Source organism: Amycolatopsis sp. NPDC028719 (assembly GCF_055565395.1).
This window is the reverse complement of the sequence record NZ_JBVHUL010000011.1, coordinates 222,372-332,880: the sequence shown is the minus strand read 5'-3', so window position 1 is coordinate 332,880 and position 110,509 is coordinate 222,372. Positions and strand designations below refer to the sequence as shown.

Genomic DNA, 110,509 nt, shown 5'->3' with positions numbered 1-110,509 from the left:
AGTGTGCTCCGCCATGGAACGCGTGGTCATGGCCCGGTGGGTCGCTCGGTGGTGGCACCTCGTGGCGTCCGTGGTGATCGCGGCTGGGCTGGGCGTGGTGATCAATCTGGTCACCGACAGCGCCACCTGGGTGCTGGTGTGTGCTGCTGTGGTGCTGGTCGGAGCGCAAGCCGGTCTCTCGATGTGGCAGGGCGTGCGCGATCAGCGGACCGCGCGGGCGGCGCGTGACCTGGTGCTGGCGCCGTTGCGGCCGCCGCCACCAGAGGTGCCTGAGCCGGGAGCCGAGGGTGTGACGGCGGCGGTGGCCTGGCTGACCGCGCCGTTCAGCCCGACTCGGTTGTGGGGCCGGGTGAAGTTGCGGGACACCTTGGTTGCCTGGTGCGTGGACCGGGCGCCGGAGGCGGGCGGGGCATGGCTGATCACCGGGCCGGCGGGAGTAGGCAAGAGCAAGCTGGGTTTGGCCGTGGCGGAAGCCTTACCGGCGGGATGGGCAGCGAGCTGGCTGACCGGGCCGGTCGACGGAGTGCTGGAACGGGTCGTGGCGGCCGGTGATCCGACGCTGGTTCTGGTGGACGACGCCGACAGCGTGCCCGACCTGGAGCGGCTGTTGACATCGGCGCTGCGCCACCCGGCTCTGGTGCGGCTGCTGTTGGTGTGCAGAGATCCGAAGGCACTCCGGTTGCCGGACACGATGCTGCCGCAGGTGGCCAAGGTCATCCGTCTCACAGCCATCGGTGAGGAGGGTGATCGGCGCCGCTGGTTCGAAGAAACGACCATCGCCTACGCCGAAGCGTTCGGTGTCCGGCATCCGGAACTACCGGATCGCCCGGTCGGCACGAACCAGGACACGATGCTGATCCTGCATGCCCGCGCCCTGCTCACGACCCTCGGGAACACCGACGCCCGCGAACTATCCATGGCCACGGTCATGGCCGAGCTCGTGGACCGGGAAATGCGCACCTGGCAGCCAGGGTCGGCTCCTTTGCCACCGGGCTGCGACGTCGATGTGCTGGCCGAAGCCGTGACTGTCCTGATGCTGATCCCGGCGAAGAGCGCCGAGGAGGCCGCGGAAGCATTGCGGCGAGTTCCCCAGTTCGCCCCGGACACCGCCCACGAATCCCGTTTCGCGGTGGCTCGCTGGGCACGCAGCCGCTACCCGAACGGGCCGGACGAGCGCCTGGGGATCCGGCCGCACCTGGTCGGTGATCGCCTGATGCTGGACACGCTCGGCCGCGCCGAACTGCTCGAGCCCGGCGACATCGCCGTCGCCACACCGATCCTGGTTCGCGCCCACGGCGACTTCCCCGATGCCCTCGAGCTGCTCATCACGCTCGCCAGCCGCGACGGTTCCCCGTTGTCCGCAGTCATCACTGCTCTCCTGGACACCAGTGCCCACGATCACGTCGTCGACCGCGCTATCGCCGCGCTGGTCGACCACACCCGGATCACGGACGCGGAGGACCTGGCCAGTACTTTGACGTCTCCCGCGAAGGGCCACTACCCGCATGTCCGGGCCGCGCTGGCCACTCTGCACGTCGAGCGCTGCCGAAAACTCGCCGAGGCGGAGCCCGGACGCGACCTCTCCGACCTCGCCGGGGCGCTGTTCGCGCTCGGCGGCGCCCTGGACGAAGTGGGCCGCTACCGGGAAGCTCTGCCCTCGGCCGAGGAAGCGGTCGCCACCTGCCGGGAACTCGCCGACGCCGACCCCGAACACCACCTTCCCGCCCTGGCCCACTCCCTGCTCAACTTCGCGACCACCCTCGATCGGCTGGGGCAGAACAGGCAAGCGCTCGCCCCGAGCAGGGAAGCGGTCACGATCTGCCGGAAACTGGCCGATACCCACCCGGAACAACACCTGTCCGACCTCGCCCGCTCCCTGGGGCACCTCGGAACCATCCTGCGTGACCTCGGGCACTACCGGGCGGCGCTCGACCTCGCCGAGGAAAGCGTCTCTCTGTACCGGGAGCTGGCCGGCGAAGAGCGCGGGCTCCACCTCCCCGGCCTCGCCGATTCACTGGGCAACCTCGCAGGAATCCTGCATGCGCTGGGTCGCTTCCAGGAAGCACTCGACCTGAACGAGGAAGGCATCACCATCCGGCGGGAACTCGCCGAGACAGAGCCGGAGCGCCACCTCCCCGGCCTCGCCCGCGCCCTGGTCGGTATCGGGACCGCCATGCCTGGCCTGGGCCGGTACCAGGAGGCGCTCGACCCGGCCGAGGAAGCCGTCACCCTATTCCGGAGACTCGCCGAGGCAGAGCCCGAGCGCCACCTTCCCGACCTCGCCCACTCCCTCGGCAACCTCGGGACGACCCAGTACGGGCTGGGCCGCTACCGGAAGGCGCTCGACCCCACCACGGAAGCTCTCGCCATCCGCCGGAGACTCGCCGACGCCGAGCCCCTGCGCCACCTCCCCGGCCTCGCCGAGTCCCTCAGCAACCTCGGCGGCATCCTGCACAGTCTGGGCCGCAACCAGGAAGCGCTCGGCCCCGCCGAGGAAGCCATCGCCATCCGCCGGAAACTCGCCGACGCCGAGCCTGGACGCTACCTTTCCGACTTCGCTTACTCCCTGAACAACCAGGCGTGCACGCTGCGCGCTCTCGGCCGTCACCAGGAAGCACTCGACCTGACCGAGGAAGCGGTCGTCATCCGCCGGAAACTCGCCGACGCCGAGCCCCTGCGCCACCTCCCTGCCCTCGCCGAGCTCCTGAGCAACCGGGCAGGCAGCCTCCGGGGCTTGAACAGACACGAAGAGGCGCTGGGCGTCGACCGCAGCACAGTCGCGGTGTGGAAGGCCGCAGCGACGCTGAAGCCCGAACTCCACGAACGAGCGTTCCAGAGAGAAGCGGCTCGGCTTCGACAGCGTCTGGTCCAAGCCGGGCTTCCTGCCGAGGCCATCCTCGCTGAGACCCCGTGACGCCCGATGATGACGAGCTCGGGGTTCGACGGTGGGCGCAGCAGGGTTCGAACCTGCGACCGCTCGGGTGTAAGCCGAGTGCTCTTCCGCTGAGCTATGCGCCCCCTCGGACGGCGGCTCCCACGAAACCCGAGGGAGCCCGCCGTCCGGGGAAATCAAGCCAGTTCGGCCACGGCCTTCTTCCAGCCCTGCTGGTCACGCGCCTCACCGGGGGCGTTGACCTCGGCGAACCTGACCACACCGGAGGTGTCGATCAGGAACGTGCCACGGACCGCCAGGCCCGCCTGCTCGTTGAACACGCCGTACGCGCGAGCCACCTCGCCGTGGGGCCAGAAGTCGGACAGCAGCGGGAACTGGTAGCCCTCCTTCTCGGCCCACGCCTTGAGCGAGAACGGCATGTCGACCGAGACGCCCAGGATCTGGACGCCCTTGTTGTCGTAGTCGGCGAACTCGTCTCGGAGCTGGCACAGCTCGCCGGTGCAGATGCCGCTGAACGCGAACGGGTAGAAGACCACCAGCACCGGCTTGTCGCCCCGGAAGGACGACAGCTGCACCGGCTGCTTGTTGTAGTCGTTGAGCGTGAAGTCAGGGGCCTCAGAACCGACCTCGACGGTCATACCGCGTTTCCTCTCCCGTACGGACACGTGCCTGCGACGACAACCCTATCGTGTCTGCCGGGCGGGACCTGTTCAGCGCTGCTTCGACTTCGACTTCGGAGAGACCAGGCGCGTCCCGATCCAGTTCGCTCCCACACTCATGTTGGCGGTCTGGGCCAGGCCCACGGCCGGCACGGCTTCGGCGATCTCGCTCGGCTCGACGTGCCCGGGCTGCCCGTTCTTCGGGGTCAGGACCCAGATCACGCCGGTCTCCTCCAGGGGGCCCCTGGCGTCGATGAGCGCGTCACCCAGGTCACCGTCGTCTTCGCGCCACCACAGCAGCACCACGTCGATGACCTCGTCGGCCTCCTCGTCGAGGATGTCCCCGCCGATCTGTTCCTCGATCGCCGCACGGAGGTCGTCGTCGACGTCCTCGTCCCAGCCGATCTCCTGGACGACCATCTCGGGCTTGATGCCGAGCCTCTCGGCGACGCTGCTCTGATCAGCGTCTCCCGCGGCGACCACTGCTTTCACTCCTCCAACTACGACGGAGCGTGGCGACCGCGCCCCCGCTGCGGGGGTACGGCTGCGCCACACTCGGCGACCCGGTTGCCGATAGCGAACACTGGTAGGGCTCCGCGCGCAACCGTCCACACCGGATCTTTGACAACTCGTGTCGCAGGATACGGCCCGCGACCGTGCCGGCGCGACGTCGTTTCGGGTACCTCACGGGACCGGTCTGCCACCCCTTCGGGGGGCGTCGCCTAGGCTGGGGAGGAAGAAAACGCGCGCGCGATACACCGCGCGCGGGGAGTGGCTCGACCGGGTCGGCTGATGTTACCGCTGAGTAGCGGTGCGGAAGCCGGTACGGAAGACGACGATGGAGAGTCGTACACCCCCGAGTACGAGCACCACCGGCTGCAACTTTTCGCAAGGAGACCCCTTGGCCCCGCAGAACGACGGCGCCTCCGGCAAGGAGACCCCGGCACGCGTACGCGTAATCCGTGACGGATTGGCGGCGCACCTGCCCGACATCGACCCGGAGGAGACCGCCGAGTGGCTGGACTCGTTCGACGAGGCGCTGGCCAGGGGAGGTCAGCAGCGGGCCCGGTACCTGATGCTGCGCATCCTGGAGCGCGCCCGCGAACGCAATGTGGGCGTCCCGGCGCTGACCTCGACGGACTACGTCAACACGATCCCCACCGAGAACGAACCGTGGTTCCCCGGTGACGAGGAGATCGAGCGCCGCTACCGCGCCTGGATCCGCTGGAACGCGGCGATCATGGTGCACCGGGCGCAGCGCCCCGGCGTGGGCGTCGGTGGTCACATCTCGACCTACGCCTCCTCGGCCGCGCTGTACGAAGTCGGGTTCAACCACTTCTTCCGCGGCAAGGACCACTCGGGCGGCGGCGACCAGATCTACATCCAGGGCCACGCCTCCCCCGGCATCTACGCCCGCGCGTACCTCGAGGGCCGGCTGTCCGAGCAGCAGCTCGACGGCTTCCGCCAGGAGTACTCGCACGCCGGTGAGGGCGGCGGCCTGCCGTCGTACCCGCACCCGCGGCTGATGCCGGAGTTCTGGGAGAACCCGACGGTGTCGATGGGCCTCGGCCCGATGAACGCCATCTACCAGGCGCGGTTCAACCGCTACCTGCGCGACCGCGGCATCAAGGACACGAACGACCAGCACGTCTGGGCGTTCCTCGGCGACGGCGAGATGGACGAGGCGGAGTCGCGCGGCCTGATCCACATCGCGGCCGGTGAGGGCCTCGACAACCTGACCTTCGTGATCAACTGCAACCTGCAGCGGCTCGACGGCCCGGTGCGCGGCAACGGCAAGATCATCCAGGAGCTGGAGTCGTACTTCCGCGGCGCCGGCTGGAACGTCATCAAGGTCATCTGGGGCCGCGAGTGGGACTCGCTGCTGCACGCCGACCGCGACGGCGCCCTGGTCAACCTGATGAACGTCACGCCGGACGGCGACTACCAGACGTACAAGGCCAACGACGGCGCCTTCGTCCGCGAGCACTTCTTCGGCCGCGACCCGCGGACGAAGGACCTGGTCAAGGACCTCTCCGACGCCGACATCTGGAACCTCAAGCGCGGTGGCCACGACTACCGCAAGGTGTACGCGGCGTACAAGTCGGCGCTGGAGCACCACGGCCAGCCGACGGTGATCCTGGCCCACACCATCAAGGGCTACGGCCTGGGCCCGGCGTTCGAGGGCCGCAACGCCACGCACCAGATGAAGAAGCTCACCCTCGACGACCTGAAGCTGTTCCGCGACTCGCAGCGGATCCCGATCAGCGACGAGGAGCTCGAGCGCGACCCGAAGCTGCCGCCGTACTACCACCCGGGCGCGAACTCGCCGGAGATCGAGTACCTGATCGGCCGCCGCAAGGCGCTCGGCGGCTTCCTGCCGGAACGCCGCCCGAAGGCCGCGAAGGCGCTCGTGCTTCCCGGCGACAAGGTCTACGAAGGCGTCCGCAAGGGCTCCGGCAAGCAGGAGGTCGCCACGACGATGGCGTTCGTCCGGCTGGTCCGCGAGCTGGCGAAGGACTCCGAGATCGGCAAGCGCGTCGTCCCGATCATCCCGGACGAGGCCCGCACCTTCGGCCTCGACTCGATGTTCCCGACGGCCAAGATCTACAACCCGCACGGCCAGACGTACACGTCGGTCGACGCGAGCCTGATGCTGGCCTACAAGGAGTCCGAGAAGGGCCAGCTGCTGCACGAGGGCATCAACGAGGCGGGCTCGACCGCGTCGTTCACCGCCGTGGGCACGTCGTACGCGACGCACGGCGAGCCGATGATCCCGATCTACATCTTCTACTCGATGTTCGGGTTCCAGCGGACCGGTGACGGCCTCTACGCCGCCGCCGACCAGATGGCCCGCGGGTTCGTCATCGGCGCGACCGCCGGCCGCACCACGCTGACCGGTGAGGGCCTTCAGCACGCCGACGGGCACTCGCTGCTGCTGGCGGCGACCAACCCGGCGGCCGTGGCGTACGACCCGGCGTGGTCGTTCGAGATCGCGCACATCGTGAAGGACGGCCTGCGCCGGATGTACGGCGAGACCGGCCCGGACGGCAACGGCGAGAACGTCTTCTACTACATGACGATCTACAACGAGCCGTACCAGCAGCCCGCCGAGCCGGAGAACCTCGACGTCGACGGCCTGCTCAAGGGCCTGTACAAGTACGCGGACGCGCCTTCGGGCGACGGTCCGGAGGTGCAGATCCTCGTCTCGGGCGTCACGATGCCGGACGCGCTCAAGGCGCAGAAGCTGCTGGCCGAGGAGTGGGGCGTGCGGGCCGCGGTGTGGTCGGCGACGTCGTGGACGGAGCTCCGGCGCGAAGCCGTCGCGATCGACCACGACAACCTGCTCTACCCGGGCAGCGAGCCGCGCGTGCCGTACGTGACCGAGAAGCTCCAGGGCTCGAACGGCCCGGTCGTGGCGGTGTCGGACTGGATGCGCGCGGTGCCGGACCTGATCCGCCCGTACGTGCCGACCGACATGCTGACGCTGGGCACCGACGGGTTCGGGTTCTCCGACACCCGGCCGGCGGCGCGGCGGAAGTTCCTGGTCGACGCCGAGTCGATCACCGTCGGCGCGCTGTCGATCCTGGCCAAGCGCGGCGAGGTCGACTCGGCGAAGGTCCTCGAAGCGGCCACGAAGTACCGGCTCGACGACATCGCGGCCGCGGGGCCGCAGACGTCGGATTCCGGCAGCGCGTGACTTGGCGCTAGAGACACAGTGCTAGAAAGGGACCCGGCAGACATCCGATGTCTGCCGGGTCCCGTTCGCCGCAAGGCCGTGTAGGGAGTTGATGAAGGTGACGAAGCGCCGACTGCCGAAACCGGACGAGCTGAAGCAGCTCCTGCGGCCGAAGCCGCTCATTCTCAATCCGACCGAACGGCGGCTGGCGAACGCGCACACCATCGCCGACCTGCGGACGATCGCCCGCAAGCGGACCCCGCGGGCGGCGTTCGACTACACCGACGGCGCGGCCGAGCTCGAGGACAGCCTGCGCCGCGCCCGGCAGGCCTACCGGCGGATCGAGTTCCACCCGAACGTGCTGCGCGGCGTGTCCGATGTGGACACCACCCGCGAGATCCTCGGGAAGACGTCGGCGCTGCCGTTCGCCTTCGCCCCCACCGGGTTCACGCGGATGATGAACCACGAGGGCGAGGCCGCGGTCGGCCGCGTGGCGCAGCGCAACGGCATCCCGATGGGCCTCTCGACGATGGCGACGACGTCGATCGAGGACCTCGCCGAGGCCGCTCCCGAAGCGCGCAAGTGGTTCCAGCTCTACGTCTGGCGCGACCACGGCGCCGGGGAAGATCTGATGAATCGCGCCTGGGCGGCGGGCTACGACACGCTGATGCTGACCGTGGACACCCCGGTCGGCGGCGCGCGCCTGCGCGACGTCCGCAACGGCCTGACCATCCCGCCGGCGCTGACCCTCAAGACGTTCCTCGACGGCGCGACGCACCCCGCGTGGTGGTTCAACCTGCTCACCACCGAGCCCCTGCACTTCGCCTCGCTGAGCCACTTCGACGGCACCGTCGCCGAGCTGCTGAACAAGCTGTTCGACCCCACGCTGAACTTCGACGACCTGGACTGGGTGCGCCGGACCTGGCCGGGGAAGCTCGTCGTCAAGGGCGTGCAGAACGTCGACGACGCCCGCGACGTCGTGAAGCACGGCGCGGACGCGGTGCTGATCTCGAACCACGGCGGCCGCCAGCTCGACCGCGCCCCGACGCCCCTGGAGCTGCTGCCGGCGGTGCTGGACGAGCTCCAGGGCGGCGCCGAGGTGTGGGTCGACACGGGCATCCTGTCCGGCGGCGACATCGTGGCGGCGATCGCCCGCGGCGCGGACGCGGTGCTGGTCGGCCGTGCGTTCCTGTACGGCCTGATGGCCGGCGGCGAGCGCGGGGTCCAGCGGTGCGTCGACATCCTGCGCACGGAGATGGTCCGCACGATGCAGCTGCTGGGCGTCCGGACGCTGAAGGACCTGACGCCCTCGCACGCCACCCTGCGTTAGACCTGCGCCTGGCCGCCGTCGACGAAGAACTCGACGCCGTTGACGAAGCTCGCTTCCTCGGTGGCCAGGAACAGCGCCGCCGCGGCGATCTCGCTCGGATCGCCGAGGCGGCCGAGCGGGACGGCCGTCGCCATCTGCTCGATCATCGCCTGCTGCGCGCCGGGCTCGGCCAGGCCGAGGAGGCCCGGCGTCAGCGTCGGCCCCGGACTGAGCACGTTCACGCGGATCCCCTTGCCCGCCAGGTCCAGGGCCCACGTGCGGGCGAAGTTGCGCACCGCGGCCTTCGTCGCCGCATAGATGCTCATGCCCGGCGCCACGCGCGTCGACGTCGTCGAGCCGGTGAGGACGATCGACGCCTTCTCGTTCAGCAGCGGCAGGGCCTTCTGCACGGTGAAGACGACGCCCTTGACGTTCGTGCCGAAGGTGGCGTCGAACTGCTCCTCGGTGATCTCGCCCAGCGGCGCGGTCACGCCGCCGCCGGAGTTGGCCACCACGACGTCCAGCCCGCGGCCGCGCTCGGCGATCGCCCGGTAGACCTCGTCCAGGTCGGCGAGCTTCGCGGAGTCCGCGCGGATCGCCTGGACCGATCCGCCGATCTCGGCGACGGCGTCGTCGAGGACCTCTTTGCGCCGTCCGGTGATGACGACGTGCGCGCCTTCCGCGGCGAACCGCTTCGCGATCCCCAAGCCGATGCCGGTTCCGCCGCCGGTGACCAGCGCTGTCTTGCCTTGCAGCCGCACGATGCCCTCCCGAATTCTTGACTATCTCGTCCAGAACGTACGCCGTTCTGGACGAGATAGTCAAGAATGCTTATCCTGGCCCTATGGCGAGACCACGCAGCTTCGACGAAGACGCGGTCCTGCGCACGGCGCGGGACCGGTTCTGGTCGACCGGCTACGCGGGCACGAAGATCGACGACATCGCCGCCGCGACCGGTCTCGGCAAGGGCAGCCTGTACGGCGCCTTCGGCGACAAGCACGCCCTGTTCGTGCGCATCTTCGACGACCACTGCGCGACCGCGATCGACGGTGCGCGCCGCAAACTCGAGGGCACCGACAGCGAGGCCTACCAGAGGCTCCGCGACTACGTCCTGGGCGACGCCGACACCGTCATCGCGGACGAGATCCACCGCGGCTGCCTGATCGCGAAGGCCGCGGCCGAGTGCGCCGAGCACGACGAGGAGATCGCCACTCGCGCCCGCAAGGCGTTCCGCGAGCTCAACGGCCTGCTGACGGCCTGCGTCGCGGCCGCTCAGCGCGCGGGCGACATCGCCGGCGGCCACGACCCGGCCCGGCTGGCCGGCCTCCTGCTGGCGACCATGCGCGGCATCGAAGCCCTCGGCAAGGGCGGCTGCGACCAGGCCGGCCTCCGCGGCATCGCCGAAACGGCTCTCGAGGTCCTCCCGAAGCCGTAACCCGCGTGCGCCAAGAGGCATCACGCGTGATCAGCAGGGCATCACGCGTGATCCGGCGGGCATCACGGCGATGCCGCGCCAATCACGCGTGATGCCTCCCCAGTCACGCGTGATGCCTCCCCAGTCACGTGTGATGCCTCTTTCCGCACGCAGCCCGGCCGTGAGGCGCTGACTCGTTGGGCCAACCGGTCTCAAGTTCTTGACGGACCGACCGGTTTGTGACGAAGATCTCGGGCACTCGCCGAAAGGCCGTTTTCGCATCGTGGAAAACGGAGGTCGCCCGTGTTCATGCAAGACCTGACTCCCCTCGGTTCGCTGGGCCTGTCCGCGCTCGTCGCCGTGCTGCCCCTCGCCACCGTTCTCGTGCTCCTCGGTGTCGTCCGGATGAAGGCGCACCACGCCGCCCTGATCGGGTTGCTCGTCGCGCTCGTCGTCGGGATCGCCGCCTACGGCATGCCGATCGTCCAAGCCGTCTCGGGCGCGCTGCAGGGCGCCGCGTTCGGGCTGTGGCCGATCATGTGGATCGTCGTCAACGCGCTGTGGATCTACCGGCTCACCGTGCGGACCGGGCACTTCGACGTACTGCGCCGCTCGTTCGGCCGGGTCTCCGACGACCCGCGGATCCAGGCGCTGATCATCGCCTTCTGCTTCGGCGCGCTCATGGAGGCCCTCGCCGGCTTCGGCGCGCCCGTCGCGATCAGCGCCGTGATGCTGGTGGCCGTCGGCTTCCACCCGGTGAAGGCCGCGGTCGTCGCGCTGGTCGCGAACACCGCGCCGGTCGCGTTCGGCGCGATGGGCACGCCCGTCGTCACACTGGCCCAGGTCACCGGCCTGCCGCTGCAGCAGGTCTCCTCGATCGTCGGCCGCCAGACGCCGCTGCTGGCCCTGGTCGTGCCGCTGCTGCTGGTGATCATCGTCGACGGCAAGCGCGGCCTGAAGGACACCTGGCTGCCCGCGCTGGTCTGCGGCGTCGCGTTCGGGCTCGTGCAGTTCCTCGCCTCGAACTACGTGTCGCCGCAGCTGGCCGACATCGGCGCCGCGCTCGCCGGCGCCGCCGCGCTGGTGGCGTTGCCGCAGACGCGCCGTGCGGTGCCCGAGGCCGTCCGGCTCAGCATGGGCGGTGGCGGGACGGCGACCGACGAAGCGCCGCCGGCGGACTCGCGCAACGACGTCGTCAAGGCCTACCTGCCGTACGCGCTGATCATCGTGATCTTCTCCCTGGCCGTGCTGCCGCCGATCAAGAAGCTGCTGGACAAGGCGACCTGGAAGTTCCACTGGCCCGGGCTGAACGTCGTCGGCCCGAACGGGAAACCCGTGTCCGGCAACACCTTCTCGCTCCCGTTCCTCAACACCGGCGGCACGCTGGTGCTCCTCGCCGGCATCATCACGGCCGCGATCCTGGCCGTCTCCGGGAGCGGGGCGGTCCGGGAATGGCTGGCGACGGTCAAGGAACTGCGGTTCGCGATCCTCACCGTCTGCGGGGTGCTCGCGCTGGCCTACGTGATGAACCTGTCCGGCCAGACCACGACGATCGGCACGTTCATCGCGGCCGCCGGCGCCGGCCTGGCGTTCCTGTCGCCCGTGCTGGGCTGGTTCGGCGTCGCCGTCTCGGGCTCGGACACGTCGGCGAACGCGCTGTTCGGCGCGCTGCAGGTGACCGCGGCGAACAAGACCGGCCTGGCCGCCGACCTCCTCGCCGCGGCCAACAGCTCCGGCGGCGTCCTCGGCAAGATGGTGTCCCCGCAGAACCTCACGATCGCCTGCGTGGCGGCGAACCTGCCGGGCGAAGAGGGCAAGCTGCTGCGGAAGGTGCTCCCGTGGAGCGTGGGCCTGCTGCTGGTGATGTGCCTGATCGTGCTCGGGCAGAGCACGCCGGTGCTCAGCTGGATGCTGCCATGACCCGGCGCTCGGCGACGCGGCGCGCGGAGCGGTTCCAGCTCCACCAGCCGTGGATGACGAGCCCGGCGAAGACGATGTAGATCGCGGCGGAGAAGTACAGCCCGGACGAGATCTGCAGCGGCACGCCGATCGCGTCGACGACCAGCCAGACCAGCCAGAACTCGACGAGCCCGGCGCCCTGCGCCGCGAAGGCGACGAGCGTGCCGACGAAGATGGCGGCGTCCGGCCAGGGCGCCCACGACGCGTCCAGCGCGTCGAGGACCAGGGCCATCACGGTGGTGCCCGCGACGAAGGCGCCGAGCATCGCCAGCCGTTCGGCCAGTCGTCCCTGCCGGACGACGACGCCGAACACCGGGTCCTGGCGGCGGGTCCAGGCCCACCAGCCGTAGACGGAGATGGCGAGGATGGCGACCTGGCGGGCGGCGAGCCCGCCCAGGTGCGCGGAGGCGTAGACGGCGAACAGCAGCACGGTGGCCCCGACCTGCACGGGCCACGTCCACAGGGTGCGACGCTGCGCGAGGAACACGACGGCGAGCGCGAACACCTGCCCGGCGAGCTCCGCGATCGAGATCCACTGACCGAGCACCGTGATTCCGTGGTGCAGCAGGAAATCCACCTGACGCCCCTTTCGTCCTACCGCATCAAACATGCTCCGGCGGGGATGAATTCCCTAGAGACTGTGAGCCGCGGAACATCCCACCTCGTGGACGTCGTCCCCGACGCGGAGCGTGCCACCGCGGACGACGCGGGTCTGCACGCCGAACGTCACGCCGTTGACGTCGGAGATCGTCTTGAGCAACCCGGGCGCGGCCGGCAAACCCTCGCCCGGCAGGCCGACCATCACGCAGCGGACGGCCTTGCGGAGGATCTCCAGCTCGACCTCGCCGATCCGGATCCGCTTCCCCAGCCAGGCCTCTTCGGCGAGTTCCGGCGCCGGGCCGGTGTCGAGCAGCAGGTTGGCCCGGAACCGCCGCTCGTCGAGCGCGGTGCCGGGCGCGCGCTCGGCCAGCCAGGCCAGCGACGACGTCGTGACCAGGTGGAGGGGTGCTTCGTCGTGGTGCGGGATCTCCGCTTCCTTCGCCAGCTCGACGCCCGGGAAGCCGAGCGCGGCCGCCAGCTCGGCGTGCACGTGCGCGGTGTCCCCGCGGACCACGCGCCCGTCCGGGAAGGTGATCACCGGGACGTCGCCGTCGTACCGCGCGGCGAACGCGTGCAGGCCGGGGATCCGCCGGAACCGGCGGGTGTTCTTGCCGCTGCCGAACTTGCCGGCGGGATCGCGGACCGCGTACAGGCGGTCGCCGTCAAGGCCGCGCTCGCCGACGGCCGCCTCGGCCAGCCGCTCCCCCGCCATCGACTTCACCGGATAGCGCCAGAGCGCCGCCACGACCCCCATCGCTCCAGCGTAACGGCCGGGCGGAGCGTCTTGAAAGCCGTGAATGTCGCATTGACGGACCGGGGCCCGGCGGCTTCCTCGTCCGCCGGGCCCCGCTTGCTCAGCCGTGGGAACGCGGCATGCCCGACGGCGGCGTGGGGGTGTTGTCCGCGCCGACCGTCGCGCGCGGCGGGGCGCTCGTGCCCATCTCGCCCGTGCGCTGCTTCGGCGTCTCCAGCTGGTGCTCCATGTTCGCGATCCAGCCACGCCAGCGGTCCTGCGCCGGCTTGATCAGGCCGCCGCCGAAGCCGACGACGATGACGCCGCCGATCGTCGCCAGCACCGCGATCAGCACCGGACCGGTGATGGCGGTCGCGATGTTCACCTGGCCGAGCGCGGCGATGATGCCGAACGCCATGATCAGCCAGTAGGCGCCGGTGGCCAGGTAACGGCTCGCCGGGCGGCCCGACATCGCCGACGAGACGACGTCACGCACGACCTTCGCGATGGCCGCGGCGACCACGACCAGCACCAGCGCCACCACGATCCGCGGCAGGAACGCGATGATGTCGTTGAGCAGCTGGCTCACCGGGTTGGTCGGCCCGAACACGCCGAACGCCAGCTGCAGCGCGATCAGCAGGATGAAGTAGTAGACCAGTTTCACGAGGATTCCGGTCGCGTCGATCTTCTGCTGGCCGATGCTGCCGGAAAGCCCGGTCTTCTCGATCAGCTTGCCGAAACCGGCCTTTCCCAGGACGAGACTCAGCCCTTTCGCGACGGCCTTCGCGATCAGCCAGCCGATCAGCAGGATGATCAGGAATCCGACGAGTTTCGGGACGAACGTGGCCACCAGGTTCCACGCCTGCCCGAGCCCGTCCTTCAGTTGCTGGCCCATACCGACTCCCTCCAAGGGTTTTGCGCCCGAATCGCCCACCCGCCGATTCGGGGTGGTGCCGCTTTGTGCACCGGATCGTTGATCAGGTACCCAGCGGCGGCAACTCGTGCGCCCCACGATCGAGTGAGACGACTGGCGCGGAAAGATCACCCGTGGCCATACTGGTTCTACCGGTGGGGACCGGGGAGACGAGGCCGTCCGGCGCAGCGTAAACCGCAAGCGCCGGGCGGCCTCGAGCATTTGGCGGAACTCGTGCCTCGGTCGCCCGAAAAAACGGCCCCCGAGCGCCGGAGCACTCGGGGGCCGGTGAACAGCCGGAAACGTCAGGCGGCGCGCAGGGCGTCGCGCAGTTTCACCTTCGCGCCGGTGCGCATGACCGCATTCCGGTAGATCCGCGCGGCCAGCCAGATCAGCCCCGGAATCATCAGCAACACCAGCACCACCGACAACGCGGCCTCCCACACCGGGACCCCGCCCATCGCCAGCCGGATCGGCATCAGCGTCGGCGAGAACACCGGAATCACGGAAAGCACCTCGACGAACGTGCTGCCCGGGTTCGACGGCAGCACCGAAATGCCGATCACGTACCCGGCGATCACGAACATCAGCGCCGGCATCGTCGCGCCGCCGACGTCTTCCTGGCGCGAAACCAGCGCGCCCAGCGCGGCGAACACGATCGAGTACATGAAGAACCCGAGCAGGTACCAGACGATCAGCCACACGACGGTCCCGACGGCCGACGAAAGCGAAAGGTCCGGCAGCGCGCCGGTGGCGGTCACGGTGACCAGCCCGCCGACGCCGATGACGAGCATCTGGATCAGCCCCACCACGCCGATGCCGAGCACCTTCCCGGCCATCAGCTGCCACGGCTTGATCGTCGACAGCAGCAGCTCGACGACCCGGGACGTCTTCTCCTCGACGACGCCCTGCGCCACGGTCTGGCCGTTGATCATCAGCGACAGGTAGATCAGGATCCCGGCGGCGATGCCGAGCCCCAGCTGCGCGCCGTTGTAGTCGTACGGCTGCTCCAGCGGCGTGTCCTCGATGAACTTCGCCGACGCGATCGCGGCCTTGAACCGCGCCGGGTCGCCGCCCAGCGCCGTGATCTGCTGGTCGATCGCCACCTGCTGGGACAGCAGCTGCAGGACGTTGGCGAGCTTGCCGTCGAGGTCCTTCTTCACCTGGACGTGCACGGTCTTGCCGTCGCCGGTGAGCAGCGCGTCGATCGAGCCGTCGGCGAGCTTGGCGCGCCCGGCGGCCTCGTCGGCGACCTGGGTGACGTCGATCTTCTCGTCGACCGTCTTCCCGCCGGCCTGCAGCGGCGCCGAGAACGCGGCGGTGGCCGGGGTGTAGCCGACCGTGGAGTCGGCTCCGCCGCCGCCCGAGATCAGCTTGAGCAGCACGATGCCGATCACGATCAGCAGCAGCATGACAACGGTGGCGACTCGGAAGGCCTTCGACTTCACGCGGGTGGAGATCTCGCGGGAGGCGACCAACCCGACCGCCGCGGCCGGGCTCATCCGGACGTCTTGGACCGGGGTGCTCACGCGGGAACCTCCTCGGTCGTCACGACGGAACGGAACAGGTCGGCCAGCGAAGGCTGCTCGCGGGCGAACTCGCGGACCGGCCCGGTGGCCAGCGCCGCCTTGAGCACGGCCTGGTCGTCGGCGCCCTCGCCGAGCTCGAGCTCGGTCACCGTGCCCTTCCGGCCCAGCACCGTCACGCCGGCCAGCCCGCCGGCCCAGCCGTCCCCGGCCTCGGGCACGTCGACCCGCAGCCGGACGGCCCCGCCGGACCGCAGCTCACCGACCGTACCGACCTCCACCATCTGTCCACTGCGGACGATCCCGACCCGGTCGCAGAGCCGCTCCACCAGATCGAGCTGGTGGCTGGAGAACACGACCGGCACCCCCTCGGCCGCCTTTTCCTTGAGCACCTGGCTCATCACGTCGACCGCGACCGGGTCGAGGCCGGAGAACGGCTCGTCGAGCACCAGGATCCGCGGCTCGTGCACCAGCGCCGCGGCCAGCTGGACGCGCTGCTGGTTGCCGAGGCTGAGCTTCTGCACCTCGTCTTCGCGGCGGGCGGCGACGCCGAGCCGTTCGGTCCACTTGTCCGCCGACGACCGCGCGGCGGCCGTGGACATGCCGTGCAGCCGCGCGAGGTAGGTGAGCTGTTCGGCCACCTTCATCTTCGGGTAGAGGCCGCGTTCCTCCGGCATGTACCCGATGTGGCGCCGCGTTTCGTGCGTCACCGGCTCGCCGTCGTAGCGGACTTCGCCGCCGTCGGCGGAAAGCACGCCGAGCGCGATCCGCATGGTCGTGGTCTTGCCGGCGCCGTTGCTGCCGACGAACCCGAAAAGCTCGCCGGGCCGGACTTCGAATGTCATTTCGCGCAAAGCGACGACGTCGCCGTAGCGTTTGGAGACCTTGTCGATCTCTAAACCGGTCATTCCGGTTCCCCCGTTCATCACTGGTTTCCCCCGCCCGCGATCCTAGGCAGTCCCTACACGCACGCATAGCGCCACACGTTGCCGCCGCGGGCTGCGAAAGTTGCGGGCACGTAGGATCGCGGGCGCCATGGATGGAACCACCTCCCCGCGCCGGGTGCCGAAGCACCACGGGCTCTCCGCGAAGACGCTTCGGCGGCTGGAACACGCGTCCGGCAGCCTGGCGAGCGCGAGCATCGCGGTGATGGAGCGGCGGCTGCTCTGGTTCACCCGGCTGCCCGCCGACCAGCGCGCGAGCGTCCTGCTGATCACGCAGGCCGGCGCCGCGGGCTTCGTCGACTGGCTGCGGGACTCGAAGGAAGCCCTCAAGCTGACGACCGAGGCGTTCCGCGACGCGCCGGCCGAGCTGTCGCGGTGGGTCAGCCTGCGGCAGGCGGTCGGCATGGTGCGCCTGGCCATCGAGGTGTTCGAAGAGCAGCTGCCGGAGTTCGCCGCGAACGAGGCCGAGCGGGCGGCGCTGATCGAAGGAATCCTGCGCTACGGCCGGGAAATCGCGTTCGCGGCGGCGAACTCGTACGCGGCGGCGGCGGAGGCCCGCGGCGCGTGGGACGCCCGGCTGGAGGCGCTGGTCGTCGACGGGATCGTGCGTGGGGACGCGGAGGAGTCGGTGCTGTCGCGCGCCACGGCGCTGGGCTGGGAGCCGTCGGCGGCCGCGACGGTCCTGGTCGGCAACCCGCCGTCGGAGGACCCGCCGACGGTGGTGTTCGAGGTCCGCAGCCGCGCGGCCCGCGTCGGCCGCCCGGTGCTGCTGTCGGTCCAGGGCTCCCGTCTGGTGGTCGTGGTCGGCGGCCCGACCGAGGGCGGCGTGAAGGAGCGCGAAATCCTCGCCCGGATGTCGGTGGCGTTCGCCGACGGCCCGGTGGTGGCCGGTCCGACGGTGCCGACGCTGGCGGAGGCGCACCACAGCGCGACGGAGGCGTTGTCGGGGCTGCGGGCGGTGGTCGGCTGGCCGGGGGCGCCCCGTCCGGTCCGCTCGGCGGACCTGCTGCCGGAGCGCGCGCTCTCGGGCGACGCGGAGGCGGAGCGCCTGCTGGTCGACACGATCGCGCGGCCGCTGGAGGAGGCGGGTCCGACGCTGCAGCGCACGGTGGAGGCGTACCTCGAAAGCGGCGGGGTGCTGGAGACCTGCGCGAAGACGTTGTTCGTCCACCCGAACACGGTCCGCTACCGGCTGCGCAAGGCGGCGGACCTGACGGGGTACCAGCCGATGGACCCGCGGGACGCCCTGGTGCTGCGGATCGCGTTGGCGGTGGGCCGGCTGGCGAGGGCCCGCGGCCTCTGGTGAGCGGCCGCCCGAAGCCTCTCCGGAGACCGGCGTCACGTGATGGACTTAACAGCGAAAGGTGATTGAACCCGACAAGGCTTCCGGGTTACGCGCGAGATTCTCCGGCGCGTCTTTGGAGGGTTCCGACAAAGACGCCGCGCAGACACTGTGAGCGTCGGCATCACGCCGGAGCGCCGTGAACGTGTTGGCTGGAAGAGTGACAGCAGCAGTCCTCGCTCCCGGTCAGGGGTCCCAGGCCCCCGGTATGTTCACGCCCTGGCTCGACCTCGACGGCGCCCGCGAGCGCGTCGCCCGGTGGTCCGAGCGCGCGGGCCTCGACCTGCTCCGCCTCGGCACCGAGGCGGACGCCGACGAGATCCAGGACACCGCCGTCGCGCAGCCGCTGATCGTCGCGCTGTCGCTGCTCACCTTCGAACACCTCCAGGCCACCGCGCCGGTCCCCGCGGACGCGCCCGTCGCCGGGCACTCCGTCGGCGAGCTCGCGGCCGCCGCGATCGCCGGGGTGCTGAAGCCCGAAGACGCCGTCGCGCTCGCCGCCGTCCGGGGTGCCGAGATGGCGAAGGCGTGCGCGCTGGAACCGACGTCGATGGCCGCGGTCATGCTCGGGGACCCCGAGCAGGTCGTCGCGTGGCTCGAAGGACAGGGCCTGACCGCGGCGAACCGCAACGGAGCGGGGCAGATCGTCGCCTCCGGTGCCGCCGACGCCATCGCGAAGATCGTCGCCGAGCCCCTGGAAGGCACGAAGATCCGCGCCCTCAAGGTCGCCGGCGCGTTCCACACGCAGTACATGGCACCCGCCGAAGAGGCGCTGCGCGCCCACGCCGCCGAGCTGACCCCGGCCGACCCGGTCCGCCCGCTGCTGTCCAACGCGGACGGCGCGGTCGTCACCAGCGGGGCCGAGTACCTGGACCGCCTCGTCGCGCAGGTCACCCGGTCCGTCCGCTGGGACCTGACGATGGACGGCCTGGTCTCCCTCGGCGTCACCCGCACCGTCGAACTCGCGCCCGCGGGCACGCTGACCGGCCTGGTCAAGCGGCAGCTCAAGGGCGTCGTCACCACTACCACCGCGCTGAAGACGCCGGCCGAACTGGCGGCGCTGCGCCAGGAGGACGCCTCGTGACCGACCGACCCGCCCTGAGCCTCAACCCCGGCTCCCGCGGCAGCCGCGTGCTGGGCATCGGCAGCGCGCAGCCGGACAAGATCGTCACCAACGACGACCTGTCGCAGATCATGGACACCAACGACCAGTGGATCCGCGACCGCGTCGGGATCATCGAGCGCCGGTTCGCGGAGAAGGACGAGTCGCTCACCGACTTCGCCGTCGCCGCGGGCACCGCCGCGCTGGCCGACGCGGGTGTCGACCCGTCCGAAGTGGACACGGTGATCCTGCCGAACTGCACCATGCCGACGCTGATCCCGAACGCCGCCGCCCAGGTGGCCGCGCGGCTCGGCATCCCCAGCCCCGGCGCGTTCGACCTCAACGCCGCGTGCGCCGGGTTCTGCTACGGCCTCGGCGTCGCCTCCGACCTGATCCGGGCCGGCTCGGCGAAGAAGGTCCTCGTCATCGGCGCGGAGAAGCTCACCGACTCCGTCAACCCGACCGACCGCGCGAACGCCATCATCTTCGCCGACGGCGCGGGCGCCGCGGTCGTCGGCGCGTCCGACGAGCCGCAGATCGGCCCGGTCTCCTGGGGCAGCGCGGGCGACCTCGTCGACCTGATCGGCATGACCGAGGACAAGTTCATCTACCAGGAGGGCCAGTCGGTCTTCCGGTGGGCGACGACCCAGATCGCGCCGATCGCCATGCGCGCGCTGGAGGTCGCCGGGCTGAAGCCGTCCGATGTGGACGTCCTGATCCCGCACCAGGCGAACCTGCGCATCGTCGAGGCGATCGCGAAGAAGCTGCGGGCCAACGGCGCCCGTGACGACATGGTCGTCGCCGACGACATCAAGTACTCCGGCAACACCTCGTCGGCGTCCATCCCCCTCGCGCTGGACCACATGCGCAAGGCCGGGACGGCGAAGTCCGGCGACGTGGTGCTGGCGGTCGGGTTCGGCGCGGGCCTGTCCTACGCCGGGCAGGCGTTCGTCTGCCCCTGACCACCGTTACGCTCCCCGCGGGCACTCGCCCGTGGACAACGAACCCCCCAGTAACACCGAGAAGGGAACTACCCCATGGCTGACAACGCTGAGATCCTCGCCGGCCTCGCCGAGATCGTCGAAGAGGTGGCCGGTGTGGCTCAGGACGACGTCACCGCCGAGAAGTCGTTCGTGGACGACCTGGACATCGACTCGCTGTCGATGGTCGAGATCGCCGTGCAGGCCGAGGACAAGTTCGGCGTCAAGATCCCGGACGACGAGCTCGCCAACCTCAAGACCGTGGGCGACGCCGTGAACTACGTGTCGGCCAACTCCAAGTAAGTCTGTTCCCTCCTTGAGGAGACTCCCATGAGCAACATCGACGTCGTGATCACCGGTCTCGGCGCCACCACACCGCTCGGCGGGGACGTGACGTCCACCTGGGACGGTCTGCTGGCCGGGCGGAGCGGGATCCGGGCGATCGAGGCCGACTGGGTCGAGGAGCTGCAGCTGCCCGTCAAGATCGGCGGCATGCTGGCCGTCGATCCCTCGGAGGTCCTCCCGCGGGTGCAGGCCCGCCGGCTGGACCGCTGCGAACAGGTCGCGTTGATCGCCGCCCGCCAGGCGTGGGCCGACGCCGGGTACGCGGAACCGACCGACGAGCACACGGACGTCGACCCCGACCGCCTCGGCGTGTCGATCGGCACCGGCGTCGGCGGCCCGGTCACCCTGCTCACCCAGAACGACCTGTTGCACCAGCAGGGTCTCCGCAAGGTGTCGCCGCTGACCGTGCCGATGCTGATGCCGAACGGCCCGGCCGCGCACGTGGGCATCGACCTGAAGGCGCGGGCCGGGGTGCACTCCCCGGCCTCGGCCTGCGCTTCCGGCGCCGAGGGCATCGCGAACGGGGTGGAGATGATCCGCTCCGGCCGCGCCGACGTCGTGGTCGCCGGGGGCGCCGAAGCGTGCATCCACCCGATCACGCTGGCCGGGTTCGCCCAGGCCCGCACGGTGTCCACGCGCAACGACGACCCCGGCAGCGCGTCACGGCCGTTCGACGCGAGCCGCGACGGCTTCGTCCTCGGCGAGGGCGCCGGCGTGGTCATCCTGGAGCGCGCGGACCAGGCGAAGGCCCGCGGGGCCCGCATCTACGCGACGATCGCCGGGCACGGCATCACCTCGGACGCCTACCACATCACGGGCAACCACCCCGAGGGCATCGGCCAGATCGCCGCCATGCGCGCGGCGATGAAGATGGCCGGCGTGACCGCCGCGGACGTCGGGCACGTGAACGCCCACGCGACGTCCACTGTGGTCGGTGACATCGGCGAGGCGGCGGCGATCCGCAACGCGATCGGGGAACACCCGGTCGTGACGGCGCCGAAGGGCGCGCTGGGCCACCTCGTCGGCGGGGCCGGCGCGGTCGAGGGGATCATCACGATCCTGTCGCTCTACCACGGCATCGTGCCGGCCACGATGAACCTGACCGACCTGGACCCGCGGGTGCAGCTGGACGTCGTGGCGGGCGAGGCCCGCAAGGTCGAGCTGACCGCGGCGATCAGCAACTCGTTCGGCTTCGGCGGGCACAACACCGCGCTGCTGTTCACCCCGGCGGCCTGAGTTCCGCAGCTGTGAAAAAGGGGCCCGGCTTCGGCCGGGCCCCTTTTTCAGCATTTTTCGTGCTCGGGGGAAGGTCCTCCGGGGTCCACAGTGTCGATCTTCAAGGCGGACTTCTCGACGATCACCGGCAGGACGAGCCGCCACTTGATGCACTTCTCCCGAAGGTCTTTCGGAGCGTCTTCGAGGTTCTGCCTGCTGGTGAAGCCGACCAGGACCCGCAGCGACGTGTTGGCGCCGCGCTCGATGCGGTAGACCAGCGCGTCGGAGTCCGTTGTGGACTGGACGCCGGCCTTCCACGTGCCGAACGGCTGCTGCACGGCCCGATCGCCGCTCACGGTCGTCAGCCACCGCTGGTAGTTCTTGGTGTTGATGGCCGAGAAGTAGGTCTCGAGGAGCTCGCGCACGGCGCCGGCCTGCGGGTGCGCCTTCGCGTCGTCGGTCATCTGTACGACGCCCGCCGCGGCCGGCGCTCCGCTGCTGGCCGACGCCGGCGCGGACGTCGAGACGGTGGTCTCGTCCGCGGGCTGGTCGGGCCGGTGGTAGATCTCGCGCGCGAGCAGGCCGGCACCCACGGTCACGGAGAGCACCACGACCACGACGGGCACCAGCCAGCGCTGGCGGGAGCTGGGGGCGGGGGTGGTCACGCCGGAGAGCGTACCGGCCCCCGTCCCGCGGCTAGCCGACCTGGTGCAGCCAGGTCACCGGTGCTCCGTCGCCGGCGTGACGGTAGGGCTCGAGCGCCTCGTCCCAGCTCGCGGCGAGGAGTTCGTCGAGCTTGTGCGCGAGGGACTCACCACCGCGGGTCATGGCGACGAGGGCGCGCAGCTGGTCTTCGCCCACCACGATGTCGCCGTTGGCGCTGGTCCGTCCGTGCCACAGGCCGAGGCCGGGCGCGAAGCAGAACCGTTCGCCGTCGACGCCCGCGCTGGGCTCTTCGGTGACTTCGAACCGAATCATCGGCCACGCCTTGAGGGCTGACGCCAGTCTGGCGCCGCTGCCCGCGGGCGCGCGCCAGCCGCACTCGGCGCGAAGCTGACCCGGACTGGCCGGCTGCGCCGTCCACTTCAGGTCAACGCGGGCACCCAGGGTGCCCGAAATGGCCCACTCGACGTGCGGACACACCGCAGACGGCGACGAGTGGACGTACACCACACCTCGGGTGCTGCCACGGGTGCTCACTGCTACCTCCGCTTGTTGCTCGACGAGGGACGTCTTCCCCTACGCCCTACTTCGAGCTGCAGCGCGGCCTCAGTGCGGCTCCCGAATACCGCCTCCGATGCGTTGTAGCACATTCTGCACCCCAACCGTGCTGTTTGGCCACACGAACACCACAAGTCACCCAGGGCCCCACTTTCGGTGGGCTCGCGGCCGCGTCGTCCCCGTGTCGCACGATGGATACCACCACGCGCGCTAGCGTGATGACCCGGAACGACGAGCAGGGAGGGGTTTTCGGTGCGACTGGTGCGCCTGGAGCGGCAGCAGTCCCGGGTGGCCGACGACATCCGGGCGGCGCTGGCGTCCCTCGGCCGCGGCAGCACCGTCATCGGCGGGATCGCGCTGGTCGGCGTGGGAACCGTGACCGAGCGCCCGATCGAGGCGGTGGTCCTGCTGCCCCACGGCGTGATCATCGTGATCGGCGTGGACCTCCCGGACCCGGCGCTGCGCCTGGAAGCCCCGCTGGGAGCCGGCTGGAAGGCGGACGGGTGGCCCCTGATCGCCGACGACGACGCGATCAACCCGGCCACGGAGGCACTGGACATCTCCCAGGCGTGCGAGCGGCGGATCGCTTCCCTGGTGCCGGGGACGGGCCCGGTGGGGACGATCGTCGCGGTAGGACCGTACGTGGAGACGGTCGACCAGCCGGCGAGTGACCTGGCGGGCCCGGTCCGGGTCCTGCACCCGACCCCGACGACGATGCTGGCGGCCACGGTCTCCCTGGCGACGGCCCACCGGCCGCGATCGGTGGACCAGGTGCGGGCACTGATCCGCGGGCTGGCCCCGGAGGCACCGGAGTTTCCGGACGAGGTCCTCATCGGCGAGGGATTCAGCCGGTTCACCGACGACGCACCGCCGGAGTCCCTTTGGGACAATGGGCCGGCGGTGCCCGGCCAGGCGGGAACGGCGGTCGCGGCCGGTGCGGCCACGGTGGGTGGAGCCGGTGCGGCTGCTGCGACGGGCTCGGCTGTCGCGGCCGGGTGGCAGAGCAGGACTCCAGTGTCGGCGGGGCCTGAGCCCGCTCCCCCCGAAGACTCGGAACCGGGCGAGCCGGCGTCCGCCGCTGCCGGAGATTCGGAATCCGCGGCCGGTTTCAGCGAGGATCCGGAATCCGCCGAAGCCGCCGCCGGTTCGGCCGAAGACCCCGAGCACACCAAAGCTGCAGTCGCCGAAAACTCGGAACCCGCCCAAGCCACGGCCGCTCCGGCCGAAGACCCGGCACCCGCCGAACCCACGACCGCCCTGACCGAAGACCCGGCACCCGGCAAAGCCGCCGCCAGTTCCACCGAAGACCCCGAACCGGCCCAAGCCACGGCCGCTCCGGCCGAAGACCCGGCACCCGCCGAACCCACGACCGCCCTGACCGAAAACTCGGCGCCCGGCAAAGCCGCCGCCAGTTCCACCGAAGACCCCGAGCCCGCCAACGCCACGGCCGGCTTTACCGAAGCCCCTGGGCCCGCCAAAGCCACGGCCGCCCATTTTGCGGACTCGGTGGCCGCCGGGCACGAGACCCCGGAGCCCGCCGAAGCGGATCCGGCCGGCTCCTCACACTCCGGCGGCGAAGCAGCGGCTCTTGCCTCGGATTCCGAGCGCACCGAAGTACTCCCCGCTCCCGCGCGGGAGGACCTCCCGCTGTTCCCCGGCGCCTCCGCACCCCCGCTGTTTCCAGGTGCCCGGCCGGCCGAGGACTCCTCGCTCGCGGACGACACCGAACGAACCGAGAACCTCAGCTCCCCCACCGCACCCGGACAAACAGCCGAGCCCGGGCGAAGCGCCGCCGGGCCCGGACAAGCCCAGCAGTCGCCCGAGCGAAGCGCTCCCCAGGCCGTCACCCTCGGCCAGATCACCCTGCCACCCGAACCGCGCCCCTTCCCCACCCCGCGACCGGCCCCGCGCGAAGCCGCCTCGACGTCGAAGACCGTCCGCTGGCTGCCCCTCGCCGCCATCGGGTTGCTGGTCGCGCTGGTCGTCGCCGCCCTCGCCGTTGCCACCTCCGGGGACGACACCGCCGCCGCGCCCACCGGGCCGCCCACCCCCGCCACCCAGCCGCCACCGCGGACCTCCACGGCTGCCGCGCAGAGCCTTCAGTTCGCCCTGCGCGCCGCCGATCGCGATCAGCGGTGCGCCTCCCACGCCTTCGGGGACGCCCAGGCCAGCCTGCAGCAGACCAGCTGCTCCGGCGTCCGGCGCGCGTCCTACGCCGCCACCGTCGACGGCCGCGGAGCCGCCGTCACCGTCGGGATCGTCGAGTTCCCCGATGCCGGGCTGGCCGCCGCGTTCAAGGCCATCACCGACACCCCCGGCGGGGGCGGGATCCTCGACCTCGCCTCCGAGACCGGCAAGTGGGGCGCCACCCCGCCGCCGCGGTTCGAGAACGCCGCCTACACCTCCCGGGTCGAAGGCACGTCCGTGCGGGTCGTGCAGGCGGTCTGGGCACCGGGACCGTCCACTCCGGACGATCCCGGCCTGGCCAGGGCCGCGAAAGCCGCCCTGGACCTGCCCGCCCAGTGACTCAGAGCCCGTAGGCCTCCAGCAGCCGCAGCCACACCTCGCTGATCGTCGGGAACGACGGCACCGCGTGCCACAGCCGGTCGAGCGGGACCTCCCCGACGATCGCGATCGTCGCCGAGTGCAGCAGCTCCGAGACGTCCTGGCCGACGAACGTCACGCCGAGCAGGACGTTCCGCTCGGTGTCGACGACCATCCGGGCCTTGCCGGTGTAACCGTCCGCGTGCAGTGACGAGCCCGCCACCGCGATGTCGATGTCGACGACGCGGTCGGCCGAACCCGGCCGCGCGTCCGCCAGGCCGACGGCCGCGACCTCCGGGTCGGTGAACACCACCTGCGGCACCGCGCTGTGGTCGGCGGTCGCGGTGAACTTGCTCCACGGCTCCGAAGACACCGGAGAACCCGCGGCCAGCGCCGCGACCGTGTCTCCCGCCGCGCGGGCGCCGTACTTGCCCTGGTGGGTCAGCGGGGCGCGCCCGGTGACGTCGCCGGCCGCGTACAGCCAGCCACCGTCCACTGCGGACGCCCGGCCGGTGTCGTCGACCTCCAGCGCGCGCCCGGGCTCCACCCCGAAGGCCTCGAGGCCGAGCCCGGCGGTCGCGGGCCGGCGCCCGGTCGCCACCAGGAACTCGTCGACGACGACCACCTCGCCGTCCTTCAGCGTCAGCTCGGTGCCCGACTCTCCCGCGGCGACCCGCTCGACCCCCGACTCCGTGTGCACGGACACCCCGGCCTCGCGCAGCCCGTGCAGCACGAGGTCGCCGGCGAACGCGGCGTTGCGCGGCAGCGGCCGCTCGCCGGTGATCACCAGGTGCACCTCCGAGCCCAGGGACGCGAACGCCTGCGCCATCTCGACGCCGACCACCCCGCCGCCCAGGACGCCGAGGCGGCGCGGCACGGACTCCGCCGACGTCGCCTCCCGCGAACCCCACGGCCGGATCGTGTCGAGGCCCGGGATCGACGGCGTGCTCGGCACGCTGCCGGTGCACACGATCACCGCGTGCCGCGCGGTCAGCACGCGGCCGTCGTCGAGGGTGACTTCCCGCTCACCGGTGAGCACGCCGTGCCCGCGGATCGGCTCGATGCCGGCGCCGCGGGCCCACTCGACCTGCCCCGAGTCGTCGCCCTTGCCGGTGAACCAGTCACGCCGCGCGAACACCGCCGCGGGATCGAGCCAGTCGCCGACCGGCACGCCGGGGATCCGCTTCGCCGCGGCGAGGAGGTTTCCCGGCCGCAGCAGCGCCTTGCTCGGGATGCACGCCCAGTAGGAGCACTCGCCACCGAAGCGCTCGTGCTCGACGAGGGCGACCTTCAGGCCACCGCGGGCCGCTCGTTCGGCGGCCACCTCCCCCACCGGACCCGCACCGATCACCACTACGTCAAAAGTCTGTCCAGACATGGGTTCAGCGCACACCACCGCGCGAGATCACGCAAGCCAGCGGCTATCCTCGTCTCCGAAGCTGCAAGACATCGGCGGCCCGGGTGCCGTCGGCCCCGGTGCGCGCGAATACCACGTTCGAGCACGGGAGGTTTGTCGTGGCCAAGAACACGGCTGTGCGGGTCCTGGATGATCTCACCGGCGAGCCCGCCGCCGAGACCGTCGGGTTCGGGCTGGACGGTATCGACTACGACATCGACCTCTCCTTCGCCAACGCCGACGCCCTGCGTGAGCTGCTGCAGCGCTACGCCGACGCGGGTCGCCGCACCGGCGGCCGCAAGCGCCGGCCGCGGCTCGTCCCGGGCGCGAAGCGGCCCCGGGCGAAGGCGGCCCCGAAGACGACGAAGGCGGCGAAGCCGGTCGCCGGCCGTCGCGCGGCGACCGTCAAGGCCGAGCCCAAGACGACCACCGCCAAGGCGGCGCCGAAGACCACGGCGAAGGCGAAAGCCGAGCCCAAGACGACCACGACCCGCGCGAAGACGGCGGCGAAGGCCGAGCCGGCGAAGACCACCCGCACCCGCAAGACGGCGGAGCCGAAGAAGACCACCCGGGCGACGGCGCGGAAGGTGCCGGGCGTCACGTTCTCGGCGGCCGAGAAGTAGGCTCCACAGTAGACAGAAGGTCCGTGAAGGCCTCCTTGCCGGCCAGGAGAGCCGGGAAGGAGGCCTTCACGGCTTTCAGGCCGCGCGCTGCGAGCCGTCCGCGTGCCAGGACGGGTAGCGGTACCGCGTGCGCAGCAGCGCCCGCTGCCGCGTCAGCTCGGCCGCGGACGGCGGGCGCGGCACCAGCGTCCCGAGGATCTGCGACGCCGCCGCCCGCACCGCCGCCTCGACCGAGGGGAACCCGGGACGCAGCCCGTGCTCGGCCAGCGACGCCACCGGGCTGCGGTGGGAGTCGAGCGGACGCGGGTCCGCCGGCGCGCTGGTCAGGTAACGGCCGACCAGCGCGGCCGACGTCTCGACCAGTAGTGTCGAGTGGGCCAGCAGCCCGCCCTTGGTGCGGAACACGGCGAACCCGCAGAGCTTCGCGTCTTCGACGAACAGGCCGCGGTCGCCGATCCGCGGGACCAGCCCGAGCTGGTCGACGGCGGCGCTCATCACCTTGCCGAGCGTCTCCAGGGGCCGGTCGGTGGGGCCGGGCAGGACCAGCGTCACGTTCAGGTTGCCAGGGTCGTGGAACACGGTGCCGCCGCCGCTGGCCCGCCGCAGCACCGGGACGCCGTCGCGCTCGCACTCCTCGACCCGCACCTCGCGGGCGATCCGCTGGCCACGCCCCACCACGACGCACACCGGGTTGCGCCAGAGCCACAGCACCGGTGACCCGGGCGCGACCCGGAGGAGCGCTTCGTCGAACGCCAGGTTCTCGGCCGGATCCGTGAACGCGGCACGGACGTCCGACCCGGTCGTCATAGCGCTTTGAGTTCCTCCACGATCTCGCCCACCGACGACTTGGCGTCCCCGAAGAGCATGCTGGTCTTCGGATCGTAGAACAGGTCGTTGTCGATCCCGGCGAAGCCGGAGGCCATCCCGCGTTTCAAGACGATCACGGAGCGGCTTTCGTTGACCTTGAGGATCGGCATCCCGTAGATCGGCGAGCTCGGGTCGGTCTGCGCGGCCGGGTTCGTGACGTCGTTCGCGCCGATCACCAGCGCGACGTCGGTCTGGGCGAACTCGGAGTTGATCTCGTCCATCTCCTTGAGCTGCTCGTACGGCACGTCGGCCTCCGCGAGCAGCACGTTCATGTGCCCGGGCATCCGGCCGGCCACCGGGTGGATCGCGTAGGCGACCGTGATGCCCTTCTTCTCGAGCAGCTTCGCCATCTCGCGGACGGTGTGCTGCGCCTGCGCCACGGCCATGCCGTACCCGGGCACCACGACGACCTTGCTCGCGTACGCCATCTGGATCGCGGTGTCGGCCGCGCTCGTCGAACGCACCGGGCGGGCTTCCTTCGTCCCGCTGCCGGCCGCGACCGCCGGCCCGCCGCCGAAGCCGCCCGCGACGATCGCCGGGATGGACCGGTTCATCGCCTTGGCCATCAGGTTGGTCAGGATGGAGCCGGACGCGCCGACGATCATGCCGGCCACGATCAGCGCCGTGTTGTCCAGCGCCAGGCCCATCGCCGCGGCCGAGAGCCCGGTGAACGCGTTGAGCAGCGAGATCACCACCGGCATGTCCGCGCCGCCGATCGGCAGCACCACGGTGAGGCCGAGGATGCCGGCCGCCACGAGCAGCCCGACGATCAGCAGCCAGGAGTCGCCGCCGGCGACGATGACCACCGCGCACGCGAGCGCGATCAGCAGGAGCAGCGCGTTGACCGGCTGCTGCAGCTTGCCCATCGTGATCGGGCGGCCGCTGATCAGTTCCTGGAGCTTGCCGAACGCGACGTTCGAGCCCCAGAAGGAGATCGACCCGATGATCGCGGCGAACAGCGACGCGATGGCGATGTAGGCGGGTTCGTGCGCGTAGCCGTCGGTGGAGTTGAACTCGACCCACGCGATGAGCGCGACCGCGCCGCCGCCGACGCCGTTGAACAACGCCACCATCTGCGGCATCGCGGTCATCTTGACCTTGCGCGCGGACGGCACGCCGACCACCGCGCCGATCGCGACGCCGAGGACGATCAGCAGCCAGTTGCCCATGCCCGGGGTGAGCAGGGTCGCGATCACCGCGATGCCCATGCCGGCCGCGGCGATCCAGTTGCCGCGGACCGCGGTGCGCGGGCCGGTCAGGCCCATCAGGCCGTAGATGAAGAGGGCGAACGCGATGATGTAGAGGATCGCGACGAAGTCGGTCACTTCTGCTCCTCCTCATCGGCGGGAGCGGGCTTCTTGCCCTTGAACATCGACAGCATCCGGTCGGTGACCAGGAAGCCGCCGACGACGTTGATCGTGCCGAAGGCGATCGCGATCACGAGAAGAATCTTGTTGAACACGCCGTCGACGCCGAGGCCGAGCACGACCAGGCCGCCCAGCAGCACGATGCCGTGGATGGCGTTGGTACCGGACATCAGCGGCGTGTGCAGCGTGTTGGGCACCTTCGAGATGACGGCGAAGCCGACGAACCCGGCGAGCACCAGCACCGCCAGGTTCTGCACCAATGGGCTCACGAAGTACTCCCTTCGCGCCCGGCCACGCAGGCCCCGGCGACGATTTCGTCTTCGAAGTTCAGCTCCAGCGCGCCTTCCTTCGTCACGAGCAGCTCGAGCAGCTCGGTGACGTTGCGCGCGTACAGCTCGCTGGCGTGCGAAGGCATTTCGGCGGGCAGGTTCAGCGGGGAGGAGATGGTGACGTCGTGCTCCACGACGTCCTCGCCCGGCTTGGTCAGCTCGCAGTTGCCGCCGGTCTCGCCGGCGAGGTCGACGACGACCGAACCGGCCGGCATGCCCTTGACGGCGTCCGCGGTGACCAGCGTCGGCGCCTTGCGGCCCGGCACCAGCGCCGTGGTGATCACGACGTCGAACTTCGTGATGGCCTCGGTGAGCCGCCGCTGCTGCTCCTCGCGCTCCTCCGGCGTCAGCTCGCGGGCGTACCCGCCTTCGCCGACCGCCTCGATGCCGAGGTCCAGGAACTGCGCGCCGAGCGACTTGACCTGCTCGCCGACCTCGGGCCGGACGTCGTAGCCGGTGGTCTGCGCGCCGAGCCGCTTCGCCGTGGCCAGTGCCTGCAGCCCGGCGACGCCGGCGCCGAGCACCAGCACCTTCGCCGGCGGCACGGTGCCGGCCGCGGTGGTGAGCATCGGGAAGAAGCGGGGCAGCTTCTGCGCCGCGAGCAGCACCGCGCGGTAGCCGCCGATGCTGGCCTGCGACGACAGCGCGTCCATCGCCTGCGCCCGGGAGATCCGCGGGACGGCCTCCATCGCGAACGCCCGCAGGCCCGCTTCTTCGAGCTTCGCGAGCCCCTCCGGGTTGCCGCGCGGATCGAGGAAGCCGACGAGGACGGTGCCCCGGGCCAGCTTCGCGACCTCTTCCGGCGCGGGCGGGTTGACCTTCACGACGATGTCCGCGCCCCACGCGTCGCCGAGCTCGGCGCCCGCCTGGGTGTACGCGTCGTCACTCAGGTGCGCGCGGGACCCGGCACCCGGTTCGACCAGGACCCGCAACCCTCGTTGCGCGAGCCTCCCGACCAGTTTGGGCACCATGGCCACCCGGCGCTCCCCGGGGCGTGACTCGGTCACCACACCCACGGTGAGCTGCTGATGCTGTTCGCTGTCGGCCACACGACCTCCTCATCGGCGAGGCACGATCCGAGGGTTGTACCACGCCGGACCGACAGTCCCCAGTGACGTGGGTCGCAAGTCCCGGGGTTGTGCCAGAAGATACGAAGGTCGCGCGAGAAACGTTCAGCTCGTTTTCCACCGCGGGATGCCGAGCAGGATCAAGCGAAGCCGTTTTTCCGCCGTTCCGGTGATTTTCGCGTCTTCACCGGGCTTGGCTTCCAGCAGCTCGACCGTCGTCGTGATCATCACGGAAACGATCAAGTCGGCCAGCATGTGCAGGTCTTCGGTGCTCCACGCGCGCAGCGGGGCGAACCGGGCGAGGTCGATCGCGAGGTCGCCGGAGAACATCCGCAGTTCGACGGCGATCGCGCGGGCGAGCGGGCCGCCGCCGTAGCGCTCGCGCGTCAGGAACCGGAAATGGTCCTCGTTCGCCCGGACGAATTGGTGGACCGTGGCCACCGAGGCGCTGATCATCCCCTGGTAGGTGTCGGGATCGGTGCGCGCCGACCGCATCATCCCGCGCAGCGTGCGCGTCGCTTCTTCGACGAGCGCGACACCGAGTTCCTCCATCGAAGCGAAGTGCCGGTAGAACGCCGTCGGCACCAGCCCGGCGCCCTTCGCGACCTCGCGCAGGGAGAGCGTCGCGAACGGACGGTCGGCCAGCAGGTCCAGGGCGGTGTCCAGCAGCGCCTGGCGCGTGCGCTGTTTCCGCTCCTGACGGCTTACCGGCTCTTCCGACACGGGCTCCAGCGTACGGATGTCCACCGCGTTGCTCACGTCACATCCTCCGCCTTCCGCGTTGACAGGTGCTCCACTTCTGCAGTGCACTGTTCAGTGTACAGTCGTTCACTGTAACCGAGGAGGCCCGATGACGGCGCTCATCCCCCGGCGGGTGCGCAGCCTCGCTTCGCTGGCCGAAGCTCTGCTGACGCCGCACGGGATGGACCGCTACCTGGAGCTCGTCGACCCGATGCTGGTGCGCCGCGAGATCCGCGGCCTGGTCACGGCGGTGCGCAAGCAGACGCCGGACAGCGTCACCCTCACCGTCAAGCCCAGCCGCGCGTGGCCCGGCTTCACCGCCGGGCAGTACGTCCGCCTGCAGGTGGAGATCGACGGCGTCCGCCGTACGCGCTGCTATTCGCCGTGCGGTTCGCAGTACGGCGGCGAACTGGAGTTCACGGTCAAGGAGCAGGGCCTGGTCTCCGGGCACCTCAACCGCGCGCTCGGCGCCGGCTCGGTGGTCGGTCTGTCCACTCCGGACGGCACGTTCACGCTGCCGGCCACCCGGCCGGAGCGCGTGCTGCTGATCAGCGGCGGCAGCGGGGTCACGCCGGTGCTCGCGATGGCCCGGACACTCGTCGACGAAGGTCACACCGGCGAGATCGTGTTCCTGCACTACTCGAACGGTCCCGCCGACGCGCTCTACCGCACCGAGCTGGCCGAGCTCGCCGCCCGGCACCCCGGGCTGAAGGTCGTGCACGCCTACACCCACACCCAGGGCGGGGATCTGCGCGGGTTCTTCTCGCCGGAGCACCTCGAGCGCGTCGCGCCGTGGCACCGCGAGGCGGAGGCGTTCGTCTGCGGCCCGAAGCCGCTGATGGACGCCGTGCGCGAGCATTTGGGTGAACGCGTGCACACCGAAGAGTTCACGCCGCCGGCGCTGACCTTCGACACGGCGAACGCCGAAGGCCAGGTCCGGTTCAAGCGCAGCGGGCGGGAGTGCGCCAACTCGGGGAAGCCGTTGCTGGAGCAGGCCGAAGAAGCGGGCCTGTCCCCGGAGCACGGCTGCCGGATGGGCATCTGCTTCTCCTGCACCCAGCTCAAGACCGCCGGCCGCGTCCGCAACGCCAAGACGGGCGAGGTCTCCGGCGAAGAAGACGAAGAAATCCAGCTCTGCATCTCCGTCCCGGTCGGGGACGTCGAGATCGACGCGTAGGGAGACTGCCATGACCGGTCTGCAGGACCGCCTGACCCCGGAACAGGTCGAAGAGTTCGGCCGCGAGCTCGACGCGCTGCGGCAGCGGACCGTCGACAGCCTGGGCCAGGAAGACGTCGACTACATCCACACCATCATCAAGACGCAGCGCGGCCTGGAGGTCGCCGGGCGGGCGCTGCTGTTCGCCGGGTTCTTCCCGCCCGCGTGGCTCGCCGGCGTCGGCGCGCTGTCGGTGGCCAAGATCCTCGACAACATGGAGATCGGCCACAACGTCATGCACGGCCAGTACGACTGGACGCGCGACCCGGCGCTGAGCTCGCAGCGGTTCGAGTGGGACACCGTGGCGCCGGCCGAGAACTGGCGGCACTCGCACAACTACATCCACCACACGTACACGAACATCCTCGACAAGGACCGCGACATCGGCTACGGCATCCTGCGGATGGACGACGCCCAGAAGTGGCACCCGTACTACCTGGGCAACCCGGTGTACGCGACGCTGCTGGCGCTGTTCTTCCAGTGGGGTGTGATGCTGCACGACCTCGAGGTCGAGAAGGTCGTGAAGGGCGAGCGCACCTGGGCCGAGAACGTGCCGGTGCTCCGGAAGATCATCCGGAAGGCGGGACGGCAGGTCGGCAAGGACTACGTCCTGTTCCCGCTGCTGACCGGCCCGCTGGCGCCGCTGACGTTCCTCGGCAACGCGACCGCGAACCTGACCCGCAACCTGTGGGCGTTCGCGATCATCTTCTGCGGCCACTTCCCGGCCGACGTCGAGAGCTTCACCGAGGACGAGACGGCCACGGAGTCGCGCGGCCAGTGGTACCTGCGCCAGATCCTCGGTTCGGCGAACATCTCCGGCAGCCCGCTGTTCCACATCATGAGCGGCAACCTGTCGCACCAGATCGAGCACCACCTGTTCCCGGACATCCCGGCGCGCCGCTACCCGGAGATCGCCGGCGAGGTGCGCGCGATCTGCGAGAAGTACGGGCTGCCGTACCACACCGGCCCGCTGCACCGGCAGCTCTGGTCGGTGGCGAAGAAGATCGTGAAGCTGGCTCTCCCGCGCACTTCGCCGTCGCCGGTTACCGTGGAACCCGACCGGCAGCTCCGAGCAGCGTGAGGGTGACATGGTGGGCCAGTTCGAACGCGAGAAGGACACCCTGCAGGTGATCACCGAATCGGCCGCGACACACGTCGGCAACATCGCCTCGATCATCACGGGCGCGATCCGCGACATCGCCCGCGAGACGGGCGACTGGCTGACGGACGTGATCGAGATGCGCGAAGCCGCGCAGAAGGCCCGGGAGGACGACCCGGACAGCGTTTGAGCCCCAGCGCCCCAAGGTGGCCTTCGGTGCGGGTGACGCACCGAAGGCCACCTTGCGTGCGTACGACGGACCTGGGGTGTGTGGACAACTGGGCCACCACCGCCCTTTCCGCACCGGAACTGTCGGTGCCGGCCGGTAACGTGAAAGACGGGGGGCGCCCCCGCGGGCCGACGCGAAAGCCGGGTCACGCACCCAATGTGGCATTGGGTGCGCCCCACGCACCCAATGTGGCGTTCGGTGCGCCCCACGCACCCAATGTGGCGTTCGGTGCGCCCCACGCACCCAATGTGGCGTTCGGTGCACCCCACGCACCCAACGCCACATTGGGGCGCTTTCCCCGGGCCACGCTCGGGGGAAAACCGGATGGGCACCGCGTCCCGCCCCGGCCAAACTGAAGCCGTGACCAGCCTCGAAGTCCCCCGCCCCCACCCGCTGCGCCGCGTCTTCGGGCCGCTGGCCGCGCGCGACTTCTGGGCCGAATACGCCTGGCTGTGGCTCTCCGGTCCGCTCACCCTCTTCTCGCTCTTCAGCTTCCTCCTCCTGCTCGTGCTGGGCCTCTCACTGACCCCCGTCCTCTTCGGGTTCCTCGTCCTCGCGGGCGCCATCTCCTACGCCCGCGGCCTCGGCGCCCTGCACCGCGGCCTCGCCAAAACACTGCTCGGCGTCAGCGTGCCCGCTCCGCGCCGGCCCGAGCTCAAGCCCGGGCTGTGGGCCTGGGTCCGGGCCCGCGTCGGCGATCCCGCCGGCTGGCGCACCGGCGGCTACCTGCTGCTGCGCCTCCCCCTGACCTTCGTCGCCCTGCTCACGATGACCACCGCGACGGTCTACGCCCTGGCCGCGACCCCGTTCGCGTTCCTCTGGTTTCCGCTGGGCGAACGGCACCTGGACGTCTTCGACATCTACGCCGGCAACTGGGCCGGCGCGCTCGCCTGGTCGGCGTCGGGGCTGCTGGTGCTCGTGGCGCTCCCGTGGGTGACGCACGCCTTCGTCGCGCTCGACCGGCTGCTGGTCGTCGGCCTGCTCGGCACGCGGGAGCTCTCCGAACGCGTCCGGGACCTCGAGGCGAGCCGCGCGACGGCGGTCGAGGACGCCGCGCTGCGGCTGCGGCGCATCGAACGCGACCTGCACGACGGCGCGCAGGCCCAGCTCGTCGCGCTCGCCATGAAGCTCGGGCTGGCCAAGGACGAGCTCGAAGGCCTCGACCTCCCCCAGATCCAGCAGCTGGTCACCGCCGCCCACACCAACGCGAAGCAGGCGCTGACCGAGCTGCGCGACCTCGCCCGCGGCATCCACCCCGCCGCCCTCGACGCGGGCCTCGACGTCGCGCTGGCCACCCTCGTCGCGACGTCCGGGATGGACGCGCGGGTCGCCGTCGACCTGCCGCGCCGCCCGCCGCCGTCCCTGGAGACGATCGTCTACTTCAGCGCCGCCGAGCTCCTCACGAACGCCGCGAAGCACGGCGGGACGACGACGTACGTCGATGTCACCGAAGAACGGGACGTCCTGTGGCTGCGGGTGCGCGACCGCGGCCGGGGCGGTGCCCGGCTCGTCCCGGGCGGCGGGCTGGCCGGGGTCGCCGAACGGCTGCGGACGGTCGACGGCGAGCTGACCGTCGCGAGCCCGGTGGGCGGTCCGACCGAAGTGACCGCGCGGGTCCCCCTGGTTTCCGGGGGTCCGGGTGGCGAGGCCCCCGGCCCGGGGCGGAGCCCCGGATGACACAGCCCGCTAGGGTCGCGGCATGCGGATCGTCATCGCGGAGGACTCGACCATCCTGCGCCAGGGTCTCGTCGAGCTGCTGACCTTCCGCGGCCACGAGGTCGTCGCCGCGGTGAAGGACGCCGACGCGCTGCGAACCGCCGTCGAGGAGAACTCCCCCGACGTGTCCATTGTGGACATCCGGATGCCGCCGACGCACACCGACGAGGGCCTGCGGGCGGCGATCTCGCTGCGTCGCGAGTCACCGGGCCGGGCGATCCTGCTGTTCTCCCAGTACGTCGAGACGAAGTACGCGGCCCAGCTGCTGGCCGACCGCGCGGGCGGCGTCGGCTACCTGCTCAAGGACCGCGTCGCCGAGGTGTCCGACTTCCTCGACGCGCTCCGCCGGGTCGCGGACGGCGAAACGGTGCTCGACCCCGAGGTCGTCAGCCAGCTCTTCTCGGCGACGCGCCAGATCGACGCACTCAGCGGGCTCACCCCGCGAGAGCGCGAAGTCCTGGGCCTGATGGCGGAGGGCCGGTCGAACTCCGCGATCGCCGCGAAGCTGTTCCTCTCGGCCGGATCGGTCGAAAAGTACGTGACGTCGATCTTCGGCAAGCTCGGCCTGCCACCGTCCGAAGGGGACAATCGCCGGGTGCTGGCGGTGTTGCGCTACCTGGATTCCTGAGCAGACAGGCGCGCGGTCCTGGCGCGTGGGCTTAGGCTGGGGCCCATGTACTCCACCGAGATCGAGGTCCGCACCGGTTCCGAAGCCGTCGTCCACGACCTCACCCACGAGGCCGAGTCGTTCCTGCGCGACGCGGACGCGACCGACGGGTTGCTGCACGTCTGGGTCCCGCACGCCACCGCCGGGCTGGCGGTCCTCGAGACCGGCGCCGGCAGCGACGAGGACCTGCTGACCGCGCTCGACGAGCTGCTCCCCCGCGACGGCCGCTGGCGGCACCGGCACGGGAGCCCGGGCCACGGCCGTGACCACGTGCTCCCGGCGCTGGTGCCGCCGTATGCGACGATCCCGGTGCTCGGCGGCGTCCTCGCGCTGGGCACCTGGCAGTCGATCTGCCTAGTGGACACCAACCTCGACAACCCGGTCCGCAAGGTGCGGTTCAGCTTCCTCGCGGGCTGACCGGCCGGGCCACAGCACCACCAGCAAGCCCGCGGCCAGGAGCGCGCCGAGCACCCAGACGCCGGTCGTGACGTCGGGCGCACCCGGCACGCCCTGAAGCAGGCTTCGCAGGCCTTCGGTCGAGAAGCGGAACGGCGTCCACGACCACAGCAGCGTGCGGTAGGCCGGGTTCAGCAGCTCCGGCACCTGCCCGGCGACCGCGGGCGCGACCAGGTAGAGCGGGCCGAGGACGGCCATCGCGCGCAGCCCGAGCAGGCGCAGCAGCCCCGCCTGCAGGGCGGCGAACGCCGTGGCGGCGAGGAAGACGAACCCCAGGACGCCGAAGTCCAGCGGCAGCGCGGCGTCCCACAGCGCGAAGAACCCGGCCACGGCCGCCGTCACGAGCACTCCGGCGCCGACGACCTGCAGCAACCGCGCGCCGGCGCCGACCGTGCGGCCGGTGCGCTTGGCCAGCTGCATCAGCGCCAGGCCCGCGACGAGCGCGCCGATCCAGGCCAGCGCGGACGCGGCCAGCGGCGCGGTCCGGCCGGCGACGCTCACCGGGTGCAGCACCTCCTGCTTCGGGGCGCCGCCCAGCACCGCTGCCGCGCCGGTCAGCGCCTGCTGCGCGACCTGGGTACCCGACGGGTTGACCGCCCCCGACGTCACGACGGTCGCGGACGGTCCCGGCCCGAGCTCGAGCACGCCGTAGACCTTCTTGTCCTCCAGCAGCTTCCGCGCGTCGGCCGGGGACGCGATCGTCCAGTCGAGCTGACCGCCACCGTGCGCGGCGATGCGCTGCGCGATCTCCGGCGGCGCGGCGACCGCGACCGGGACGCCGTCCGGCGCGGCCGTGGCCTGCGCGCCGAAGGTCAGGAACCCGAGCACCACGGCCACCAGCGCGCCGGCCACGGCCGCGACCAGGGCGAGCGCCCCGGCGGGGCGCCGGACAGGACCGGTCATGACAACCTCCATTTATTCGTCGCTCGTTGAATTAATGGTCAAGGTACGACCGCGTCCCGAAAAAGTCAACGCATGTTGAATAGTGCTGCCGGTAGCCTCGGTCTCGTGACGAAGAAGCGGCTGCTGCTCTGGGACATCGACCACACGCTCGTGGACTTCGCCGGGCTGGGCATGGCCTGGTACGCGGCCGCGTTCACGGCCGCGACCGGCGCGACCTTGCGCGTCGACCCGGTGTTCGGCGGCCGCACCGAACTGGCGACCACCACCGAGCTGCTCACCGCGAACGGCTTCGAAGCCGCCCCGGACACGATCCAGGCGATGTTCAAAGGCTTGGTGGCGGAGTCGGAACGGGCCGCGCACCGCTTCGCGGCGGAGGCCCGGGCGCTACCGGGCGCGGCCGAAGCGCTGGTCGCGTTCGCCGAGGACGACGGCGTCGTCCAGACGCTCGTCACCGGCAACCTGCCGGAGATCTCGCGGCACAAGCTCACCGCGTTCGGCCTGCACGAGCACCTCGACCTCGACATCGGCGGCTACGGCACGCTCTCGGTGCACCGCCCCGACCTCGTCCCGCACGCGGTGACGCTGGCGGCGGCCAAGCACGGCGCGCCGTTCGAGGCCGGCGCGGTGGTCGTCGTCGGCGACACCCCGAACGACGTCAAAGCCGCCCTGGCCCACGGCGCGCTGGCGATCGCGGTGGCGACCGGGCTCTACAGTGCCGACGAGCTGCGAGCGGCCGGCGCGCACATCGTGCTGCCGGACCTGGCCGACACCGACGCCGTGAAAACCGCCGTGTTCAGCTGAAAGTCGGCTTCGTCGTCCTCGGGAGGGTGTCAACCCTCATCCGAAGGGACGACCCCTTAGGGGTCAATCTCCTTCCTTCGCCCGATGTGGCCGGGGAGGCTGTTCGCCACACTTCCGGGCATGACTGAAGCAGCGTCGGCGGCCGCGCCCGCCGGAGGGGGACGCATCCGCGGCACGATCGCGGTGCTCAGGCAGCGCCTGCCGTTCACCAGCAGTGTGGTGCTCGCGATGCTCGTGCTGGCCGTCGCGTCGGGGGCGCTCTGGAACGCCGCCGAAGACCGCGCGGCCTACCCGTTCATCGCCTACGGGCTGCCGTCGCTGGAGGAAGGCCGGTGGTGGACCATGCTCACCGGGCCGTTCTTCGCCGTCGTCCCCTGGTACTACCTCCCGATGGTCGGCAGCTTCGCGCTCTTCGCCGGCTTCGCCGAGTGGCAGCTGGGGACGCGGCGCGCGATGGCCGTGACCATCGGCGGCCAGTTCGTCTCGGTGCTCGTCGCGACGCAGTTCCTGGCGCTGTGCGGTAATTCCGGCTGGTTGTGGGCCGAGCGCATGGCGGGCAGCCTCGACGTCGGGTTCTCCGGCGGCGCGCTCGCCGCGGTCGCCGTCGCCAGCGCGACGCTGCGGCCGCCGTGGGCGCTGCGGCTGCGGGCCGGGCTCTGCGTGTACGCCGGGGTCGCGATCATCTACGTCGGCACGTTGGCCGACCTCGTGCACTTCTTCGCGCTGCTGGCGGCGATCCCGCTCGGCAACCGGCTCGTCGGCTCGCGGCGGGCGCCCTCGGTGGGGCCGAACCCGCGCGAGTGGCGGCTGCTGACCGTCGCCGGCCTGCTGCTGCTCACCATCGCCGAGATCGTGATGCTCCTGGTGCCCGGCGAAGGCCCGTTCGGCTCCACCGAAGAGGTTTCGCTGTCGGCGCCGGAACTGGCGTTCCTCGTGCTGGTCACGGTGCCGATGATCAACGGGCTGCGCAAGGGCAGCCGGGTCGCGTGGCGCTGGGCGATCGCGCTGTCGGCCTTCGTGACGCTGCAGGCGCTCGCCGCGGCCACGGTCTACGGGCTGGCCGACGTCTTCGGCGCGGGCTACGACACCACGGGCCTGCCGCTGTTCTTCGTGGACAATCTCTTGTGGACGGTCGAGCTGGGCGTCCTCATCGCCGCGCAGCACGCCTTCCGCGTCCCTTCGCGGCGACGGCAGCGGCGCCACGCTCAGGGTCCCGGGGCGTCGCTGGCCCGCACGCTGCTCGGACGCCACGGCGGCAGCACGCTGTCGTGGATGACGACCTGGCCGCGCAACACGTACTTCGTCCGCGAGGACGGCCGTTCCTACCTGGCCTACCGCAAGCACGCGGGCGTCGCCGTCGCGCTGGGCGACCCGATCGCCCCGGACGGCACGGCGGCGGCCACGGTCACCGAGTTCACCACGATGTGCGAGAACTCCGGCCTGGTGCCGTGCGTGTTCTCGGCGACGGAAGAGACGGTGGCGGCGACCCGCGAGCAGGGCTGGCAGCACGTCCAGGTCGCCGAGGACAACGTGCTCGACCTGGAGAAGCTGGAGTTCCGGGGCAAGGCGTGGCAGGACGTCCGGTCGGCGCTGAACAAGGCCGCCAAGCAGGACATCGACTTCCGGCTGGTCCGCTTGGCCGACCAGCCGGAGCCCATCCTCGCCCAGGTCCGAGCGCTGTCGGAGGAGTGGATGTCGGGCAAGGGCATGCCGGAGATGGGCTTCACCCTCGGCGGCCTCGACGAGGCGATGGACCCGGCGACGCGGGTCGGCCTCGCGGTCGACGCGGAGGGCACGGTCCACGGCGTGACGTCGTGGCTGCCGGTCCACACGGGCGAGGGCAAGGTCGGCGGCTGGACGCTGGACGTCATGCGCCGCAGCCCGCACGGTTTCCGCCCGGTGATGGAGTTCCTGATCGCGTCGGCGTGCGTCCAGTTCCGCGAGGAGGGCGCGCGGTTCGTCTCGCTGTCGGGCGCCCCCTTGGCCCGCAGCGACTCCGAGTCCGCGGCGCTGGTGGACCGGGCCTTGGAGTCGCTGGGCCGGGTCATGGAGCCGTACTACGGTTTCCGGTCGCTGCACGCGTTCAAGGCGAAGTTCCAGCCTCGCCGCGTGCCGCTGTACCTGGCGTACCGGGATGAGGCGGACCTGCCGCGGATCGGGCTGGCCCTGAGCCGGGCCTACCTGCCGGATGTGCGGCTTCGCGAACTGGCGAAACTGGCGCGCAAGCGCTGAGTCAGCGGTAGGTGGTCGGCGGCGGGGTGGTCGTGCTCCGGTCCGCCGCCGGCACGAACCGGTAGCTCTTCAAGATCCCCAGCAGGTCGTCCCGGATCGTCGGCCCGGAGCGGTCGGCATCGGCGTAGGCCACCACCACGCCCGACGCACTCCCGTTGCCGAACGCCATCGCGGCAACCAGAGCATGCTTCGCCGAGCACTCGCCCGTCGCCGCCGGGGTCACTTCGGCGACCACGATCCGGGCCGGGCTCCGGGTGCCGTCGGCCTTCGTGAGCTGGGCGTCCGTGCCCGGGCCCACCTGGGACGTCCCGCCGTACGCGCCGGTCGCCAGGTCTGTCGCGGCCTTGCGCGCCGCTGCCTCGGGATCGGGGAGCGGCTCGGTGGTGACGCCCGCGCCGCCGAGGGAGTCCCGGCCGCAGAAGTCCCGGCCCAGGAACGCGCTCGTGATCAGCCGGATCGCCGGCTCGTCCCAGCCGTGCTGCGTGGTCGGCGCGGGCTCCCAGTCCGGCGGGACGTCATACGCGTACGAGCCGTCTCGCGCCGCGACGGACTGCCAGCCGCTCGTCACCGCGGGGACCACTGTTCGCAGCGACGGCGTCTCCACCCGCGGCGGGCGCGACGTCGGCATCGACGACGTGTGGTGCGCCTTGCCGACACCCAGCGCGTTGAGCACACCCGCGATCAGCGCGATGAGCACGAGCCCCAGCCACGGCGCCCGCCGCCACTTCAGCGGCTTCGGCGCCGGGCGGATCCGCTTCGGCCGCGCCCTCGGCGGTTCAACCGAAGGCAAACCCGCAGGCGCCGGCGCGTCCGCGGGTTCGTAACCGCCGAACCCGCGGAGCGCCGCGTTGTCCTCGTACCCCGGCGTCGTGTCGTCCGAGCGCCGGGAGAACCGGCCCATCAGGACCGGACGAGCTTGACCAGGTGCTCGACGACGGCGTCGACCGCGATCTCTTCGCGCTCGCCCGTCCGCCGGTCCTTGACCTCGACGACGCCGTTGGCCAGGCCGCGCCCGACCACCAGGATGGTCGGCACGCCGACCAGCTCGGCGTCGGCGAACTTGACGCCCGGGGTCGCCTTGCGGTCGTCGAGGATGATCTCGAGACCGGCCGTGTCCAGCTCGGCGGCGATCTTCTCGGCGCCGGCGCGCACCGCGTCGTCCTTGCCCGCGATGACGATGTGCACGTCGAACGGCGACACCTCGCGCGGCCAGATCAGGCCGAGGTCGTCGTGGTTCTGCTCGGCGAGCACGCCGACCAGCCGCGAGACGCCGACGCCGTAGGAGCCCATCGTGATCCGGATCGGCTTGGAGTCGGGGCCGAGCGCGTCGAGCTCGAACGCGTCCGCGTACTTGCGGCCGAGCTGGAAGATGTGGCCGATCTCGATGCCGCGCGCGGCGACCAGGGTGCCGTGGCCGTCCGGCGACGCGTCGCCCTCGCGGACCTCGGCGGCCTCGATGGTGCCGTCCGGGGTGAAGTCGCGGCCGGCCAGCAGGTCGACGACGTGGTGGTCGACCTTGTCGGCCCCGGTGACCCAGGCGGTGCCGGGCACGATCCGGGGGTCGGCGAGGTAGCGCACGCCGTTGTCCTGCAGGGCCTTCGGGCCGATGTAGCCCTTGACCAGGAACGGGTTCTTGGCGAAGTCGGCCTCGTCGAGCAGCGCGACCTCGGCGGGCTCGAGCGACGCCTCGAGGCGCTTCATGTCCACTTCGCGGTCACCGGGGAGCGCGACGCAGATCAGCTCCCACTCCTTCGCACCGGGCTGACGCGCCTTGAGCATGACGTTCTTCAGCGTGTCCGCGGCGGTGAACGTGCGGCCCAGGTCCGCGTTGTTCAGGAAGTTCACCAGCGACTCGATGGTCGGCGTGTTCGGCGTGTGGTGCACCTGCGCCTCGGGCCGGCCCTCGATCGGCTGCGCGGCCGGCGCGGGCGTCACGACGGCTTCGACGTTCGCCGCGTACCCCGACTCCGTGCTGCGCACGTAGGTGTCCTCGCCCGTCTCGGCGACCGCGAGGAACTCCTCCGACGCCGAGCCGCCCATGGCCCCCGACGTCGCCTTGACCACGACGTATTCGAGGCCGAGGCGGTCGAACAGCTTCGTGTACGCGGCGCGGTGGGCCTGGTAGGAGCGCTCCAGGCCCTCGTCGTCGAGGTCGAACGAGTACGAGTCCTTCATGACGAACTCGCGGCCGCGCAGGATGCCGGCGCGGGGACGCGCTTCGTCGCGGTACTTCGTCTGGATCTGGTACAGCGTGACGGGGTAGTCGCGGTAGGAGGTGAACTCGCCCTTGACCGTCAGCGTGAAGAGCTCTTCGTGCGTCGGGCCGAGGAGGTAGTCGGCGCCCTTGCGGTCCTTGAGGCGGAAGAGGCTGTCGCCGTACTCGGTCCAGCGGCCGGTCGCCTCGTAGGGCTCCTTCGGCAGCAGCGCGGGGAACTGGATCTCCTGCGCTCCGATGGCGTTCATCTCGTCGCGCACCACGGCCTCGATGCGGCGCAGCACGCGCAGGCCGAGCGGCAGCCACGAGTACCCGCCCGGGGCGACCCGGCGGACGTAGCCGGCGCGTACCAGGAGCCGGTGGCTCGGTACCTCGGCGTCCGCCGGATCCTCGCGCAAGGTGCGAAGGAACAACGACGAAGTCCTGGTGATCACTGCGGGGCTCCCTGCTCCGGGCGGGTGTGAAAGTCCCGCTCAGGGTAGTCACTCCCCCGGCCGTGACTCCAACGGGTTACTCGACGGCCCGTTTTTGTCGGTGGTGGCCGCTAGCTTCGGGGACATGGCGATCCACCTGGGCATGATCACGATCGACTGCGCCGATCCGCGCGGTCTGGCGAAGTTCTGGACGGCGGCGCTGGGCACCACAGTGGCCCAGGACTACGGCGGCGAGTTCCTGGTGCTGGCACCCCCGGAGGGCGGGCTGCCGCTGGGCCTGCAGCGGGTGCCGGAGCCGCGGGTGGGGAAGAACAGAGTCCACGTCGACTTCGGCGGGGACGATCGGGCGGCGGAGGTGAAACGGCTGGTGGAGCTGGGCGCGAAGGAGGTGGCCGAGCATTCCGTACCGGGGTTGGCGTGGACCGTGCTGACCGATCCGGAGGGCAACGAGTTCTGCGTCTCGGGAGGTGAGCACTAACGGGTAGCGACGCGCGGCAGCGGGTAAAAAGGCGGCATGAGCGCTCGCGTACTGCTGCCGTGGACCGACATCGACGTGCCTGAGGGAGTCGAGGCCGCCTACTACGACGGCGTCGAGCCTCCCCCTGCCGAGCTGGACGACGTCGAGGTCTACGTGCTGCCCTACGACCGCGGGCCGGAGCCGCCGAAGCTCATCGGGGAGCTGCCGTCGCTGCGGGTGGTGCAGTCGCTGTCGGCCGGCGTCGAGACACTGGTGCCGCTGCTGCCGGCGGGGGTGCGGCTGGCGAACGGGCGGGGCCTGCACGACCTCAGCGTCGCCGAGCACGCGCTCGCGCTGATCCACGCGGCGCAGCGCGACCTGCCGCGGTGGTTCGCGCAGCAGGCGCGGGGCGAGTGGGCTCGCGAGCACACGCGGTCCCTCGCCGACAGCCGCGTGCTCCTGGTCGGCTACGGCTCGATCGGGCAGGCGATCGAGCGCCAGCTCCTCGCCGCGGAAGCGGTGGTGACGCGGGTGGCGAGCCGCGCGCGGCCGGATCAGGAGGTCCACGGCGTCGACGAGCTGCCGGGGCTGCTGCCCGAGGCCGACATCGTGGTGCTGGTCCTCCCGGACACCCCCGCGACGCGCGGCCTGATCGACGCGAAGGCCCTGGCCGCCCTCCCCGACGACGCCCTGGTGGTGAACGTCGGCCGCGGCACGGCGATCGACACCGGCGCTCTCCTGGCCGAGACGCGCACCGGGCGCCTGCGCGCGGGCCTCGACGTCGTGGACCCCGAGCCGCTGCCGTCGGATCATCCACTGTGGACGGTGCCGGGCGTGGTCATCACCCCGCACATCGCCGGCGGGTCGGCGTCGTTCTACCCGCGGGCCAAGAAGCTGGCGGCGGAGCAGCTGCGGAGGTACGTGCGGGGCGAGGAGCTGCTCAACCTCGTAGAAGTTTGACGGCGGCGGCCCACGCGGCCCGGGTGACGGTCAGTTGTCCCTGCGCGCGGGCCTTCGTGTCCCGGACGCCGACGGAGCGATCGAGCTTCACCTCGACGCAGTCCGATTGGCCGCCGCTGTAGCTCGACTTGCGCCAACCGCTCATCCCATGGCCTCCCGAACTATCGCGCGGCCTCCCGGAGCATGGCTCGGGTGGCATCGTCACTCAGTGCTGTCCCCGCCAGAATCCTAGCCTGTTTCCGGTAGCTGCCGACAACATCGGACTCGTGCAGGAACGCCGTCGCGTGCGAATTCTCCAAGTGCACGATCGGCGGCAGATCGGCGAACTCGTACAGGATGAACGAGCCGATCAGCCCGGGGTGATAACCGATGTTGGCAGGCACGATCCGCAGCGAAACGTTCGGCAGCGCCATCATTTCCAGCAGGTGGTCGATCTGGTCCGACATGATGTCGGCGCTGCCGATCTCCTCGCGAATCGCGACCTCGCCGATGAGCGCGGTGAGGCGAACCGGGTCGGCCTTCGCGAGAACACGCTGCCGGTTCATGCGCGCGATGAGCATCGCATCGGCCTGTTCCAGGCCGATCTCCGAATTGCTCAAGATCGCGCGGGCGTAGTCAGCCGTCTGCAGAAGTCCCGGCACGATCGCGTGGTACCAGTTCGTGATGCGGGTGGCGGTGCGCTCGTACTCGACGATGCCGCTCAGCGCGGGCGGCAGGTCGGACGGGTTCGAATCCAGCCAGTTGTCGTCCTTCGCGCGCCTGGCCAGGCGCATCATGCGCTCGTAAGTCGCGTCGTCGACCTGGAGCGCGCCCAGCAGCCGGGCGATGTCCTCGGGGCCGGGGACGCGTTGGCCCTTTTCCCACGCCGACAGCAACTGCGGCAGAATCCGCACCAGCCGGGCGAGCTCACGCAGTCCTTTGCCCCGCGTCATCCGCAATTCACGCATCGACGCGGCGAGCGCCCTGGCACCCGGGGAAGCGGAAGTCGGCTTCATGAAGGCGATGGTACGAACGTCGTCCATTCCCCGATCGGCGGTGGGGCGTCCCGAATTCAGGACAGCACGTACACGTGCCATTCGTCGTCGACGCGATATCCGCACCGCTCGTAAACACCCAGGGCGCGGTGCGCATTGTCGACGTCGACGTTCAGCGCCGACCGGTCGAATCCCGCCGCTTTCGCCGCCGTGAGCGTGTGCCCCAGCAACCCCGACGCGACGCCGCGGCCGCGCAACACCGCTCGCGTTCCCACCCAGCTGGCGTAGTGCTCGCGGATGCCCGTCACCGCGGCTTCGGACGCGTAGAAGTGGCTGAGCACGAACGCGAGGACCTTGTCGCCGTCGAGGATCAGGTACGACAGGTCCGGGCGGAAGTCCTTCGAGCCGGTGACCAGGTGGCGCCAGGCGCCGGGCTCGTAGACCGTGCTGCCCCAGTGGTCGGCGAAGGTGTCGTTGCGGGCGTCGAGCACGGCGAGGTCGTACTTGAAGTCGAACGGGACCGCCACGAGACCGTCCGGCAGCGGCGGCTGCGGCGGCAGGTCGGCGAGGCCGACGCGCATGTTGACCATCGTCCGCGCGTGCCGGTACCCGGCGCCGGCCAGGACCCCGGCGATCCAGCGCTCGTTCTGGTGGTGGCCGTGGTGCAGTTCGAACGGCGCGCCCGGGAAGGTGCGTTCGTTGACCTCGCGGCCCGTCCGCGAAAACCACTCGGCCAGGTGAGCGCCGACGGCGGCGGCCCGGTACTCCGGGCGCACGACCGACTGCAGGCGCAGCATGTGGACGGGGTTCGCGGCGTCGCGGCGGCGGATCAGGCCGTAGGCGACGAGTGTCCCGCCCGCCCAGGCGCCGATCGTGGCACGGGCCAGGTCGATGTTGGGGCCTTCGAGCTCCTCGCGGAGGTCTTCGTCCGTGAAGTGGTCACCTGTCCGGTCGATCTCCTCGGCCGCGGCGTACAGCCGGGTGAGGGCGGGGACGTCGTCCAGGGTCAACGGGCGCCAGGTCAGGTCCATGCCCGGAGGCTAGGCCGGACGGCGGCGTCCGCGCACCCCGTTTCGGCGAAAGCCGGCACAGTACGCTCGGTGCGTGCTGGTGCTCCTCCCTCCTTCCGAGACCAAGGCCGACGGCGGCCGCGGCGGTCCGCTCGACCTCGACGCGCTGTCATTCCCCGAGCTGAACCCGGCCCGGGCGAAGCTGCTCGACGCGCTGGTCGAGCTGGCCGGGGACGTTCCCGGCAGCGTCGCGGCCCTGGGTCTCACCGAGCGCCAGTCCGGCGAGGTGGCGCGCAACGCGGAGCTGTTCGCGTCGCCGACGATGCCGGCGCTGCGCCGCTACACCGGTGTGCTGTACGACGCGCTCGACGTGAAGAGCCTCACGAAGGCGGGCCTGGAAAAGGCGCACCGGCGGCTGGCGGTGACGTCTTCGCTGTTCGGCGTGGTGTCGGCGACCGACCCGATTCCCGCGTACCGGCTTTCCGGCGGGAACTCGCTCCCGTCGCTGGGGACGGTCCGCGGGCACTGGAAGCCGGTGCTCGAACCGGTGTTGCAGCAGGTGGAAGGCCTGGTGGTGGACCTGCGCTCGGGCACGTACTCGGCGTTCGCGAAGCTGCGCCCGGACGCGGTGACGGTCCGCGTGGTGACGGAGAACGCCCGCGGCGAGCGCGTGACGGTCAGCCACTTCAACAAGGCGTACAAGGGCCGGCTGGCGCGCGAACTGGTGGTCACGCGCGCCGAACCGTCCACTGTGGACCAGCTGGTGAAGGTGATCCGGAAGGCCGGCCTGGTGGTGGAGCGCACCGGCGACCACGCGCTGGAGCTGGTCACGGAGGGCTGATGAGCCCGCGCCCACCGCTCAGAAGCGGTCCGGCGCGAACGGCGTCAGGTCGAAGCCCGGGTCCTCCCCCAGCGCGATCGACGCGACGAGCTTCCCCGCGAACGGCGCGTTCGTCAGCCCGCCCGCGCCGAAGCCCGTCGACACCGCCAAGCCCGGCCGCAGCGAACCCAGCACCGGCAGGCCGTCCGGCGTGCCCGGGCGGAAGCCCACCCGCGTCTCCGCCAGCGTCGCGTCCGCCAGGCCCGGGGCCACCGTCAGCGCGTTGTCCAGCACCTCGCGCTGGCCCGCCGCCGTCACGCGGTAGTCGAACCCGGCCTCCGCCTCGCGCGTCGCGCCCGCCACCACCCGGCCGCCGCCGAACGCCAGCAGGTAGTGGCTCGTGCGGGGCAGCACCACCGGCCACGCCGACGTGTCCGTGCCCGGCAGGTCGAAGTGGCTGATCTGGCCGCGGTGCGGCGTCACCGGCAGGTCGATCCCCAGTGGCGCCAGCAGTTCCCGGCTCCACGCGCCGGCCGCGACCACGACGCTGTCCGCTTCCAGCGGTCCTTCGGGGCTCGCGACCGTGCCGTCCGCGCGGAACGCGACCTCGCCTTCGACGAACTTCGCGCCCCGGCGTTCGGCGTCGAGCAGCAGGGCGCGGCGCAGCTGGTGACCGTCGACGCGGCCCGCGCCCGCCAGGTGCACCGCGCTCAGCCCGGGCGCCAGCGCCGGGAACAGTTCGCGGGCCTGGGCGGAGTCGAGCCGCCGGATTTCCCCGATTTCGGGCGCGTCCGCCGCCCGCGCGGTCAGCCGTTCCTGCGCCTCGGCCAGCTCGGCTTCGTCGGCCGAGACGACCATCCCGCCGACGACCTCGAACGACGAATCCGCCAGTTCCGCCGTGAATTCGCGGTAGTACCGGCCGGCGGCCGACGCGAGCGGGTACAGCGCGTCTTCCCAGCGTGACGTCCACGGGCTGACGATCCCGGCGCCGGCTTCGGTGGCCGTCCCCGGCCGGGCCGCGTCCGCCACGACCACCTCCGCGCCCAGGCCCGCCAGGTGCCAGGCCGTTGCCGCGCCGCCGATTCCGCTTCCGATCACGAGCACTCGCATGTCCCCCACCCTGCCCGACTTTGCCGCGCCCGGGCCACCGGGATTGCCCCGCGCCCTCGACCGGCCGGTCGTATGCTGCGCGCCATGCCGAGCCGTGCCGAGCGGTATGTCGCCCATCTCGACACCCTGACCGGGAGCACCGAGCCCCGGTTGCAGCCGATCGCGTCGACCCACGACGGGCTCGACGACGTCATCGCGTTCGTCTACGCCGACGAACCGGAGCCGAGATACCTGACCGGGGTGACCTACGGCCTTTCGCTGGCCGACCACGACGAATGGCACGGCGTGAAACCGGAGCTGTGGATCAGCGTCCGGTCGGACGACCCGGTGTGGGCACTGGCCATCGGCTACCTCGCCGAGCAGCTGCGGGGCACCTGCCCGTTCGTCTACGGCGACACCATCGACTTCGGCGAGCCGATCGCGCCCGAGTCCGCCATGACCGCTTTCGCCGTGTCCGCGCCCGCCGGCCTCGACGCGCACCAGTACACGCTGATCGACATCGGGGGCGCGCCGATCAGCATCGCCGGCTGCTTCCCGGTGCACGACACCGAGCGGCAGTACATCCGCGAGCACGGCATCGACGCGTTCTGGCAGCTGGACTGGGACCTCTACGACGTCCGGCGGCCGCCGGTCGTCTGATACGCGGCCGTCGCGAGCCGCACGAACGAGCGGACCAGCGGGGTCGCGTCCGTCCAGGCGACGACCACCGGGTTCGGCGCCAGGTCGGTGAGCGGCACCACCGTCAGGTCGCCGGGCGGCCGGTGGCCGAGCGGCATCAGCCCGACGGTCCCGTTCCAGAGCACCGCCTGCAGGCACTCCTGGACGGCGCGCACCACCGGCCCTTCGCGCGGCTCGCCGCCGTGCCAGTACGACTGCCAGACCGGGTCGGTGCCGTCCGGGAACCGGAACCACTGCCGGCCGGCCAGGTCGGCCAGCTCGAGGTGGTCGCGGCGGGCCAGCGGGTCGTCGGTTCGCAGCACCGCGCCCACCGGGTCTTCGCGCAGCCGGTGCACCGTCAGGCCGGTCTCGTCGAACGGCCCCCGGGTCAGCGCGACGTCGACCAGCCCGGCGCGCAGCCCGCAGGTCGGATCGGTCAGGTCCGTGTCGCGGACGCGGACCTCGACGCCCGGGTGCTGCCTGCGGTAGGCGTCGGCCAGCCGCGTCGCGTCCGGGTCGGCGCTGTCGGCGAGCAGGCCGACGGTGATGGTCGCGGCACCGGCCGCGGCGGCCACGCGCACGCGCGCCCGGTCGGCCTGGTCGAGCAGGGCGCGCGCCTCGTCGAGCAGCGCCGCGCCGGGCGGGGTGAGCGTGACCCCGGCCGCGGAGCGCACCAGCAGGACGGCGCCGACGTCGGCCTCCAGCCGCTTGATCGCCCGGCTCAGCGGCGGCTGGCTCATGTGCAGCCGCGCGGCGGCCCGGCCGAAGTGGAGTTCTTCGGCGACGGCCACGAAGTACCGCAGCGTGCGCAGTTCCATCTCAGCCGGGTTCGCCGGCTTGCTCAGCGGCTTCGAAGGGCCAGACGTCGTCGGGGAAGACGCGCGCGAACCAGTGCGGCTGGACGTCCCGCAGCCGCAGGACCCGCCACCGGCGTGGGTCGGCGGGCTCGGGCACGGCGACCTCGACGTCCGGGCCGTGCGCGAAGAGCCGTTCCTGGCAGACCCCGCAGGGCGCCAGGACCCAGTAGCCGCGATCTTCGTCCGCGGCGGTCACGCACACCGAGCCCGTGACGCTCCGCCCCAGTTTGAAGGCTTCGCAGAGAGCGCCGGTTTCGTGACACAGGCTGACCGCCTGGTTCGGGAAGTCCGGCGCCGTGCTGGTGAGCACCGTGCCGTCGTCGAGGCGCACCGCCGCCGCCCCGGACCACGGCGTCCCGCCGAAGCGGTTTCGCGCCAGCGCGATCGCCGCGTCCACCAGTTCCTGGTCCACTGCCATGGCCGAACAGTAGCGCCGGCCTGCGACGATGTCCGCCGGGTATCGGCGCCACGCAATCGGTCTTGGACGGCGCCGTGTCCCGGCGGTGGAATCAGGACATGACCGATCTGACCGATCCCGCCGTGCAGGTAGCCGGCGCCCGGGAACTCGCCCCGGACCTGCTGGTGATCCCGAACGCCCGCGTCGACCTCGTCCCCAACATCGGCGTCATCGGCGGCACGGAGGCCGTCCTCGTCGTCGACACGGGCCTGGGCACCGAGAACGCGTCGGAGGTGCTCGCCTTCGCGACTTCGGTGGCGGCCGGCCGCCGCCTCTTCCTGACGACGACGCACTTCCACCCCGAGCACGCGTACGGCGCACAGGTGTTCGCGGGCAAGGCCACGTACCTGGTCAACCGCGGCCAGGCGGCCGACCTGAGCACGAAGGGCGCGGGCTACCTCGAGATGTTCCGTGGCCTCGGAGAGGTGGTCGCCCGCCGGCTGGAAGGCGTCCGGGTGCCCACGCCCGACGTGGTCTTCGACGGCTCCCACGACCTCGACCTGGGCGGCCGGACGGTCCGGCTGCGCCCCACGGGCCGCGGCCACACCACCGGCGACCAGGTCGTCGAGGTGCCGGACGCCGGCGTGCTGTTCACCGGCGACCTGGCCGAGACCGGGCAGTTCGCGATCCTCCCGTGGTTCCCGCCGCACGACACGGACGTCACCGGCATCGGCTGGCTCGAGGTCCTGGACCGGCTGGCGCTCGACGGGCCCCGGGTGGTGGTCCCCGGGCACGGAGAGGTCGGCGGGGTGTCGGTGCTCACCGACGTCCGCGACTACCTGCGCGAGCTCCGCGACGAGACTTGGCGCCGCCGGGACGCGGGCCTCGGGGTGGATGAGGTCGCCGCCGAGGTGCGGGAGGTGCTGGTCGGCCGCCACCCGGAGTGGGCCGGGCAGGAGTGGATCGAGCCGGGCGTCGGATGCCTGTGCGCCGAGCACGACGCCGCGCTCGCCTGACCGGAAACCGCCTGACCGAGGAACCGCTGGGCGGCGTGCTGCCGGGCGGGGCGGGGCGGGGCGGCCGCCAGGCCGCACGGCCGCCAGGCCGCACGGCCGCCAGGCCGCCGTGGCGCCGGGCGGCCAGCCCGCGTGCCGCCGGGCGACCGGTCCGCCGGGCGGGTCGCGCAGGCGCAGGTAGCTCTCCGCGGCACCCAGGTTCGCCGTGCCGGAGGTCTTGAATGAGCTTCATTCAGGACCTCCGGAGACCTGAATGACTCATTCAAGACATCAGCCTCAGCCGATTTCCGCGCCCAGCACCGCCATCGCCGCGTTGTGGCCGGGGATGCCGCTGACACCACCTCCCCGCACCGCTCCCGCGCCGCACAGCAGCACGCGGTCGTGGGGCGTCTCCACTCCCCACTTGCCCACCTGTGCCTGGTCCGTGGCGAACGGCCAGGCCAGGTCGCGGTGGAAGATGTGCCCGGCCGGCAGGCCCAGCTCGGCCTCCAGGTCGAGCGGGGTCTTCGCCTCCACGCAGGGCTTCCCGCCCGGCCCGGTCAGCAGGCAGTCCTCGATCGGCTCGGCCAGCACGCTGTTCAGCGAAGCCAGCGTCGCGCGCAACGCCGCTTCGCGCGCTTGTTCGTTGCGGCCTTCGAAGAGGCGCGCGGGCATGTGCAGGCCGAACAACGTCAGGGTCTGCACGCCGGCCGCGCGTTCGGCCGGGCCCAGGATCGACGGGTCCGTCAGCGAATGGCAGTAGATCTCGCACGGCGGCAGCGTGGGGATCTTCCCCGCCGCCGCCTCGCGGTAGGCCGTCTCCAGCTGGGTGAACGTCTCGTTGACGTGGAACGTGCCGCCGAACGCCTCGGCCGGGTCGACGTGCGGGTCGCGCAGCTTCGGCAGCCGCGACAGCACCATGTTCACCTTCAGCTGCGCGCCTTCCGGCCGCTCCGGCGGCTTCTCGCCCAGCAGCCGCGCCAACGTCGCCGGCGCGACGTTCGCCAGGACGTGCCCGCCGCGCACGACGTGTTCGGCGTCGTCACGGCGGTAACGCACCTCGCCGCCGGGGTCGATCGACAGCACCTCCGCCCCGGTCAGGAGCCGCGCGCCCGCGCGGGCGGCCACCGCCGCGAGCGAGCCGGTGACCGCGCCCATGCCGCCGACCGGGACGTCCCAGTCGCCGGTTCCGTTGCCGATCACGTGGTAGAGCAGACAGCGGTTCTGCCGCAGGTCCGCGCCGTCCGCCGCGGCGAACGTGCCGATCAGGGCGTCGGTCAGCACGACGCCGCGGACCGTGTCGTCGCCGAACCACGACGTGAGTGTCTCGCCGATCGGCCGCTCGAACAGCAGCGGCCACGCCTCGCCGTCACCGATCCGCTCGCGGAAGTCCACTTCGGACAGCAGCGGCTCGGTGAGGGTGCCGAAGGAGCGTTCGGCGACGCGCTCGGTCAGCTCGTAGAACCGTTGCCACGCCGCGAAGTCCGCCGCGGACCCGGTGACCGCGCGGAAGGACGCCGCTGTCCGGCCGTCGTCACCCGTGTCGACAAGGAGACCCGAGTCGGCCGTGGGCGTGTAGGACGACATCCGGCGCCGTTTCAGCCGCACGTCGAGGCCGAGATCGGCCACGATCTTCTTCGGCAGCAGGCTGACCAGGTAGGAGTAACGCGAAAGCCGGACGTCGACGCCGTCGAACGCGCGGAACGACACGGCGGCACCACCGGTCTCCCCGCGCCGTTCGAGCACGAGCACCGACCGGCCCGCCCGCGCCAGGTACGCGGCCGCCACCAGCCCGTTGTGGCCGCCGCCGGCGACCACGACGTCGTACGAGTCCATCCACTCCTCCTAGATCGGCCTGCCCGTTCATCGTGGCCACGGCCGGAGGCGGAATTCAAGGAAAGCGCACGAACGGTCCTTTCGCGCTATTCGGTTGCGCGGGCCCGGATGGGTCCGGCAAGCTGAGCGCATCCGGCAGGGAGCCGGTGCGGAGAGAGCGGGAGGTGCCTGTCGTGATGGATGTCCGGGCCTTCTCGCGCCCTCACCCACCCGCCCCCCGAGGCTGATCACGCGCCCGGTGGGGCATCCCTGACCAAGGAGAACCCCACCAGTGCGCCAGCACGATTTCGACGACTCCGAGCTTTTCGACGAACGCCCCTCGCGCCGCCGCCGGCGGTCCGAAGACGACGCACCGCGCGCTCGCCGCGCCGTGCGGTACGAAGACGAACCCGAGCCCACCCGCCGCGGGCGGCTCACCGAAGGCGAACGCGTCCGGCTCGCGAAGCTGCGCGACGACGCCTACACCGAAAACCAGCTGCCGGACGGCGCCGACCGCTGGTCCACCTGGGACGACGCCGAACATGGCCCGCTCCCCCGGCCCGAGTGGGTCGTCACCGAGCTCGCCGCCGTCGACACCGACCTCGGCGTCCTCAAAACCGGCAAGGAGGCCGACGTCCACCTGCTGCGGCGCGGCCTGCCCGGTACCCCCGGCACGCTGCTCGCCGCGAAGCGCTACCGCAGCGACGAACACAAGCTGTTCCACCGCGACGCGGGCTACCTAGAAGGGCGGCGGATGCGCCGCTCCCGCGAGACCCGGGCGATGGCGCAGCGCACCGCGTTCGGCCGCAACCTGATCGCCGAACAGTGGGCCGTCGCGGAGTTCGCCGCGTTGAGTCGCTTGTGGACGCTCGGCGCACCCGTGCCGTACCCGGTGCAGCGCAACGGCACCGAACTGCTCCTCGAGTTCCTCGGCGAAGACGACGGGACGGCCGCGCCCCGCCTGGCCCAGGTGCGCCCAGAGCCGGACGAGCTCAAGGACCTCTGGTTCCAGGCGACCGCGGCGCTCGAGCTCATCGCGTCGGAGGGGCTGGCGCACGGCGACCTCTCCGCGTACAACCTGCTCGTGCACCGGGGCCGGCTCGTGGTGATCGACCTGCCGCAGGCAGTCGACGTCGTCGCCAACCCCGGCGGCGCCGAGTTCCTCGCGCGGGACGTGCGCAACCTCGCCGGCTGGTTCCACGGCCGCGGTCTCGGTGAGCACGTCACGAACACCGGTGAGCTGCTGGCGGACCTCGTTTCCGCCGCCGGGCTCGGCTGAATCCGCGGCGGCGTCGCGGCTGTGGCCCGGGCCACGACTGCGACGCCGCCCACAACCGGTCACCTCGATGCGGACGACCAGGCCACCCTCAGGTACTATCGATTCAGACCGCAACCGGCGGCGTGGATGAGTTGGTGTCCGTCGCCTCCAGAGCCACCGAATGGCTCGCGGTGATCCGTAACCCAAGCGGCGCGCAGTGTCGGCAAGCGATGACACGGTGTGCCGGGTCCGTCCCTGTGAACGCCCATCGCACACCATCTTGCCCTGCCTGCGCGCGGGCTGCCCGGGCCTCCCTTGCGACGAACCACGTCCGAGAGGCATTTGTGACCGTCACGTTCAATTCCGGCCCTTCCTCGACGTCCGCTCACGCGGGCCGTCCCGACCGCAAGCCGCGCACCCGCCCGGCCGGTGGGGACATGCTGCGCGACGACGCGGTCGAGCTGGTGGCCACCAAGACCTTCGCCGAGCTGGGCCTGCCGGAGCCGCTGCTCCGCGCGCTCAGCGAGGCGGGCATCAACAGCCCCTTCCCGATCCAGTCCGCGACCATCCCGGACGCCCTGGCCGGCCGCGACGTGCTGGGCCGCGCCCAGACCGGCTCCGGCAAGACCCTCGCCTTCGGCCTGGCCATGCTGGCCCGGCTCGCCGAGGGCAAGGCCCGCCCGAAGCGCCCCCGCGCGCTGATCCTCGTCCCGACCCGCGAGCTGGCCATGCAGGTGGCCGACTCGCTGACCCCGCTGGCCAGGTCGCTCGGCCTGTGGTGCCGCACGGCCGTCGGCGGCATGGCTTTCGCCCGCCAGGCCGACGCGCTCTCCCGTGGCGTCGACCTGCTGATCGCCACCCCGGGGCGGCTGTCGGACCACGTCCGGCAGGGCACCGCGCACCTGGGCGACTGCAACTTCATCGCCCTCGACGAGGCCGACCAGATGGCGGACATGGGCTTCATGCCGCAGGTCCGCGAGATCATGGACCTCACCCCTCAGGGTGGGCAGCGGCTGCTGTTCTCCGCGACGCTCGACGGTGACGTCAACCGCCTCGTGCGGCAGTACCTGACCGACCCGGTCACGCACTCGGTCGCGCCGTCGACCGCGAGCGTGACGACCATGGACCACCACGTGCTCCAGGTCTCGCACCAGGACAAGCAGGACGTCATCACGCAGATCGGCGCCCGCGAGGGCCGCACGATCATGTTCGTGCGCACCAAGCACCACGTCGACCGCCTCGCGGAGCGCCTGCGCGAGCAGGGCGTGAACGCGGCGGCGCTGCACGGTGGCAAGACGCAGGGACAGCGCAACCGCGTTCTCGCGGACTTCAAGGAAGGCCACACCCCGGTGCTGGTCGCCACGGACGTCGCCGCGCGCGGCATCCACGTGGACGACATCTCGCTGGTGCTGCACGTCGACCCGGCGGCCGACCACAAGGACTACCTGCACCGCGCCGGCCGCACGGCCCGCGCCGGGGCGTCCGGCGTCGTCGTCACGGTGGTCACCAACGACCAGCGCCGCATGGTCAAGCGGATGACCGATCGGGCCGGCGTCCGCGCCGAGTCCACGATGGTCCGCCCCGGTGACGAAGCCCTGTCCCGCATCACGGGTGCCCGCGAGCCCAGCGGCGAGCCGGTCATCGAGCGTCGGCGCGAGAGCCCGCGTCGCGGCGGCGGTGGCGGCTTCCGCGGCGACCGCGGTCACGGCGGCGCGAGCCGCGGTGGCTACCGCGGCGACCGCGGCAGCCAGGGCGAGCGTGGCGGCAGCAGCTACGGCGGCGGCGACCGTGACCGCGGTGGCGACCGCGGTGGTTACGGCCAGCGCTCCGGCTCCGGCTCCGGCGAGGGTCGTCCCGGCGGCTTCGGCGGCCGTGGCCGTCAGCCCCGCTCGGGCAACGGCGGTGGCTACGGCCGCCCGAGCCGTGGCCCGCGTCGCGGCTACGACAGCTGATCTCGTTCTCTGAAGTTTCGGAAGCCCCGGACCGCGCGGTCCGGGGCTTCCGGCGTTTCCGGGCCCGCTTCCCGGCCGCGCGAAGGCCGGATGGGAGACTGCGGGACGTGACTACGCCGCCGACGCTCCCGCCCGACGAGGTTTTCGACTGGCTCGACACCGAGGCGGAGAAGCGGGCGAACGCGGGGCTCGTGCGGCAGCTGCGACCGCGTCCCGCCAAGGCGGACGAACTGGACCTGGCCGGCAACGACTACCTCGGGCTGGCCCGCGACAAGCGCGTCGCCGGGGCCTCCGCGGCCGCCGCGTTGCGCTGGGGCGCCGGGTCGACCGGGTCCCGGCTGGTCACCGGTTCGACCGAGCTGCACACCGAGCTGGAGATGGAGCTCGCCCGGTTCTGCGGTGTGCAGGCGGCGCTGGTGTTCTCGTCCGGGTTCACCGCGAACCTCGGCGCGGTGACGGCGCTGTCGGGCTCCGAATCCGCGATCGTCACCGACAAGTACATCCACGCGTCGCTCATCGAGGGCTGCCGGCTCTCGCGGGCCGACGTCGCCGCGGTCGCGCACGCGACGCCGTCGGCGATCAAGAACGCGCTGGCGACCCGCCGGAAGCCGCGGGCGCTGGTGGTGACCGATTCGGTGTTCTCCGTCGACGGTGACCTCGCCCCGCTCGCCGAGCTGGCCGGGATCTGCCGCTCGCACGGTGCCGCGATGCTGGTCGACGACGCGCACGGCTTCGGCGTCCTGGGTGAGGGCGGTCGCGGCGCGGTCCACGCGGCCGGGCTGGCGGGCGCCCCCGACGTCGTCACGACGTTGACGCTGTCGAAGTCGCTGGGCGCCCAGGGCGGGGCGGTGCTGGGGCCGCGTCGCGTGATCAAGCACCTGATCGACACGGCTCGCAGTTTCATCTTCGACACCGCGCTGGCGCCCGCGAGTGCTGCCGCCGCGTTGACCGCGTTGCACGCGCTGAAGGAAGAGCCGGGGCTGGCGGAGAAGGTCGTCGAGAACGCGGGCAACCTGGCGATGTCGTTGAAGGCGGCCGGGCTGACGGTGAGCCTGCCGGACGCGGCCGTGATCTCGGTTCAGGCGCCGTCCGCGGAGTCGGCCGTCGCATGGGCGGCGGCGTGCGCGGAGCAGGGCATCCGGGTCGGGTGCTTCCGGCCGCCGTCGGTGCCGGACGGCATTTCGCGGCTGAGGCTGACCGCGCGGGCCGACCTCACGGAGTCCGATGTGGACCGCGCGGTGAAGGTGATCACGGCGACGGCTCCGCGCGGCGCGACCGCCTGAGCCGTACCTGGAGGGTCGGCTCGGCTCTTACTTCGGGAGGCGGCGCATGCGGATGTGCGGGATTCCGTCTTCGTCCGTGTACTCCGCGCCTTCCGCGACGAAGCCGTAGCGCGCGTAGAAGCCCTGGACGTACGTTTGCGCGTCCAGGACGTACTCGCCCGGGGTGAGCAGGACCTCGTCCATCAGCCGGGCCGCCAGGCCGCGGCCGCGGGCGGTGGCCGCCGTCACCACGCGGCCGATGCGGCGGACGCCACCCGGGTCGGCGAGCACGCGCAGGTAGGACAGCACGCCACCGGGATCCGAGAACCACAGGTGCCGGGTGTCCGGCCGCAGGTCACGGCCGTCGAGCTCGGGGTACGCCGCCTTCTGCTCCACGACGAACACGTCCACGCGCAGGCGGAGGATGTCGTGCAGCTGGGCGGCGGTCAGGTCGGGCCCGGTCGCGTCGTGCAGGGTCGGCATGCCCCCTGCTTATCACGCTCAGCCGAGGATGCGCGGCTTGGCCTGGGCCTCGATGTCGGCTGTGTACGCCGAAACGCGCGTGTAGACGCCCGGCTTGCCCGCCTTGCCGCAGCCGTCGCCGAACGACACGATCCCGATCAGCGTGTCGCCCACGACGAGCGGGCCGCCGGAGTCGCCCTGGCACGCGTCGACGCCGCCTTCGGCGTAGCCCGCGCAGACCATCGTCTTCTGGTCGTACACGGAGTAGTCGGCACGGCAGGAGCTGTCGGAGACCAGCGGGACCTGGGCGCTGCGCAGGTAGTCGGAGCGGTCGCCGCCGTCGGCGACGCGGCCCCAGCCGAGCACCGTCGCTCGCGTGCCTTCGCGGTACGAAGCGGTGTCACCGCCGGCGGGCAGCTTCGCGGGCCGGTAGCCGAACTGGCCGCGGACGGTCAGGACCGCGATGTCGTCGCCCTGGGTCGGGTCGCTGTAGCCCTCGCTGATCCAGACCTTCGAGACGCTCAGCACGTCACCCACGTCGGTGCGCTTGTCCTCCCGGCCGGCCACCACGCGGACGTCCTGCTTCGCGACCGCCTTGGCGCAGTGCGCCGCCGTCGCGACCGCCGTCGAGCTGACGATCACCGCGCCGCAGTACTGGTTGCCCCCCGCGTCGGTCAGGTACACCGCGTACGGGTGGTCCGAAAGGGAAGCCTTGTCGCCGCCCACGATCCGCGGCTGGTTGGCGGAGGCCGGGTCCGCCGACGCCGTGCCGACCACCACCGGGACGGCCACCGCGGCGACCGCGAGGAGCGCGCCGCTCGCGAGCAGCAGGGGTCGGCGGGACTTCACGGACATGGGACGTTCCCCTCTTCAAAAACAGCACGAGACGAAGCACTCGGCTCCCGGACGACTCCGGTGCGTAAACGAGCGGCGCTCAATACCCTAATCGGAGTGGGCCCGAAACGGTGTCACTGAAACGGGTGGACTCCGCGCTCACCGAGCGCTTCTGTCAGGCTGGACGGATGCGGCGGACGGCGACGGCGGTGTGCGGGACGGTCCTGGCCTTCACGCTGGGCGCCTGCACGCCGGAAGTCCCGCGGACCCCGCAGCCGGTGGCCGCGACGCCGTCCTCGACGACGGTGGCCAAACCCCCCGCCCCGGTGAAATCGGCGCCGCCGGCGACGTCGAGCGCGCCCGCCGCCACCTGGCAGGCGGGGGCCCGGCCCCTCCCCCGCCGCCCGGACGGGTTCGGCGAGATCGAGCCGACGCCACCCGAACTGGTGAACCGGGCACTTCCGACAAAAGACATCTTCCCGCCGCCTGCGGATGGCAAGTACCACGCGACCGTCAGTGCGGTGCCCGCCGACGTCCTCGCCCGCAGCACCTGGCAGCCCGCCTGCCCGGTCAAGCCGGCCGACCTGCGCTATCTGACGATGTCCTTCCGGGGGTTCGACGGCCGCGCGCACACCGGCGAAATGCTGGTCCACGCGAAGGGCGCCGCCGGGATCACCCGAGTCTTCGGGCAGCTCTTCGCGGCGGGCTTCCCCCTGGAAGAGATGCGCGTGACCAGCCCGGCCGAACTGACCGCGCCGCCGACCGGCGACGGCAACAACACGGGCTCGTTCGTCTGCCGCCCGGCGCGCGGGCAGACCTCGTGGTCGGCGCACGCGTACGGGCTCGCGGTGGACGTCAACCCGTTCTGCAACCCCTACACCCAGCGCGACCTCGTGCTGCCCGAACTGGCCTCGGCCTACCTCGACCGGGCGGACCGCCGGCCGGGCATGGTCCTGGCGGGCGACGCGACCGTGCGCGCGTTCGCGGCGATCGGGTGGAGCTGGGGCGGCGCGTGGACCAGCCCGAAGGACCGGATGCACTTCACCGGCAATGGCCACTGACCACGTAATACGACGTTAAGCACAATGGGGAACACCCGCTTCGCGGCGACGGTTGGCTAGGGTGACTCGACCGGATCGAAACCCCGCGGAGGATGCAGTGCCCCACTACGACCTGGTGATCGTCGGGACGGGATCGGGGAACTCCATCCTCGGGCCCGAATTCGCCGGCAAGAAAACGGCGATCGTGGAGAAGGGCACCTTCGGTGGCACCTGCCTGAACGTCGGCTGCATCCCGACGAAGATGTTCGTGTACGCCGCCGACGTCGCGTACACGCCTTCGCACAGCGCGAAGTACGGCGTCGACGAAGAGCTGAAGGGCGTGCGCTGGCGCGACATCCGCGACCGCGTCTTCGGCCGCATCGACCCCATCGCCGCGGGGGGCGCGGAGTACCGGCGCAGCCACGAGGACAACAAGGACGTCGACGTCTACGAGGGCACCGCCCGCTTCACCGGGCACAAGGAGCTGCGCGTCAGCTTCTCCGACGGCCGTCCCGACGAGGTGCTGACCGCCGACCGGTTCGTGCTGGCCGCGGGCGGGCGCCCGGTGATCCCGGACATCGCCGGTCTGGACACCGTCGACTACTTCACGTCCGACACGGTCATGCGGCTCGACGAGCTGCCGGAGCGCATCGTGATCCTCGGCGGCGGGTACATCGCGGCCGAGTTCGCGCACGTCTTCGCGTCCTTCGGGGTGCAGGTCACGCTCGTCAACCGCTCCGGGCGGCTGCTGCGCTCGGAGGACGAGGACGTCAGCGCGCGCTTCACCGAGCTGGCCGCGGAACGCTTCGACGTCCGCCTGGAGCGCAAAACCGTGCGCGCGCGGAAGACCGGCAGCGGCGTCGCGCTGGACCTCGAAGGCCCGCAGGGCGCCGAGACCGTCGAGGCCGACCTGCTGCTGATCGCCACCGGCCGGCGGCCGAACTCCGACCTGCTCGACGTCGCCGCCACCGGAGTGACCACAAAGGACAGTGGGCACGTCGTCGTGGACGACTACCAGGAGACCGCGGTCGAAGGCATCTACGCGCTCGGCGACCTTTCGTCGCCGCACGAGCTGAAGCACGTCGCGAACCACGAAGCCCGCGTGGTGCAGCACAACCTGCTGCACCCGGACGAGCGGATCACCGCCGACCACCGGTTCGTGCCGCACGCCGTGTTCACCCACCCGCAGGTCGCGTCGGTCGGGCTCACCGAGCAGAAGGCGCGCGAATCGGGCGTCTCGTATGTGACGTCGAAGCAGGACTACGCCGGCATCGCGTACGGCTGGGCGATGGAGGACACGACGGGCTTCGCGAAGCTCCTCGCCGACCCGGCGACCGGGCAGCTGCTCGGCGCGCACATCATCGGGCCGCAGGCGTCGTCGGTGATCCAGCCGCTGATCCAGGCGATGAGCTTCGGCCAGGACGCGCGTTCGATGGCGCGCGGACAGTACTGGATCCACCCGGCGATGCCGGAGCTGATCGAGAACGCCCTGCTCAGCCTGCCCCTGGACTGACGCAAGTCCGTGAATGTCGCATTGAGGGACTCTAAGTCCCTCAATGCGACATTCACGGCTTTTCACAGGGTGATCGACCACGTGTCGAGGGTGCCGGTGTCGGCTGGGCCGTAGTCGGTCACGCGCAGCTGGTGGCCGCGCTGCCGGTGAGCGTCGAGGCGATCGGGCTGAACACCTGCTGGTAGGCGCGGATCGCGAAGTCGGTGTCGTTGGTCAGGGTCCGGTTGCCGCCGCCCGCCTGGGTGCGTGCGGACACCGCCGCGCTCGCCGCCGAGGCGTTTCCCGTCGAACGGGCCCACGCGCAGCAACGTTCCGAGGTCCGGCGACGGCACGGCCATCCGGTGATCGTAAGCGGCGCCGACTCCGGCGTACGGCGTTAACTGTCAAGAATCAGACGACCCGGCGGCGGCCGGCGAGCGCGCCGAACACCATCTGGACGAGCAGCAGGCCCAGCAGCATGGCCAGCGGCACCTGCCAGCCGCCCGCGACGTCGTGCAGCAGCCCGAACAGGAACGGCCCCAGCGCGGCGAAGAGGTAGCCGAAGCCCTGCGCCATGCCGGACAGCCGGGCGGTGTCGCCGCCGGTCCGGGCGCGCAGCGCGATCACCGTCAGGGCGAGGGAGAACACGCTCATCCCGAGCCCGACCAGCAGGCTCCACAGCAGCGGCGACCACGACGGCGCGAGCATCAGCCCGGCCGTCCCGGCGAAACCGAAGACGCCGAGGGTGATGATCCAGAGGCCCTGGCCGCGCTGGCGGGCGGCCATCGGCGCGACGACCAGGCTGATCGGCACGGCGATCAGCGAGACCAGGCCGAACAGCAGGCCGGCCTGGTCGCGCGGCACCCCGGCGTCCATCAGGACCTGCGGGAACCAGCCCATCGCGGCGTAGGCGTAGAACGCCTGCAGGCCGAAGAAGATCGTGACGATCCACGCGAGACGGTTGCGCAGCAGCGACCGGCCGGCGTCGGCGGCATCGGCGTGACGCGGTGCCCGGCCGGTGCCGCGGGCTGCGAGAATCCACGCCAACAGCGCGACGACGGCCACCACCGCCCAAGCCCCGAGAGCCGGGCGCCAGCCGCCGAACGCGTCGCCGAGCTGGGGGGTCACTGCCGACCCGAGGGCGCCGCCGCCCTGAAGAGCGGCGGTGTAGACGCCGGTCATGATGCCGATGCGGGCCGGGAAGGAGTCCTTGATGACCACCGGGATGAGCACGTTGATCAGGGCGATCCCGGCGGTGGCGACGAGCGTCCCGCCGAGCACCACGGCCGGGCCGTCGAGCACGCGCAGCACGAGCCCGGCCGCGATCGCGATGAGCGCGATCGCGATGGCGGCGCCGATCCCGGCCCGCCGGGCCAGCAGCGGCGCGGCCAGCCCGGCGCCGGCGAAGCAGAGGGTCGGCAACGTCGTGAGCACGCCCGCCCAGACCACGGAGGTCCCCAGGTCGGCGCGCATTTCGGCGAGCATGGGCCCGACCCCGGTGATGGCCGGGCGCAGGTTGAGGGCGGTGAGCACCACCGCGACCGCGAGCAGCGCGCCGGCGGTGAGCACGCCCGGCGTCCGGAACTCCACGGCGCCGTCCAGCTCGGGTTCGAGGGCGGATTGACGGTGTTCGACGCGCATGACCGCTACTATCGCATACGTAGGATGATTGGATGAAGGGATAATCCTGTGCCTCTGGCCACCACTCGGCGGGCCGGCCTGGTCGACCAGGTCATCGAGCAGCTGCGCGCGGCGGTCGCGCAGGGCGAGTGGCCCCTCGGCGAACGCATCCCCACCGAAACCGAGCTCGGCGAGCAGCTCGGCGTCGGGCGCAACACCATCCGCGAAGCCGTGCGCGCGCTCGCGCACACGGGCCTGCTCGAAGTCCGCCAGGGCGACGGCACCTACGTGCGCGCCACCAGCGAGGTGTCCGGGGCGATCCGCCGGCTCTGCGGCTCGGAGCTGCGCGAAGTCCTGCAGGTCCGGCGCACTCTCGAGGCCGAGGGGGCCCGGCTCGCCGCGTTGTCGCGCACCGAGGAGGAGGTGGCGGAGCTGTGGTCGCTGCTGGCCCGCCGCGAGACGGAGCTGCGCGAGCGACGCTGGGAGGACTTCGCCCACACCGACGCCGAGTTCCACACGGCGGTGGTCCGCGCCGGGCACAACGGCCTGCTCACCGAGCTCCACCGCGGCCTGACCGAGGTCATCACGGCGAGCATCGCGGCGACGTCGACCATCACGCCGGGCGTGGACCACGCACCGGAGATCGGCCACGAAGGCCTCGCCGAGGCGATCGCCCAACGCGATCCTGACCGCGCGGCCGCAGAGGCGTGCGGGTTCCTGGACGAGCTTCTGGAACGCGTCGAGCGCTCCTGACGTGCGCCCCAAGGCGGCCTTCGTTGCGTCTAACGCACCGAAGGCCGCCTTGGTTGCGTCTAACGCACCGAAGGCCACATTGGGGCGCTTGCCAGGCCGGCCCGCTTCCGCCCCAATGCCACATTGGGTGCGTCTGGCGCACCCAATGCCACATTGGGGCGCTTGCCCCGCGGCGCGCTGAGCTGCGGAATCAACGAGTCTGGCATCACCGGCGTCCCCTAAGGGTGCCAATTCAGGGTTGTCGTGGTGCCATCGCGGTGCCACAGTAGTGCCATGGACCTGACGCCCTTCGTGAACGAACTCCGCCGGGAGCTCGCGGTCGCCGCCGAAGCGGCGGGTGAGGACGCCGTCGCCCTCGCCGAGCGGCTCACCGCTCCGCTCGAATCGGCGATCCGGCTCACCCTGCTCGACGCTCTGTCGGCCGCGGCCGACGAGATCACCCGCGACCTCGCGCCCGGCTCCGTCGAAGTGCGCCTTCGCCGTCGCGAAGCCGAGTTCGCCGTTGCGCTGCCCACCACGCCCGAACCGGCGCCCGCCGAAGCGCCGCCGCCCCCGCCGGAGGCCGACGACGGCGCCGTCGCGCGGATCAACCTGCGGCTGCCCGAGCACCTCAAGCAGCGCGTCGAAGAAGCCGCCGGCCGGGACCGGATCTCCATCAACGCCTGGCTCGTGCGGGCCGCGAACAGCGCGCTCGGCCCCGGCAAGACCCAGCCGTCCCAGCGCCGCTCGGCCTTCGGTGAGAAGTACACCGGCTGGGTTCAGTAAGCCTTTTCTCTTCCCGTCTCCGACCTGCGGAGACGCCACCCGAGCACCCCAGGAGGGCGCAGCCATGCCTGTTTTCCCCACTCCCGAGCCGATCACGGCGACGATCGACGTGAGCGTCGCGGACGTCCGGATCGTCGCCGGCGAGCGCGCGGAGACCACCGTCGAGGTCACCCCGGCCGACCCGGCCGACAACGAGGACGTCAAGGCCGTGGCCCGGACCCGAGTCGAGTTCGCCCACGGCGAGCTGCTGGTCAAGGGCCCGAAGTACGTCACCAAGCTCTGGGGCAAGGCCGGCGCGCTGCACGTCACGGTCGAGCTGCCGGCCGGCTCGCGGATCCAGGGCACCGCCGCGATGGGCGACTTCCGCGTCGGCGGCCGCATCGGGAACAGCCGGTTCAAGACCTCCGTCGGCGACATCCACCTCGACGAAGCCGCCGCCGTCGAGGCGAGCACCGCCACCGGAGACGTCACGGTCGACCGCGCCACCGGCCACGCCGAGTTCGGCACCGGCTCCGGCGAGCTGCGGATCCGCGAGATCGACGGCACCGCCGTGCTGAAGAACTCCAACGGCGAGACCCGCGTCGGCGAGGTCACCGGCGACCTGCGGGTCAACACCGCCAACGGCGACATCCTCGTCGACGTCGCCCACGCGGGCGTGCACGCCAAGACCGCCTCCGGCGACATCCGGCTCGGCGAGGTCATGCGCGACCGGGTCGTGCTGGAAACCGCCGTCGGCGAGATCGAGGTCGGCATCCGCGAGGGCAGCGCCGCGTGGCTCGAGCTCAACTCCCTGACCGGCACCGTGCGCAACACGCTCAGCGCCACCGACGGCCCCGGCGGCAGCACCGAAACCGTCGAGGTCAAGGCCCACACCTACACCGGCGACATCGTCATCCGCCGCGCCTGAAGACCTTCAAAACAAAGGGGAAGATCCATGTCAGACGCCATCGTGGCCGAGGGACTGGTCAAGAGGTACGGAAAGGTCACCGCGCTCGACGAAATGTCGCTGCGGGTACCCGAAGGCACGGTGCTCGGCGTGCTCGGGCCGAACGGCGCTGGGAAGACCACCACCGTCCAGATCCTCACGACCCTGCAGCGGCCGGACGCGGGCCACGCGACCGTCGCCGGGTTCGACGTCGTGCAGGACGCGCACGCGCTGCGTTCGCACATCGGCGCGTCGGGGCAGTACGCCGCCGTCGATCTCGAGCTGACCGGAGCCGAAAACCTCGAGATGGTCGGCCGGCTCTACCACCTGGGCACCAAGCGGGCCAAGGCGCGCGGCCGGGAACTGCTGGCCCGGTTCAGCCTCGCCGACGCCGCCGACCGCCCGGTCAAGGGCTACTCCGGCGGCATGCGGCGCCGGCTCGACCTGGCCGGCGCGCTGGTCGCGAACCCGCCGGTGCTGTTCCTCGACGAGCCCACGACCGGGCTCGACCCGCGAGCCCGCACCGAACTCTGGGACGTCATCACCGAGCTGGTCGCCGGGGGCACCACGCTGCTGCTGACCACCCAGTACCTCGAAGAAGCCGACCGGCTCGCCGACAGCATCGCCGTCATCGACCACGGGCGCGTGATCGCCCGCGGCACCGCCGACGAGCTCAAGGACCTCGTCGGCGGCGAACGCATCGAGCTGACCGTCGGCACGCACGACGACGTCGTCGTCGCGCAGCGGGCGCTGGCCCGGCTGGCCAGCGGCGAGCCGCAGGCCGAGGGCTTCCGGCTCACCGTACCCGTGACCCACGGCGCGAAAGCGCTTACCGAAGCGCTGGCCCTGCTCGCCGCCGACGGCGTCGAAGTCCGCGACGTCGGCGTCCGCCGCCCCACCCTCGACGACGTTTTCCTGTCCCTGACCGGTCACGAGGTGGCCGAAACCGCGAAGGAGGCCGTGTGATGAACGCGGTGCAGATGGCCGTGACCGACGGCGTGACGGTCGCCAAGCGCAACTCGATCAAGATCTTCCGCTCGCTGGACCTGCTCGGGTCGCTGGTGTTCACGCCGGTGATGTTCGTGCTGCTCTTCGGGTACGTGTTCGGCAGCGTGATCGACATCCCGGGCCTGTCCTACCGCGAGTTCATGCTGCCGGGGATCTTCACCCTCGCGGTGGCGATGGGCGGCATCGTCACCGGCTACGGGCTGACCGACGACCTGCAGAAGGGCATCATCGACCGGTTCCGCTCGCTGCCCATGTCCCCGGCCGCGGTGCTGATCGGGCGGACCACCGCCGACCTCATCCTCAGCACGGCGAGCCTGCTCATCATGGGCCTGGTCGGCCTGCTGGTCGGCTGGCGCATCCACACCGGTGTGCTCGAGGCGCTGGGCGGGATCGTCCTGCTGCTGGCGTTTTCCTACGCGCTGTCGTGGGTGATGGGCGCGCTCGGCCTGGCCGTGCGCAAGCCCGAGGTGTTCAACAACGTTTCGATGGTGGTCGTCTTCCCGCTGACGTTCCTGGCCAACACGTTCGTCGACAGCGGCCGGCTGCCCGGCCCGCTGCGCGCGATCGCGGACTGGAACCCGGTTTCGGCGGTCACGCAGGCGGCGCGGGAGCTGTTCGGCAACACGAGCGCGGCCCTCCCGGCGCGCGACGTCTGGCCGATGCAGCACGCCCTGCTGGCGTCGGTGCTGTGGATCGTGGTGCTGCTGGCGATCTTCGTGCCGCTTTCGGTGCGCTGCTACAAGAAGGCCACCAGTCACTGAATCAAGGCAGCGTCAGGATCTCGCTGCCGTCGGCCGTCACCACGAGGGTGTGCTCGAACTGGGCCGTCCACTTCTTGTCCTTCGTGGTGACGGTCCAGTCGTCGGGCCAGATGTCGTAGTCGATGGTGCCCAGGGTGATCATCGGCTCGATCGTGAAGGTCATGCCCTCCTCGATGATCGTGTCGACGGAGGGCTCTTCGTAGTGCAGGACTGTCGGGGGCGTGTGGAACGCCGGGCCGACGCCGTGGCCGGTGAAGTCGCGGACCACGCCGTAGCCGAAACGCTTGGCGTAGGCCTCGATGACCCGGCCGATCACGTTGAGCTGCCGGCCCGGCCGGACCGCCTTGATCGCCCGCAGCGTCGCCTCGCGGGTGCGCTCCACCAGCAGGCGCGCCTCCTCGGAGACGTCGCCGGCCAGGAACGTCGCGTTCGTGTCGCCGTGGACGCCGCCGATGTAGGCGGTGACGTCGATGTTGCAGATGTCGCCGTCCTCGATCACCGTCGAGTCCGGGATGCCGTGGCAGATGACCTCGTTGAGCGAGGTGCAGCACGACTTCGGGAACCGGCGGTAGCCCAGCGTCGAGGGGTAGGCGTGGTGGTCGAGCAGGAACTCGTGCACCACCTTGTCGATGTCGTCGGTGGTGGCGCCCGGCTTGACGGCCTTGCCGCCCTCTTCCAGGGCCTGCGCCGCGATCCGGCTCGCGACCCGCATCGCTTCGATCACCTCGGGCGTGCGCACCCCGTTGCCGGTGTCCCGCTTCGGCGCCGGCTTGTCCACGTACTCGGGACGGGCGATGGAACTGGGGACGTCACGGCGCGGCGTCTGGACGCCGGGAACCAGCGGGGCACGAACGGACATGCCTCCACCTTACGACGGCCCGCTCAGCCGATTGCCGCCAGGAACCGGTGCGCGGCCTGCACCGCCGGTTTGGACGACCCGGCCTCGGTCAGCAGCACGGCGAACGCCAGGTCACCGCGGTAGCCGACGAACCAGCCGTGCGAGCGGGAGCCGTCGCCGAACTGGGCGGTACCGGTCTTGCCCGCGACGTCGGGGAGGTCCCGCAGCCCGGTCGCGGTGCCCGCCGTGACGACCTCGCGCATCATCCCGCGCAGCGCGCCGAGGACCTCGTCCGAGGGCGGGTCGCCGACGTTCTGCGTGGTCGCGGGCCGGCCCTTGACGATCGACGGCGCCGGCACCTTCCCCGCCTGCACCGTGGCCGCGGCCAGCGCCAGGCCGAACGGGCTGGTGACCACCGTGCCCTGGCCGAAGCCGTTCTCGGCGCGCTGGACCGCCGAGTCGCTGGCCGGGACGGCCCCGGTCACCGTGGTCAGGCCGGGGACGACGAAGTCCGCGCCGATCCCGAACGAGCGGGCGGCGTCGGTGAGCGCCGACGCCGGCAGCCCCGCGGCGAGCCGGGCGAAGGTCGTGTTGCACGAACGCGCGAACGCCGTCGTCAACGGGACGCGGCCGAGGTCGAACCGGCCTTCGTTCGGGATGACGCGGTTCTCGATCGTCGTGGTGCCGGGGCAGTCGACCGGGCTGCCGGCCTCGACGTCGCCCGCCGACAGCGCGGCCGCCGCCGTCACGATCTTGAACGTCGAACCCGGCGGGAACCGGCCGGCCAGGGCGAGCGAGCCCTCGTCGTCGGCGGCCCGGTTCTGCGCCACGGCGAGGATGTCCCCGCTCGACGGCTGGATCGCCACCAGCGCGGCCGGGTACGGCTCGGTGTCCAGGGCCTTCTCGGCGGCGGCCTGGATCCTCGTGCTGAGCGTGCTGGTGACCGCGGGCGACGGGCGCGGCGGCTCGGCCTTCAGTTCGGAGACCTCGCCGCCGGTGACGCCCCGGGTGACGATCCGCCAGCCCGCCGCGCCCGCCAGCTGCTGCTCGACGAGCGCCCTGATGCCGGGCAGGACCTGCTGCCCGGAGCCGCGCGTGACCGGCAGCAGCCGCTCCTGGCTGACGAACCGGACGCCGGGCAGGTCGTAGATCACCGGCTTGACCCGCTGGTAGTCGCCCGCGCGCAGGCTGATCACCGGGTAGGCGTCGCCGGGCTTGGTCTTGCTCATCCCGTCCAGCACCGACCGGCCGGTGACGGACGGCTCGAAGCGGTGCAGCGCCTTCGCGAGCGAGCCGGCGACGGCGTTCACGTTGCCCGCCTTCTGCGGGTCGACGGCCACCCCGATCACGGTCTGCGGGCGCATCAGCGGCACGCCGTCGCGGTCGAGGACCGGCGCGACGTCGGGCAGCTGCGGCAACAGGCCGAGGGTCTGGCCGACGGCCAGCTGCGGGTGCACGACCGTCGGCTGCCAGTGCACCTGCCAGCCGTTCTCGGCCGCGCGCAGCAGGGCGACGGCGCGGTAGGACCACGTGCGGCCGTGCGGCAGGTGCCAGGTGAGCCGGTAGCCGGAGGTCACGGTGTCGCCGCTGGGCTCCTTGACGTCTTCGTCGTCGACGTCCAGGGACTCGGGCTCGAGCACGCCGCGGACCTGGGACAGCACGCTCGCGGCCATGGCCGGCGAGTCGGTGTTCGCCGCCGCGGCGGCGACGTCCCCGGACGCGAGGGCGTCGAGGAAGGCGGAGAGGGCGTCCTCGGGACCGTCGCCCGAGCACCCGGCCGTGGTCGCGGCGACGAGCAGCAGCACCGCGAGCACCCCGCGGCGTCGACGTGCACTCATGGCGGGATGATGCCTGGTCAGCAGGGGTGTCGCGGCCTCGAAACGCCGCCACGGAAGAGTGGCTGGAGCCGCTTAGAAGAGCACGGTCGCGTACTGGCCGACCTGCTGGAAGCCGATCTTGCGGTAGGCGGCGAGGGCCGGGGTGTTGAAGGCGTTGACGTAGAGGCTGGCGGTGCGGCCGAGCCCGCGCACGAGCCGGTTGACCACGGCGGCGGTGCCGGCGGTGCCGAGGCCGTCGCCGCGGTGGTCGGGGTGCACCCAGACGCCCTGGATCTGCCCGACGGTCGCCGACATCGCGCCGATCTCGGCCTTGAACACGACTTCGCCGTTCTCGAAGCGGGCGAACGCGCGCCCGGCGCCGATCAGCTCGGTGACGCGGGCGCGGTAGCTGGCGCCGCCGTCGCCGCTGCGCGGGTCGACGCCGACCTCCTCGATGAACATCGCGACGGCCGCGGGCAGGTACCGCTCGAGCTCGTCGGGACGCACCGGGCGGACGAGCGGGTCGGCGGCCACGAGCGGGGTGCTGTCGAGAGCCATCAGCGGCTGGTCGTCGCGGACTTCGCGGGCCGGGCCCCACTCGTCTTCGAGTTCGTCCCACAGGCCGAGGACCTGCTCGGCCGGGCCCACGAGCGACGAGCAGGTCCGCTGTCTGCGCAGGGCGCGATCGGCGAACGAGCGCAAGGCGGGGGCGTTGCCGCGCAGCGGGATGAGGTTGGGCCCGGAAAAGCACAGCCCTTGGAGCCGACCGGCCCGGACCGGACGGCTGTCGGCGGCCCAGAGCTCACCACCAAGCCGCCACGGGTCGAGACCGGCAGCCTCGACCCGGGCGCTGACCATGCAGCTGCCCACCGGGTCGGCGGCGAGCGCGGCACGGACCGCCGGATAGTCCCGATCATCGAGCAGCCGTGCACCTGCAAGCCGCAACACGGGCTCCAGGGTGCCAGATTCCGCCGGTAAACGGAACGCGAGGCCGTCGACACGGTGAGATGAACGGCCCGGGTCGTGGTCCGCGGGGAGAATGGGGCGCATGCAGCGGTACACGTACAAGGTCGTCGAGGTCCGGGAGAAGCTGATCGGCGGCAAGATGTCCGGCGGGAAGCTCGAGAAGCTGCTCAACGACCACGCCGTCGACGGGTGGCAGCTGAAGGCGATCACCTCGGCGGAGGTGAAGGGCCGGGTGGGGCCCGGCGGGGTCGAAGGGCTGCTGGTGACCTTCGAGCGGCCGGTGCAGTAGGCGGGCGCCGGGGCCGGTCGCACTGGCCCGAACTTGCCGCAGTGAATGACTCATTCCTGGCGCCGGACGCCAGGAATGAGTCATTCACTGCATCCGGAGGGCACCGTCGCGGCAGCTGAGGTCGAGCCGGCCGTGGATCGGCACGGCCGGGGTCACGGATCACCGCGCCTTCTTCCAGCCGGCCGCCGGACGCGGTGAAAGGGGCGTTCACGACGTCCGGGGTGGCTCAGGGGGCGCCACGGTAGGTGCCGATCGTCCAGCTGTTGCCCTCCGGGTCGCGGAGGCTGAACGTGTGCGAGCCGTACTCCGTGTCGGTCAGCTCCGCCGTGATCTCCGCGCCCGCGTCCTTGACCCGCGCGTAGATCTCGTCCACCTGGTCCGAGACCACGTACACCGCGCCGGTGCCGGGCTTCATCGCGTCGTGGATCCCGTCCGGCGGGCGGACGCTGCCCAGCATCACCGCGCCGCCCTCGGGCCAGCGCAGCTCCGCGTGCGCGATCAGGTCGCCTTCCGGCACCACCAGTGCCTCGGTGAAGCCGAGGACGTCGACGAGGAAACGGACCGCCGCCGGGGCGTCTTCGTAGCGCAGGGCGGGCCAGACGTTCGGTTCAGGAGTCATGCCCGCGAGTCTTGCCCCGCCGCCACCTGGTCGTCTTGGAGGAACGGGAGCTCCTCGGCGATCCACGTCCCCGGCGTGCACCCGGCCAGCGCCCGCCACTCGTTGGTCAGGTGCGCCTGGTCGTAGTAGCCGCACTCGACGGCCAGCGCGGCCAGGTCCGCGTGCCCTTGCCGCAGCAGCCGCCCGGCCCGCTCGAACCGCAGCACCCGCGCCGCCTGCTTCGGCGCCAGCCCCAGCTCCGCCCGGAACCGCTCCCCCAGGTGACGGCGGCTCCAGCCGACCTCGCCGGCCAGGTCCGTGACGCGGACCCGGCCGTCGGCGCCCCGCATCCGGCGCCAGGCCTCTCCCAGCTCCGGCGGTGGCGCCACCGGCTCCACCGCGCGGGCGGCCAGCACCTCGTCGAGCAGGGCGAACCGCTTGTCCCAGGTCGGCAGCTCCCGCAGGCGGTCCGGCAGCGAACCCAGGCCGAACTCGGCCAGGTCGTGCACCTCGCCGCCGAGCTCCGCCGCCGTGACACCGAGCAGCGTCCGCACGCCCAGCGGGTCGAGCTCCAGCTGCAGCCCGGCCTGGTTGCGGTCCTGCCGGATCAGCACCGCGCTCGTGTGCAGCCCGCCGACGAGCGCCCGCAAGCTGCGCCCGGCCATCCGGACCGGTCCGGCCAGGCTGATGACCAGCGTCACGTGCCGGGACGGCAGCCCGCGGTGGACCGGCAGCGTCACCTCGTCCTGCGCGTACCCGACATAGCGCGTGACCAGGGGCCGCACCACCGGGTGCGGCTGCCGGACGGCCCAGGTCACGCTCACGGATGCCAGCGTAAACGTCACCACCGACAGTTCCGCTTTCTGCTAACACGGACAGTGCGTCCCCACCGCGGAAGGAACCACCCATGACGATCCAGGAGCAGGCGCAGCAGCTGGAGCTGCTCGCCGACCAGGTGCCCACCGGCATCGCGCTCGCCACCAAGAGCGAACTCGAAGACCTGCAGGCGCAGGTGCTCGGCCTGCTCGGGGAGACGTCGACCGCGACCGCGATCCAGGGCTCGATCCAGCTGGCGGCGCAGCAGATCGACGAGGTCGCCGCCGCGCTGGAGAACGTCCGCCTGCAGATCCGCGACGCCGCCCAGCACCACCTACAAGGCTGACTCGTAGGAGGAGGAGACCGCCGGCTGGCCCGTGTAGTTCGGGCCGGCCCGGTCGTCCGCGCCGAGGTAGCGGAACGGCAGCGTGCCGGAGAACGGCCCCGCGCGCCGGATCCGGCGAGTCCGTGAGTCGTAGGTGAACCCCGCGGCCCGCAACGCCGGCAGGACTCGCCGCGCGCCGCCGGGTACCCGGATGCCCGCGACGTCGAAGTTCGCCACGAACAAGCCGTCCTCGCTCAGCCACGACGCCGCCCGCAGCAGCGCGCCCAGCTTGTCGCCGACGTAGTGCAGCCCGTGCACGCAGGTCACGAGGTCGAACCGGCCCGAGGGCTCCCACGCCGTGATCGACGCGGTCTCGAACCGCACGGGCCCGGCCGCCGCGAAGTACCCGACCAGGTCGACGCCGGTGATGTCCAGGTCCGGCCGGGCCGCGGCCGCGTCGAGGAGTGCGCGCCCGCTGCCGCAGCAGAGATCCAGCCAGCGGGCACCGGGCGGCAGGCTCAGGATGTCGAAGCCGAGAACCCGCGAATAACCGTCGCGCCCGCCCAGCCGGCGCTCCCGGTTCATCGCCACATTCGCGACGACGGACGACGCCTCCAGAGCGCCGTCCGTCAGCAGCTCCACGTCAGCCGGCGGTGACGACCGGCTCGCCCTCGCCGAGGGATTCGCCCGCCTCTTCGGCGATGCGCATGGCCTCTTCGATCAGCGTCTCGACGATCGCGTGCTCGGGCACCGTCTTGATGACCTCGCCCTTCACGAAGATCTGGCCCTTGCCGTTGCCGGACGCCACACCGAGGTCGGCCTCGCGGGCCTCGCCCGGGCCGTTCACGACACAGCCCATAACGGCCACGCGCAGCGGGATCTCCATGCCCTCGAGCCCGGCCGTGACCTGCTCGGCGAGCGTGTAGACGTCCACCTGCGCGCGGCCGCACGACGGGCACGACACGATCTCCAGCTTGCGCTGCTTGAGGTTCAGCGACTGCAGGATCTGGATGCCGACCTTGACCTCTTCGACCGGCGGCGCGGACAGCGACACCCGGATCGTGTCGCCGATGCCCTGGCGCAGCAGCGCGCCGAACGCGACGGCCGACTTGATCGTGCCCTGGAACGCCGGGCCCGCCTCGGTGACGCCGAGGTGCAGCGGGTAGTCGCACTGCTCCGCGAGGAGCTCGTACGCGCGCACCATGACCACCGGGTCGTTGTGCTTCACCGAGATCTTGATGTCGTGGAAGTCGTGCTCGGCGAACAGGGACGCCTCCCACAGCGCCGACTCGGCCAGCGCTTCCGGCGTCGCCTTGCCGTACTTCTCGAGCAGGCGCTTGTCCAGCGAACCCGCGTTGACGCCGATCCGGATCGGCGTGCCGTGGTCCTTCGCGGCCTGCGCGATCTCCTTGACCTGGTCGTCGAACTTCCGGATGTTGCCCGGGTTCACGCGGACCGCGGCGCAGCCGGCCTCGATCGCGGCGAAGACGTACTTCGGCTGGAAGTGGATGTCCGCGATCACCGGGATCTGGGACTTCTTCGCGATCGCGGGCAGCGCCTCGGCGTCGTCGGCCGACGGGCAGGCGACGCGGACGATGTCGCAGCCCGCGGCGGTCAGCTCGGCGATCTGCTGCAGGGTCGCGTTGACGTCGGAGGTGAGCGTCGTCGTCATCGACTGGACGGAGATCGGGAACTCGCTGCCGACGCCGACCGAACCCACCTGGAGCTGGCGGGTCTTGCGGCGCTCGGAGAGGACGGGCGGGGGCAGGGCGGGCATACCGAGTGCGACGGTCACGGCCTCCAGCGTACCTACCCCGACCGGGCCACCCGCACCATGTCAACCGTCACGGTGAGCAGCGTTACGGCCTGTGTGAATCGCCACGGAGGGGCCGGAACCCCTCCGTGGCGAGGCACTACTGCAGACGAATCGGGTTGACGATGTCCGCCGTCACCGTGAGTAGCGTGACCGCGCCGCCGATGAGCACCAGCACCATCGTGATCCCGGACAGCCTCGTGTAGTCGACGGGCCCGCCGGCCACCTTGCCCCGCCGGGCGCGGATCCAGTCGCGGACGCGCTCGTACCAGACCACCGCGATGTGCCCGCCGTCGAGCGGCAGCAGCGGCAGCAGGTTGAACACGCCGATGAAGAAGTTGAGGCTGGCCAGCAGGAAGAAGAACAGCACCCAGATGCCCCGCTCGACGGCCTCGCCGCCGATCCGGCTCGCGCCGACGACGCTGACCGGGGTGTTCGGGTCGCGCTCGCCGCCGAAGATCGCGGTGACGACGGCGGGGATGCGCTCGGGGAACTCGACGAGCCGCTGGGCGGTCTCCGCGAACATCGTGCCGGTGAAGCTGAACGTCGCGCCGACCGCGGCGACCGGGCCGTACTGCGTGGTCGCGGCCGGGACCACGGGCGAGGCGCCGATCATGCCGACCTCCTTGACGCCGGCGGTCGTCCAGCGCTGCACCTTCGGCACGTCGACGATCAGCGACAGCCGCTGGTCGCCGCGCTGGACGTCGAACTGCGTCGGGCCGCTGGTGGCCTGCACGGTGGCGAGCATCGCTTCCCAGGTCGCCACCGGCTTGCCGCCGATCGCGAGGACCTTGTCACCGGCCCGCAGCCCGGCCGCCTGTGCGGGACGCGCGGCGCCCGGCGGGCAGTTGGGGTCCTGGGCCTCCTTCTCCGACGTGGCCGAACGGGCGCAGGAGGTCGCGGCGAGCACCGGCTCGGTCGTGGTGGGACCGGTCAGGTTCGGCAGTCCCATCGTGACGGCCATCAGGTAGAGCACGACGAAGCCGAGGATGAAGTGCGTGATCGACCCGGCGCTCATGACGACGGTGCGCTTCCAGGTCTTGAACCGCCACATCGCGCGGGGCGCCTCGTCCGGCGTCACCTCGTCGAGGGCCGTCATGCCGGCGATGTCGCAGAAGCCGCCGAGCGGGATCCACTTCAGGCCGTATTCGGTCTCCCCGCGGCGCCAGGAGAACACCGTGGGGCCGAAGCCCACGAAGTACCGCCGGACCTTCATGCCGAAGGCCTTCGCGGTGACCATGTGGCCGGCCTCGTGCAGTGCGACGGAGACGCAGATCCCCAGCGCGAAGAGCACCACACCGATGATGTAGGACACCCGCTACTTCCCCTCGATGATCGAACGGGCCCGCGCGCGAGCCCAGCGCTCGGCGGCGAGAACGTCGTCGACGTCGCGCGGTTCGCGACGCCACTCGTCGGCAGCTCCCACCACCTCGGAAACAGTGTCCACTATCGACGTGAAGCGGGTGTTCTGCGCGAGGAACGCGGCGACCAGCTCTTCGTTCGCCGCGTTGTAGACGGCGGGCAGGCAGCCACCCACGGTGCCGCAGTGGCGGGCCAGCTCGACGGCCGGGAAGGCGTCGTCGTCCAGCGGCTCGAACGTCCAGGTCGCGGCCTTGTCCCAGGTGCAGGCGGGAGCGGCCTCGGGGACCCGGTCGGGCCAGTGCAGGGCGAGCGCGATCGGCAGCCGCATGTCGGGCGGGCTGGCCTGGGCGATCGTCGAGCCGTCGGTGAAGGTCACCATCGAGTGCACGATCGACTGCGGGTGCACGGTGACGTCGATCCGCGCCGGCTCGACGTCGAACAGCAGCGCCGCCTCGATCAGCTCCAGGCCCTTGTTGACCAGGGTGGCCGAGTTGATGGTGATCAGCGGGCCCATCGACCAGGTCGGGTGCGCCATCGCCTGCTCGACGGTGACATCGGCCAGTTCGGCGCGCTTGCGACCGCGAAACGGGCCGCCGGAGGCGGTGAGCACGAGCCGGGCGACCTCGCTCCGGCGCCCGGCCCGCAGCGCCTGCGCGATGGCGGAGTGCTCGGAGTCGACCGGCACGAGCTGCCCGGGCTTCGCGGCGGCGAGCACCAGCGGCCCGCCGGCGATGAGCGACTCCTTGTTCGCGAGCGCGAGGGTGGCGCCGGTGGCGAGCGCTTTGAGCGTCGGCTCGAGGCCGCGGGAGCCGGGCAGGGCGTTGAGGACGGTGTCGACCTTCACCGCGTCGATCAGCTCGGTGACGGCGTCGGAGCCCGCGAAGAGCCGCGGGAGCTTGAACTCGCCCTGGTCGTAGCCACGCTTCTGCGCTTCGGCGTACAGCGTGAGCTGGACGTCTTCGGCGGCCGTCGCCTTGGTCACGGCGACGGCCTCGACGCCGTGGGCGAGCGCCTGCGCGGCGAGCGCGGCCGGATCGGCGCCGCCCGCCGCGATGCCGGCCACCCGGAAGAGGTGCGGGTTGCGCGCCGCGACGTCGAGAGCCTGCACGCCGATGGACCCGGTGGAGCCGAGCACGAGAACGCTTCGCGAGGTAGTCATCGCGGGTCATTGTCGCGCGGGGCGTCTCCCCGGCGCACCCGGAGGTTCCCTCGCGCGACCAGGCCCGCTCGCCACCGCGCGGGCCCTCCCGAGTGGCCGGCACCACGCGGGCCGTCTCCGCGGCGCGCCCGGAGGTGTGGGATCATCGGCGCGTCCGTGGTTCAAGGGTCTTGAGGAGTTCATCGTGGCAGGCAAGGCGGTCGAGAAGCGGCCCGAGGTCGACCCCCGCGACGAGCCGTCCGCGGCCTGGGGCTGGCACGGTTCGTTCCCGAAGGCCACCCGCATCGCCGGCTGGGTCAGCGCGATCATCCTGCTGGTGATGATCAAGGGCAACCACGAGAACAACACCGAGAACGTGTGGCTCGTCGGCCTGTCACTGTTCCTGATCCTGCTGCTCGTGCTGGACATCCGCAAGCAGCGCACGGCCTGGCGCAAGTAGTTCGTTTCCGGCTAACGTGCCGGGCATGAAGCTGCGCTGGGGTCTGGCTCTCGTCGGTGTACTGGGTGCGTTGCTGGCGGCGCCGGCGCAGGCTTCGGCTTCAGTGCCGGCCGTCCGGTGCACTTTCACGCCGACGCCGGACAACCCGGCCGCCCGGCCGGTGGTGCGTCCACTGCCGTTCGCGCTGACGCGCGGGACCGTGGACGTGACGTTCCGCTTCAACTACGGCCCGGTGACGGTGCGGCTGAACCGCGCCGGGGCGGCGCCTTGCGCGGTGCACAACATGGTTTCGCTGATTCTGCAGCGGTTCTACGACCGGTCCCAGTGCTGGCGGCTTTCGAACTCTTCACGTCTCGGTGTCTTGCAGTGCGGGGACATCTACGAGGTCGAGAAAGGCGGGCCGGGGTACAAGTTCCCGGATGAGGTGACCGGTGCGGAGACCTACCCGCGCGGGACCGTGGCGATGGGGAACCAGGGGCCGGGGACCAACGGGTCCCTGTTAGTCGCCTAGAGGTCCCGTGCTTCCTCCGACACCACGGAGGACTCCATGACCTTGACCAGCCGCCAGACCGCTTCCCTGTTCGGGGGCCTCTTGATCGTGCTGATGACCGGCGTCTACGGCCTGGTCACCACCGGCCAGACCCCCACGTGGTGCGACTACCCGGACGTGGCGTCCGTAGCCGCCCTGACGGCCGCCGTGGACGAGCGGGAGGCCACGATCGCGCGCTACTCCCCCGGACAGCCGGTGGACCGCCTGACCCTGCAGATGGACCTCATGGCGTACTGCGCGTGACGTAGGTGCCCTTGCCGGGGAGCGTGACCACCAGCTCGCGGTCGCGAAGTTCCACCAGCGCGCGGCGTGCCGTTCCGAGCGCCACGCCGTACTCCTCGGCAAGGTCACGTTCACCCGGGAGCCGGGCGCCCGGCTGCAGCTCTCCAGCCTCGATGCGCGCCGCGACGTGGTCGGCCACCTGCGCGTAGACGTAGCCCGGCTGACCTGCCTCCGGATCGAACTTCGGAACACCGCTCACAAGATCACCCTAAGTCGGCATGGAGTACGCCAACGGGGTAGAACGCGTCACACCGCTGTACGCCGCTATAGACCGCGTCATACGATGACCTGCATGAATACGGCTCAAAGGTTCCCCGAGGACCGGTCTGGCGACCTGGTGGGCACCCGGGTCATCCTCGTGCGGCACGGCCTCCGTCAGGCGGGCACGGTCATGCAGTACCAGCACTACGGCCCGGCCTACACCGTCCCCGTGCGACTCGATGACGGCCGTTGGACGGCGGCCACACCTCAAGAGGTCGAGCCGCACATCGTGGCCTCTAGCCCTTCGTGACCAACGACACGACCGCACTCGCGGCCGCCGACAGCAGCACCACCGCGCCGCCGAGCTTCCAGCGCCACTGCTCCAGCGCTCGCATTCGGGCTTCGTGGTCGTTGTCGCGCTTCTCGATGGCCTCGACCTTGTCCACCAGCTTGCCGAGCACGTCTTTGGCCGCCAGCACCTGGTCGTAGATCTCCCGGTTGGTGATCGTCACGCCGGAGTACCGGCGCTCGTCGTTGCCCGCCATCACGAAGCCTTGACCCGGTCGACGAACAGGAACCGCTCCGCCACGATCGAGCCGGTGCCCGCGCCCGCCGTGCGCTTCAAGCTCAGTCCGACCGTGAACTGGCCGGAGGACGGCGCCACAAACTCGCCGAGGACGAGCTTTTCGGGCTCCCAGTTTCCCTGCGACAGGATGGTCTGCGGGAAGACCCGGAACGACGTGCCGCCGGTGGTGACGGTGGCTCCGGCCGCATACCGCAACCGCAGCTCGAAGTAGTTGCCGGTCACCGTGCCGGTGATGATGCCGTTCCAGCCCACCCGGTAGGTGTCGCCGGACACGAGCCCCGCCACCGTGAGCGTATCGCCCATGGTCTCGGTAGCCGCGACGCCGCTGACACCGGTGGCGCTCGTGGTGATGCTGCCCACCAGCCCGGTGACCAGCTTGTTGAGCTGAGATGCCCGGACCTTCTGTCCGGCCGTGAAGGACACCACGGCAACCTCCTACAGTCCGAGTGCGCGGGGGTAAAGGACTTCCACGGCGTCGCCTGCGTTGCGCGGCGCGGAAGTCGGCTGGACGGTGAACGTCTGCGGCGAGGTGGAGCCGCTGCAGGCGGTGGCGGTGACCGGGAGCCCGCCTACCTTGAGCTCCAGCGGGTAGTCGTCGGCGGCCGTCGTCCACAACGGACCCGACGGTGTGGACACCTGCAGCGAAGTTGAGCCCGCCGGGATGGTCGCCAGGTCGAGCGCCAGCACGACGCCGCGCGAGATCGCCGCCGCCCCGCCGGTCACGGTGAACGCCCCGGCGCCCACGCCCCCGTTGATGATGTCGGTGGGCATCAGCAGGTAGTCCACGACGATGCCCGCGTCGTCGCCGATCGTCGTCGGGGTGTCGAACAGCTCGATGATCGGAAGTCCGAGGTCGGCCACGCCGGTCCAGTCGTCCTGCTTCCAGCCGAACCACAGGATCAGCGCCCGCTTTCCGATGCCGAGCAACGCCGGGACGGCGATGTTCTGCGCGCTGGCGTTCGACTGCTCTGCGGTGGCCTGGACGGTGAGCGCGACACCCCGGAAGGCCGCCATACGCGCCATGGATGTTCCGTTGGCCACGGCGCCGGTGAAGGCCACCGAAGGCGCGGACTCGCTGCCGGAGTGGACCTTCCCGTAGATCCGGGCGTTGGCGGAGCCGGCCAGGAGCGTGTACCCGCTCGGCGTGCTCGGCACACCGGTGCCGGAGTTGCGGATGGCGGCAAAGATCAGCAGCACGTCGCCCGCCTGCGTGCCTGCGGGCAGCGGCGGGAACAGGGTCGCGCCGTTCTGGTCTACCGTGGCCGCGCCGACGCTCACGAGCGACGGAGTGAGCGACGAGCCATCGGTGTCGAGCCGCAACAGGTCGTCGTCGGTGTCGCCGGTCTCCGACGCCACGGTGCCGATGATCCACGGGTCGTAGGGTGAGCACTTCGCGGTGAACGTCCACGAGTGCGTGGTCAGCCGGTGCGAGACGCCTTCCGCGAGTAGATCGACCGTGGCGTCCGGCAGGGCGAGGGTGTCCACATCGGACACCGTGACGCGGCTGGACGGGGTCACGGCCAGCACGTTGGCGGCGTGCGCGGCGGCCGCGCGCATGTTCATGGTCACCGACGGGTACCGGTAGCCCTCGACGGTTCCGAGGTGCACAGCCCAGCTCGCGTAGTCCGGCAGGAACGTCGTGTCCGCGACGTTGGGGTCCACCGACGAGTCGTACACGCCGATGGCTGCAGTGCCGAGCGGGCCGTCCGTGTCCTCGTAGGACGCCTTCGCACCGGTGGCGGCCGTAGCCACGACGCGGTTGAGGTTGCGCTGGTCGTCGTCGGTGGGTTCGAACGGCGCCACCAGGTCTTCGGCGGACACCGCAAGGTCAGTGGCGGCATTCTCGCGTTCGCTGCGCGCGACATAGCGCAGGCCGGGGCCCACGCCGTCGTAGAGCACGCCCTGGTCGACCGTCTCAACCTCGCGCACCAGCTGGACGAACGACAGCGGGCGCTGCGGGCCCATCCCGACATCCGTGGTCGGCGTACCAACAACCTCGAAGTCCACGCCTTCCTCTTCGCACAGCCGCGCGGCGCGGTGCTCCGGAAATTCGCCGACGTAGGCGATCCCGGCCCATGCGTGTTCCGAGACGTAGGCGATCGAGTCGATGAAGCCGACGTGCGCAACGGTCAACGGGTCCTCAGTGTTGCCCGGGTCCGGGACCGACAGGAAGCTAGCCATCGTCGGCAGCCCACGGGCGACGCTGGACGAGGTGACCCCGCCCAGGTAGTTGCCGTCCCGGTACAGGGTCCACGACGTGTTCACGGTCGTCTGGTCCACCACGAACGTGTAGGTGTGCCACACGTCGTCGTAGACGTTGGGCTGCGCGGCGGCAACGGAGAACCGGGTGGTGCTCGTGAACGACCCGGTCACCTCACTCACATCGATCGAACCATCGGTCCACAACGTGATCCGGACCTTGTGGGGTCCGTTGGTGTAGAAGTCGACCCAGCCGCCCGAACCGGAGGTGTACCGCATGGACCACTGGACTGCCCAGTAGTCGGCGGTGAACAGTGACGGCCGGACGGGGAGGTTTAGCTGCCCGCCAGCGGAGATTTCCACCGCACGCGCCGTGGCGGGGTTGTCAGTGTCGCCACCCCACGCCACCTTCCCGTAGTTCAGGCCGCCGGAGGTGAGCACGGCAAACTCTCCGGCCGCGCCACCGTCCACAGCGGACGCCGCCTGCGTGGCCGCCTTGTCCTCTTCCAGCGGCCAGTACTCGACCGGCACCACTACGTGGTCCGAGTTGGTGATCGTGTTGTACCGGTAGAGCGCCGAGCGGAGCGGGTCCTTGCCCTGGATGAGCCGCCGGAGCACGCCGGACGCGGACAGGGCCACGATGGGGATGCGGCCGTGGTCGGAGTCGGTCCAGCCGGGCGTGAAGCCGACTGCGTAGCCCTGGAACACCAGGCGGTACACGCCGTCGCCCGGGTTGATCCGGACCCGCACGGGCGTGTTGCGGCGCACGTACGGGTAGTGCAGCGAGGTGCCGCCGATCGAGTACGCGCCGGTGCCGTTGTCGAGCACCATCGAGCAGGTGGCCGGCTGGCTGGTGCTGGCCTCGTCATTGCGGCCGCCGGAGGTGGTGATGCCCGGGGCCATGCGCACGTCGGTGGTCACATCGGTCCAGGACCAGCCGGAGCCGTCGGTGTCGGTCAGGTCGGCCCCGAAGGCGATTTCGACCGCGATACGGGCGTCGGGCCCCAGCTCGCGGGGCAGGAAGGGAACGGCCATCACGCGGCCCCGATCTGAATCTGTCCGCCGCGCACCAGGTTCATGAACGCGGAGGCGAAGGCGCTGTTGGTGTCCCCTGCGAAGGTGACGACCGTCGCGCCGTCCGCGGACCGGTTCGCGGGAACCACGGTCTCCCCGGCCTGGAGGATCGCCAGCATCTCCGACCCGGGCGCGCCGGGCACCTTGCCGCCGGTGTGGAACTTCGGAATCCGCGGCGCGGAGAACGTGTTGCCGCCGATCACCGGCACCCATCCCGGGATGGTGATCGACAGCCGGCCGATCGTGTTGTTCCAGATGTCGGCCACGAAGTTGAAGGCCGAGCGGAACGCGTTCTTGATGCCGTCGCCGATCCGTCCAAAGAGGCCAGTCACCCAGTCGACCTTGCTGCCGAACCAGTCCCACACGGACGCCGCGGCGTTCTTGATCCAACCCCACGCGGCGCTCCACGCCTTCTGGAACCAGTCGGTCTTCGTGGCGATCAGCACGATGATCGCAATCAGGGCGGCGATCGCGGCGATGATCCACGTCAGCGGGGACGCCGCCTGCGCCGCGTTCCACGCCCATTGCGCGGCCGTCACCAAGCCGACGATGCCGACGAGCCCCTGGAGCAGCGGGGCGTACATGCCGAGCTGGTCCGCCCACTGCTGGAACGCGGGCGGGTTCGCTTCGTGCTGCGCGTCGTTGAGGTCCAGCTGCGCGGACTTGGCGTCGATGGTCGCCTGGGTGGCGTCGCGCGTCGCCTGCTGTCCGTCCAAGTTGGCCTGGTTGAGGTCGGACTGCGCCTGCTGCAGGTCGATGGCAGCCTGCTCCGCCTCCACGCTGTTCTTGCCGTGCTCACGAACCGCGGTGTCGTAGTCCAACTGCGCCGTGCGCGCGTCGAGCTGTGCCTGTCGCGCGTCGATGGTCGCCTGGGTGGCGTCGGCCGTCGCCTGCTTCCCGTCGAGCACCGCCTGGTTGTAGTCCTCCTGCGCCTGCGCCACGTCGTTGAGCGCGCGCCCGAGACGCTGGCTCTTCTCGCGTGCGGCGTCCTGGACATCCGCGAATGCCTGGACAGCACCGGCAGCGTCACCGATCGCGGTGGACGCACCGTCCACGATGTTGCCGAGCTTGGACAGCCGGTCGGTGAGACCCCCTCCGGACTCCGCGGCCTTCTGCAGTCCCTTGCTCGACTCGGTGGCCGCGTCGCCGACGCCCTTCGTTGCCTGCTCAGCCTTCTTGGCTTCCTTCGCGAGCTGGTTCGCGTCGCCCGCGAACGTGAGCGTGACCTGGTTGGGCATCTCAGTCCACCTCCAGCCCGGCGTCCTTGGCGATCCCCACTAGGGCGCCCTGGAGGATCCGCTGAAACTCTTCGCGGTGGTCCCGGAACGTCGGGTAGAGGTAGCGGCCGTCGGAGTAGAACGGGCGCTTCACGGACTTGTTCCGGCCGACGCTGCCGCCGAAGTCCAGCCACGGGTAGTAGGGCGCGCGGCGGCCGCCGACAGCGATGCGGACAGCGGACTGAGAGCTGCGCGCCTTGAGGCTGTCGGCGGCGCGGCCGGTGCGGCGCGGGATGAGCGGGCGCGTCTTCTCGATCAGGAAGGTGGAGGACTCGTTGAGGGCGAGGCGCAGTCCCTTCGGGAGGTTGCTGTCCAGTCGACGCAACCCCTTGCGAAAGTCCACCAGTCCGCTAACTGTGACCATTTCCTTGCCGGGCACGCTTCACCTCCATTTCCTGCCGTTGCGCCTTCCGTCCGAAGTAGACGCCCCACTGCATAAACTCGTAGCTGCCCATTTCGCGCCGGAGGCGGGAGACGGTCATCCCCAGCTTTTCAGCCAGGTAAAACTCAAACTCCAGCTCCGTCGTTTCCATCGTCAGATACGTCGCTTTTCGAGGCACCCTCTGCGAGCCCGGACAGCCGCCGGATCGCGTCGGTGACCTTCCCGATGACGCCGGGCGGGCTCGACTTCTGCCACTTCTCCGCCTGCGCGGGGTTCAGCTTCGGCTCCACGAGGCAGCACACGAGGTTCCGCCGCTCGATCACGTTGGCGTCTTCGGTGCCCTTCGCGTTGAGCAGCAGCTCGTACCGGGTGAGCCCCCGCACCTTGACCTTGCGGCCGTTGCCGATCTCCACGTCCTCGGTGGCGTCGACAACCTCCACCAGGTCGTCGGGGCTTGCGTATTCGCTCATGGCTGGTCCCTTCTCTTGAATCAGGTCTGGTCGGTGACCACGGCGGCGTCGGAGGACTGGAGCGTGACCGTCCACGTCACCATGTCCGCGACGGGCGCGGTCTCCTCGTAGGCGGTGACGAGCACGTCCACAGTGGTCTCCGGCTTGGCGCTGCCGGTGCCCTCCGGGCGGTAGACCAGCTCCACGACGGTGCCGAGCAGCGGCTCAACGACCGCCTTCGGGCCGGTGGCGCCGTTGTCGTAGATGCCCGAGATGTCGAACGAGCCGTCCAGCAGGCCGCCGAAGTAGACCTTGGCGTTCTTGCCGAACGTGGTCACGTCGTGCGAGTCCGCCGAGCGCTTGTTCCCCACGCTGTTGCAGAACGCGGAGATGTCGTTGTCGTCGAGCGAGACGTAGAGGGACTTTCCGTGTACGAATGCCATTTCAGGCACCTCCCGTGCCGATGAGGTCAAGTTGGAAGACGGCGCCGAGGTACTCGACACCGGCGACGGTGTAGCCGTCCACGCGCGCGTCCTGGACGCGTACGCTGTCGAACGCGGTGTAGGTCCCCGACTCCACGGCCGCCTTCACGGAGTCGTCTCCGGCGCCGTCCAGGTACTTCGCCAGCCGGTCCCGCGAGGTGCGGGCGTCGAGCTTGCCGACGAGGACGAACAGCGGCACGGAGAACGTGTCCGCGCCGCGGCCGTAGGTGGTGTCGTAGGTGATGGGGTCCGGCCAGCCCACGATGGCCGCTGGCGGGGTAATCCGGTCGGCCGAGTACGGGAAGACCCGGAGGCCGTCTACGGCGCTCAGAGCGGTTCCCAGCTCGTCCATTACGTCGGCGATGTTCACGCGGCACCCCACCACCGGTAGTAGGGCCGGACCGTGAGCGCCACGTCCGGGTCCAGCTTCGGCAAGAGCCGCATCTCGGACCCGATGTCCGGAGACCCGGCGACACCGAACGGGGAATCACGGCGGGAGAGGAACCGCGACGCCTGCAGCAGGGTGGCCTGCTTGATCGTCGTGGGCACGGCGGACCAGCCGAAGGTTCCGTGCACCTCCACTCCGCCTTCGGTGCCGCCGGGAGTCGTTTCCGACGACGGGCTGACGACGATCTGCGTCCACGGTCGGCCGATCGCCGCGGCGTTGATCGGCTTGAGCTGGTACTCGTCGATCAGGTCGCCGTAGGTGCCGTCGTCGGTGCTGTCGTAGTGCACCATCAGCCCGGAGATCGACATCAGGTCGTCGATCGGGACGATCCACCGGCGCCGCTTGCGGTCCCACTCGGCGGTGTAGAACCGGTCCTCCGGCGCGGCGGACTGGCCGAACTGCCGGTTGGTGGCGCGGTCGACCGCCCGGGAAGCGGCCGTGACCGCGAGCGCCACTTCCACGTCGTCGTCGGAGTCGCTGATACGAACGAAGTTCTTCAGCTCCTCCGTCGTCACGTAGTCAGGTGCCCAGGCCACGGCCGTCTCCTCTCAGACCTGCGAGCCGACCGCGTAGACCGCGGCCGTGCACGTGAAGGTGTCGGTGGTGCCGGTGCCGGTCAGGGTGCAGCGCAGCCACGGGCGCCCGGCCTTGAGCTGGACGAAGGTGTGGACCACCGCGTCCCCCGTGCCGCCGGACAGGCTGCCGTCGGTGGCCGCCGCCGCGGTGGCGCCGATCGACCCGGCGGAGTCCGGAGCGTCGAGCACGGCGAACGAGATGCTGTCCGTGGTGCCCGCGGTCGTCGCGGTGAACACCACCAGGATCTTGTCGCCGTGCTTGTAGTTCGCCAGCGCCGCCAGGTTCAGGTCGTCGGGCGTGCCGAAGTCGAAGTTGGTGGTGGTGGCGGCGTTCTTGCTCGCCTTCGCCGTGCCGAGCAGCCGCAGATCGGCGCTCACCAGGTCTCGTACGGTCATGTCTGTCCGCTCCTATCAGGCCACGCCGCCGAGAACGACGTACGCGTTGGTGTTCTGCTGGGTGGCGTCCTGGCGAGCCCAGGCCGAGTACTCGATCTGCCGGTTGTTCATCCGCGAGTACGGGTTCACCAGCACTTCCACGTCCTTGACGGTGCGGCGGACGTAGCCCTCGTTGAGGCTGCCGAAGACGCCCCACGGGGAGCCGGTGCCGCTGGTGATGTCGAAGTCCGGGAACGCCTGGTCGATCGTGACCGGGTAGCCGAGCAGCGTGCCGCTGCTGCCACCCTCGGTGTTGGTGGCCATGTTCGCGTCGGCCGGCCGCCAGATCGGGTCGCCGTGGCTGTCCTTGATCTTCTCCAGCACCGCCAGCGACTGGTCGTTGAACGCCCACCGCGCGCCGTCCCGGTACGCCGGGTCCACGCTGTGGATCCAGGTGATGATGTCGTCGTAGACGATGGTGTCGGTGCCGGTGGCCGGGACCGGGGTCAGCCCGGTCACGATGCCGAGCGGCTGCTTGACGCCGGTGCCGGTGACGAGGTGCGGCGCCTGGATGCGGTAGATCCGCTCGCCGAGCTTGCGCGACACCAGGCCCTCGATGTCGAACGCCGCGTCCTGCGCCAGCTCGTAGGAGACGCGCAGCGGAGTCGAGCCCGCACCGCCCGCCATGTACGAGTAGGCGCCGAGCTGCGCCGTGCCGAACACCATGTCCGCGCCGGACGTGAAGGTGCCGCCCTCGTCCACGATCTCGCCGACGTTGCCGGTGTCGTCCACCGTCGGCCACGGCAGGTTGCGACCGTCGCTGGTGGACAGGTTCTCGACGACCTGCGCGAGCCCGCCGAACGCCTTCATCCGCTCGACCAGCTTGTCCCGGAAGCCGTCCGGGACCAGGTAGCCGCCTTCGGTGCCGGTGCCCTCCGACTGCGCCCGCAGCTCGACGAGGTCGGCGTTTTCCTTGCCGGTGCGCAGGTAGGAGCTGAACGCGCGCTCCAGGGTGTCGTCGCGCTTCTCGGCGCCGACGTTCACCAGCGGCCGGGTGGTGGTGCTCTTGTACGCCTCGTGGCGCTTGCGCACCTCTTCGGTCGACCGGCGGGTCTTGAGCTGGCCTTCCAGCTCCTCGTAGCGCTGCACCTGCTCGTCGGTCAGGTCGCCGCCAGCGGTCTCAGCCTCGTCCATGATCGCCTGGAGCGCGGCGAGGATTTCCTCAACGGTCATTACGCCCTCCCAGGCGTGTAGAGAGCCCGGTGGCGGGCTCGAATCAGTCGGGACCGCGCCGAGCTGGTGCGGCCGATCTCCGCCGAGCGGAGAGACAGGGACCCGTTCGTCCCGGTGTAGGCGGGAAGCGTCACGGGGGACACGTCGCGCAGGCGCGCAACTCGCGTGTGGACAGTGATGGTTCGGCCATCGGCGGCGCGCTCGCGGCGAACCTCGCCCTGGACGTAGCCGATGGACGCGCCCTGCAGATCACCGCGGCGGGCAAGCTCGCGCAGGTCCCGGCCGAGCGTGGTGTCCGGCAGGTCCACATCGAACATCAGGCCCTCGTCGGTGGCGCTGAGCTTGAGCGTGCCGGACGCCTGGCGGCCGAGCAGGTGGTCCGGGTTGTGGTTCCACAGCGCCACCACGTCGCCGGTGTCGTCGGCCAGGATGTCGTCGAACGCCGAGCGGTCGAACGCCTCGTAGCCCACGTCGTGGGTGTCGGCCACCTGCCCGAAGACGGACGCGAGGCCGCGCAGGCGGTTGCCGGTCACTTCGGCGCGGATGGCGACGTGCAGGCGGCGGGAGGTGTCAGGCATCGGGAGCCCCTTCCGGCGGGGTCACGGGCGGGGCGGTCTGCTGGCCGGCCGGGAGCGAGCCGGGCGGGAGCCGCAGCGTTTCGCCGCCGGGCACGGCCGGGAGGTTCATCCGCGCGCGGCCTTCGTTCGGCGTGATCAGGCCGCCGTTCACCTGAGACAGGATCAGGTTCGCCTTGTCCTCCGGGGAGGGCTCCACAAACTCGGTGTAGTCGAACCGGGCGACGCGGCGCGGATTCGCGACGAGGCGCGAGAGGCGCTGCTCGATCCGGCTGGTCCACGGGCGGAGCGTGTAGCGGGCCAAGCCGCGGTTCTGCTCGGCGATGCCCTGGCCCCAGCTGGTGGACTTCTCGGTGAGGCCGAGCAGGTGCGGCGGCACGCCGAACCACCGGCCCACCTCGTCCACGCTGAACGTGCGGGACTCGATGAACTGTGCGTCCGTGGCGGACATCTGCCACGCCTGGAATTTGAGGCGCCGGTTGATGACCGGAATGTCGCCCGCGTTCTCCGGGCCGAGCATCTTCCGGTTGATCGTCTCCTTGACCTCTTTGGCTTCGCCCTCTTCCAGGTCCTCGTCGCCGTCGGGGGTGACGAGTCCGGAGATCATGGCGCCGTTGGAGAACTGTCGGTTGGCTGCCTTGTCGCCCGCGAGCCCGGTCCCGAGCGACAGCCGGGCGGCGCCGATCGGCGAGATGCCCCGGCGGCCGTCCAGCGTCAGGCCCATGATCTGCGTCATGGTCGACGGGTCGAGCGTGAGCACGTCGGCCGGGCGCCCGTCGGCGGCCGGGATGGTGACCTCGAACCGCTTTCCGCCCGGCCGGGTCTCGTCCCAGTACACGGAGACCTGCTCCGGCAGGATCGGGTTCAGCCACGCGAGCGCGCCCGCGCCGTTGTAGACGTGCTGCAGGAAGATTTCGCCCTTGAGCACCAGGCAGACCATGACCAGCTCCGCCCACTCGAACGGCGTGAAGCGGTCGCCGCCGGGATTGTCCAGGAAGGACGAGACGGGCTGTGCCGGGCCTTCGGGGTCCTGCTCGATGGTCTGGAGCGTCAGGGACGCGATGGAGCCGGAGACGAGCGACACCGCGCGGTAGACGGCGGACAGCGTGAGTGCCGTGCTGGCGCTCACGGTGATCGAGCCGTCCGCGGGGGTGTAGCCGAGCATCACGGCCAGCGTGGGATCGGCGACGGAATACGAGGCGGCGGACCGCTCCGTGACCTTCGCCTGCCTGCTCCACCACGCCATACGATGGATCATATATCAGATATGATGCATGATGTACGACATGGTCGGAGTAGTCGAAAGTGTGCGGGCTGCGCTCGCCGAACTTCCCGCCGACCCGAGGGATCAGGCGGCGCGCGAGCTGGCCGAGCTGTACGCCCGACAGATCGAAGAGGGGGACCTCTCGACCTTCGGTCCGAAGCTGCTCGCCGTGCTCGACGCGTTGGGCCTCACGCCGAAGGCGCGCGCCGTAGCGATGAAGGGAGGCCAGGCCGATGCCCCCGACGCCGAAAAGCGGAACCCCGCCGACGAGCTACGCGCCCGGCGGGCCGCTCGGTTCGCCGGTGCCGCGGCTGTGGACTCCCCCGCTCCGTGAGCTGACGCCGGAGACCTCCTACGGGTTCGACCTGATCGACTTCGCACGCGACACGCTGGCCACGCCGTTCGACCCCTGGCAGGAGTGGCTAGCGATCCACGTGGGCGAGCTGCTGCCGGATGGCCGGCCGCGGTTCCGGACCGTGCTCATCCTGGTGGCGCGCCAGAACGGCAAGACGACCTTCGGCGAGGCGCTGGTCCTGTACTGGCTGTTCATCGAGCGCACCCCGCTGGTGTTGGGCACGTCGACGGACCGCAGCTACGCGAAGCGCACCTGGTCGTCCATTTGCGACACCGCCGCCGACAACGAGTGGTTGAACTGCGACTTGGGTCCGAAGGCGCTGCGGCTGACGATCGGCGAAGAGGCGCTGAAAACCAAGCACGACGCGGAGTACATCTTCGCCGCCAACAACGGGCGCGCCGGGCGCTCGACCACGCTCCACCGGTGGCTCGCCGACGAGCTGCGCGAGCACCGGACGCGGGCGGCGTGGGACTCCGCCTCGAAGGCGATGAACGCCGTGTTCGACGCGCAGACCGTGGCGATCACCAACCAGGGCGACTCGGAGTCGGTGGTGCTGGACTCCCTGCGGGCGCCCGCTATCCAGTTCATCGAGACCGGCGAAGGCGACGCCCGGCTGGGTCTGTTCGAGTGGTCCGCCGAAGACGGCGCCGACCCGACCGACCCGAAGGCGCTGGCGGCCGCGAACCCCAACTACGGCCACCGGCTCGACCCGGAGGCGCTACAGGCTGACGGCGCGCGGGCAAAGGCGGCGGGCGGCGAGGAGCTGACTGGGTTCCGCACGGAGGTCATGTGCCAGCGCGTCACGCTCATGGACCCGGCGATCGAGCCGGGCGCCTGGACGGACAGCGGCACCGACGAGCCTCTGGATCTCGCGGGGCACCGTCGCTACGTGGCGCTGTGCGTGGACGTGGCGCTGGACGGCTCGCACGCTTCCCTGATCGCCGCCGCACTGCTGGACGGCGTCGTCCACACGGAGGTCGTGAAGGCGTGGGACGGGTTCGGCTGCACGAAGGCCCTGCGCGCCGAGCTGCCGGACATCGTGCGCCAGGTGAAGCCGCGGGCGCTGGGTTGGTTCCCCAACGGCCCGGCCGCCGCGGTCGCCGCCGAGTTGGCCGCGGCGAAGGGGCCGCGGCGCGGGGTGTGGCCGCCGCGCGGGGTGGAGCTGGTGCCGATCACCGCCGAGACGGCCGCAGTGTGCATGGGGCTCGCGGAGGTCGTGCGGTCCGGCGACCTGGTGCACCCGAAGGACGAGTTGCAGAGCGCCCACGTCGGCGCGGCGCAGAAGCTGTGGCAGGGCGACCGCTGGGTGTTCGTCCGGCGCGGCACGGTGCCGATCGACGGCGCGTACGCCACGGCGGGCGCCGTGCACCTGGCGCGCACCCTGCCGCCGCCGCGCTCCCCGCTCGTCGCCGTGTAGGCGGGGCGAGGAGACCGGCCAGGCTGTTGATCTTGTTAGCGGGGCTCTCAGCGGGCAAAGAAAAAACAGGGCGGCGGGTGTCCGTGGCGGTGGGGGTCGTCGAACTTTTTACCCCCCGGCGGGGTTTCTCCGATTCGGGAGTGGTCTCCGCGTCCCCGTCGAGCCACCCTCGCTCACCAGTTGCTCACCTTGCGCGGCTGCGGGGTGGTGCGGCCGGGCTCCCCGATGTGGAGGTTGCACGCCTTGCACGCAGCCACCAGGTAGCGCGGATCATCACCAGTCACAGCACGGCCCTGCGTGTGGTGCACGCACGTGGCCACCCCTGTGCACACCCCCGGGATGGCCACCCCGCACCGCCCCCCGTTGGTGCGCTGGTTCTCCGCCAGGACCCCCGCCCGGATGCGGCGCCACCTCCTCGTGCTGCCCTTGTCCCAGCTACCCACCTTCGCCCCGCACGTACGCCAGGTACTCCCGGGAGATCCGTGTCTCCGCGTGGTCCGGCCCGTAGAAGGCGGCGTTGGTGGCCACCAGGTCGGCCGTCCAGTCCACGGAGGAGTGGGCGGCCGGCCAGGGCGCGTGGTCCGGGTGCGTGGTGCAGCCCCAGTGAACGGCGACGTAGCGCACCACGTCGTCCACCAGGGGCTCCACGCTCGTAGGCTCGCCCTCGCGGAACGGGAGCCCACACGCGGCGCAGGTGCGCTGGCGCCCGGCCGCGCTCATGCCGCAGCCTCCATGCACTCCGTGTACCGGACGCCGCGCGTGATCTTGCTGATCGTCGTCTGCGCGACACCGAACCGGCGGCCGATCTCCGCCTGTGACATCCCACCCGCGTACAGGCGGCGCACCTCGGCGGCGCTCTCGCAGTCGAAGGACGCGCGGGAGTTGGCCGCGCCCCGGTCGTTGAGCAAGCCCATGGCGCGGGCACGGCGCAGGTTCTCCGCCACGGTGACCGCTTCCAGGTTCGCCAGGTGGTTGTCGGTCTTCACGCCGTTCACGTGGTCGATGGTGATCTCGGCCGCCAGCGGGCCGTTCGCAGCCTCGAACACGACCCGGTGCGCGTAGACGAGCCGGGAGCGCTGCCGTCCGAACGGGACTCCGATGCGGACGTAGCGGGCGCCGTCGGAGTTGCCAAGGACGCGGCCCTTCGCGTTGACGATCACGCCGCGCGTGAAGTCGACGCGCCACGTCCCGGCGGCGATCAGTTCCAGGGCCTTGTCGTACGCGGCGCGGTCAGTCTGCTTGGGCATGGTCAGATCTCCTTTACGAGGCGGAGCGGGGTCTTTTCTTCGGCGGGCGCGTGACGGCCCGCCCAGGCGGTCTGTTGCGCGCGGTACTGCTCCGCGCGGCGCTCCAGCACGGGCTCGGCGCCGAGGACCGGCAGCAACGCGTCCGGGTCGGCACACTCGACGCGCGCGTAGCCGCCGCGCACCTTCACGGCGAGCCCGGCATCGAGGAGGTTCGCCAGCTCGCGGTAGAGGGTCCGGCGGCTCAGGCCGGTGATGCTGACGAGGTGCACCGCCGTGGCCGGGAGCTGTCCAAGGTGGACGTACAGGTGGTGAGCGCGCTCAGACAGCGCGCCTGTCTGGCCCTGCCAGATATCGGAAGGTGTGCCAAAACCTCGCAGTAGCTCCGTAGGAGCTAGGTCCGGGACACTACTGCGAGGTTTTGGCACAAACGGGGTCTCACGCTCGTCGTAGCGTCCAAGCGCGAGCCGGTACCGCGCCGCGCGCGCACTGTCGGCCTTAGTGACCAGCTGGAGCCATGCCAGGTCCGCGAGAACCTGCACAGCTGCGCGGGCGCGCCACTCCGTCATGCCGGACCAGACAGCCAGGCTGCGCGTCGGCACGGCGAGGACCATCAGGCCGTGCTTGTCGGCGTGCGCGTGGATCGCGTCCAGGGCGCGCCGGTCGCGGATGGCGTTGCGACCGGCCCACTCCCCCAACGCGCTCCGGATCATCGCCAGCTCGCGCCGGTTCGTGTCCTTGTCGCGCGTCAGCGGGGTGGACTGCACCAGGCGCACCGCGTCGCGGTAGTGCTTGGCGATGGTCTTGGAGTCGCCGAAGAGGGCGCGGCCGGACTCGGCGTAGTGGATCAGCTCGATGAACTGCGCGAGGGTGTAGCCCGCGCGGGCGCAGGCCGCCGCGATGGCGGAGCGGGTGCGGTGTCGGGTGTCCCGGATCAGCTCGCCGGTCTGCAGGGCGTCCCAGTAGGTCGGCCGGATCGGCGGCAGGCCCGGCGGGAGTCGCACCTGCCGGACAGCGGTCATCAGGCGCTCGCCGGGAGCAGATCCCGCAGGCGCGCGGCCAGCTCGGAGGTGATCGGCGGGGCGGCGGCTACGAATGCCTCGATCGCCTTGTCCAGGCGTTCGGTGGCTACCGTCTGGTCCAGCTGGCGTCGAAGGTTGTCAGCGTCCTCGTCGCGGCCTTCCCGGGCCGCGACGCCGAGGTTTCCGCGAAGCTGAGCGACGGCCGGGGAGATGTTTCGCTTGCCTGCCATGGGAACCGACTTCCGACGTGGTTCGTCGAGGGTCGGTTCTTCGCCGGTGGCGTTGTTCCTATTGCTCGCGCCCCGGTTGGGGCGTTGCAATCAAACCTACTCGTTAGGTTTGCAACGTCAAGCGAACCCGTTGCGGCATAAGGGAAGTACTCCCCACACTGAGGGGTAAAGCTTCCGAAACTTTCAGGAAATCGAGGCCAGAAAAGCTAGATCACGATTAGGTCACGTCGATCAGGTCGGCCAACAGAATGTCCACCAGCTCACCGTTCACCAGGCGGCGGAACACCAGGCGCTCGACCGCGGGCACGCGCTGCCCCGGCGCCGCCAGCGGCCGCACGCGCGGCTGGCCCAGCAGTTCCGGCACCAGCAGCAGGCGCGCCACCTCCCGCCGGGTCGACGGCTCCGCGCTCCCCCACCGCGTCGCCACGTCCGCGCCCGGCTCGATCAGGCCCTGCAGCACGCTCGGTGTCAGCAACTCCCGCTCGCGCTTCTCCGCCTTCTCCAGCGAGGCCAGCATGTCCGGCTCCGTCGCGGCCGCGAACGCCACCGACAGCCGCCCGGCGGCCACAGCGGCGGCGAGGTCGGCCAGCTCGGCGCGCAGCTGAGCGATCCTCTCCTGCAGCCCGGCCAGCTCGGCGTCGGCGGCGTCGGCCTTCACCGTGAGGGCGCTGTAGGCGTCGGGGTTGGCCAGGAACCGCAGGATGATCCGCGTCAGGATCTCGTCCACGCCCTTCTGCCGGACACGCACACAGCCGCGCTGGCAACGGAGATCTCCGTCAGGCGTCCGGGCGTAGGAGACCGTCAGCGGACCGTCGCACACGTGGCAGCGCACCAGCACCGTGAACGCGTGCTTCGCCGCGCCGCTGCGGTGAGTCTTGCGGGCCGGGTCCTTCACCGTCCGGGCCACGGCGAAGAACATCGTCTTCGGCACGATCGCGGGCCACGTCGCTGTGACCGTCGTGGCATCCGACCCGACCGCCTCACCTGGCTTGCGGCCGGGCGAGTGAACCCGGAGCCCGGCGTAGGCGGAGTTGAGCGCCATCGTCCGGAGCTGGGACGCGCTGTACGGCGTGCCGGACGCGTTCCGGATGTCGCGCGCGTCCCAGTCCCGCTCGATGGCCTTGAACGAGTGGCCGCGCCGGAGCCGGGCGTACAGCTCGCGGATCATCGGCGCCTTGCCCGGGTCGATCTCCTGCCGGAGGTAGTCGCCGGTCTGCTCGTCGTAGATCCGGCGGTACCCGACGGGGCACTGGCCGTGCGGGCGGCCCGCCGCCGCGGCCGACGCTGTGCCGCGCGTCGTGCGCTTGGAGATCTTGTGGGACTCCCACGCGGCGTCGATCGCGTCTTCCAGCAGGCTCCGGCGGTCGCGGGCGTCGGCGGGGTCGTAGAGCTTGTGGTCCGACTCGACCCAGATCTTGACGGTGGCCGCCTCGCACAGCTCGATCAGCCGCACCCACTCACTTTCGCGGCGGCTGCCCCGACTGGACTCCCACAGCCACAGCTCGTCGGCCCCGAAGTTGCCGTTCTCCAGATCGGCCAGCAGCCGGTCGAAGTCCTCGCGCCGCTTCCGTGCGTGCCGCGAGGCGGAGCCGACATCCTTGTACGGCGGCTCTACCAGCTGGACGCCCCGTCGGATCGCCGTGCGCCCGTGCGCTGCGTGCTGGTCGGCCGGCGAGGTCTCGCGGCCGGAGTGGTCGACAGAGACGCGCAGGTACTCGCGGCCGATGGTCCCGTCGTCGTCGCTGGTCAGAGGCATGGTGCTAAGGTACCACTAGGAAGTTAACGGGTCGGAGTTCTTCATCGTGCACTCGTTCGCGAACATCCCGGCGAACTATTCGGTGCTGGGTCGCGTGGTGCGGGGCATGGACGCGCTGGACCGGATGGTGGCGGACGGGATCATCCCGACCGACCCGGACGGGCCGTTGGACGGGGCCCCGGCGCACCCGGTGAAGATCCAGCGGGCTTCCGTCGGCTGGTAGGTCGCCAGCCTGCTCGATCGCTTCCCCGACCCGTCCACGATGTCGTCGCGACCGAGCACCCTACGGGCTCAAACGTCCGAAACGTCACCCCAACGAGTTAATGCCGGTCCCGCCCGATTACATTGGCCAAGCTGTGAGCAGCCTGAGGGGGGACACGATGATCACACACGAAACCTACCTGGCCACCCGAAGATTCGACGCCCTCGACGGGGTCCGGGCCATCGCCGCCGTGCTCGTCGTCGTCTTCCACTACGGGGGCCCCAGCTGGGTGCGGGCCAACGGCTGGATCGGCGTCCACCTGTTCTTCGTGCTCTCCGGCTTCCTGATCACCACCCTGGCCCTGCGTGAGGAAGCCCGCAACGGCCGGGTGTCCCTCGCCGAGTTCTACATCCGGCGAGCTTTCCGCATCCTGCCCGTCTACTACGTCATCCTCGGCGTGGTCGTCGTCTTCGCCTACTTCCGGGGCATGGGCCTGCGGCACAGCGGGATCATCGCCGCTCTGCCGTGGAACGCCGCCTTCGTCGGCGAATTCCACCAGATGACCCTGTTCGGCCAGGCCTGGACGCTCGGCATCGAGCAGAAGTTCTACCTCGTCTGGCCGCTGCTCGCGTTCGGTGTCGGCGCGCTCAGCTTCGCGAAGCGGCTGAGCCTCTCGCTCGTGCTCGTCGCCCTCATGCTCGCCCTGATCCCCTTCATGCCCTACGCCGGCGCTTACTCGCCGATCCTCATCGGCTGCACGCTGGCGATCGTGCTGCACCACCGCAAGGGCTTCGCCGCGCTGCGGGTGTTCACGCACCCCGCCGTCGGGCTGGTGGTCGCCGCCGCGCTGGTCGCGGTCCAGACCATGTTCGGCGAGATCACCGAACTGCTCAGCGACGAAGGCGGTTCGATCACCGGCACGCTCTACATCCTGCTCGCCGCGCTGCTCGTGCCGTCGCTGGTCGCCGGCGGCGGACCGCTCGCCTGGGTCCTGTCGCGGCGGCCGATGCGGTTCATCGGGGAGCGGTCGTACTCGCTCTACCTCATGCAGGGCGTCGTCGCGGTGGCGGTCGCGGGCGCGATCCCGCAGTTCGCCCCGCACCGGACGCTCACCGCGGTCGCCGTGACGATCGTCGGGCTGCTGGCGGCCGACGTGCTGTACCGCTGGGTCGAGGTCCCGATGATCGACGTCGGGCGCCGGATCATCACCCGCCGCCGCGAGAAGAAGGCCGAAGCGGCTCCGGTGGCCGAGGTCAGCGAGCCGGCGTTGGCCAGGATCTAGGCCGTTCCACGCCGAAGCACGTCACCACTCCGCTCAGGTCCGGGGTCACGAAGACCGAGAACCAGTAGCGCCCGCTCGGACGGTCGTCGACGAACGCCGGCAGCGCGAGCAGGTGGGCTCGTTCCACCACTCCCCCAGACGGAAAAGCCGGGTGCCGCGCAACTGCGGCACCCGGCTCCGAAACTACTGTCAGCGTTCGACGGACGGCGACACCAATTCGCTCGGCCCGCCGCCGGATTCCCCGGCCACGGCGGCCAGTTCCTCGCCCACCGACTCGCGGTCCTTCGGGCGAGCGTCCTTCGTCAGCAACGATGCCACCGCGCCGATCAGGCAGACCGCGATCGCGAAGCCGAACGCCACCGCCAGGCCCGACTGGAACGGGCCCGAGATCAGGTTCGGGAAGAAGCTGCGGCCCGTCAGGAACGACGCCTGGTCCGGGGGCAGCGCCGAGAGCTGGCCGCCCAGGAGCTGCTGGATCGGGTTGTACCCCAGGAACGCCGCGAACAGCACCGCCACCGCCGGCAGGTTCGCCACCTGCGTCGCCGCCGCGTCGGGGACGCCGTGCGCGAGCAGGCCCGCCTTCATCGTCGACGGGAGGCTGCTCGACAGGCCCGAGATGATCAGGCTGAAGAAGAAGCCGATCGACAGGACCATCGCCGCGTTCTGGAACGTCGTCATCATGCCCGCGCCGGAGCCGCGCGAGTCCGCCGGGAGGCTGTTCATCACCTCGGCCCGGTTGGGTGAGGAGAACATGCCCATGCCGATGCCGTTGATCAGCAGGATCGCCGCGAACGCCCAGTAGTCGAAGTTCACCGGCAGGATGATCAGCAGCAGGAACGTCACGGCCGTGATGAACAGGCCGCTGGAGGCGAGCATGCGGCTGCCGATCCGGTCGGCGAGGATGCCCGACGTCGGCGCGGCCACCAGGAACCCGACCGTCATCGGGAGCATGTAGATGCCCGCCCACAACGGCGTCTGCTCGAACGTGTAGCCGTGCTGCGGGAGCCAGATGCCCTGCAGCCAGATGATCAGGATGAACTGCAGGCCACCACGGCCGAGCGACGCCGTCAGGTTCGCGACGTTGCCCCACGTGAACGACCGGATCTTGAACAGCGACAGGCGGAACAGCGGGTTGTCGACCTTGGTTTCGATGATCACGAACGCCACCAGCACCGCGATGCCGCCGATCAGGCAGCTCAGCACCATCGGGCTGGCCCAGCCGGTCTGCGAGGAGCCGTAGGGCTGGATGCCGTAGGTGATGCCGACGAGCACCGCGATCAGGCCGACGGCGAAGGTGATGTTGCCCCACCAGTCCATCCGCGCGTGCTTGCGGATGCCGGTGTCGTGCAGCTTGAGGTATGCCCAGATCGTGCCGATCACGCCGAAGGGCACCGACACCAGGAAGATCAGGTTCCAGTCGACCGGGGCGAGCACGCCGCCGACGACCAGGCCGAGGAACGAGCCCGCGATGGCCGCGACGCCGTTCATGCCGAGCGCGAGCCCGCGCTGGTTGGCCGGGAAGGCGTCGGTGAGGATCGCCGAGGAGTTCGCCATCAGGAAGGCGCCGCCGACGCCCTGCACGATCCGCCAGCCGATCAGCCACAGCGCGGCCGCGTCACCGCCGAACCAGGTGACGGCCAGCATGATGGAAGAAACGGTGAAGACGGCGAAGCCGAGGTTGTACATCCTCGCGCGGCCGTACATGTCGCCGAGCCTGCCGAAGCTCACCACCAGCACCGCGGTGACCACGAGGAAGCCCATGATCATCCACAGCAGGTAGCTGGTGTTGGCCGGTTCGAGGGGGTTGATGCCGATGCCCTTGAAGATGTCGGGCAGCGCGATCAGCACGATCGAGGAGTTGATCGTGGCGATCAGCATGCCCAGCGTCGTGTTGGACAGCGCGATCCACTTGTACCGCGGCCCCAGTTCCGCGATCGAATACGTCCGGCGTTCCGCCACTGTGCAACCCTTCTGCTCGCAAGTCCCTTAGCTAGGCTAAGCAACTTGCTTGCGTATGGCAACCAAGTTCCGGAATCGCCTGGGAGAGCATGATCACACTCGCTTGACTGTCCTTTGTGGATCCTTTACTTGTCGGCCGGGAGCCGGGGTTGTGTGCGGCGACGGACCTGTGGACAACTCGGCTGGACCCGGCCCGGCCGGGCCGGAACTGTCGGTGGTTGCCGGTAACGTCGAAACCGGGGGTCCCCCTCACGGCCAGGCGGCAATTCCGGCGAACTCGGGGGCGGCCGACCCGCACGGTCCGCGGCTTCCGAACGTCTTGAATGACTCATTCACGTCGTCGGACGAGGTGAATGAGTCATCCAAGGCGGCGCCGCCACCGCCGGCCGCACGAAAACGGCCGTCAGCGCAGGAGTTTCCCCAGTACCGCAACCCCTTCGGCGATCTCCGTCGCCGTCCGGGCCGCGTAGCCCAGCACCAGACCCGGCCGCCCCGGCAGCTGCCGGTGCCACGACAGCGGCTGGACCTTCACCCCCTCCGCCAGCGCGGCCGCCGCCAGCGCGACGTCGTCCAGGTCCGAAGAGAACGTGATCGTCAGGTGCAGCCCCGCCGCCGCGCCGTGGACCACCGCCGAAGGCAGGTGCGAGGCAAGGGAACGGATCATCGCGTCGCGACGGCGGCGGTGCCGGGCCCGGACCACCCTCAGCTGCCGCTCCAGCTCGCCCGTCTCCATCAACCGGGCCAGGACCAGCTGCGCCAGCACCGGGTTGCCCAGGTCCGCGAACCGTTTCGCCGCCACCAGGTCGTCGCGGAACCGCGGTGGCGCCAGCAGCCAGCCGACGCGCAACGCCGGTGCCAGCAGCTTCGAAACGCTTCCCGTGTAACACACCTCCGGCACCATCGACCGGACCGCGGGCACCGGCGCCCGGTCGTAGCGGTGCTCCGCGTCGTAGTCGTCCTCCACCACGATGCCGCCGTCGGCCGCCCAGCGCATCAGGTCGCGGCGGCGCTCGCCGCCGAGGACCACGCCCATCGGGAACTGGTGGGCCGGCGTCACCAGCACCGCCGGGGCACGCAGCCGATCGACGCGCAGGCCGTCGTCGTCCACCGGGACCGGCGGGGTCGCCAGGCCGCAGTGGTGCAGGTGCTGGCGCGCGCCCAGCGAACTCGGGTCCTCGACCGCGATCTCGTCGACGCCGTGCTGCCGCAGCACCTCCCCCACCAGCGTCAGCGCCTGCGCGACCCCGGCGACCACGATGATTTCGCCGGGATCCACGCGGATGCCGCGGCTGCGCGCCAGCCAGTGCGACACCGCGAGCCGCATCGCCGGCGCCCCGCGGGGGTCGCCGTAGCCGAAGTGCGCCGGCTCCAGCTCGTCCAGCACCGCTCGTTCGGCCCGCAGCCACGCCGCGCGCGGGAACGCCGTCAGGTCCGGGACACCCGGCGTCAGGTCGATCCGGGCCGGGGCCGCGCGGACCGCGTCGAAGACCTCGGCGCCCGGCATCGGCGTGATCACCTTCGACGGCGGCCGGACGCGCGCCGGTTCGGGAGCGAGCACGGGCGCGGCCACCACCACCGTGCCGGCCCGGCCGCGGCCCGCCGCGTGGCCGTCGTCGATCAGGCGCTGGTAGGCCTCGGTGACCACGCCCCGCGACACGCGCAGCTCGGCGGCCAGGACGCGGGACGCGGGCAGCCGGCTGCCGACCGGGAGCCGGCCGTCGGCGACGGCGGCGCGCAGCTGCCCGGCGAGCCAGTCCGCGAGCCCGCCCGGCGGCGCCTCGCGGACGTCGAGCTGGAGGAAGTCCGACCCTATGGACCCCTCCGGGAGCGGGCTTTTGGCTCTGTCCATCGAGCCATTGTCGCAGCAGGCTGGGCTCATGAACACCACCTACGTGCACGGATACACCGGACCCGAGGCCCGCCGCCTCGGCGACCAGGCCGACACCCTCGCCGCGCTGCTGCACGCCGGGACGGCCTACCCCGCCGGCAGCCGCGTGCTGGAGGTCGGCTGCGGCGTCGGCGCCCAGACCGTCCACCTCGCGGCCCGCAGCCCGGACGCGCACCTGACCGCGATCGACGTCTCGGAAGAGTCCCTCGGCCAAGCCCGCCGGCGAGTCCCGGGCGTCGAGTTCCGCCAAGCCGACCTCTTCGCCCTCGACGGCCAGTGGGACCACCTCTTCGTCTGCTTCGTGCTCGAACACCTGCCGGAGCCCGAGAAAGCGTTGACCCATCTGGAAACCCTGCTGCGGCCGGGCGGGACGATCACCGTCATCGAAGGCGACCACGGCTCGGCGTTCTTCCACCCGCGCAGCGAACACGCCCAGGCCGCGATCGACTGCCTCATCCGCCTGCAGGCCGACGCCGGCGGCGACGGGCTCCTCGGCCGGCGCCTTTACCCGCTTCTCGCCGACGCCGGTTTCGACGACGTCGCAGTCGAACCGCGGACGGTCTACGTCGACGCGTCGAAGCCGGACCTCGTCACCGGTTTCACCCGCGACACGTTCATCGCGATGGTCGAAGGCGTCGGCGAAACCGCCGTCGCCCGGGGGCTGATCGACGAAGCCGGCTGGGCCCGCGGGATCGCCGACCTTCATCGCACCACCAGGGAATACGGGACCTTCCACTACGCGTTCTCCAAGGCAACAGCCCTTCTCACTCCGGAAGGAGCGTCATGATCATCGCCGTTCTCGCCGCCCTCGTCCTGCTCGCCTGGGCGCTCGACCACGCCTACCGCCGCCGTCCGTACCCGCGCAACCGCTTGGCGGGCAGCACGAACGTCTTCGACCGGGACGTCCAGCGCCTCGAAGGCGACCTCGTCGCCGACGAACGCCACTACGCCAGGTCCGCCAGCCGGTCCCGGGCCCGGATCGCGCCGGGCACGCACTCGCCGGCGTAACAAGCCAGCGCGCGTTCCCAGTGCTCGCGCGCGGTCTCCGGCTCACCCAGTCCACTGTGGACTTCGCCGAGCCCGTAGTGGGCCTTTCCCTGCTCCGGACGGCAGCCCGTTTCCTTCGCCACGGCAAGGGCTTCGCGGTGGTGGCCGAGCGCCTCCGCCGACGCGCCCCGGGCCGCCGCCAGCGCCCCCAGGCTGTTGAGCACCCGGGACTCCGCGCCCCGGTCGCCGCATTCGCGGGCCAGGCCCAGTGCCTCTTCGAGGTGCTGGGCCGCTTGCGTGTGCCGGCCCTGCGCGAGGCGGACGTCGCCGAGGTGCTTCAGCGCGAGGCTGCGGTTGGTCGGGCTGCCCGTCTCCTGCGCGATTTCGAGCGCCCGTTCGAGGTGCGCCGCGGCTTCCGCGTACCGGCCGCGCGCGTGCTCGATGTCGCCGAGGATGCCCAGGGCGTACCCCTCGCTCACCCACACGCCCATGGCGCGGAAGTGCTCCAGCCCTTGTTCCACGGCACGGACCGCTTCGTCGTGGCGGCCCAGCGCGGACAACGCGTCCCCGGTGTTGACCAGGGCGTAGCCCTCGCTCGTGCGGTCGGCGATGTCGCGGGCGAGGGCGCGGGCTTCTTCCAGGTAGCCGAGCGCTTCGCCGTAGCGGCCGATGCCGCGGCAGGAGCAGCCGAGCACCACCAGGACGAGGCCTTCGCTGGTGCGGTCGCCGGCCTTGCGGGCCAGGGACAGGGCTTCGGTCGAGTACGTGATCGCTTCGGCGAACCGGCCCAGCGCCCGGCAGACCAGGCCGAGGGTGTTGACGGCGTGGATTTCGGTGCGCTGGTCGCCGGTCTCGCGGGCGAGGACGAGCGCCTCCTCCAGGTACCGGCGTGCTTCCCGGGAGCGGCCGACGCGCCAGTGGCCGAGCGCGATCAGGATCAGCGGCTCGGCCTCGGCCGCCCGGTCGCCGGCGTCGTGGGCCAGCGCCGACGCGTGTGAGTGCAGCACCAGCGATTCTTCGTGGTAGCCACCGACGTCCAGGTAGTGCCACAGGATCCCGGACAGCAGCCGCAGGTGGTCGGCCCACCCGTGCCGTGTCGCGTGCGCCGCGACGGCCAGGAGGTTGCGGCGCTCGGCCTCCAGCCACGCCGGCGCGTCGATCACCTTGACGTCGGGGTCGGGCACGCGCGGGCGCAGGTGGCGTTCCTGCGGCAGGACGGCGTCCATCGCCTGCGCGGCCGACCGGACGTAGAAGTCGAAGAGCCGCTCCTGCGCGTCGTGGCTCTCGGTCTCGTCCCGCGCCGCGAGCTCGGCGGCGTAGACGCGCAGCAGGTCGTGCTGCTGGAAGCGGTCGTCGCCGGTCTCCTGCGCGAGGTGGGCGCGGACCAGCGTGGCCGTCAGCCGTTCCGCCTCCGGCAGGGGGACGCCGGCGAGCGCGGCGATCGCGGCGGGGGTCAGGTCGCGGCCCGGGTGCAGGCCGCAGAGCCGGAACACGCGGGCGGCGTCGGCCGCCAGGTGCCGGTAGGACCAGGAGAAGACGGCGCGGACCGCGGTGAGCGGGTCGCCGCCGCCGTCGAGCAGGTCGAGCCGGCGGTGTTCGTCGGCGAGCTCGGCCGCGAGCTCGGCGAGCCGCTCGCCCGGCCGGCTCAGCGCCAGCTCCGCGACCAGCCGCAGCGCCAGCGGCAGCCGGGCCGAGTAACCGATCAGCGCCTCGGCGGCGTCCGGCTCGTCGTCGACGCGCGTGCCGAGCAGCGTCCGCAGCAGGTCGAGGGCTTCGGTGCCGGTCAGCAGGTCGACGAGGACGCGGCGGGCGCCGTGCCGCGCGACCAGCCCGGGCAGCGCGTCGCGGCTGGTCACCAGGACCAGGCACGAGGCCGAGCCGGGCAGCAGCGGGCGCACCTGCCCGACCGAGCCGGCGTTGTCCAGCAGCAGCACCATGCGACGGCCGGTGAGCGCGGTGCGGAACTTCGCTGCGCGCTCCTCCTGCTCGGCGGGGATGTCCGCGCCGTCGACGCCGAGGGCGCGCAGGAACCCGGACAGCGCGTCGCCCGGCTCGACCGGCCGGACCGTGCCGTAGCCGTGGAGGTCCAGGTAGAGCTGGCCGTCCGGGAATTCGCCGAGGGACCGCTGGGCCCAGTGCACGGCGAGGGCGGTCTTGCCGACACCGCCGGTGCCGGACAGGACGGCGATGCGCGCGCCCGTGCCGCCGCCCGCCAGGAGGGCGTCGAGCTCGGCCAGCTGGCCGGTGCGGCCGCGGAAGCCGGCGACGTCCGCGGGCAGCTGCGCGGGGACGCGGGCCGGCGGTTCCGGGGCGGCGAAGTCCTGGCGCAGCACCTGCCGCTGGGCCGCGCGCAGCTCGGGGCCGGGTTCGATGCCCAGCTCGCCGTCCAGCCGCAGCCGGATCTCTTCGAACACCGCCAGCGCGGCGGCCTGCCGCCCGGACGCGGCGAGCACCTGCATCAGCCGGGCGTGCGCGGACTCGTTCAACGGCTCCTCGGCGATGAGCGCGCGCAGCCGGACCGCCGCGTCCTCGGGGTCCGCGGCCTCGGCGTACGCCATCACCGTCTTCGCGCGTTTCATCGCCAGGGCCAGCCGGGCGGGGTGCTGCCGGAGCCGTTCGACGTCGGCGAGGGCCGGGCCGCGCCAGAGCTCCAGGGCCTCGTGGTGAGCACTCTCTTCCAGGCACGCCTCGAAGCGCAGGAGATCGAGGTCGTCCTCGCCGGCGGTCAGCCGGTAGCCGCCCTTGTCGGTCGCGATGACGTCGGCGGGCCGCAGCGCGCGCCGCAGCCGCGCGACGTAGGTGTGGAGCAGCTCGAGGCAGGACGGCGGCGGCTCGTCCCAGATGACGTCGACGAGGTCCTCGCGCCGGACCGTGCGGTTCGGCTGCAGCGCCAGCATCGCGAGCAGCAGGCGCTGCTTCTCGGCGCCGATCTCGACCGGGGACTCCCCGCGCCAGACGGTGAGCGGCCCGAGGACGCCGATCCGCACCCGCTCCGGAGGTGCTTCGGCAAGCGCTTCCCGCAGCCGACGTTCCGTCTCCGGCCGGGGCCGGCGGACACTGCCGAGCTCGGCGTTGCGCACCGCGCGCTGGCTCAACCCGGCGCGCTCGGCCAGCTGGGCCTGGGTGAGGCCGGCGCGCACACGCCGTTCCCGCAGCCACCGGGCGAACGGCAGGCCTTCGTCCACAGGCGTCCTCTCCCCGCGTGCCCCGCAGCGGAACGTACCCCTCCAGCATTCCGATCGTGCCGCTATACCTGTACCACCGAACGGCGAAGATAACCGTTTCCGCAGGTACCGAGGGTGACGGCGGCGGAGGCGGCGAGTACAGGCCCACGTCCACCGCGGTTTCCTAGGCTGTGCGGGTCCGGTGGTGACGAGGGGTTCGGAGCAGCCGTCGCGTGGGGTACGACGGCTGCACCCGAACCTTCAGACGCCGAAGCGTTCCAACAGGGCGCGGATGGCGGCTGGGTCCTCGACATGGGCGTTGTGCCCGAGACCGGCGAGCGTGACCGCGTCCGGGTCCAGCGCGCGCAGCTGCTCCGGGCGGCACATCGGGTCGTGCTCGCCCGCCGCCAGCACGACCGGGCACCGCGCCGCGGCGAGCAGCGCCGGCATGTCCGGCGCGCCGACGCCGAACGCGGCCGGGTCCATCGCGAGACGCCAACCTCCCTCGGTCTCGCGAAGCCCGGCCGGGTCCGCGGGCGCGATGCCGAGCAGTCCGGACACCTTCAGGTACGCCTGGTCGGCTTCGGCCTGCGTCTCGAACACCCGGGGCGGCCGCGCCGCGAAGCTCGCCGCGCGCCCCAGGTCGTCCTGGCTCCACTCCACCTTCACACCCAGCGCGAGCACGCCGGCGACCTCGACGTCGTACTTGCCGGACGCGAGTTCGAGCGCGAGCACCCCGCCGAGCGAGTGCCCGGCGACGACCAGCGGGCCCGTTCCGGGCAGCGCACGTGCGACGGCCGTCGTCAGCGTCTCGAAGCTGTAGTGCGGCAGCGGCGCGGACGGGCCGTGGCCGGGCAGGTCGGGGACCAGAACGCGCCGGGGCACCTGGCCGGTCAGGTGGGCCCACACCGCGCCGGTCGCCCCGAGGCCGTGCAGGAACAGGATGGCCGGTTCGCCCTCGCCGCCGGTGCGCATGTTGAGCGTGTCCATCGGAGCAGCCTGCCAAAGTGTCGGTGGGCGCGGCTAGGGTCGGCTTGTGGGGATCACCGATCCGGACACCTACGTTCACGGTGTCCCGTACGACGAGCTGGCGCAGCTGCGGCGCGCGTCGCCGGTGGTGCGCGTCGACGACTTCTGGGCTGTGCTGCGGCACGCCGACGTGCGGCGCGTCCTGCGTGATCCCGGGCTGTTCTCCTCGCAGCTCGGCGGGACGCAGATCCGCGACCCCGCGACGTCGTCGGACCTCGCCTACGTGCGCCGGATGATGCTCAACATGGACCCGCCGGAGCACGGGCGGCTGCGCGGGCTGCTGACGCGGGCGTTCACGCCCCGCGCGATCGCGAAGCTGACCGAGCGGATCGAGGCGTCGGCGCGGGACCTCGTCGCGGCCGTCGCCGGGCGGGGCGGGTGCGACTTCGCCAAGGTCGCCGCCGACCTGCCGCTGCTCACCCTCGCCGCGGTGTTCGGCGTGCCGGAGCAGGACCGGCGGCTGATGTACGACTGGAGCAACCGGGTCATCGGGTACCAGGACGCCGAGTACGCGGTCAGCGCCACGGTCTCCGAAACCGACGTGACCGACCTGGCGCGGGCGGCGCTCGCCGTCCGCCCGTCGCCGGGTCCGGACGGGTCGATGCCGGACCCGCGCACCCGCGCGGGGATGCCGGACCTCTACGCCTACGCGAACGCGCTCGGCGAGTACAAGCGCGAGCACCCGGGCGACGACGTCATGAGCAACCTGATGCGGCACATCGGCGACGACGGCGGGCGCGTCTCGCTCGCCGAGTTCGAGAACCTTTTCTGGCTGTTTTCGGTGGCGGGCAACGAAACGCTGCGCAACGGCCTGCCCGGCGGGATGCTGGCACTGCTCTCGCACCCCGGGCAGTACCGGCGGCTGCTGGCCGACCGCTCGCTGCTGCCGTCCGCGGTCGAAGAGATGCTCCGCTGGTGGACGCCGGTCATGAACTTCCGGCGCACGGCGACATCGGGCACCCGGCTGTCCGATGTGGACATCCGGGCCGGCGACAAGGTGGTGGTCTGGTTCTCGGCGGCGAACCGCGACGAGAGCGTGTTCGCCGATCCGGACGCGTTCGACATCGGCCGCACCCCGAACGACCACCTGACCTTCGGCCACGGCCCGCACTTCTGCCTCGGCGCGCACCTCGCCCGGGTCCAGCTGCGGGCGATGTTCGGCGCGGTGCTGGACCTGCTGGGCGAAGTGACGCTCGCCGGCGAACCCGTGCGGCTGCGCTCGACCTTCCAGAACGGCCTGAAGTCGCTGCCGATCCGGTGGGCGCGCTGATGGAGATCCGCGAGCTGCGGACGTTCGTCGCGGTCGTCGAGGCGGGCGCGATGTCCAAGGCGGCGCGGCAGCTGCACGTGAGCCAGCCGGCGCTGTCCCAGACGATCACCTCGCTCGAACGCCGCCTCGGCGTCCAGCTGCTGGTCCGCACCAGCACCGGCGTCCAGGCGACCGACGCCGGCACGACGCTGCTGGGCGAGGCCCGCGCGGTGCTGGCCCGCCACGACCAGGCCGTCGCCGCCATGGCGCGGCACACGAAGACCGGCGGTGGCGTGCTGCGCGTCGGCATCCCCCTCGAGCTGCCGCCCGAACTGCTGCCCTCCGCCCTCGCGCGGCTCGCGGAGGCCTTCCCGGCCACGCGGGTGCAGGCCCGCCACCTGTCGTCGGTGGCCCAGGTGGCCGCGCTGCGGGCGGGCGAGCTGGACGTCGGCCTCGTGCGCGAACGCCCGGCCGGGCCGGACCTCGACGCGCAGCTCGTCGTCTCGGAGAACGTGGGCGTCCTGCTCGCGGCGGACCTCGCGGAGAAGCTGGCGGGGCCGGACGGAGTGCGCCTGGAGAGCCTGGCCGGTCTCGACTGGTTCGCCTTCGCCCGCGCGGGCAGCCCGGCGTGGTACGACGAGCTGGCGGCGACGCTGCGCAGCCACGGCCTCGACGTCGGGCCGGAAGTGCCCGAGGAGCAGCGGCTGATCGTCGAGCTCAAGATCCCGGCGGTCAGCGCGGGCGGGGCGTACGCCTTCGCCCCGCCCGAGTGGCCGTACCCGATGCCCGACACGGTCCGGTGGCTGCCGCTGGCCGGGAACCCGATCGTGCGGCGGACCTGGGCCGTGTGGCCGGCGACGTCGCACCGCCGCGACCTCGCGGAGTTCGTCGCCGCGCTGGAAGACCATCAGCGCGGCCGATCGCGGGCATAAGCAGCGCCGAACGCCCATCAGGAAGTCCTCTCCGGCGCTTTCGCTTGAACCCGGTGACCGGGGAAACGCCCCGGTCGCGAGGAGTGAGTGATGACTGAAGGACTGTCCGGGACCACAGCGCTGGTGACCGGCGGAACGAGCGGGATCGGGCGGGCGACGGCGGTCGCGCTGGCCGGGCTCGGCGCCCACGTCGTGCTGTCCGGCCGGGACGAGGCGCGCGGGGCGGAGGTCGTCTCGCGCATCCGGGAGGCGGGCGGGAAGGCCGACTTCGTCGCGGCCGACCTGACGGACGCGGCGTCGGCGCGCGCCTTGGCCGCACGGGCCCGTGAGGTGGGCGGCCACGTCGGCGTACTGGTGAACAACGCCGGCATCTTCCCCACCGGGCCCACTTCGGACACGGCCGAGGCCGACTTCGACCGCGTCTACGAGACGAACGTGAAGGTGCCGTTCTTCCTCACCGCCGAGCTGGCACCCGAGATGGCCGCCCGCGGCCGCGGCGCGATCGTCAACGTGTCCACGATGGTCGCGACGCGGGGTATGGCGGGCATGGCGCTCTACGGCTCGTCGAAGGCGGCGGTCGAGCTGATGACCAAGGCGTGGGCGGCGGAGTTCGGCCCGTCCGGCGTGCGCGTCAACGCGGTCAGCCCCGGCCCGACCCGCACCGAGGGAACGGCGGTGTTCGGCGACGGCCTGGACGAGCTGGCCTCGGCGGGCCCGGCCGGCCGGGTGGCCGGCCCCGAGGAGATCGCGGCGGCGATCGCGTTCCTGGTGACGGACGAGTCGAGCTTCGTCCAGGGCGCGATCCTCCCGGTGGACGGCGGCCGCCTGGCGGTCTGAGTCCCGTCGGGACGGCGTCACCGCAGGAAGGTGACGCCGTCCTGGGGCCGCTCGTCCACGGTCAGCGCGAAGACGTCCGGCCGGGCGTAGTGCCCGGAGACGTCGAGGCTCTTGCGGGCCGCGACGATCTCCTCCAGGTCGATCTCCGCCGTGATCAGGCCTTCGCCGTCCCGCAGCGGGCCCGCCAGCACGTCGCCCAGCGGGCCGACGATCACGCTCCCGCCGCGGAACGGGTCGTCGCCCTCACTTTCGTACGGGCAGGCCGAGATCACGAAACACCGGCCCTCGTCGGCGATGTGGCGCATCGACGCCTGCCAGACGTCGCGGTCGTCCGCCGTCGGGGCGCACCAGATCTCGACGCCCTTCGCGTACATCGCCGCGCGCAGCAGCGGCAGGTGGTTCTCCCAGCAGATCGCCGCCCCAGCCAAGCCCGCCGCCGTAGGCACCGCCGGGAGCGTCGAGCCGTCGCCGCGGCCCCAGAAGAGCCGCTCCCGCTCGGTCGGGACCAGCTTCCGGTGCTTCGCGACCAGCCCGAGGTGGGGGTCGAGGAACACCGCCGTGCTGTACAGCGTCGAGCCGTCCCGCTCGATCACGCCCACGACCAGGCTCGCGCCCGTGCGCGCCGCGAGGCCGGCCAGCGCGGTCGTCTCGGGACCCGGCACCGA

At 71.3% G+C, this 110,509-nt stretch carries 110 protein-coding genes, 1 tRNA gene and 2 pseudogenes (1 of these 113 running past the window's edge); 49 read left to right on the top strand and 64 right to left on the bottom strand.

All coding sequences use genetic code 11. The features are described 5' to 3' along the window. Positions 1 to 13: 13 nt before the first annotated feature. Positions 14 to 2,914: a tetratricopeptide repeat protein gene (locus tag ACZ4TR_RS40135; protein ID WP_465293377.1), complete on the top strand. Its 2,901-nt coding sequence runs from the start codon at positions 14 to 16 to the stop codon at positions 2,912 to 2,914. Positions 2,915 to 2,946: 32 nt separating this feature from the next. Here the strand turns inward: ACZ4TR_RS40135 and ACZ4TR_RS40130 are convergent. The 3 genes from ACZ4TR_RS40130 to ACZ4TR_RS40120 all read right to left on the bottom strand — a co-directional run bounded on the left by ACZ4TR_RS40130 (position 2,947) and on the right by ACZ4TR_RS40120 (position 4,035). Next, positions 2,947 to 3,018, bottom strand: a tRNA-Val gene (locus ACZ4TR_RS40130). 51 nt (positions 3,019 to 3,069) lie between these two features. Further along, positions 3,070 to 3,531, bottom strand: a complete 462-nt coding sequence (locus tag ACZ4TR_RS40125; protein WP_465293376.1) for a peroxiredoxin — start codon at positions 3,529 to 3,531, stop codon at positions 3,070 to 3,072. Between the two features lie 72 nt (positions 3,532 to 3,603). After that, positions 3,604 to 4,035 carry a DUF3052 domain-containing protein gene (locus ACZ4TR_RS40120; protein ID WP_465293375.1) on the bottom strand — a complete coding sequence of 144 codons (432 nt, stop codon included), beginning with the start codon at positions 4,033 to 4,035 and terminating at the stop codon, positions 3,604 to 3,606. A 418-nt stretch (positions 4,036 to 4,453) separates the two neighbouring features. Between ACZ4TR_RS40120 and aceE the strand changes: the two genes are divergently transcribed. After that, positions 4,454 to 7,249, top strand: coding sequence for a pyruvate dehydrogenase (acetyl-transferring), homodimeric type (gene aceE, locus ACZ4TR_RS40115; protein ID WP_465293374.1), 2,796 nt, complete (start codon positions 4,454 to 4,456; stop codon positions 7,247 to 7,249). Positions 7,250 to 7,346: 97 nt separating this feature from the next. Next, positions 7,347 to 8,558 carry an alpha-hydroxy acid oxidase gene (locus ACZ4TR_RS40110; protein ID WP_465293373.1) on the top strand — a complete coding sequence of 404 codons (1,212 nt, stop codon included), beginning with the start codon at positions 7,347 to 7,349 and terminating at the stop codon, positions 8,556 to 8,558. Here ACZ4TR_RS40110 and ACZ4TR_RS40105 read toward each other — a convergent pair. Beyond that, positions 8,555 to 9,298 carry an SDR family oxidoreductase gene (locus ACZ4TR_RS40105; protein WP_465293372.1) on the bottom strand — a complete coding sequence of 248 codons (744 nt, stop codon included), beginning with the start codon at positions 9,296 to 9,298 and terminating at the stop codon, positions 8,555 to 8,557. The two genes, ACZ4TR_RS40110 and ACZ4TR_RS40105, sit on opposite strands and share 4 nt — an antisense overlap. An 83-nt stretch (positions 9,299 to 9,381) precedes the next feature. Between ACZ4TR_RS40105 and ACZ4TR_RS40100 the strand changes: the two genes are divergently transcribed. Both ACZ4TR_RS40100 and ACZ4TR_RS40095 read left to right on the top strand, forming a co-directional pair. After that, positions 9,382 to 9,972 carry a TetR/AcrR family transcriptional regulator gene (locus tag ACZ4TR_RS40100; protein WP_465293371.1) on the top strand — a complete coding sequence of 197 codons (591 nt, stop codon included), beginning with the start codon at positions 9,382 to 9,384 and terminating at the stop codon, positions 9,970 to 9,972. A 282-nt stretch (positions 9,973 to 10,254) separates the two neighbouring features. Continuing rightward, positions 10,255 to 11,871, top strand: a complete 1,617-nt coding sequence (locus ACZ4TR_RS40095; protein WP_364528963.1) for an L-lactate permease — start codon at positions 10,255 to 10,257, stop codon at positions 11,869 to 11,871. Here ACZ4TR_RS40095 and ACZ4TR_RS40090 read toward each other — a convergent pair. From ACZ4TR_RS40090 to ACZ4TR_RS40070, 5 genes are all read right to left on the bottom strand, one after another. Continuing rightward, a complete protein-coding gene (locus ACZ4TR_RS40090) occupies positions 11,852 to 12,487 on the bottom strand; it encodes a nicotinamide mononucleotide transporter family protein (RefSeq protein ID WP_465293370.1) in 636 nt (211 codons plus the stop codon). The two genes, ACZ4TR_RS40095 and ACZ4TR_RS40090, sit on opposite strands and share 20 nt — an antisense overlap. A 54-nt stretch (positions 12,488 to 12,541) precedes the next feature. Then, entirely contained in the window at positions 12,542 to 13,264 is a 723-nt protein-coding gene (locus tag ACZ4TR_RS40085) for an MOSC domain-containing protein (RefSeq protein ID WP_465293369.1), read from the bottom strand. Positions 13,265 to 13,364: 100 nt separating this feature from the next. Continuing rightward, positions 13,365 to 14,138: a mechanosensitive ion channel family protein gene (locus tag ACZ4TR_RS40080; protein WP_465293368.1), complete on the bottom strand. Its 774-nt coding sequence runs from the start codon at positions 14,136 to 14,138 to the stop codon at positions 13,365 to 13,367. Positions 14,139 to 14,461: 323 nt separating this feature from the next. Next, positions 14,462 to 15,658: an ABC transporter permease gene (locus tag ACZ4TR_RS40075; protein WP_465293402.1), complete on the bottom strand. Its 1,197-nt coding sequence runs from the start codon at positions 15,656 to 15,658 to the stop codon at positions 14,462 to 14,464. 23 nt (positions 15,659 to 15,681) lie between these two features. Beyond that, on the bottom strand, positions 15,682 to 16,590 hold the full coding sequence (locus ACZ4TR_RS40070; RefSeq protein ID WP_465293367.1) for an ABC transporter ATP-binding protein: 909 nt from the start codon (positions 16,588 to 16,590) through the stop codon (positions 15,682 to 15,684). A 127-nt stretch (positions 16,591 to 16,717) separates the two neighbouring features. On the opposite strand from ACZ4TR_RS40070, the gene ACZ4TR_RS40065 reads away from it, so the two are divergent. The 5 genes from ACZ4TR_RS40065 (at position 16,718) to ACZ4TR_RS40045 (ending at position 21,631) form a co-directional block, all read left to right on the top strand. Beyond that, positions 16,718 to 17,932, top strand: coding sequence for a PucR family transcriptional regulator (locus tag ACZ4TR_RS40065; protein WP_364527700.1), 1,215 nt, complete (start codon positions 16,718 to 16,720; stop codon positions 17,930 to 17,932). Between the two features lie 196 nt (positions 17,933 to 18,128). Further along, entirely contained in the window at positions 18,129 to 19,052 is a 924-nt protein-coding gene (locus tag ACZ4TR_RS40060; RefSeq protein WP_364527703.1) for an ACP S-malonyltransferase, read from the top strand. Further along, positions 19,049 to 20,032 carry a beta-ketoacyl-ACP synthase III gene (locus ACZ4TR_RS40055; RefSeq protein WP_465293366.1) on the top strand — a complete coding sequence of 328 codons (984 nt, stop codon included), beginning with the start codon at positions 19,049 to 19,051 and terminating at the stop codon, positions 20,030 to 20,032. Before ACZ4TR_RS40060 ends, ACZ4TR_RS40055 begins: the two co-directional genes overlap by 4 nt. A 75-nt stretch (positions 20,033 to 20,107) precedes the next feature. Next, entirely contained in the window at positions 20,108 to 20,353 is a 246-nt protein-coding gene (locus ACZ4TR_RS40050; RefSeq protein WP_004559006.1) for an acyl carrier protein, read from the top strand. 27 nt (positions 20,354 to 20,380) lie between these two features. Beyond that, positions 20,381 to 21,631, top strand: a complete 1,251-nt coding sequence (locus ACZ4TR_RS40045) for a beta-ketoacyl-[acyl-carrier-protein] synthase family protein (RefSeq protein ID WP_364527709.1) — start codon at positions 20,381 to 20,383, stop codon at positions 21,629 to 21,631. A gap of 47 nt (positions 21,632 to 21,678) precedes the next feature. Here ACZ4TR_RS40045 and ACZ4TR_RS40040 read toward each other — a convergent pair whose 3' ends face one another. Next, positions 21,679 to 22,275 carry a hypothetical protein gene (locus ACZ4TR_RS40040; protein WP_465293365.1) on the bottom strand — a complete coding sequence of 199 codons (597 nt, stop codon included), beginning with the start codon at positions 22,273 to 22,275 and terminating at the stop codon, positions 21,679 to 21,681. A 31-nt stretch (positions 22,276 to 22,306) separates the two neighbouring features. Continuing rightward, positions 22,307 to 22,810: a DUF3145 domain-containing protein gene (locus tag ACZ4TR_RS40035; RefSeq protein WP_284746535.1), complete on the bottom strand. Its 504-nt coding sequence runs from the start codon at positions 22,808 to 22,810 to the stop codon at positions 22,307 to 22,309. A 273-nt stretch (positions 22,811 to 23,083) separates the two neighbouring features. Here ACZ4TR_RS40035 and ACZ4TR_RS40030 point away from each other — a divergent pair, with 273 nt between their 5' ends. Then, complete coding sequence (locus ACZ4TR_RS40030; protein ID WP_465293364.1) at positions 23,084 to 25,357, top strand: hypothetical protein; 2,274 nt, start codon at positions 23,084 to 23,086, stop codon at positions 25,355 to 25,357. A gap of 1 nt (position 25,358) precedes the next feature. Here ACZ4TR_RS40030 and ACZ4TR_RS40025 read toward each other — a convergent pair whose 3' ends face one another. Further along, positions 25,359 to 26,753 (bottom strand): dihydrolipoyl dehydrogenase family protein, encoded by a 1,395-nt coding sequence (locus ACZ4TR_RS40025; protein WP_465293363.1) that lies wholly within the window; start codon positions 26,751 to 26,753, stop codon positions 25,359 to 25,361. Between the two features lie 137 nt (positions 26,754 to 26,890). On the opposite strand from ACZ4TR_RS40025, the gene ACZ4TR_RS40020 reads away from it, so the two are divergent. Next, a complete protein-coding gene (locus ACZ4TR_RS40020; protein ID WP_465293362.1) occupies positions 26,891 to 27,394 on the top strand; it encodes an Lsr2 dimerization domain-containing protein in 504 nt (167 codons plus the stop codon). Between the two features lie 75 nt (positions 27,395 to 27,469). On the opposite strand, the gene ACZ4TR_RS40015 is transcribed toward ACZ4TR_RS40020, so the two are convergent. The 5 genes from ACZ4TR_RS40015 to ACZ4TR_RS39995 all read right to left on the bottom strand — a co-directional run bounded on the left by ACZ4TR_RS40015 (position 27,470) and on the right by ACZ4TR_RS39995 (position 31,783). Continuing rightward, positions 27,470 to 28,201: a lipoate--protein ligase family protein gene (locus ACZ4TR_RS40015; RefSeq protein WP_465293361.1), complete on the bottom strand. Its 732-nt coding sequence runs from the start codon at positions 28,199 to 28,201 to the stop codon at positions 27,470 to 27,472. After that, positions 28,198 to 29,586: an NAD(P)(+) transhydrogenase (Re/Si-specific) subunit beta gene (locus tag ACZ4TR_RS40010; protein WP_465293360.1), complete on the bottom strand. Its 1,389-nt coding sequence runs from the start codon at positions 29,584 to 29,586 to the stop codon at positions 28,198 to 28,200. The genes ACZ4TR_RS40015 and ACZ4TR_RS40010 overlap by 4 nt, the downstream gene beginning before the upstream one ends. After that, the gene (locus ACZ4TR_RS40005) at positions 29,583 to 29,888 is read right to left on the bottom strand and encodes an NAD(P) transhydrogenase subunit alpha part 2 (protein ID WP_364527747.1); all 306 of its coding nucleotides are present in this window, start codon (positions 29,886 to 29,888) and stop codon (positions 29,583 to 29,585) included. The genes ACZ4TR_RS40010 and ACZ4TR_RS40005 overlap by 4 nt, the downstream gene beginning before the upstream one ends. 5 nt (positions 29,889 to 29,893) lie before the next feature. Continuing rightward, positions 29,894 to 31,006 (bottom strand): Re/Si-specific NAD(P)(+) transhydrogenase subunit alpha, encoded by a 1,113-nt coding sequence (locus tag ACZ4TR_RS40000; RefSeq protein WP_465293359.1) that lies wholly within the window; start codon positions 31,004 to 31,006, stop codon positions 29,894 to 29,896. Between the two features lie 123 nt (positions 31,007 to 31,129). Continuing rightward, positions 31,130 to 31,783: a TetR family transcriptional regulator gene (locus tag ACZ4TR_RS39995; RefSeq protein ID WP_465293358.1), complete on the bottom strand. Its 654-nt coding sequence runs from the start codon at positions 31,781 to 31,783 to the stop codon at positions 31,130 to 31,132. A gap of 91 nt (positions 31,784 to 31,874) precedes the next feature. On the opposite strand from ACZ4TR_RS39995, the gene ACZ4TR_RS39990 reads away from it, so the two are divergent. The 6 genes from ACZ4TR_RS39990 (at position 31,875) to ACZ4TR_RS39965 (ending at position 37,109) form a co-directional block, all read left to right on the top strand. After that, positions 31,875 to 32,942 carry a ferredoxin reductase gene (locus ACZ4TR_RS39990; RefSeq protein ID WP_465293357.1) on the top strand — a complete coding sequence of 356 codons (1,068 nt, stop codon included), beginning with the start codon at positions 31,875 to 31,877 and terminating at the stop codon, positions 32,940 to 32,942. 10 nt (positions 32,943 to 32,952) lie between these two features. After that, positions 32,953 to 34,062 carry a fatty acid desaturase family protein gene (locus ACZ4TR_RS39985; RefSeq protein WP_465293356.1) on the top strand — a complete coding sequence of 370 codons (1,110 nt, stop codon included), beginning with the start codon at positions 32,953 to 32,955 and terminating at the stop codon, positions 34,060 to 34,062. 7 nt (positions 34,063 to 34,069) lie between these two features. Next, a complete protein-coding gene (locus ACZ4TR_RS39980; protein WP_465293355.1) occupies positions 34,070 to 34,270 on the top strand; it encodes a hypothetical protein in 201 nt (66 codons plus the stop codon). 363 nt (positions 34,271 to 34,633) lie between these two features. Beyond that, positions 34,634 to 35,986, top strand: coding sequence for a sensor histidine kinase (locus ACZ4TR_RS39975; RefSeq protein ID WP_465293354.1), 1,353 nt, complete (start codon positions 34,634 to 34,636; stop codon positions 35,984 to 35,986). A gap of 22 nt (positions 35,987 to 36,008) precedes the next feature. Continuing rightward, positions 36,009 to 36,653: a response regulator transcription factor gene (locus tag ACZ4TR_RS39970; RefSeq protein WP_364519814.1), complete on the top strand. Its 645-nt coding sequence runs from the start codon at positions 36,009 to 36,011 to the stop codon at positions 36,651 to 36,653. A 45-nt stretch (positions 36,654 to 36,698) separates the two neighbouring features. Continuing rightward, positions 36,699 to 37,109, top strand: a complete 411-nt coding sequence (locus ACZ4TR_RS39965) for a secondary thiamine-phosphate synthase enzyme YjbQ (protein WP_364519812.1) — start codon at positions 36,699 to 36,701, stop codon at positions 37,107 to 37,109. Here ACZ4TR_RS39965 and ACZ4TR_RS39960 read toward each other — a convergent pair. Further along, a complete protein-coding gene (locus tag ACZ4TR_RS39960) occupies positions 37,047 to 38,051 on the bottom strand; it encodes a YhgE/Pip domain-containing protein (RefSeq protein ID WP_465293353.1) in 1,005 nt (334 codons plus the stop codon). The two genes, ACZ4TR_RS39965 and ACZ4TR_RS39960, sit on opposite strands and share 63 nt — an antisense overlap. 105 nt (positions 38,052 to 38,156) lie before the next feature. On the opposite strand from ACZ4TR_RS39960, the gene ACZ4TR_RS39955 reads away from it, so the two are divergent. Next, positions 38,157 to 38,852, top strand: coding sequence for an HAD family hydrolase (locus ACZ4TR_RS39955; RefSeq protein ID WP_465293352.1), 696 nt, complete (start codon positions 38,157 to 38,159; stop codon positions 38,850 to 38,852). 120 nt (positions 38,853 to 38,972) lie between these two features. Continuing rightward, on the top strand, positions 38,973 to 41,084 hold the full coding sequence (locus ACZ4TR_RS39950; RefSeq protein ID WP_465293351.1) for a bifunctional lysylphosphatidylglycerol flippase/synthetase MprF: 2,112 nt from the start codon (positions 38,973 to 38,975) through the stop codon (positions 41,082 to 41,084). 1 nt (position 41,085) lies between these two features. Here the strand turns inward: ACZ4TR_RS39950 and ACZ4TR_RS39945 are convergent, their stop codons facing one another. After that, entirely contained in the window at positions 41,086 to 41,985 is a 900-nt protein-coding gene (locus ACZ4TR_RS39945) for a DUF8017 domain-containing protein (protein WP_465293350.1), read from the bottom strand. Then, entirely contained in the window at positions 41,985 to 43,733 is a 1,749-nt protein-coding gene (locus ACZ4TR_RS39940; protein ID WP_465293349.1) for a proline--tRNA ligase, read from the bottom strand. Before ACZ4TR_RS39940 ends, ACZ4TR_RS39945 begins: the two co-directional genes overlap by 1 nt. A gap of 124 nt (positions 43,734 to 43,857) precedes the next feature. On the opposite strand from ACZ4TR_RS39940, the gene ACZ4TR_RS39935 reads away from it, so the two are divergent. After that, positions 43,858 to 44,211, top strand: coding sequence for a VOC family protein (locus tag ACZ4TR_RS39935; protein WP_465293348.1), 354 nt, complete (start codon positions 43,858 to 43,860; stop codon positions 44,209 to 44,211). A gap of 36 nt (positions 44,212 to 44,247) precedes the next feature. Further along, a complete protein-coding gene (locus tag ACZ4TR_RS39930; RefSeq protein WP_465293347.1) occupies positions 44,248 to 45,150 on the top strand; it encodes a 2-hydroxyacid dehydrogenase in 903 nt (300 codons plus the stop codon). Here the strand turns inward: ACZ4TR_RS39930 and ACZ4TR_RS39925 are convergent. From ACZ4TR_RS39925 to ACZ4TR_RS39915, 3 genes are read right to left on the bottom strand one after another with little or no spacing between them, the layout of a single operon-like run. Then, positions 45,131 to 45,295: a DUF397 domain-containing protein gene (locus tag ACZ4TR_RS39925; RefSeq protein WP_465293346.1), complete on the bottom strand. Its 165-nt coding sequence runs from the start codon at positions 45,293 to 45,295 to the stop codon at positions 45,131 to 45,133. The two genes, ACZ4TR_RS39930 and ACZ4TR_RS39925, sit on opposite strands and share 20 nt — an antisense overlap. A gap of 16 nt (positions 45,296 to 45,311) precedes the next feature. Further along, entirely contained in the window at positions 45,312 to 46,145 is an 834-nt protein-coding gene (locus ACZ4TR_RS39920; protein WP_465293345.1) for a helix-turn-helix domain-containing protein, read from the bottom strand. A 56-nt stretch (positions 46,146 to 46,201) separates the two neighbouring features. Further along, the gene (locus ACZ4TR_RS39915) at positions 46,202 to 47,155 is read right to left on the bottom strand and encodes a GNAT family N-acetyltransferase (protein WP_465293344.1); all 954 of its coding nucleotides are present in this window, start codon (positions 47,153 to 47,155) and stop codon (positions 46,202 to 46,204) included. Between the two features lie 73 nt (positions 47,156 to 47,228). Here ACZ4TR_RS39915 and yaaA point away from each other — a divergent pair, with 73 nt between their 5' ends. Next, positions 47,229 to 47,975 (top strand): peroxide stress protein YaaA, encoded by a 747-nt coding sequence (yaaA, locus tag ACZ4TR_RS39910; protein WP_465293343.1) that lies wholly within the window; start codon positions 47,229 to 47,231, stop codon positions 47,973 to 47,975. An 18-nt stretch (positions 47,976 to 47,993) separates the two neighbouring features. Here the strand turns inward: yaaA and ACZ4TR_RS39905 are convergent, their stop codons facing one another. Continuing rightward, a complete protein-coding gene (locus ACZ4TR_RS39905) occupies positions 47,994 to 49,064 on the bottom strand; it encodes an NAD(P)/FAD-dependent oxidoreductase (protein WP_465293342.1) in 1,071 nt (356 codons plus the stop codon). A gap of 84 nt (positions 49,065 to 49,148) precedes the next feature. On the opposite strand from ACZ4TR_RS39905, the gene ACZ4TR_RS39900 reads away from it, so the two are divergent. Next, positions 49,149 to 49,703, top strand: a complete 555-nt coding sequence (locus tag ACZ4TR_RS39900; protein ID WP_364519782.1) for a suppressor of fused domain protein — start codon at positions 49,149 to 49,151, stop codon at positions 49,701 to 49,703. Here ACZ4TR_RS39900 and ACZ4TR_RS39895 read toward each other — a convergent pair. Both ACZ4TR_RS39895 and ACZ4TR_RS39890 read right to left on the bottom strand, forming a co-directional pair. Then, entirely contained in the window at positions 49,673 to 50,539 is an 867-nt protein-coding gene (locus ACZ4TR_RS39895) for a LysR family transcriptional regulator (protein WP_465293341.1), read from the bottom strand. The genes ACZ4TR_RS39900 and ACZ4TR_RS39895 overlap by 31 nt on opposite strands. A gap of 1 nt (position 50,540) precedes the next feature. Next, a complete protein-coding gene (locus tag ACZ4TR_RS39890; RefSeq protein ID WP_465293340.1) occupies positions 50,541 to 50,996 on the bottom strand; it encodes a cytidine deaminase in 456 nt (151 codons plus the stop codon). 98 nt (positions 50,997 to 51,094) lie between these two features. Here ACZ4TR_RS39890 and ACZ4TR_RS39885 point away from each other — a divergent pair, with 98 nt between their 5' ends. Beyond that, positions 51,095 to 51,991: an MBL fold metallo-hydrolase gene (locus ACZ4TR_RS39885; protein ID WP_465293339.1), complete on the top strand. Its 897-nt coding sequence runs from the start codon at positions 51,095 to 51,097 to the stop codon at positions 51,989 to 51,991. Positions 51,992 to 52,267: 276 nt separating this feature from the next. Here ACZ4TR_RS39885 and ACZ4TR_RS39880 read toward each other — a convergent pair whose 3' ends face one another. Further along, positions 52,268 to 53,806 (bottom strand): phytoene desaturase family protein, encoded by a 1,539-nt coding sequence (locus ACZ4TR_RS39880; protein ID WP_465293338.1) that lies wholly within the window; start codon positions 53,804 to 53,806, stop codon positions 52,268 to 52,270. Positions 53,807 to 54,077: 271 nt separating this feature from the next. Between ACZ4TR_RS39880 and ACZ4TR_RS39875 the strand changes: the two genes are divergently transcribed. The 3 genes from ACZ4TR_RS39875 to ACZ4TR_RS39865 all read left to right on the top strand — a co-directional run bounded on the left by ACZ4TR_RS39875 (position 54,078) and on the right by ACZ4TR_RS39865 (position 58,278). After that, on the top strand, positions 54,078 to 55,064 hold the full coding sequence (locus ACZ4TR_RS39875) for a serine protein kinase RIO (protein WP_465293337.1): 987 nt from the start codon (positions 54,078 to 54,080) through the stop codon (positions 55,062 to 55,064). 323 nt (positions 55,065 to 55,387) lie between these two features. Beyond that, complete coding sequence (locus ACZ4TR_RS39870; protein ID WP_465293336.1) at positions 55,388 to 56,995, top strand: DEAD/DEAH box helicase; 1,608 nt, start codon at positions 55,388 to 55,390, stop codon at positions 56,993 to 56,995. 107 nt (positions 56,996 to 57,102) lie between these two features. Then, a complete protein-coding gene (locus ACZ4TR_RS39865) occupies positions 57,103 to 58,278 on the top strand; it encodes an 8-amino-7-oxononanoate synthase (protein ID WP_465293335.1) in 1,176 nt (391 codons plus the stop codon). A 27-nt stretch (positions 58,279 to 58,305) separates the two neighbouring features. On the opposite strand, the gene ACZ4TR_RS39860 is transcribed toward ACZ4TR_RS39865, so the two are convergent. Beyond that, complete coding sequence (locus ACZ4TR_RS39860; RefSeq protein WP_465293334.1) at positions 58,306 to 58,740, bottom strand: GNAT family N-acetyltransferase; 435 nt, start codon at positions 58,738 to 58,740, stop codon at positions 58,306 to 58,308. 18 nt (positions 58,741 to 58,758) lie between these two features. Beyond that, entirely contained in the window at positions 58,759 to 59,574 is an 816-nt protein-coding gene (locus tag ACZ4TR_RS39855) for a S1 family peptidase (RefSeq protein WP_465293333.1), read from the bottom strand. A gap of 167 nt (positions 59,575 to 59,741) precedes the next feature. Between ACZ4TR_RS39855 and ACZ4TR_RS39850 the strand changes: the two genes are divergently transcribed. Both ACZ4TR_RS39850 and ACZ4TR_RS39845 read left to right on the top strand, forming a co-directional pair. Next, a complete protein-coding gene (locus tag ACZ4TR_RS39850; RefSeq protein WP_465293332.1) occupies positions 59,742 to 60,614 on the top strand; it encodes a M15 family metallopeptidase in 873 nt (290 codons plus the stop codon). A 97-nt stretch (positions 60,615 to 60,711) separates the two neighbouring features. Next, positions 60,712 to 62,106, top strand: a complete 1,395-nt coding sequence (locus ACZ4TR_RS39845; RefSeq protein WP_465293331.1) for a mycothione reductase — start codon at positions 60,712 to 60,714, stop codon at positions 62,104 to 62,106. A 118-nt stretch (positions 62,107 to 62,224) separates the two neighbouring features. On the opposite strand, the gene ACZ4TR_RS39840 is transcribed toward ACZ4TR_RS39845, so the two are convergent. Continuing rightward, positions 62,225 to 62,362 (bottom strand): hypothetical protein, encoded by a 138-nt coding sequence (locus tag ACZ4TR_RS39840; RefSeq protein WP_465293330.1) that lies wholly within the window; start codon positions 62,360 to 62,362, stop codon positions 62,225 to 62,227. Positions 62,363 to 62,496: 134 nt separating this feature from the next. Beyond that, the gene (locus ACZ4TR_RS39835; RefSeq protein ID WP_465293329.1) at positions 62,497 to 63,726 is read right to left on the bottom strand and encodes an MFS transporter; all 1,230 of its coding nucleotides are present in this window, start codon (positions 63,724 to 63,726) and stop codon (positions 62,497 to 62,499) included. Positions 63,727 to 63,774: 48 nt separating this feature from the next. Here ACZ4TR_RS39835 and ACZ4TR_RS39830 point away from each other — a divergent pair, with 48 nt between their 5' ends. The 5 genes from ACZ4TR_RS39830 (at position 63,775) to ACZ4TR_RS39810 (ending at position 67,917) form a co-directional block, all read left to right on the top strand. After that, positions 63,775 to 64,458 (top strand): FadR/GntR family transcriptional regulator, encoded by a 684-nt coding sequence (locus tag ACZ4TR_RS39830; protein WP_465293328.1) that lies wholly within the window; start codon positions 63,775 to 63,777, stop codon positions 64,456 to 64,458. A 273-nt stretch (positions 64,459 to 64,731) separates the two neighbouring features. Next, on the top strand, positions 64,732 to 65,223 hold the full coding sequence (locus ACZ4TR_RS39825; RefSeq protein WP_465293327.1) for a hypothetical protein: 492 nt from the start codon (positions 64,732 to 64,734) through the stop codon (positions 65,221 to 65,223). Positions 65,224 to 65,287: 64 nt separating this feature from the next. Further along, the gene (locus tag ACZ4TR_RS39820; RefSeq protein WP_364519749.1) at positions 65,288 to 66,130 is read left to right on the top strand and encodes a DUF4097 family beta strand repeat-containing protein; all 843 of its coding nucleotides are present in this window, start codon (positions 65,288 to 65,290) and stop codon (positions 66,128 to 66,130) included. A gap of 27 nt (positions 66,131 to 66,157) precedes the next feature. Next, positions 66,158 to 67,114, top strand: coding sequence for an ATP-binding cassette domain-containing protein (locus ACZ4TR_RS39815; RefSeq protein WP_465293326.1), 957 nt, complete (start codon positions 66,158 to 66,160; stop codon positions 67,112 to 67,114). After that, a complete protein-coding gene (locus tag ACZ4TR_RS39810) occupies positions 67,114 to 67,917 on the top strand; it encodes an ABC transporter permease (protein WP_465293325.1) in 804 nt (267 codons plus the stop codon). Before ACZ4TR_RS39815 ends, ACZ4TR_RS39810 begins: the two co-directional genes overlap by 1 nt. Before the next feature lies 1 nt (position 67,918). Here the strand turns inward: ACZ4TR_RS39810 and map are convergent, their stop codons facing one another. From map to ACZ4TR_RS39795, 3 genes are all read right to left on the bottom strand, one after another. Beyond that, positions 67,919 to 68,776, bottom strand: coding sequence for a type I methionyl aminopeptidase (gene map, locus ACZ4TR_RS39805; RefSeq protein ID WP_465293324.1), 858 nt, complete (start codon positions 68,774 to 68,776; stop codon positions 67,919 to 67,921). Between the two features lie 23 nt (positions 68,777 to 68,799). Next, positions 68,800 to 70,593, bottom strand: a complete 1,794-nt coding sequence (locus ACZ4TR_RS39800) for a penicillin-binding transpeptidase domain-containing protein (protein ID WP_465293323.1) — start codon at positions 70,591 to 70,593, stop codon at positions 68,800 to 68,802. 72 nt (positions 70,594 to 70,665) lie between these two features. After that, entirely contained in the window at positions 70,666 to 71,520 is an 855-nt protein-coding gene (locus ACZ4TR_RS39795) for a GNAT family N-acetyltransferase (protein WP_465293322.1), read from the bottom strand. A gap of 100 nt (positions 71,521 to 71,620) precedes the next feature. On the opposite strand from ACZ4TR_RS39795, the gene ACZ4TR_RS39790 reads away from it, so the two are divergent. Further along, positions 71,621 to 71,827 (top strand): DUF4177 domain-containing protein, encoded by a 207-nt coding sequence (locus ACZ4TR_RS39790; protein WP_364519742.1) that lies wholly within the window; start codon positions 71,621 to 71,623, stop codon positions 71,825 to 71,827. Positions 71,828 to 72,053: 226 nt separating this feature from the next. Here the strand turns inward: ACZ4TR_RS39790 and ACZ4TR_RS39785 are convergent, their stop codons facing one another. Together ACZ4TR_RS39785 and ACZ4TR_RS39780 are read right to left on the bottom strand one after the other, a co-directional pair. Beyond that, positions 72,054 to 72,446 (bottom strand): VOC family protein, encoded by a 393-nt coding sequence (locus tag ACZ4TR_RS39785; protein ID WP_465293321.1) that lies wholly within the window; start codon positions 72,444 to 72,446, stop codon positions 72,054 to 72,056. Further along, on the bottom strand, positions 72,443 to 73,249 hold the full coding sequence (locus ACZ4TR_RS39780) for a helix-turn-helix domain-containing protein (RefSeq protein ID WP_465293320.1): 807 nt from the start codon (positions 73,247 to 73,249) through the stop codon (positions 72,443 to 72,445). Before ACZ4TR_RS39780 ends, ACZ4TR_RS39785 begins: the two co-directional genes overlap by 4 nt. Positions 73,250 to 73,332: 83 nt before the next feature. Between ACZ4TR_RS39780 and ACZ4TR_RS39775 the strand changes: the two genes are divergently transcribed. After that, positions 73,333 to 73,587 (top strand): hypothetical protein, encoded by a 255-nt coding sequence (locus ACZ4TR_RS39775; protein ID WP_364519739.1) that lies wholly within the window; start codon positions 73,333 to 73,335, stop codon positions 73,585 to 73,587. Here the strand turns inward: ACZ4TR_RS39775 and ACZ4TR_RS39770 are convergent. From ACZ4TR_RS39770 to dxr, 4 genes are all read right to left on the bottom strand, one after another. Beyond that, a complete protein-coding gene (locus ACZ4TR_RS39770; protein ID WP_465293319.1) occupies positions 73,576 to 74,208 on the bottom strand; it encodes a class I SAM-dependent methyltransferase in 633 nt (210 codons plus the stop codon). The genes ACZ4TR_RS39775 and ACZ4TR_RS39770 overlap by 12 nt on opposite strands. A gap of 1 nt (position 74,209) precedes the next feature. Continuing rightward, positions 74,210 to 75,361, bottom strand: a complete 1,152-nt coding sequence (gene ispG / locus ACZ4TR_RS39765; protein WP_364519737.1) for a flavodoxin-dependent (E)-4-hydroxy-3-methylbut-2-enyl-diphosphate synthase — start codon at positions 75,359 to 75,361, stop codon at positions 74,210 to 74,212. Positions 75,362 to 75,479: 118 nt separating this feature from the next. After that, positions 75,480 to 76,694 (bottom strand): M50 family metallopeptidase, encoded by a 1,215-nt coding sequence (locus ACZ4TR_RS39760; RefSeq protein ID WP_364519736.1) that lies wholly within the window; start codon positions 76,692 to 76,694, stop codon positions 75,480 to 75,482. Between the two features lie 3 nt (positions 76,695 to 76,697). Next, positions 76,698 to 77,900 carry a 1-deoxy-D-xylulose-5-phosphate reductoisomerase gene (dxr, locus tag ACZ4TR_RS39755; RefSeq protein WP_465293318.1) on the bottom strand — a complete coding sequence of 401 codons (1,203 nt, stop codon included), beginning with the start codon at positions 77,898 to 77,900 and terminating at the stop codon, positions 76,698 to 76,700. Positions 77,901 to 78,084: 184 nt separating this feature from the next. On the opposite strand from dxr, the gene ACZ4TR_RS39750 reads away from it, so the two are divergent. The 3 genes and pseudogenes from ACZ4TR_RS39750 to ACZ4TR_RS39740 all read left to right on the top strand — a co-directional run bounded on the left by ACZ4TR_RS39750 (position 78,085) and on the right by ACZ4TR_RS39740 (position 79,132). Continuing rightward, positions 78,085 to 78,339 carry a DUF2631 domain-containing protein gene (locus ACZ4TR_RS39750; protein ID WP_155545384.1) on the top strand — a complete coding sequence of 85 codons (255 nt, stop codon included), beginning with the start codon at positions 78,085 to 78,087 and terminating at the stop codon, positions 78,337 to 78,339. Between the two features lie 25 nt (positions 78,340 to 78,364). Then, positions 78,365 to 78,835: pseudogene (locus ACZ4TR_RS39745) on the top strand (peptidylprolyl isomerase); the annotation flags it as partial. Between the two features lie 51 nt (positions 78,836 to 78,886). Further along, entirely contained in the window at positions 78,887 to 79,132 is a 246-nt protein-coding gene (locus tag ACZ4TR_RS39740; RefSeq protein ID WP_465293317.1) for a hypothetical protein, read from the top strand. On the opposite strand, the gene ACZ4TR_RS39735 is transcribed toward ACZ4TR_RS39740, so the two are convergent. The 14 genes from ACZ4TR_RS39735 to ACZ4TR_RS39670 all read right to left on the bottom strand — a co-directional run bounded on the left by ACZ4TR_RS39735 (position 79,113) and on the right by ACZ4TR_RS39670 (position 90,285). Further along, complete coding sequence (locus ACZ4TR_RS39735; RefSeq protein WP_465293316.1) at positions 79,113 to 79,370, bottom strand: winged helix-turn-helix domain-containing protein; 258 nt, start codon at positions 79,368 to 79,370, stop codon at positions 79,113 to 79,115. The genes ACZ4TR_RS39740 and ACZ4TR_RS39735 overlap by 20 nt on opposite strands. A gap of 298 nt (positions 79,371 to 79,668) precedes the next feature. Beyond that, positions 79,669 to 79,917: a hypothetical protein gene (locus tag ACZ4TR_RS39730; protein WP_465293315.1), complete on the bottom strand. Its 249-nt coding sequence runs from the start codon at positions 79,915 to 79,917 to the stop codon at positions 79,669 to 79,671. Next, positions 79,917 to 80,384, bottom strand: a complete 468-nt coding sequence (locus tag ACZ4TR_RS39725) for a hypothetical protein (RefSeq protein WP_465293314.1) — start codon at positions 80,382 to 80,384, stop codon at positions 79,917 to 79,919. Before ACZ4TR_RS39725 ends, ACZ4TR_RS39730 begins: the two co-directional genes overlap by 1 nt. 9 nt (positions 80,385 to 80,393) lie before the next feature. Continuing rightward, complete coding sequence (locus ACZ4TR_RS39720) at positions 80,394 to 83,192, bottom strand: hypothetical protein (RefSeq protein ID WP_465293313.1); 2,799 nt, start codon at positions 83,190 to 83,192, stop codon at positions 80,394 to 80,396. Next, on the bottom strand, positions 83,192 to 84,469 hold the full coding sequence (locus ACZ4TR_RS39715) for a phage tail family protein (RefSeq protein WP_465293312.1): 1,278 nt from the start codon (positions 84,467 to 84,469) through the stop codon (positions 83,192 to 83,194). The genes ACZ4TR_RS39720 and ACZ4TR_RS39715 overlap by 1 nt, the downstream gene beginning before the upstream one ends. Position 84,470: 1 nt before the next feature. Continuing rightward, a complete protein-coding gene (locus tag ACZ4TR_RS39710) occupies positions 84,471 to 84,887 on the bottom strand; it encodes a hypothetical protein (RefSeq protein ID WP_465293311.1) in 417 nt (138 codons plus the stop codon). A gap of 128 nt (positions 84,888 to 85,015) precedes the next feature. Then, positions 85,016 to 85,360 carry a hypothetical protein gene (locus tag ACZ4TR_RS39705; RefSeq protein WP_465293310.1) on the bottom strand — a complete coding sequence of 115 codons (345 nt, stop codon included), beginning with the start codon at positions 85,358 to 85,360 and terminating at the stop codon, positions 85,016 to 85,018. A gap of 20 nt (positions 85,361 to 85,380) precedes the next feature. After that, positions 85,381 to 85,782: a hypothetical protein gene (locus tag ACZ4TR_RS39700; protein WP_465293309.1), complete on the bottom strand. Its 402-nt coding sequence runs from the start codon at positions 85,780 to 85,782 to the stop codon at positions 85,381 to 85,383. 1 nt (position 85,783) lies between these two features. After that, on the bottom strand, positions 85,784 to 86,191 hold the full coding sequence (locus tag ACZ4TR_RS39695) for a hypothetical protein (protein WP_465293308.1): 408 nt from the start codon (positions 86,189 to 86,191) through the stop codon (positions 85,784 to 85,786). After that, entirely contained in the window at positions 86,188 to 86,805 is a 618-nt protein-coding gene (locus ACZ4TR_RS39690; RefSeq protein ID WP_465293307.1) for a head-tail connector protein, read from the bottom strand. The genes ACZ4TR_RS39695 and ACZ4TR_RS39690 overlap by 4 nt, the downstream gene beginning before the upstream one ends. A gap of 12 nt (positions 86,806 to 86,817) precedes the next feature. After that, the gene (locus ACZ4TR_RS39685) at positions 86,818 to 87,240 is read right to left on the bottom strand and encodes a hypothetical protein (RefSeq protein WP_465293306.1); all 423 of its coding nucleotides are present in this window, start codon (positions 87,238 to 87,240) and stop codon (positions 86,818 to 86,820) included. A gap of 15 nt (positions 87,241 to 87,255) precedes the next feature. Beyond that, complete coding sequence (locus tag ACZ4TR_RS39680) at positions 87,256 to 88,452, bottom strand: phage major capsid protein (protein WP_465293305.1); 1,197 nt, start codon at positions 88,450 to 88,452, stop codon at positions 87,256 to 87,258. Further along, positions 88,452 to 89,030: an HK97 family phage prohead protease gene (locus ACZ4TR_RS39675; protein ID WP_465293304.1), complete on the bottom strand. Its 579-nt coding sequence runs from the start codon at positions 89,028 to 89,030 to the stop codon at positions 88,452 to 88,454. Before ACZ4TR_RS39675 ends, ACZ4TR_RS39680 begins: the two co-directional genes overlap by 1 nt. Beyond that, positions 89,023 to 90,285, bottom strand: a complete 1,263-nt coding sequence (locus ACZ4TR_RS39670; RefSeq protein WP_465293303.1) for a phage portal protein — start codon at positions 90,283 to 90,285, stop codon at positions 89,023 to 89,025. Before ACZ4TR_RS39670 ends, ACZ4TR_RS39675 begins: the two co-directional genes overlap by 8 nt. A 28-nt stretch (positions 90,286 to 90,313) precedes the next feature. Here ACZ4TR_RS39670 and ACZ4TR_RS39665 point away from each other — a divergent pair, with 28 nt between their 5' ends. Together ACZ4TR_RS39665 and ACZ4TR_RS39660 are read left to right on the top strand one after the other, a co-directional pair. Further along, on the top strand, positions 90,314 to 90,625 hold the full coding sequence (locus ACZ4TR_RS39665) for a terminase small subunit (RefSeq protein WP_465293302.1): 312 nt from the start codon (positions 90,314 to 90,316) through the stop codon (positions 90,623 to 90,625). Next, entirely contained in the window at positions 90,594 to 92,063 is a 1,470-nt protein-coding gene (locus ACZ4TR_RS39660) for a terminase (protein WP_465293301.1), read from the top strand. The genes ACZ4TR_RS39665 and ACZ4TR_RS39660 overlap by 32 nt, the downstream gene beginning before the upstream one ends. Before the next feature lie 435 nt (positions 92,064 to 92,498). Here the strand turns inward: ACZ4TR_RS39660 and ACZ4TR_RS39655 are convergent, their stop codons facing one another. The 5 genes from ACZ4TR_RS39655 to ACZ4TR_RS39635 form a co-directional block, all read right to left on the bottom strand. Beyond that, positions 92,499 to 92,711 carry a hypothetical protein gene (locus tag ACZ4TR_RS39655; protein ID WP_465293300.1) on the bottom strand — a complete coding sequence of 71 codons (213 nt, stop codon included), beginning with the start codon at positions 92,709 to 92,711 and terminating at the stop codon, positions 92,499 to 92,501. A gap of 68 nt (positions 92,712 to 92,779) precedes the next feature. Further along, a complete protein-coding gene (locus ACZ4TR_RS39650) occupies positions 92,780 to 93,310 on the bottom strand; it encodes an HNH endonuclease (protein WP_465293299.1) in 531 nt (176 codons plus the stop codon). Between the two features lie 2 nt (positions 93,311 to 93,312). Next, positions 93,313 to 94,329, bottom strand: a complete 1,017-nt coding sequence (locus ACZ4TR_RS39645; RefSeq protein ID WP_465293298.1) for a hypothetical protein — start codon at positions 94,327 to 94,329, stop codon at positions 93,313 to 93,315. Then, on the bottom strand, positions 94,329 to 94,559 hold the full coding sequence (locus ACZ4TR_RS39640; protein WP_465293297.1) for a hypothetical protein: 231 nt from the start codon (positions 94,557 to 94,559) through the stop codon (positions 94,329 to 94,331). Before ACZ4TR_RS39640 ends, ACZ4TR_RS39645 begins: the two co-directional genes overlap by 1 nt. A gap of 217 nt (positions 94,560 to 94,776) precedes the next feature. Beyond that, entirely contained in the window at positions 94,777 to 96,315 is a 1,539-nt protein-coding gene (locus tag ACZ4TR_RS39635; RefSeq protein WP_465293296.1) for a recombinase family protein, read from the bottom strand. A gap of 25 nt (positions 96,316 to 96,340) precedes the next feature. On the opposite strand from ACZ4TR_RS39635, the pseudogene ACZ4TR_RS39630 reads away from it, so the two are divergent. Together ACZ4TR_RS39630 and ACZ4TR_RS39625 are read left to right on the top strand one after the other, a co-directional pair. After that, positions 96,341 to 96,538, top strand: a pseudogene (locus tag ACZ4TR_RS39630) (peptidylprolyl isomerase); the annotation flags it as partial. A 157-nt stretch (positions 96,539 to 96,695) separates the two neighbouring features. Beyond that, positions 96,696 to 97,799, top strand: a complete 1,104-nt coding sequence (locus ACZ4TR_RS39625) for an acyltransferase family protein (protein ID WP_465293295.1) — start codon at positions 96,696 to 96,698, stop codon at positions 97,797 to 97,799. 189 nt (positions 97,800 to 97,988) lie between these two features. Here ACZ4TR_RS39625 and ACZ4TR_RS39620 read toward each other — a convergent pair whose 3' ends face one another. Together ACZ4TR_RS39620 and pdxR are read right to left on the bottom strand one after the other, a co-directional pair. Then, positions 97,989 to 99,758, bottom strand: coding sequence for an MFS transporter (locus ACZ4TR_RS39620; protein WP_465293294.1), 1,770 nt, complete (start codon positions 99,756 to 99,758; stop codon positions 97,989 to 97,991). 403 nt (positions 99,759 to 100,161) lie between these two features. Next, a complete protein-coding gene (gene pdxR, locus ACZ4TR_RS39615) occupies positions 100,162 to 101,607 on the bottom strand; it encodes a MocR-like pyridoxine biosynthesis transcription factor PdxR (RefSeq protein ID WP_465293293.1) in 1,446 nt (481 codons plus the stop codon). A 28-nt stretch (positions 101,608 to 101,635) separates the two neighbouring features. Here pdxR and ACZ4TR_RS39610 point away from each other — a divergent pair, with 28 nt between their 5' ends. Together ACZ4TR_RS39610 and ACZ4TR_RS39605 are read left to right on the top strand one after the other, a co-directional pair. Continuing rightward, entirely contained in the window at positions 101,636 to 102,433 is a 798-nt protein-coding gene (locus ACZ4TR_RS39610) for a methyltransferase domain-containing protein (protein WP_465293292.1), read from the top strand. Continuing rightward, positions 102,430 to 102,654, top strand: a complete 225-nt coding sequence (locus tag ACZ4TR_RS39605) for a hypothetical protein (RefSeq protein WP_364519721.1) — start codon at positions 102,430 to 102,432, stop codon at positions 102,652 to 102,654. Before ACZ4TR_RS39610 ends, ACZ4TR_RS39605 begins: the two co-directional genes overlap by 4 nt. Here ACZ4TR_RS39605 and ACZ4TR_RS39600 read toward each other — a convergent pair. After that, a complete protein-coding gene (locus tag ACZ4TR_RS39600) occupies positions 102,591 to 105,818 on the bottom strand; it encodes a tetratricopeptide repeat protein (RefSeq protein ID WP_465293291.1) in 3,228 nt (1,075 codons plus the stop codon). The two genes, ACZ4TR_RS39605 and ACZ4TR_RS39600, sit on opposite strands and share 64 nt — an antisense overlap. A gap of 240 nt (positions 105,819 to 106,058) precedes the next feature. After that, positions 106,059 to 106,787: an alpha/beta fold hydrolase gene (locus ACZ4TR_RS39595; RefSeq protein WP_465293290.1), complete on the bottom strand. Its 729-nt coding sequence runs from the start codon at positions 106,785 to 106,787 to the stop codon at positions 106,059 to 106,061. A 46-nt stretch (positions 106,788 to 106,833) separates the two neighbouring features. On the opposite strand from ACZ4TR_RS39595, the gene ACZ4TR_RS39590 reads away from it, so the two are divergent. The 3 genes from ACZ4TR_RS39590 (at position 106,834) to ACZ4TR_RS39580 (ending at position 109,844) form a co-directional block, all read left to right on the top strand. Further along, positions 106,834 to 108,096 (top strand): cytochrome P450, encoded by a 1,263-nt coding sequence (locus tag ACZ4TR_RS39590; protein ID WP_465293289.1) that lies wholly within the window; start codon positions 106,834 to 106,836, stop codon positions 108,094 to 108,096. Continuing rightward, positions 108,096 to 109,007, top strand: coding sequence for a LysR family transcriptional regulator (locus ACZ4TR_RS39585; protein WP_465293288.1), 912 nt, complete (start codon positions 108,096 to 108,098; stop codon positions 109,005 to 109,007). Before ACZ4TR_RS39590 ends, ACZ4TR_RS39585 begins: the two co-directional genes overlap by 1 nt. A 90-nt stretch (positions 109,008 to 109,097) precedes the next feature. Further along, a complete protein-coding gene (locus ACZ4TR_RS39580; RefSeq protein ID WP_465293287.1) occupies positions 109,098 to 109,844 on the top strand; it encodes an SDR family NAD(P)-dependent oxidoreductase in 747 nt (248 codons plus the stop codon). A gap of 17 nt (positions 109,845 to 109,861) precedes the next feature. Here the strand turns inward: ACZ4TR_RS39580 and ACZ4TR_RS39575 are convergent, their stop codons facing one another. Beyond that, on the bottom strand, positions 109,862 to 110,509 hold the 3' portion of the coding sequence (locus ACZ4TR_RS39575; protein WP_465293286.1) for a carbon-nitrogen hydrolase family protein. It continues 195 nt past the right edge of the window; 648 of the gene's 843 nt are visible here — the last part of the coding sequence; its start codon lies off the right edge, out of view; its stop codon occupies positions 109,862 to 109,864.

Bases quoted from the DNA above. Each gene is read 5' to 3' on its own strand.
- ACZ4TR_RS40135 (WP_465293377.1), top strand. From the start codon at position 14: ATGGAACGCGTGGTCATGGCCCGGTGGGTCGCTCGGTGGTGGCACCTC.
- ACZ4TR_RS40125 (WP_465293376.1), bottom strand. From the start codon at position 3,531: ATGACCGTCGAGGTCGGTTCTGAGGCCCCTGACTTCACGCTCAACGAC.
- ACZ4TR_RS40100 (WP_465293371.1), top strand. From the start codon at position 9,382: ATGGCGAGACCACGCAGCTTCGACGAAGACGCGGTCCTGCGCACGGCG.
- ACZ4TR_RS40085 (WP_465293369.1), bottom strand. From the start codon at position 13,264: ATGGGGGTCGTGGCGGCGCTCTGGCGCTATCCGGTGAAGTCGATGGCG.
- ACZ4TR_RS40080 (WP_465293368.1), bottom strand. From the start codon at position 14,138: ATGGGCCAGCAACTGAAGGACGGGCTCGGGCAGGCGTGGAACCTGGTG.
- ACZ4TR_RS40075 (WP_465293402.1), bottom strand. From the start codon at position 15,658: ATGAGCCCGGCCGCGGCGGTCGGGTTGGTCGCCTCCCGCGAGATCTCC.
- ACZ4TR_RS40070 (WP_465293367.1), bottom strand. From the start codon at position 16,590: ATGACCGGTTTAGAGATCGACAAGGTCTCCAAACGCTACGGCGACGTC.
- ACZ4TR_RS40065 (WP_364527700.1), top strand. From the start codon at position 16,718: ATGGATGGAACCACCTCCCCGCGCCGGGTGCCGAAGCACCACGGGCTC.
- ACZ4TR_RS40050 (WP_004559006.1), top strand. From the start codon at position 20,108: ATGGCTGACAACGCTGAGATCCTCGCCGGCCTCGCCGAGATCGTCGAA.
- ACZ4TR_RS40045 (WP_364527709.1), top strand. From the start codon at position 20,381: ATGAGCAACATCGACGTCGTGATCACCGGTCTCGGCGCCACCACACCG.
- ACZ4TR_RS40025 (WP_465293363.1), bottom strand. From the start codon at position 26,753: ATGTCTGGACAGACTTTTGACGTAGTGGTGATCGGTGCGGGTCCGGTG.
- ACZ4TR_RS40015 (WP_465293361.1), bottom strand. From the start codon at position 28,201: ATGACGACCGGGTCGGACGTCCGTGCCGCGTTCACGGATCCGGCCGAG.
- ACZ4TR_RS39990 (WP_465293357.1), top strand. From the start codon at position 31,875: ATGACGGCGCTCATCCCCCGGCGGGTGCGCAGCCTCGCTTCGCTGGCC.
- ACZ4TR_RS39985 (WP_465293356.1), top strand. From the start codon at position 32,953: ATGACCGGTCTGCAGGACCGCCTGACCCCGGAACAGGTCGAAGAGTTC.
- ACZ4TR_RS39980 (WP_465293355.1), top strand. From the start codon at position 34,070: ATGGTGGGCCAGTTCGAACGCGAGAAGGACACCCTGCAGGTGATCACC.
- ACZ4TR_RS39975 (WP_465293354.1), top strand. From the start codon at position 34,634: ATGGGCACCGCGTCCCGCCCCGGCCAAACTGAAGCCGTGACCAGCCTC.
- ACZ4TR_RS39970 (WP_364519814.1), top strand. From the start codon at position 36,009: ATGCGGATCGTCATCGCGGAGGACTCGACCATCCTGCGCCAGGGTCTC.
- ACZ4TR_RS39965 (WP_364519812.1), top strand. From the start codon at position 36,699: ATGTACTCCACCGAGATCGAGGTCCGCACCGGTTCCGAAGCCGTCGTC.
- ACZ4TR_RS39960 (WP_465293353.1), bottom strand. From the start codon at position 38,051: ATGACCGGTCCTGTCCGGCGCCCCGCCGGGGCGCTCGCCCTGGTCGCG.
- ACZ4TR_RS39950 (WP_465293351.1), top strand. From the start codon at position 38,973: ATGACTGAAGCAGCGTCGGCGGCCGCGCCCGCCGGAGGGGGACGCATC.
- ACZ4TR_RS39945 (WP_465293350.1), bottom strand. From the start codon at position 41,985: ATGGGCCGGTTCTCCCGGCGCTCGGACGACACGACGCCGGGGTACGAG.
- ACZ4TR_RS39935 (WP_465293348.1), top strand. From the start codon at position 43,858: ATGGCGATCCACCTGGGCATGATCACGATCGACTGCGCCGATCCGCGC.
- ACZ4TR_RS39930 (WP_465293347.1), top strand. From the start codon at position 44,248: ATGAGCGCTCGCGTACTGCTGCCGTGGACCGACATCGACGTGCCTGAG.
- ACZ4TR_RS39925 (WP_465293346.1), bottom strand. From the start codon at position 45,295: ATGAGCGGTTGGCGCAAGTCGAGCTACAGCGGCGGCCAATCGGACTGC.
- ACZ4TR_RS39920 (WP_465293345.1), bottom strand. From the start codon at position 46,145: ATGAAGCCGACTTCCGCTTCCCCGGGTGCCAGGGCGCTCGCCGCGTCG.
- ACZ4TR_RS39915 (WP_465293344.1), bottom strand. From the start codon at position 47,155: ATGGACCTGACCTGGCGCCCGTTGACCCTGGACGACGTCCCCGCCCTC.
- ACZ4TR_RS39905 (WP_465293342.1), bottom strand. From the start codon at position 49,064: ATGCGAGTGCTCGTGATCGGAAGCGGAATCGGCGGCGCGGCAACGGCC.
- ACZ4TR_RS39900 (WP_364519782.1), top strand. From the start codon at position 49,149: ATGCCGAGCCGTGCCGAGCGGTATGTCGCCCATCTCGACACCCTGACC.
- ACZ4TR_RS39895 (WP_465293341.1), bottom strand. From the start codon at position 50,539: ATGGAACTGCGCACGCTGCGGTACTTCGTGGCCGTCGCCGAAGAACTC.
- ACZ4TR_RS39890 (WP_465293340.1), bottom strand. From the start codon at position 50,996: ATGGCAGTGGACCAGGAACTGGTGGACGCGGCGATCGCGCTGGCGCGA.
- ACZ4TR_RS39885 (WP_465293339.1), top strand. From the start codon at position 51,095: ATGACCGATCTGACCGATCCCGCCGTGCAGGTAGCCGGCGCCCGGGAA.
- ACZ4TR_RS39880 (WP_465293338.1), bottom strand. From the start codon at position 53,806: ATGGACTCGTACGACGTCGTGGTCGCCGGCGGCGGCCACAACGGGCTG.
- ACZ4TR_RS39860 (WP_465293334.1), bottom strand. From the start codon at position 58,740: ATGCCGACCCTGCACGACGCGACCGGGCCCGACCTGACCGCCGCCCAG.
- ACZ4TR_RS39855 (WP_465293333.1), bottom strand. From the start codon at position 59,574: ATGTCCGTGAAGTCCCGCCGACCCCTGCTGCTCGCGAGCGGCGCGCTC.
- ACZ4TR_RS39850 (WP_465293332.1), top strand. From the start codon at position 59,742: ATGCGGCGGACGGCGACGGCGGTGTGCGGGACGGTCCTGGCCTTCACG.
- ACZ4TR_RS39835 (WP_465293329.1), bottom strand. From the start codon at position 63,726: ATGCGCGTCGAACACCGTCAATCCGCCCTCGAACCCGAGCTGGACGGC.
- ACZ4TR_RS39825 (WP_465293327.1), top strand. From the start codon at position 64,732: ATGGACCTGACGCCCTTCGTGAACGAACTCCGCCGGGAGCTCGCGGTC.
- ACZ4TR_RS39820 (WP_364519749.1), top strand. From the start codon at position 65,288: ATGCCTGTTTTCCCCACTCCCGAGCCGATCACGGCGACGATCGACGTG.
- ACZ4TR_RS39815 (WP_465293326.1), top strand. From the start codon at position 66,158: ATGTCAGACGCCATCGTGGCCGAGGGACTGGTCAAGAGGTACGGAAAG.
- ACZ4TR_RS39810 (WP_465293325.1), top strand. From the start codon at position 67,114: ATGAACGCGGTGCAGATGGCCGTGACCGACGGCGTGACGGTCGCCAAG.
- map (WP_465293324.1), bottom strand. From the start codon at position 68,776: ATGTCCGTTCGTGCCCCGCTGGTTCCCGGCGTCCAGACGCCGCGCCGT.
- ACZ4TR_RS39800 (WP_465293323.1), bottom strand. From the start codon at position 70,593: ATGAGTGCACGTCGACGCCGCGGGGTGCTCGCGGTGCTGCTGCTCGTC.
- ACZ4TR_RS39790 (WP_364519742.1), top strand. From the start codon at position 71,621: ATGCAGCGGTACACGTACAAGGTCGTCGAGGTCCGGGAGAAGCTGATC.
- ACZ4TR_RS39785 (WP_465293321.1), bottom strand. From the start codon at position 72,446: ATGACTCCTGAACCGAACGTCTGGCCCGCCCTGCGCTACGAAGACGCC.
- ACZ4TR_RS39775 (WP_364519739.1), top strand. From the start codon at position 73,333: ATGACGATCCAGGAGCAGGCGCAGCAGCTGGAGCTGCTCGCCGACCAG.
- dxr (WP_465293318.1), bottom strand. From the start codon at position 77,900: ATGACTACCTCGCGAAGCGTTCTCGTGCTCGGCTCCACCGGGTCCATC.
- ACZ4TR_RS39740 (WP_465293317.1), top strand. From the start codon at position 78,887: ATGACCTTGACCAGCCGCCAGACCGCTTCCCTGTTCGGGGGCCTCTTG.
- ACZ4TR_RS39730 (WP_465293315.1), bottom strand. From the start codon at position 79,917: ATGGCGGGCAACGACGAGCGCCGGTACTCCGGCGTGACGATCACCAAC.
- ACZ4TR_RS39720 (WP_465293313.1), bottom strand. From the start codon at position 83,192: ATGGCCGTTCCCTTCCTGCCCCGCGAGCTGGGGCCCGACGCCCGTATC.
- ACZ4TR_RS39715 (WP_465293312.1), bottom strand. From the start codon at position 84,469: ATGCCCAACCAGGTCACGCTCACGTTCGCGGGCGACGCGAACCAGCTC.
- ACZ4TR_RS39705 (WP_465293310.1), bottom strand. From the start codon at position 85,360: ATGAGCGAATACGCAAGCCCCGACGACCTGGTGGAGGTTGTCGACGCC.
- ACZ4TR_RS39700 (WP_465293309.1), bottom strand. From the start codon at position 85,782: ATGGCATTCGTACACGGAAAGTCCCTCTACGTCTCGCTCGACGACAAC.
- ACZ4TR_RS39685 (WP_465293306.1), bottom strand. From the start codon at position 87,240: ATGACCGTACGAGACCTGGTGAGCGCCGATCTGCGGCTGCTCGGCACG.
- ACZ4TR_RS39680 (WP_465293305.1), bottom strand. From the start codon at position 88,452: ATGACCGTTGAGGAAATCCTCGCCGCGCTCCAGGCGATCATGGACGAG.
- ACZ4TR_RS39675 (WP_465293304.1), bottom strand. From the start codon at position 89,030: ATGCCTGACACCTCCCGCCGCCTGCACGTCGCCATCCGCGCCGAAGTG.
- ACZ4TR_RS39670 (WP_465293303.1), bottom strand. From the start codon at position 90,285: ATGATCCATCGTATGGCGTGGTGGAGCAGGCAGGCGAAGGTCACGGAG.
- ACZ4TR_RS39665 (WP_465293302.1), top strand. From the start codon at position 90,314: ATGGTCGGAGTAGTCGAAAGTGTGCGGGCTGCGCTCGCCGAACTTCCC.
- ACZ4TR_RS39650 (WP_465293299.1), bottom strand. From the start codon at position 93,310: ATGCCCAAGCAGACTGACCGCGCCGCGTACGACAAGGCCCTGGAACTG.
- ACZ4TR_RS39645 (WP_465293298.1), bottom strand. From the start codon at position 94,329: ATGACCGCTGTCCGGCAGGTGCGACTCCCGCCGGGCCTGCCGCCGATC.
- ACZ4TR_RS39640 (WP_465293297.1), bottom strand. From the start codon at position 94,559: ATGGCAGGCAAGCGAAACATCTCCCCGGCCGTCGCTCAGCTTCGCGGA.
- ACZ4TR_RS39635 (WP_465293296.1), bottom strand. From the start codon at position 96,315: ATGCCTCTGACCAGCGACGACGACGGGACCATCGGCCGCGAGTACCTG.
- ACZ4TR_RS39625 (WP_465293295.1), top strand. From the start codon at position 96,696: ATGATCACACACGAAACCTACCTGGCCACCCGAAGATTCGACGCCCTC.
- pdxR (WP_465293293.1), bottom strand. From the start codon at position 101,607: ATGGACAGAGCCAAAAGCCCGCTCCCGGAGGGGTCCATAGGGTCGGAC.
- ACZ4TR_RS39610 (WP_465293292.1), top strand. From the start codon at position 101,636: ATGAACACCACCTACGTGCACGGATACACCGGACCCGAGGCCCGCCGC.
- ACZ4TR_RS39605 (WP_364519721.1), top strand. From the start codon at position 102,430: ATGATCATCGCCGTTCTCGCCGCCCTCGTCCTGCTCGCCTGGGCGCTC.
- ACZ4TR_RS39595 (WP_465293290.1), bottom strand. From the start codon at position 106,787: ATGGACACGCTCAACATGCGCACCGGCGGCGAGGGCGAACCGGCCATC.
- ACZ4TR_RS39585 (WP_465293288.1), top strand. From the start codon at position 108,096: ATGGAGATCCGCGAGCTGCGGACGTTCGTCGCGGTCGTCGAGGCGGGC.
- ACZ4TR_RS39580 (WP_465293287.1), top strand. From the start codon at position 109,098: ATGACTGAAGGACTGTCCGGGACCACAGCGCTGGTGACCGGCGGAACG.